This window comes from Streptomyces sp. NPDC058678 (genome assembly GCF_042714835.1).
Lineage (GTDB): Bacteria > Actinomycetota > Actinomycetes > Streptomycetales > Streptomycetaceae > Streptomyces.
This window is the reverse complement of the sequence record NZ_JBHXSG010000003.1, coordinates 1-85683: the sequence shown is the minus strand read 5'-3', so window position 1 is coordinate 85683 and position 85683 is coordinate 1. Positions and strand designations below refer to the sequence as shown.

General features: G+C 71.5%; 83 protein-coding genes and 3 pseudogenes. 38 read left to right on the top strand and 48 right to left on the bottom strand.

Annotation, left to right across the window (positions count from 1 at the left end):
• Nucleotides 1-120 precede the first annotated feature (120 nt).
• Nucleotides 121-1359, bottom strand: a complete 1239-nt coding sequence (gene urtA, locus ACFWWR_RS04785) for an urea ABC transporter substrate-binding protein (protein WP_384302118.1) — start codon at nt 1357-1359, stop codon at nt 121-123.
• A 512-nt stretch (nt 1360-1871) separates the two neighbouring features.
• Between urtA and ACFWWR_RS04780 the strand changes: the two are divergent.
• The 4 genes and pseudogenes from ACFWWR_RS04780 to ACFWWR_RS04765 all read left to right on the top strand — a co-directional run bounded on the left by ACFWWR_RS04780 (nt 1872) and on the right by ACFWWR_RS04765 (nt 5776).
• Nucleotides 1872-2280: pseudogene (locus ACFWWR_RS04780) on the top strand (MarR family winged helix-turn-helix transcriptional regulator).
• A gap of 121 nt (nt 2281-2401) precedes the next feature.
• A complete protein-coding gene (locus ACFWWR_RS04775) occupies nt 2402-3724 on the top strand; it encodes an aldehyde dehydrogenase family protein (protein WP_384301980.1) in 1323 nt (440 codons plus the stop codon).
• A gap of 191 nt (nt 3725-3915) precedes the next feature.
• A complete protein-coding gene (locus tag ACFWWR_RS04770; protein ID WP_383867404.1) occupies nt 3916-4806 on the top strand; it encodes a glycoside hydrolase family 19 protein in 891 nt (296 codons plus the stop codon).
• A gap of 64 nt (nt 4807-4870) precedes the next feature.
• The gene (locus ACFWWR_RS04765; protein ID WP_384301978.1) at nt 4871-5776 is read left to right on the top strand and encodes an aldo/keto reductase; all 906 of its coding nucleotides are present in this window, start codon (nt 4871-4873) and stop codon (nt 5774-5776) included.
• Nucleotides 5777-5810: 34 nt separating this feature from the next.
• On the opposite strand, the gene ACFWWR_RS04760 is transcribed toward ACFWWR_RS04765, so the two are convergent.
• Nucleotides 5811-6269 carry a pyridoxamine 5'-phosphate oxidase family protein gene (locus ACFWWR_RS04760; RefSeq protein ID WP_384301976.1) on the bottom strand — a complete coding sequence of 153 codons (459 nt, stop codon included), beginning with the start codon at nt 6267-6269 and terminating at the stop codon, nt 5811-5813.
• A gap of 75 nt (nt 6270-6344) precedes the next feature.
• Between ACFWWR_RS04760 and ACFWWR_RS04755 the strand changes: the two genes are divergently transcribed.
• The gene (locus tag ACFWWR_RS04755; RefSeq protein WP_383867410.1) at nt 6345-7007 is read left to right on the top strand and encodes a 1,4-alpha-glucan branching protein; all 663 of its coding nucleotides are present in this window, start codon (nt 6345-6347) and stop codon (nt 7005-7007) included.
• Between the two features lie 7 nt (nt 7008-7014).
• Here ACFWWR_RS04755 and ACFWWR_RS04750 read toward each other — a convergent pair whose 3' ends face one another.
• Complete coding sequence (locus ACFWWR_RS04750; protein ID WP_383867412.1) at nt 7015-7722, bottom strand: dienelactone hydrolase family protein; 708 nt, start codon at nt 7720-7722, stop codon at nt 7015-7017.
• 169 nt (nt 7723-7891) lie between these two features.
• Between ACFWWR_RS04750 and ACFWWR_RS04745 the strand changes: the two genes are divergently transcribed.
• Complete coding sequence (locus ACFWWR_RS04745; RefSeq protein ID WP_383867414.1) at nt 7892-8305, top strand: VOC family protein; 414 nt, start codon at nt 7892-7894, stop codon at nt 8303-8305.
• 24 nt (nt 8306-8329) lie between these two features.
• Entirely contained in the window at nt 8330-9400 is a 1071-nt protein-coding gene (locus ACFWWR_RS04740) for an adenosine deaminase (RefSeq protein WP_383867416.1), read from the top strand.
• Here the strand turns inward: ACFWWR_RS04740 and ACFWWR_RS04735 are convergent.
• Both ACFWWR_RS04735 and ACFWWR_RS04730 read right to left on the bottom strand, forming a co-directional pair.
• Nucleotides 9382-9897: a DinB family protein gene (locus ACFWWR_RS04735; protein WP_383867418.1), complete on the bottom strand. Its 516-nt coding sequence runs from the start codon at nt 9895-9897 to the stop codon at nt 9382-9384. The genes ACFWWR_RS04740 and ACFWWR_RS04735 overlap by 19 nt on opposite strands.
• Before the next feature lie 28 nt (nt 9898-9925).
• Complete coding sequence (locus tag ACFWWR_RS04730; protein WP_383867420.1) at nt 9926-10810, bottom strand: LysR family transcriptional regulator; 885 nt, start codon at nt 10808-10810, stop codon at nt 9926-9928.
• A gap of 127 nt (nt 10811-10937) precedes the next feature.
• Here ACFWWR_RS04730 and mgrA point away from each other — a divergent pair, with 127 nt between their 5' ends.
• Nucleotides 10938-11930: an L-glyceraldehyde 3-phosphate reductase gene (gene mgrA, locus ACFWWR_RS04725; RefSeq protein WP_384301974.1), complete on the top strand. Its 993-nt coding sequence runs from the start codon at nt 10938-10940 to the stop codon at nt 11928-11930.
• Here the strand turns inward: mgrA and ACFWWR_RS04720 are convergent.
• Both ACFWWR_RS04720 and ACFWWR_RS04715 read right to left on the bottom strand, forming a co-directional pair.
• A complete protein-coding gene (locus ACFWWR_RS04720) occupies nt 11920-12207 on the bottom strand; it encodes a DUF1905 domain-containing protein (RefSeq protein ID WP_384301972.1) in 288 nt (95 codons plus the stop codon). The two genes, mgrA and ACFWWR_RS04720, sit on opposite strands and share 11 nt — an antisense overlap.
• A gap of 76 nt (nt 12208-12283) precedes the next feature.
• Complete coding sequence (locus tag ACFWWR_RS04715) at nt 12284-12667, bottom strand: nuclear transport factor 2 family protein (RefSeq protein ID WP_384301970.1); 384 nt, start codon at nt 12665-12667, stop codon at nt 12284-12286.
• Nucleotides 12668-13001: 334 nt separating this feature from the next.
• Here ACFWWR_RS04715 and ACFWWR_RS04710 point away from each other — a divergent pair, with 334 nt between their 5' ends.
• Genes ACFWWR_RS04710 through ACFWWR_RS04695 form a run of 4 tightly spaced genes read left to right on the top strand, consistent with a single transcriptional unit; the run spans nt 13002 to nt 17332 of the window.
• On the top strand, nt 13002-13412 hold the full coding sequence (locus tag ACFWWR_RS04710) for a hypothetical protein (RefSeq protein WP_383867428.1): 411 nt from the start codon (nt 13002-13004) through the stop codon (nt 13410-13412).
• Nucleotides 13413-13458: 46 nt separating this feature from the next.
• On the top strand, nt 13459-15798 hold the full coding sequence (locus tag ACFWWR_RS04705) for an FHA domain-containing protein (protein ID WP_384301968.1): 2340 nt from the start codon (nt 13459-13461) through the stop codon (nt 15796-15798).
• A 9-nt stretch (nt 15799-15807) separates the two neighbouring features.
• A complete protein-coding gene (locus tag ACFWWR_RS04700) occupies nt 15808-16353 on the top strand; it encodes a hypothetical protein (RefSeq protein ID WP_384301966.1) in 546 nt (181 codons plus the stop codon).
• Entirely contained in the window at nt 16343-17332 is a 990-nt protein-coding gene (locus ACFWWR_RS04695; RefSeq protein ID WP_384301964.1) for a serine/threonine-protein kinase, read from the top strand. The genes ACFWWR_RS04700 and ACFWWR_RS04695 overlap by 11 nt, the downstream gene beginning before the upstream one ends.
• Here ACFWWR_RS04695 and ACFWWR_RS04690 read toward each other — a convergent pair.
• Entirely contained in the window at nt 17323-17736 is a 414-nt protein-coding gene (locus ACFWWR_RS04690; protein ID WP_384301962.1) for a nuclear transport factor 2 family protein, read from the bottom strand. The genes ACFWWR_RS04695 and ACFWWR_RS04690 overlap by 10 nt on opposite strands.
• A 44-nt stretch (nt 17737-17780) precedes the next feature.
• A complete protein-coding gene (locus ACFWWR_RS04685; RefSeq protein WP_383867438.1) occupies nt 17781-19061 on the bottom strand; it encodes a streptophobe family protein in 1281 nt (426 codons plus the stop codon).
• A 170-nt stretch (nt 19062-19231) separates the two neighbouring features.
• Here ACFWWR_RS04685 and ACFWWR_RS04680 point away from each other — a divergent pair, with 170 nt between their 5' ends.
• Together ACFWWR_RS04680 and ACFWWR_RS04675 are read left to right on the top strand one after the other, a co-directional pair.
• A complete protein-coding gene (locus ACFWWR_RS04680) occupies nt 19232-20404 on the top strand; it encodes a DUF6777 domain-containing protein (RefSeq protein ID WP_383867439.1) in 1173 nt (390 codons plus the stop codon).
• 126 nt (nt 20405-20530) lie between these two features.
• Entirely contained in the window at nt 20531-20986 is a 456-nt protein-coding gene (locus ACFWWR_RS04675) for an ATP-binding protein (RefSeq protein ID WP_383867441.1), read from the top strand.
• Nucleotides 20987-21068: 82 nt separating this feature from the next.
• Here the strand turns inward: ACFWWR_RS04675 and ACFWWR_RS04670 are convergent, their stop codons facing one another.
• Both ACFWWR_RS04670 and ACFWWR_RS04665 read right to left on the bottom strand, forming a co-directional pair.
• Entirely contained in the window at nt 21069-21959 is an 891-nt protein-coding gene (locus ACFWWR_RS04670) for an RNA polymerase sigma factor SigF (protein WP_383867443.1), read from the bottom strand.
• 337 nt (nt 21960-22296) lie between these two features.
• A pseudogene (locus ACFWWR_RS04665) lies at nt 22297-23071 on the bottom strand (class I SAM-dependent methyltransferase).
• Nucleotides 23072-23159: 88 nt separating this feature from the next.
• Between ACFWWR_RS04665 and ACFWWR_RS04660 the strand changes: the two are divergent.
• Nucleotides 23160-23579 (top strand): helix-turn-helix domain-containing protein, encoded by a 420-nt coding sequence (locus ACFWWR_RS04660; protein WP_383867445.1) that lies wholly within the window; start codon nt 23160-23162, stop codon nt 23577-23579.
• A 21-nt stretch (nt 23580-23600) separates the two neighbouring features.
• On the opposite strand, the gene ACFWWR_RS04655 is transcribed toward ACFWWR_RS04660, so the two are convergent.
• From ACFWWR_RS04655 to ACFWWR_RS04645, 3 genes are all read right to left on the bottom strand, one after another.
• Nucleotides 23601-24203: a ClpP family protease gene (locus ACFWWR_RS04655; protein ID WP_383867446.1), complete on the bottom strand. Its 603-nt coding sequence runs from the start codon at nt 24201-24203 to the stop codon at nt 23601-23603.
• Nucleotide 24204: 1 nt separating this feature from the next.
• Complete coding sequence (locus tag ACFWWR_RS04650) at nt 24205-24843, bottom strand: ATP-dependent Clp protease proteolytic subunit (RefSeq protein WP_384301960.1); 639 nt, start codon at nt 24841-24843, stop codon at nt 24205-24207.
• A 124-nt stretch (nt 24844-24967) separates the two neighbouring features.
• Nucleotides 24968-26176: an epoxide hydrolase family protein gene (locus tag ACFWWR_RS04645; protein ID WP_383867449.1), complete on the bottom strand. Its 1209-nt coding sequence runs from the start codon at nt 26174-26176 to the stop codon at nt 24968-24970.
• A 145-nt stretch (nt 26177-26321) separates the two neighbouring features.
• Here ACFWWR_RS04645 and ACFWWR_RS04640 point away from each other — a divergent pair, with 145 nt between their 5' ends.
• A complete protein-coding gene (locus tag ACFWWR_RS04640; protein ID WP_383867451.1) occupies nt 26322-26804 on the top strand; it encodes a VOC family protein in 483 nt (160 codons plus the stop codon).
• A 3-nt stretch (nt 26805-26807) separates the two neighbouring features.
• Here ACFWWR_RS04640 and ACFWWR_RS04635 read toward each other — a convergent pair whose 3' ends face one another.
• Nucleotides 26808-27716, bottom strand: a complete 909-nt coding sequence (locus tag ACFWWR_RS04635) for an SGNH/GDSL hydrolase family protein (RefSeq protein ID WP_383867453.1) — start codon at nt 27714-27716, stop codon at nt 26808-26810.
• A gap of 279 nt (nt 27717-27995) precedes the next feature.
• Here ACFWWR_RS04635 and ACFWWR_RS04630 point away from each other — a divergent pair, with 279 nt between their 5' ends.
• Together ACFWWR_RS04630 and ACFWWR_RS04625 are read left to right on the top strand one after the other, a co-directional pair.
• Nucleotides 27996-28796: a VOC family protein gene (locus ACFWWR_RS04630; RefSeq protein ID WP_383867455.1), complete on the top strand. Its 801-nt coding sequence runs from the start codon at nt 27996-27998 to the stop codon at nt 28794-28796.
• 30 nt (nt 28797-28826) lie between these two features.
• Nucleotides 28827-29531, top strand: coding sequence for a ribonuclease H (locus ACFWWR_RS04625; RefSeq protein WP_383867457.1), 705 nt, complete (start codon nt 28827-28829; stop codon nt 29529-29531).
• A gap of 13 nt (nt 29532-29544) precedes the next feature.
• Here the strand turns inward: ACFWWR_RS04625 and ACFWWR_RS04620 are convergent, their stop codons facing one another.
• The 4 genes from ACFWWR_RS04620 to ACFWWR_RS04605 all read right to left on the bottom strand — a co-directional run bounded on the left by ACFWWR_RS04620 (nt 29545) and on the right by ACFWWR_RS04605 (nt 33421).
• Nucleotides 29545-29997 (bottom strand): SRPBCC family protein, encoded by a 453-nt coding sequence (locus ACFWWR_RS04620; RefSeq protein ID WP_383867459.1) that lies wholly within the window; start codon nt 29995-29997, stop codon nt 29545-29547.
• Nucleotides 29998-30077: 80 nt separating this feature from the next.
• Entirely contained in the window at nt 30078-30902 is an 825-nt protein-coding gene (locus tag ACFWWR_RS04615; RefSeq protein WP_383867461.1) for a tyrosinase family protein, read from the bottom strand.
• Between the two features lie 29 nt (nt 30903-30931).
• A complete protein-coding gene (locus ACFWWR_RS04610) occupies nt 30932-31312 on the bottom strand; it encodes a tyrosinase cofactor (protein ID WP_383867463.1) in 381 nt (126 codons plus the stop codon).
• Between the two features lie 384 nt (nt 31313-31696).
• Entirely contained in the window at nt 31697-33421 is a 1725-nt protein-coding gene (locus ACFWWR_RS04605; RefSeq protein ID WP_384301958.1) for a cholesterol oxidase substrate-binding domain-containing protein, read from the bottom strand.
• Nucleotides 33422-33557: 136 nt separating this feature from the next.
• Between ACFWWR_RS04605 and ACFWWR_RS04600 the strand changes: the two genes are divergently transcribed.
• Nucleotides 33558-34541: an aldo/keto reductase gene (locus ACFWWR_RS04600; RefSeq protein WP_384301956.1), complete on the top strand. Its 984-nt coding sequence runs from the start codon at nt 33558-33560 to the stop codon at nt 34539-34541.
• A 33-nt stretch (nt 34542-34574) separates the two neighbouring features.
• Here the strand turns inward: ACFWWR_RS04600 and ACFWWR_RS04595 are convergent, their stop codons facing one another.
• Nucleotides 34575-34916 (bottom strand): hypothetical protein, encoded by a 342-nt coding sequence (locus ACFWWR_RS04595; protein WP_383867467.1) that lies wholly within the window; start codon nt 34914-34916, stop codon nt 34575-34577.
• Nucleotides 34917-35550: 634 nt separating this feature from the next.
• Complete coding sequence (locus tag ACFWWR_RS04590) at nt 35551-35979, bottom strand: hypothetical protein (protein ID WP_383867469.1); 429 nt, start codon at nt 35977-35979, stop codon at nt 35551-35553.
• 156 nt (nt 35980-36135) lie between these two features.
• Here ACFWWR_RS04590 and ACFWWR_RS04585 point away from each other — a divergent pair, with 156 nt between their 5' ends.
• Entirely contained in the window at nt 36136-36636 is a 501-nt protein-coding gene (locus tag ACFWWR_RS04585) for a DUF6328 family protein (protein ID WP_384301954.1), read from the top strand.
• 78 nt (nt 36637-36714) lie between these two features.
• Here the strand turns inward: ACFWWR_RS04585 and ACFWWR_RS04580 are convergent, their stop codons facing one another.
• The 3 genes from ACFWWR_RS04580 to ACFWWR_RS04570 form a co-directional block, all read right to left on the bottom strand.
• The gene (locus ACFWWR_RS04580) at nt 36715-37140 is read right to left on the bottom strand and encodes an SsgA family sporulation/cell division regulator (RefSeq protein WP_383867473.1); all 426 of its coding nucleotides are present in this window, start codon (nt 37138-37140) and stop codon (nt 36715-36717) included.
• A 62-nt stretch (nt 37141-37202) separates the two neighbouring features.
• Nucleotides 37203-38234, bottom strand: coding sequence for a hypothetical protein (locus ACFWWR_RS04575; RefSeq protein ID WP_383867475.1), 1032 nt, complete (start codon nt 38232-38234; stop codon nt 37203-37205).
• A 94-nt stretch (nt 38235-38328) separates the two neighbouring features.
• The gene (locus ACFWWR_RS04570; RefSeq protein WP_384301952.1) at nt 38329-39300 is read right to left on the bottom strand and encodes an LLM class F420-dependent oxidoreductase; all 972 of its coding nucleotides are present in this window, start codon (nt 39298-39300) and stop codon (nt 38329-38331) included.
• Nucleotides 39301-39386: 86 nt separating this feature from the next.
• On the opposite strand from ACFWWR_RS04570, the gene ACFWWR_RS04565 reads away from it, so the two are divergent.
• Nucleotides 39387-40847 (top strand): serine hydrolase domain-containing protein, encoded by a 1461-nt coding sequence (locus ACFWWR_RS04565; RefSeq protein ID WP_384301949.1) that lies wholly within the window; start codon nt 39387-39389, stop codon nt 40845-40847.
• On the opposite strand, the gene ACFWWR_RS04560 is transcribed toward ACFWWR_RS04565, so the two are convergent.
• The 8 genes from ACFWWR_RS04560 to ACFWWR_RS04525 form a co-directional block, all read right to left on the bottom strand.
• Nucleotides 40839-42458, bottom strand: a complete 1620-nt coding sequence (locus ACFWWR_RS04560; protein WP_384301947.1) for a serine/threonine protein kinase — start codon at nt 42456-42458, stop codon at nt 40839-40841. The genes ACFWWR_RS04565 and ACFWWR_RS04560 overlap by 9 nt on opposite strands.
• A gap of 165 nt (nt 42459-42623) precedes the next feature.
• Nucleotides 42624-43583 (bottom strand): threonine/serine dehydratase, encoded by a 960-nt coding sequence (locus ACFWWR_RS04555; protein ID WP_384301945.1) that lies wholly within the window; start codon nt 43581-43583, stop codon nt 42624-42626.
• 81 nt (nt 43584-43664) lie between these two features.
• Nucleotides 43665-44693: a polyprenyl synthetase family protein gene (locus tag ACFWWR_RS04550; RefSeq protein WP_384301943.1), complete on the bottom strand. Its 1029-nt coding sequence runs from the start codon at nt 44691-44693 to the stop codon at nt 43665-43667.
• Nucleotides 44690-45730 carry a tetratricopeptide repeat protein gene (locus tag ACFWWR_RS04545; RefSeq protein ID WP_384301941.1) on the bottom strand — a complete coding sequence of 347 codons (1041 nt, stop codon included), beginning with the start codon at nt 45728-45730 and terminating at the stop codon, nt 44690-44692. The genes ACFWWR_RS04550 and ACFWWR_RS04545 overlap by 4 nt, the downstream gene beginning before the upstream one ends.
• A 185-nt stretch (nt 45731-45915) precedes the next feature.
• Nucleotides 45916-46593, bottom strand: coding sequence for an AIM24 family protein (locus tag ACFWWR_RS04540; protein WP_383867489.1), 678 nt, complete (start codon nt 46591-46593; stop codon nt 45916-45918).
• Between the two features lie 102 nt (nt 46594-46695).
• On the bottom strand, nt 46696-48129 hold the full coding sequence (locus ACFWWR_RS04535; protein ID WP_384301939.1) for a CAP domain-containing protein: 1434 nt from the start codon (nt 48127-48129) through the stop codon (nt 46696-46698).
• 94 nt (nt 48130-48223) lie between these two features.
• Nucleotides 48224-49462, bottom strand: a complete 1239-nt coding sequence (locus tag ACFWWR_RS04530) for a serine hydrolase domain-containing protein (RefSeq protein ID WP_384301937.1) — start codon at nt 49460-49462, stop codon at nt 48224-48226.
• Nucleotides 49463-49610: 148 nt separating this feature from the next.
• A complete protein-coding gene (locus tag ACFWWR_RS04525) occupies nt 49611-50348 on the bottom strand; it encodes a hypothetical protein (protein WP_384301935.1) in 738 nt (245 codons plus the stop codon).
• 95 nt (nt 50349-50443) lie between these two features.
• Here ACFWWR_RS04525 and ACFWWR_RS04520 point away from each other — a divergent pair, with 95 nt between their 5' ends.
• The 3 genes from ACFWWR_RS04520 to ACFWWR_RS04510 all read left to right on the top strand — a co-directional run bounded on the left by ACFWWR_RS04520 (nt 50444) and on the right by ACFWWR_RS04510 (nt 54983).
• Nucleotides 50444-51616, top strand: coding sequence for an ROK family protein (locus ACFWWR_RS04520; protein WP_384301933.1), 1173 nt, complete (start codon nt 50444-50446; stop codon nt 51614-51616).
• Between the two features lie 39 nt (nt 51617-51655).
• Nucleotides 51656-53488: an alpha-galactosidase D gene (locus ACFWWR_RS04515; RefSeq protein WP_384301931.1), complete on the top strand. Its 1833-nt coding sequence runs from the start codon at nt 51656-51658 to the stop codon at nt 53486-53488.
• Between the two features lie 331 nt (nt 53489-53819).
• Complete coding sequence (locus ACFWWR_RS04510; protein WP_384302116.1) at nt 53820-54983, top strand: SGNH/GDSL hydrolase family protein; 1164 nt, start codon at nt 53820-53822, stop codon at nt 54981-54983.
• A 1-nt stretch (nt 54984) separates the two neighbouring features.
• Here ACFWWR_RS04510 and ACFWWR_RS04505 read toward each other — a convergent pair whose 3' ends face one another.
• The 5 genes from ACFWWR_RS04505 to ACFWWR_RS04485 all read right to left on the bottom strand — a co-directional run bounded on the left by ACFWWR_RS04505 (nt 54985) and on the right by ACFWWR_RS04485 (nt 61986).
• Nucleotides 54985-57960 carry an AAA family ATPase gene (locus ACFWWR_RS04505; RefSeq protein WP_384301929.1) on the bottom strand — a complete coding sequence of 992 codons (2976 nt, stop codon included), beginning with the start codon at nt 57958-57960 and terminating at the stop codon, nt 54985-54987.
• A 54-nt stretch (nt 57961-58014) separates the two neighbouring features.
• Nucleotides 58015-58374, bottom strand: coding sequence for a UBP-type zinc finger domain-containing protein (locus ACFWWR_RS04500; RefSeq protein ID WP_383867499.1), 360 nt, complete (start codon nt 58372-58374; stop codon nt 58015-58017).
• Nucleotides 58371-59831: an ATP-binding protein gene (locus ACFWWR_RS04495; RefSeq protein WP_384301927.1), complete on the bottom strand. Its 1461-nt coding sequence runs from the start codon at nt 59829-59831 to the stop codon at nt 58371-58373. Before ACFWWR_RS04495 ends, ACFWWR_RS04500 begins: the two co-directional genes overlap by 4 nt.
• Nucleotides 59828-61504 (bottom strand): FAD-dependent oxidoreductase, encoded by a 1677-nt coding sequence (locus tag ACFWWR_RS04490; protein WP_383867503.1) that lies wholly within the window; start codon nt 61502-61504, stop codon nt 59828-59830. Before ACFWWR_RS04490 ends, ACFWWR_RS04495 begins: the two co-directional genes overlap by 4 nt.
• 128 nt (nt 61505-61632) lie before the next feature.
• The gene (locus ACFWWR_RS04485; protein WP_383867505.1) at nt 61633-61986 is read right to left on the bottom strand and encodes a VOC family protein; all 354 of its coding nucleotides are present in this window, start codon (nt 61984-61986) and stop codon (nt 61633-61635) included.
• Between the two features lie 63 nt (nt 61987-62049).
• Here ACFWWR_RS04485 and ACFWWR_RS04480 point away from each other — a divergent pair, with 63 nt between their 5' ends.
• Entirely contained in the window at nt 62050-62922 is an 873-nt protein-coding gene (locus tag ACFWWR_RS04480; protein ID WP_384301925.1) for a universal stress protein, read from the top strand.
• 1 nt (nt 62923) lies between these two features.
• Here ACFWWR_RS04480 and ACFWWR_RS04475 read toward each other — a convergent pair whose 3' ends face one another.
• The 4 genes from ACFWWR_RS04475 to ACFWWR_RS04460 all read right to left on the bottom strand — a co-directional run bounded on the left by ACFWWR_RS04475 (nt 62924) and on the right by ACFWWR_RS04460 (nt 67026).
• Complete coding sequence (locus tag ACFWWR_RS04475; protein ID WP_383867509.1) at nt 62924-64162, bottom strand: DUF4032 domain-containing protein; 1239 nt, start codon at nt 64160-64162, stop codon at nt 62924-62926.
• 58 nt (nt 64163-64220) lie between these two features.
• Nucleotides 64221-64967, bottom strand: a complete 747-nt coding sequence (locus ACFWWR_RS04470) for an MBL fold metallo-hydrolase (RefSeq protein ID WP_384301923.1) — start codon at nt 64965-64967, stop codon at nt 64221-64223.
• Between the two features lie 49 nt (nt 64968-65016).
• The gene (locus ACFWWR_RS04465; protein WP_384301920.1) at nt 65017-66243 is read right to left on the bottom strand and encodes an acyltransferase family protein; all 1227 of its coding nucleotides are present in this window, start codon (nt 66241-66243) and stop codon (nt 65017-65019) included.
• Between the two features lie 156 nt (nt 66244-66399).
• Entirely contained in the window at nt 66400-67026 is a 627-nt protein-coding gene (locus tag ACFWWR_RS04460; protein ID WP_384301918.1) for an alpha-ketoglutarate-dependent dioxygenase AlkB, read from the bottom strand.
• Between the two features lie 116 nt (nt 67027-67142).
• Here ACFWWR_RS04460 and ACFWWR_RS04455 point away from each other — a divergent pair, with 116 nt between their 5' ends.
• Together ACFWWR_RS04455 and ACFWWR_RS04450 are read left to right on the top strand one after the other, a co-directional pair.
• The gene (locus tag ACFWWR_RS04455) at nt 67143-67790 is read left to right on the top strand and encodes a TetR/AcrR family transcriptional regulator (protein ID WP_383867517.1); all 648 of its coding nucleotides are present in this window, start codon (nt 67143-67145) and stop codon (nt 67788-67790) included.
• A gap of 17 nt (nt 67791-67807) precedes the next feature.
• Nucleotides 67808-69481 carry an FAD-binding dehydrogenase gene (locus tag ACFWWR_RS04450; RefSeq protein WP_384302114.1) on the top strand — a complete coding sequence of 558 codons (1674 nt, stop codon included), beginning with the start codon at nt 67808-67810 and terminating at the stop codon, nt 69479-69481.
• A gap of 18 nt (nt 69482-69499) precedes the next feature.
• Here ACFWWR_RS04450 and ACFWWR_RS04445 read toward each other — a convergent pair whose 3' ends face one another.
• Nucleotides 69500-69850 carry a DUF488 domain-containing protein gene (locus ACFWWR_RS04445; RefSeq protein WP_383867519.1) on the bottom strand — a complete coding sequence of 117 codons (351 nt, stop codon included), beginning with the start codon at nt 69848-69850 and terminating at the stop codon, nt 69500-69502.
• A gap of 259 nt (nt 69851-70109) precedes the next feature.
• On the opposite strand from ACFWWR_RS04445, the gene ACFWWR_RS04440 reads away from it, so the two are divergent.
• The 5 genes from ACFWWR_RS04440 to ACFWWR_RS04420 all read left to right on the top strand — a co-directional run bounded on the left by ACFWWR_RS04440 (nt 70110) and on the right by ACFWWR_RS04420 (nt 75471).
• The gene (locus tag ACFWWR_RS04440) at nt 70110-71522 is read left to right on the top strand and encodes a M1 family metallopeptidase (RefSeq protein WP_384301916.1); all 1413 of its coding nucleotides are present in this window, start codon (nt 70110-70112) and stop codon (nt 71520-71522) included.
• Nucleotides 71523-71598: 76 nt separating this feature from the next.
• Nucleotides 71599-72345, top strand: a complete 747-nt coding sequence (locus tag ACFWWR_RS04435) for a hypothetical protein (protein WP_383867523.1) — start codon at nt 71599-71601, stop codon at nt 72343-72345.
• Between the two features lie 38 nt (nt 72346-72383).
• The gene (locus ACFWWR_RS04430) at nt 72384-73082 is read left to right on the top strand and encodes a response regulator (RefSeq protein ID WP_383867525.1); all 699 of its coding nucleotides are present in this window, start codon (nt 72384-72386) and stop codon (nt 73080-73082) included.
• A complete protein-coding gene (locus ACFWWR_RS04425) occupies nt 73079-74950 on the top strand; it encodes a sensor histidine kinase (protein ID WP_384301914.1) in 1872 nt (623 codons plus the stop codon). Before ACFWWR_RS04430 ends, ACFWWR_RS04425 begins: the two co-directional genes overlap by 4 nt.
• 71 nt (nt 74951-75021) lie before the next feature.
• The gene (locus ACFWWR_RS04420; protein WP_384301911.1) at nt 75022-75471 is read left to right on the top strand and encodes a DUF6098 family protein; all 450 of its coding nucleotides are present in this window, start codon (nt 75022-75024) and stop codon (nt 75469-75471) included.
• A 12-nt stretch (nt 75472-75483) separates the two neighbouring features.
• Here the strand turns inward: ACFWWR_RS04420 and ACFWWR_RS04415 are convergent, their stop codons facing one another.
• Together ACFWWR_RS04415 and ACFWWR_RS04410 are read right to left on the bottom strand one after the other, a co-directional pair.
• Nucleotides 75484-75735: a WhiB family transcriptional regulator gene (locus ACFWWR_RS04415; protein ID WP_384301909.1), complete on the bottom strand. Its 252-nt coding sequence runs from the start codon at nt 75733-75735 to the stop codon at nt 75484-75486.
• Between the two features lie 189 nt (nt 75736-75924).
• Complete coding sequence (locus ACFWWR_RS04410) at nt 75925-77145, bottom strand: saccharopine dehydrogenase family protein (protein ID WP_384301907.1); 1221 nt, start codon at nt 77143-77145, stop codon at nt 75925-75927.
• Between the two features lie 121 nt (nt 77146-77266).
• Between ACFWWR_RS04410 and ACFWWR_RS04405 the strand changes: the two genes are divergently transcribed.
• Nucleotides 77267-77980, top strand: a complete 714-nt coding sequence (locus tag ACFWWR_RS04405; RefSeq protein WP_384301904.1) for a TetR/AcrR family transcriptional regulator — start codon at nt 77267-77269, stop codon at nt 77978-77980.
• Here the strand turns inward: ACFWWR_RS04405 and ACFWWR_RS04400 are convergent.
• On the bottom strand, nt 77977-78876 hold the full coding sequence (locus ACFWWR_RS04400) for a LysR family transcriptional regulator ArgP (protein WP_384302112.1): 900 nt from the start codon (nt 78874-78876) through the stop codon (nt 77977-77979). The genes ACFWWR_RS04405 and ACFWWR_RS04400 overlap by 4 nt on opposite strands.
• A 69-nt stretch (nt 78877-78945) precedes the next feature.
• Here ACFWWR_RS04400 and ACFWWR_RS04395 point away from each other — a divergent pair, with 69 nt between their 5' ends.
• On the top strand, nt 78946-79560 hold the full coding sequence (locus tag ACFWWR_RS04395) for a LysE/ArgO family amino acid transporter (protein WP_384301902.1): 615 nt from the start codon (nt 78946-78948) through the stop codon (nt 79558-79560).
• A 170-nt stretch (nt 79561-79730) separates the two neighbouring features.
• Nucleotides 79731-81038, top strand: coding sequence for an MFS transporter (locus ACFWWR_RS04390; protein WP_383867539.1), 1308 nt, complete (start codon nt 79731-79733; stop codon nt 81036-81038).
• Nucleotides 81039-81042: 4 nt separating this feature from the next.
• Here the strand turns inward: ACFWWR_RS04390 and ACFWWR_RS04385 are convergent, their stop codons facing one another.
• The 3 genes and pseudogenes from ACFWWR_RS04385 to ACFWWR_RS04375 all read right to left on the bottom strand — a co-directional run bounded on the left by ACFWWR_RS04385 (nt 81043) and on the right by ACFWWR_RS04375 (nt 83562).
• Complete coding sequence (locus tag ACFWWR_RS04385) at nt 81043-81498, bottom strand: Crp/Fnr family transcriptional regulator (RefSeq protein ID WP_383867541.1); 456 nt, start codon at nt 81496-81498, stop codon at nt 81043-81045.
• 307 nt (nt 81499-81805) lie between these two features.
• Nucleotides 81806-83283, bottom strand: a pseudogene (locus tag ACFWWR_RS04380) (aminotransferase class I/II-fold pyridoxal phosphate-dependent enzyme).
• 51 nt (nt 83284-83334) lie between these two features.
• Nucleotides 83335-83562, bottom strand: a complete 228-nt coding sequence (locus tag ACFWWR_RS04375) for a hypothetical protein (protein ID WP_383867543.1) — start codon at nt 83560-83562, stop codon at nt 83335-83337.
• Nucleotides 83563-83819: 257 nt separating this feature from the next.
• Between ACFWWR_RS04375 and ACFWWR_RS04370 the strand changes: the two genes are divergently transcribed.
• The 3 genes from ACFWWR_RS04370 to ACFWWR_RS04360 all read left to right on the top strand — a co-directional run bounded on the left by ACFWWR_RS04370 (nt 83820) and on the right by ACFWWR_RS04360 (nt 85551).
• Nucleotides 83820-84266 (top strand): ATP-binding protein, encoded by a 447-nt coding sequence (locus ACFWWR_RS04370; RefSeq protein WP_383867545.1) that lies wholly within the window; start codon nt 83820-83822, stop codon nt 84264-84266.
• Nucleotides 84267-84446: 180 nt separating this feature from the next.
• The gene (locus ACFWWR_RS04365; protein ID WP_383867547.1) at nt 84447-85304 is read left to right on the top strand and encodes a SigB/SigF/SigG family RNA polymerase sigma factor; all 858 of its coding nucleotides are present in this window, start codon (nt 84447-84449) and stop codon (nt 85302-85304) included.
• A gap of 19 nt (nt 85305-85323) precedes the next feature.
• Nucleotides 85324-85551: a DUF5133 domain-containing protein gene (locus ACFWWR_RS04360; protein WP_383867549.1), complete on the top strand. Its 228-nt coding sequence runs from the start codon at nt 85324-85326 to the stop codon at nt 85549-85551.
• Nucleotides 85552-85683 lie beyond the last annotated feature (132 nt).

Genomic DNA, 85683 nt, shown 5'->3' with positions numbered 1-85683 from the left:
TTTTTTGGGTTGGGTGGGGTTTTTTTTTTTTTTTATTTTGGGGGGGGGGGGGGGGGGCGGGGGGGGGGGGGGGGGGGGGGGGGGGGGCCGGGGGGGGGGCGCCCCCCCCGCGACGAGCGGTCAGGACAGGCCGGCGGCCCAGGAGTAGCCCTTGAGGTACGGGTCCGGCTTGATGGGCTTGCCGGAGTCCCACACCTGCTCGATCAGACCGTCGCTGCCGATCTTGCCGATCCGGGCGGTCTTGTAGATGTGCTGCGAGGCACCGTCCACGGTGACCAGGCCCTCGGGCGCGTCGAAGGTGATGCCGTCGGAGGCGGCCTTCACCTTCTCCGGGTCGAAGGACTTCGCCTTCTCGACCATCGCCTTCCACAGGTAGACCGATGTGTAGGCGGCCTCCATCGGGTCACTGGTCGGCTTGTCCGCGCCGTACTTCGCCTTGTACGCCTTCACGAAGGTGGTGTTCGCCGCGCCCGGGGTGGTCTGGTAGTAGTTCCAGGCCGTCAACTGCCCTTCCAGGTACTGCGTTCCGATCGACTTGACCTCCTCCTCGGCGATCGACACCGAGACGACCGGCATGGTCGCCGCGCTCAGGCCGGCGGACTTGTACTCCTTGAAGAAGGCCACGTTCGAGTCGCCGTTGAGGGTGTTGAAGACGGCGTCCGCCTTCGACGCCTTCACCTTGTTGGCGATCGTGCTGAACTCCGTGGAGCCCAGCGGCGCGTAGTCCTCGCCGAGGATCGTCATGCCGTTGGCCTTCGCGTACGCCTTGATCTCCTTGTTGGCGGTCCGCGGGAAGACGTAGTCGCTGCCGACCAGGTAGAGCTTCTTCTTGCCCTGGCTCTTGAGGTAGTCGAGGGCCGGGATGATCTGCTGGTTCGTCGTGGCACCCGTGTAGAAGATGTACGGCGACTCCTCCAGACCCTCGTACTGCACGGGGTAGAAGAGCAGCGACTTGTTCTTCTCGAACACCGGCTTGACAGCCTTGCGGCTGGCGGAGGTCCAGCAGCCGAAGGTGGCCGCGACACTGTCCTCCTTGATCAGTTTGGTCGCCTTCTCGGCGAAGGTGGGCCAGTCCGAGGCGCCGTCCTCGCTGATCGGCTTGATCTTCTTGCCGAGGACGCCGCCCTTGGCGTTGATCTCCGAGATGGCGAGCAGCAGCGAGTTGCGTACGGTCACCTCGCTGATCGCCATCGTGCCGGAGAGCGAGTTGAGCAGGCCGACCTTGACCGTGTCACCGCTGGTGTCGATCTTCGCGGCCTTGTCGGACGAGCCTGCCGCGTCGGTCTTCGCGCCGCATGCGGAGAGGGCGACGACGGCTGCGAGCGCCGCGGTACCGGCCAGAAGCCGGCGCCGGTGAATGCTGGGCACGCTGGACAAAAGAACCTCCTTGTCCCCTGGAGGACACCTGAAAGGGAAGAAAGGAACAGCCCTTCAGGCGCGGTGGTGGCGCGAGCGCCCAGCTTTCCCCTGTGGTGTACCGGCTGGTTCCTGAAGTGCGGTCCACAGCCTCAAGTCAGCCTGTTTCCGACGCGTTTCGCGGTACTTACCCGGCTGTATCTTCCGACTCTCCGCAGGAAACGAAACGGGAAACAAAAAACCTCGGGCCGAACTCCTCACCGGAATTCACATGACGCCCGCGGCAGTGAACCAGTCGAGCGGATGGGGATCGAACTCGAACATGTGGTCATGATTCCGGCTCGGCCCGGTGAACTTCAGTGCGTCTCGTGGACCGGTCGGTGCGGCGCGGTGGGGGAGTGGCGGGCAAGTGCGAGAAAGGCACGATCCGTTGCGGAGGTGGCATTTGTGCGATATTCGCACCCGGGGCCGAGGAGAAGGATGCCCACCCACCTCCGCGCCAGCCCCAGGATCTGATGCGGTTGTTGACGCGGGCCGAACGACTGCCGCGCGGAGGCTTCAGGCCGTCCTCGACGAGGACGGCTGCTCGCTCGACTCCTGGCGGGTGCTGGCCCTGCTCGCCGACGGCGAGGGCCACTACATGCGGCGGTGGCCGAAGCGGTGTTCCTGCCGCCGCCGACGCTCACCAAACCGATCGACCAGGTCGTCGACCAGAACCTCGTCCACCGGCGGGTGGACCCCCTGGACCGCCGCCGCATACTCGCCCACCTCACCCCGCGCGGCCTGACCTACTGGCGGGGCGTCAGCCGAGAGGTCCGCGAGCGCTGGCCGGTCCTGGACGAAGGCGACGACGAACTGCTGCGCGCCCTGCTGGAGCGGCTCGTCGACACGCTCGAAGGGGCGTCGGCGGAGCCCTGCGGCTGATCACGAGCTGTGGCACCAAGATCGCGTACGGTGTTTTTTCTGCGTCCGGAATTATTTCCGCCCATGAATGGTTGGCCTATACACCTGATATTGCACACCCATGACAGACCAGTGAGGCCCCGTGAACCAGCCCACCCCCGAGCAGCCTGCCGACATCGTGGCCCGCCTGCGCGCCACCTTCCGCACCGGCCGCACCAAGCCCGTCGAGTGGCGTACCGCCCAACTGCGCCGGCTGCGCGAGATGCTCACGGAGAACGGCGCCGACCTGGCCACCGCCCTCCACGCCGACCTGGGCAAGAGTGCCACCGAGGCCCACCGCACCGAGATCGACTTCACCGTCCGCGAGATCGACCACACCCTGGAGCACCTCGCCGACTGGCTGCGCCCCGAACCGGCCCCGGTCCCCGCGCACCTCGGCGCCGACGCCACGGCCTGGACGCAGTACGACCCCCTCGGTGTCGTCCTCGTCATCGCCCCCTGGAACTATCCGGCCCAGCTCCTGCTCGCCCCCGTGGTCGGCGCCCTGGCCTCCGGCAACGCGGTGGTCGCCAAGCCGAGCGAGCTGGCCCCCGCCACCTCCGCCGTGCTGGCCCGGCTGCTGCCCGCCTACCTCGACACCGACGCGGTCGCCGTCGTCGAGGGCGGCATCCCCGAGACCACGGCCCTGCTCGCCGAGCGTTTCGACCACGTCTTCTACACCGGCAACGGCACTGTCGGCCGCATCGTGATGCGCGCCGCCGCCGAACACCTCACCCCGGTCACCCTCGAACTCGGCGGGAAGTCCCCGGCGTTCGTCGACCGCGAGACCGACCTCGAGGTCGTCGCCGACCGGCTGGTCCGCGGCAAGTTCCTCAACGCCGGCCAGACCTGCGTCGCCCCCGACTACGTCCTGACCGACCCGGCCACCGCCGCCGCTCTGGAACCGGCGCTCACCCGAGCCGTCGAGGCCCTCCACGGCGCCGACCCGGCGGCCTCCGGCGAGTACGGCCGGATCATCAACGAACGGCACTTCGACCGCCTGTCGGGCCTGCTCGACTCGGGCCGCGTGGTCGTCGGCGGCGTCGGCGACCGCGCCACCAAGTACCTCGCACCGACCGTCCTCGCGGACGTCGACCCCGAGTCGCCCGTGATGCAGGAGGAGATCTTCGGTCCGATCCTGCCGATCGTCACGGTCCCCGGCCTCGACGAGGCGATCGACTTCATCAACGACCGCGACAAGCCCCTCGCTCTGTACGTCTTCTCGGAGGCCGACGAGACGCGGCGCCGGATCGCCGACGAAACCTCGTCCGGCGGACTCGGGTACGGCCTGCCGCTCGCCCATCTCACGGTCTCGGACCTGCCGTTCGGCGGCGTGGGTGAGAGCGGCACGGGCAGCTACCACGGCCGCTACTCGATCGAGACGTTCAGCCACCGCAAGGCGGTGCTGCGCAAGCCGTTGCGCTGACGCGATCGCGCTGACACGAGTGAGCTGGTCTATACCCTTGACTGGTACATACCAAAGCGGTTGAGTGTGGCTCCCCACCCCCCACCACGGCCGCCCCCACGCCGTGGCCGGCCTAGCCGGCACGCGCACAAGGGTTCGCCTCGCGCTGCCCTTGTCAGGGAGCGGCCGTGCTCCGCAGAGGAGTTGACCTCGTGTCGAGACGCCGCACAGCCGCAGTCGTGACCGCACTCGTCCTCGGCAGCACCGCGCCGATCACCGTGTCCGCCACCAGCGCCTCCGCCGCCGCCTGCTCCAGCTACCCGAGCTGGGCGGCCGGACGGTCGTACGCAGCCGGGGACATCGTCCGCTACACCGACGGCAAGGCCTACATCGCCGAACACGCCAACCCGGGCTACGACCCGACGATCAGCACCTGGTACTGGGAGCCCTACGCCTGCGACAGCGGTCCCGGCACGCCAGTCGGCACCTTCGTGGTGAGCCAGGCGCAGTTCGACCAGATGTTCCCGGGCCGGAATTCCTTCTACACCTACCGCGGCCTGACCGCGGCCCTCAGCACCTACCCCGGCTTCGCCAACACCGGCGGCGACACGGTGAAGAAGCAGGAGGCCGCCGCGTTCCTCGCCAACGCCGGCCACGAGACCGGCGGGCTCGTGCACGTCGTCGAGCAGAACACCGCCAACTACCCGCACTACTGCGACTGGAGCAGGCCCTACGGCTGTCCGGCGGGGCAGGCGGCGTACTACGGTCGCGGCCCGATCCAGCTCAGCTGGAACTTCAACTACAAGGCCGCGGGCGACGCGCTCGGCATCGACCTCCTCAACAACCCGTGGCTGGTGCAGAACGACGCGGCCGTCGCCTGGAAGACAGCCCTGTGGTACTGGAACACCCAGAGCGGCCCCGGCACGATGACCCCGCACAACGCCATGGTCAACGGTGCCGGCTTCGGCCAGACGATCCGCAGCATCAACGGCTCCCTGGAGTGCGACGGCAAGAACCCGGCGCAGGTGCAGAGCCGGGTGACCAAGTACCAGCAGTTCTCCCAGATCCTCGGGGTCTCGCCGGGCGGCAACCTCTACTGCTGAGGTGCCGTAAAGGAGTTCGCAAAGTGCATACGGCGGTGAATCGCCCGTATGCCAGACTCCGCCGATGACCTCCGAAACGATCACCGCGGACGCCGCGGGCACCTGGAAACTCGGCGACCTCACCGTCAACCGCATCGGTCTCGGCGCGATGCGGTTGACGGGCAGCGCGGCCTTCCACCATGGGACCCCCAGTGACCGGGAGCGCTCGATCGCCGTTCTGCGCAGGGCGGTCGAGCTCGGTGTGAACCACATCGACACGGCCGCCTTCTACTTCTCCGCCCTGCGTTCCGCCAACGAACTCATCAACAGCGCACTGTCGCCGTACGCCGACGACCTGGTCGTCGTCACCAAGGTCGGCCCGTACCGCGACTACTCAGGGGAGTGGGGGACCTCGGCCCGCCCCGACGAGCTGCGCGGACACGTCGAGGAGAACCTGCGCCAGCTCGGCCGCGACCACCTCGACGTCGTCAACCTCCGTCGGATGCGGCAGGACTCGATCGCCGAGCACTTCGGGGCTCTCGCCGAACTGCGCGAGGCGGGCCTGATCCGGCACCTCGGCATCTCCGGCGTCGAGGCCCGCCACCTCGCGGAGGCGCAGGCCATCGCGCCCGTGGTGTGCGTGCAGAACCGGTTCGGGCTCGACCACCGCGACCCCGACACCGACGACCTCCTGCGCCTCTGCGGCGAACAGGACGTCGCCTTCGTGCCGTTCTACGCCGTCGCCGGCGAAGCCGGGCCGCAGGGCGCCACCACCGCCCACGACGACGAGTTGCTCGCCGTCGCCCGGGCCCACGGCGTCAGCCCCGCCCAGGTCAGGATCGCCTGGACCCTCCACCAAGGCCCGCACGTCCTGTCCATCCCGGGTACCGGTAACCCGGACCACCTCGCCGAGAACGTGGCCGCGGGCGCCGTCCGCCTCACCGAAGAGGAGCTGGCCACGCTCAACGGGCTGCAGCTGAAGGCAGGTTGAGGTCACGCGCCCTCAGGCCCGGCTCGGGTACGCCTCAGACCACCCACGCGCCGTCGCGCATCAGATGCCGCCCGCGCATCTCGTGCTCACCGTGCCAGGCCTGCACGGCGCGCGGCCGGACCCGGAAGAACGCGTACGACGCGCTGTCCTGCCTCGGGTCCCAGCCCGTCTTCGTCACGAACGCGCCGACCGCCGACTCCGGCGCGTCCCGCCCCTCGAACGTCCGCACCTCCCCGTCGAGGAGCACGACGTCCTGGGTGTCCCCGAACGCCAGCCGGGCCCGGCCGCCGTCACGCAGATTGAGGCCCGTGGGACTGGTCAGCCGCGTGCACATCCACACCTCGTCCTCGTCCCACACGAACCACAGGGGCACCAGGCAGGGCAGCCCGTCGGCGTCGGCCGTGGCCACCCAGACATCCAACTCCCCTTCCAGGCGGGCCAGTACGTCACGCTTGCGCTGCTCGGCGGTGCGGGCCGGCTCGGTGATCTTCATGAAGGGGAAGTTACCCGCCAGGCGCCGGTGCGAAAGTGTGAAGCCCGCATCCATCACGGAAAGAGAGTCTCCGGCATGGCCGTCATCCACCACACCACCCTGAAGCCGACCAAGCTCGAACTGCTCACCGCCTGGTTGCCGACCCGCCCCTGGTACTCCGGAGGCCCGGGCGAACCGGAACTGGCGAAGGCCGGCGGGTTCCGGCTGGACGACCCGGCGGGCGAGGTCGGCATGGAGTTCATGGTCGTCACCGACACGTCCGGCGGCCGGCCGGCCACCTACCTGGTACCGCTGACCTATCGCGGTGCGCCGCTGGACGGGGCGGAGCACGCCCTCGTCGGCACCATGGAGCACGGCGTGCTGGGACACCGCTGGGCCTACGACGGCTGCCACGACCCGGTGCTGGTGGCCGAGTTGCTCGCCCTGATCGAGGGCCGCGCCGACGCCCAGGCCCAGAGCGTCAACGACACCCCCGACCGGGACGTCACCCGCTCCTGCGTGGCCGAGGTGCCCCCCGCCGCCGCCGCTCTCACGGTCACCGACGACGAAGAGGGCACCCACCTGTCCCTCCCGCAGGGTGCGACGCTCCTCCTGCACCGAGTTCTGCGCCCCGCACCGGACGGCGCGCCCCTCCTGCCGCAGGGCGCGATCGGCCATGTCGCCGCCCCGTGGAGCGCACCGGACGGCACGCGCGTGCAGGGGCTGTTGGCCGTCCTGCGACCCGGTGCAGGAGCCTAGGAGCGGGTCAGCCCAACTGCTCGTGCAGGAAGGGCACGGTGCTCTGCCAGGCGCGGGCGGCCGACTCGGCGTGGTAGACCGGGCGGCCGTCGTTGAAGAAGGCGTGGCCGGCCGGGTAGTGGCGGAAGTCGGGCGTGACCTCCGACTCCCGCTGAATGGCGTCGGCCAGCCGGTCGACCGTCTCGGCGGGGATGCTCTGGTCGAGTTCGCCGAAGTGACCCAGGATCTGCGCCCTGAGCCCCTTGAAGTCGGGCATCTCTCCCTGGATGACGCCGTAGAACGGCACGGCGGCGCTCACCCGAGGGTCGGCCGCGGCCAGGTACAGCACGAAGCCGCCGCCCATGCAGAAGCCGACCGCGCCGACGGTGTCCGAGGTGACCTCGGGCAGCGACAGCAGGTGGTCGACGGCGCCGGAGAGCAGCTCGACACCGCGCGGGACGGGGAGGGCCTGCATCATCCGCAGGGCCTCCTCGGTCTCGTGGGCCACGTTGCCGCCGTAGAGGTCGGGGGCGAGCGCGACGAAACCCTCCCGTGCGAGCCGGTCGGCCACGTCGGCGATGTGGTCGGTCAGGCCCCACCACTCCTGGATGACGATGACGCCCGGTCCGCGCCCGGAGGGCGGCAGCGCCAGATAGCCGTGCGCGGTGGTCCCGCCACTGGGGAAGGTGACGTTCTGACGGGCCGGGGCACCGGTCGACTTCGGCAGTTCGGTCATGGCACTCGACTCCTGTACGGCAGTACGTGGTGGGGGCACAGCCCCCGGACGTGATCTCCAGCCTGTCACGCAAGCGACGGCCTCCCCCGCACACCCCTCCGTGCTGACTGGCGCGCGTGGGGTTTTACGTATAACCTCTCCCGTCAATCACCCGTCCCGAAAGGCCCCGATGAGACGCATCGCCCTGGTCACCCTCGTCGTCGACGACTACGACGAGGCGATCCGCTTCTACACCGAGGCCCTCGGATTCCGGCTCGTCGAGGACACCCCGCGCCCCGACGGCTCCCGCTGGGTCGTCGTACGGCCGGGCGCGCAGGAGCCGGGCGCCGATCTCCTGCTGGCCCGCGCGAAGGGCGAGTCGCAGCAGGGCCGGGTGGGCGACCAGACCGGCGGGCGCGTCGGGTTCTTCCTGCACACCGACGACTTCGCCCGCGACCACGCCCGCATGGTCGCCGCGGGTGTGACCTTCCTGGAGGCGCCGCGTCACGAGCCGTACGGCTCGGTCGCCGTCTTCCAGGACCTGTACGGAAACCGCTGGGACCTGCTCCAGCCGGCCACCGACCTCCAGCCCGCCACCGACTGAGAACCACTGCCGAGGAACACGCACATGACCGCGCCCCGCATCGACACCGAAACCCTCCGCCGGCTGCCCAAGGCCGTGCTGCACGACCACCTCGACGGCGGTCTGCGACCCGCCACCGTGGTGGAACTCGCGGACGCGGTAGGCCACACCCTGCCGACCACCGACCCGGAGGCGCTCGCCGCCTGGTACTTCGAGGCCGCCAACTCCGGTGACCTGGTCCGCTACATAGCCACCTTCGAGCACACCCTCGCCGTGATGCAGTCCCGCGAAGGCCTCCTGCGCACCGCCGAGGAGTACGTCCTCGACCTCGCCGCGGACGGGGTCGTCTACGCCGAGGTGCGCTACGCGCCCGAGCTGATGGTCAACGGCGGGCTGGTCCTGCCCGAGGTCGTCGAATCCGTCCAGGAGGGTCTGGCCGCGGGCATGGCCAAGGCGGCGGCCGCGGGCACCCCGGTGCGGGTCGGCACCCTGCTGTGCGGCATGCGGATGTTCGACCGCACGAGGGAGACCGCCGACCTGGCCGTCGCCTTCCGCGACGCGGGCGTCGTCGGCTTCGACATCGCGGGCGCCGAGGACGGCTTCCCGCCCGCCGACCACCTGGCCGCCTTCGAGCACCTGCGCCGCGAGAACGTGCCCTTCACCATCCACGCCGGCGAGGCGCACGGCCTGCCCAGCATCCACCAGGCCATCCAGGTGTGCGGCGCCCAGCGCATCGGCCACGGTGTGCGCATCACCGACGACATCGTGGACGGCAAGCTCGGCCGGCTGGCCGGCTGGGTGCGCGACCGCCGTATCGCCCTGGAGATGTGCCCGACGTCCAACCTCCAGACCGGCGCGGCCACCTCGATCGCCGAGCACCCGATCACCGAGCTGAAGGAGCTGGGCTTCCGCGTCACCCTCAACACCGACAACCGTCTGGTGTCGGGCACGACGATGACCCGCGAGATGTCCCTGCTGGTCGAGGAGGCGGGCTGGACGGTCGAGGACCTGCGTACGGTCACGGTGAACGCCCTGAAGAGCGCGTTCGTCCCGTTCGACGAGCGCCGGGCCCTCATCGAGGATGTCGTCCTGCCGGGCTACGAGTCCGCGCTCTGAAGCAGCCCGCGTACGTAGGCGGCCTGTCCGACGTGCTGAAGATCGTCGGACAGGACGCTGACCAGCCGTACCGCCAGGGTGACCGGCGGATCCCAGCGCTCGTCCACGATGCGCTCGAAGTCCTTGGCGGTCAGCCCGCGCACGTACGTGAGGGTCTGCTCGTGCACGGCGTCGTAGTAGCCGGTCAGCAGGTCGCCGGAGCCGACCCGTACCTTGGCGACCTTCGCCGAACTGTGCCCGTAGCCGGTGTCCCGGCGCGGGAGGTCGAGCCCGAAGCGCTTCTCCCAGCCCTGTGACAACCAGACCTGGTCGCGTCCGGAGGCGTCGGCCACGTGGTCGTCCTGGACCCGGGTGAGGTGCCAGACCAGCCACGCGAGGGAGTTCGCGTCGGCGGCGGGACGGGCGTTGAGGTCCTCCGGGCCCAGCTCCTCGACCGCGGCATGGACTTCTTCCCGGATGCGGCTGTACGCGTCGATGAGGATGTCCTTGGCATGCATACGGTCCACCATCGCGCATGCGCGCCCGTCACGCGCCCTGTGTCTCCAGAAGCGTCATCAGCGCCCGCGCCGCCGGGCTGGCCGCCTCCGGGGGCGGCAGCAGCGCGACCGTCTCGTACGCCGCCTCGTCGGTGCCCTTCAGCGGGACGGCGGTGAGTGCCTCCCGCTTGTGCCGGAAGTGCCGCGGTACGACGGCGATGCCGAGGTTCTCGTCCACCAGGTCGAGCAGGCTGTGCACGTCGTTCACCTCCAGCGCGACCGTCCGCCGTACGCCTGCCGCCGCGAACGCGGCGTCGGTGATGCGGCGCGGCCCCCAGTCCGGGTGGAAGTCGACGAAGACCTCGCCGCCGATCTCGTCCGGCGTCACCGCCGCGCCGCCGGTCGCGAGCCGGTGGCTGGGATGGCACAGCACGGTCATCGGCTCACTGGTCAGCGGAACGGAACGCAGCTGGTCGGAGTCGGCCTGGGTCCGCACCGCGAACGCCAGGTCGAGCCGTCCGGCGGCGACCTCCTCGGCGAGGGCGCCCGCGCCCGCCTGCCGCAGCCGGATCTCCACGTCCGGATGGAGCCGCCGGAACGCGGCCAGCAGCTTCGCCACGTGCACGCCCGCGATGCACTGCTCGGTGCCCAGTGCCAGCGTGCCGCGCAGCACGCCCTGCACGGCGGCGACGGCCTCGTGCGCCGAGCGCACCTGCGCCAGGATCCGCTCGGCCTCACCGAGCAGCGCCCGCCCGGCCTCGGTGAGCGTCACTCGCCGGGTCGTACGGACGAACAGCGGGGTCCCCAGCTCCCGCTCCAGCGCGCGAATGGAAGCGGACAGGCCGGACTGGGACACCAGCAGCCGTTCGGCGGCCCGGGTGAAATGCTGGTCCTCGGCGACCGCCACGAAGTGCTGAAGATGGCGCAGTTCCATGATTGAGAAGCCTATCCGCTGAATTCCATCGGATTCTCCTGTTGGACCACTGCCCCCAGGTCGCGAAAGAGTGGGCAGCGGTTCTCAGGGAACCTGGTTCCACCGTGCCAACCCTTCTGGAGTCGCGTTGTACACCGCACACCCCGACCGCTACGCGGACATGCCCTACCGGCGCACCGGACGCAGCGGGCTGAAGCTGCCCGCGCTGTCGCTCGGCCTGTGGCACAACTTCGGCCCGGACCGCTCGGTGGAGACCCAGCGCGCCATCCTGCGCCGCGCTTTCGATCTCGGCATCACCCACTTCGACCTCGCCAACAACTACGGCCCGCCCCCCGGCGCCGCCGAGTCCGCCTTCGGCGAGGCCCTGAAGGACGACTTCGCGCCGTACCGCGACGAGCTGGTCATCTCCACCAAGGCCGGCTACCTGATGTGGCCCGGCCCGTACGGCGAGTGGGGTTCGCGCAAGTACGTCCTGTCCTCGCTCGACCAGAGCCTGAAGCGGATGGGCCTCGACTACGTCGACATCTTCTACTCGCACCGCCCCGACCCGGAGACTCCCCTGGAGGAGACGATGGGCGCCCTGCACTCGGCGGTCCAGCAAGGCAAGGCGCTCTACGTCGGCATCTCCAACTACTCCGCGGAACAGAGCCGGGAGGCCGCCCGCATCCTGGGCGAGCTGGGCACCCCCCTGCTCATCCACCAGCCCCGTTACTCGATGCTGGACCGCCGCCCCGAGGACGAGGGCCTGCTGGACGCGCTGGACGAGCTCCAGGTCGGTTCCATCGTCTTCTCCCCGCTGGAGCAGGGCCTGCTGACCGGCCGCTACCTCGACGGCATTCCCGAGGGCTCGCGGGCGGCCAGTGACAGCCCCTTCCTGAACTCGGACGCGGTGACCGAGGACCTGGTGGGCCGGCTGCGCGACCTCGACGACATCGCCAAGTCCCGCGGGCAGAGCCTGGCCCAGCTGGCGCTGGCCTGGGTGCTGCGCGGCGGCCGGGTGACCTCCGCCCTCGTCGGCGCGAGCAGCGCGCAGCAGCTGGAGGACAGCGTCGGCGCCCTCGGCAACCTGGACTTCGACGTGGAGGAGCTGGCGCGGATCGACGCGGTGATCAAGCCGTAATCCGCTCCTCGAGCCGCACGGTCACGGTGTCGCCCTCCTCCTTCCCGATCGCCTTGCGCACCTCGGCCTTCACGGGCAGCTTGTGGGTGCCGTCTCCCAGGGCCATGAAGGAGCTGCGGAAGGGGTGCCCGTCGATCGTGCCGCGCACCTTGACCAGTCCTCGGGTCCCGAAGAACGCGACGGAGTCGGGCCAGACGAGATAGGTCCAGCCGCCCTCCTGCGGGCTTTTGCGCAGGACGGCGGTGAATTCGGCGTCCAGTTCTGGTGTCGTACCCATGGTGTTCTCTCCGCTCCCGGTGGTTCCCTTCCTCAAGAGACCGCCGGGAGCGTGAAAACTCATCGTGGGCCGGTCGTCAGGCCCCGGCGGGTATCCGGTCCAGGAAGCCGAGCACGGTCTTGATCCGGCCGTCCGTGTCCAGCGTGATCACGTCGGAGCCGGCCACGGGCGCCGAGCCGTCGCTCTCGTTCACCAGCTCCCAGGAGAAGCGCGCCGTGTCGTGGTGGCCGTCCACCGCGCCGGTGAGCCGGAAGGCGAAGCCGGGGAACTGCACGTGGGTCGCCGCGATGACGGCCGCGATCTGTTCGTGGCCGTCGACATCGCTGAACGGGTCGGTGTAGGTGCCGTCCGCGGCCCAGGCGGCGGCGACCGCTTTGGTCCGCGGCTCGGCCTCCCGGGCGTTCCAGGCCTCGAAATAGCGGGCGACGGCACTCTCGTACCGGTCGGAGTTCGCGGGCATGGGCGATCAGCCTCCATCGAGGACGTATCTGCTGGTCGGAATGCGGGTCCGTGCGTCGGCGACCCGGTACCGCAACCCTGCCCCCATCGCCGCGGACGGTCGATTACCCCACAGGTAATGACGACATCGGCATGTACTCGTCATTTTTCGGCCATGGTGGGCGGTGAATATGCCAGGAGACTGGCCAAAAAGTCGTGGTGACAGTGTTTCAGTAGTGAACATACTCGACTGATAGGACTTCACATCCAGCGAGGCACCGGTCACGCACAGCACATGAGCCGCAGGGAAAGCGAGGCCCGGCCGACAGGCTAGCGGAGCAGCGGGGGAGTGGATCGTGCACGACGAATTCCTGTGCCATGTCACGGGGTACGGCACCTGCGGCGGCCGACGCATCGGTGTGCCCCTCGGAACCTACCGGGCCCCCACCCTCGCGCTCGCCCTGTGGTGGCTGCGCGACCGGGCGGTCTGGATCGCCGATCGCCTCGACCCCCAGCCGGAGGCCGAGCACTTACCGGCCGGCGCGCTCGTCCCGGTCGCCGCCACGGTTCCCGACGTACCCGCCGTGCTCCGGACCTGGTGCGGGGATCCGGCCCAACAGGAGTTGGTCGCCGACGAGTTGGCCGCAGGACGGCTGGTGCGGATCGCCGCCGTCGACGACACCACCGAGTACGAACTGCTGGCGGAGTCCGTGGACGCCCTGCGCATGCAGCGGACCACCTCGATGCTGTTCACACCTGTGGCCTGAACGGCGACGCCGGGCGCAGACCGGTACCAATCGGTAGAATTCCGGTATGGCGGAGCGGCCGATGGCACCCACGGCGCCCGAACTCGTGGTGGAGACCGAGACCGGCTCCACGGTGATGAGTCCGGGCCACGACTACCACGTCGGCCGCGATCCGTTGTGCGACATCGTCATCGACGATGCCCGGGTCTCGTGGCACCACGCGGTGCTGCGCCCCGAGGCCGACCACTGGACACTCCAGGACGAGAACAGCACCAACGGCACCTACGCCGACGGCCGCCGTGTCCACGAGTGGGGCGTCGGCCCCGGCAGCGTCATCCGCTTCGGCAGCCCGGCCGACGGCCCGTGCGCCGTCCTCGCCGGCCTCCCGCCCCCGGCACCGGAACGCCCCTCCGCGGTCTCGATGCCCGCCCTGACCGGCACCTTCCGGCAGCCCACCACCGTACGGCCGCTGCCCACCCGCACCGTCCGCATCGGCCGCGCCGAGGACAACGACCTGGTCATCGACGACCTGGTCGTCTCCCGTCGGCACGCCGAGCTGCGCGCCCTGCCGGACGGGACGTACGAGATCGCCGACCTCGGCAGCCACAACGGCACCTTCCTCAACGGCCTGGCCGTCACCAGCGCCCCTATCGGGCCCGGCGACATCGTCGGCATCGGCCACTCGGCGTTCAGCCTGGTCGGCGACCAGCTGCAGGAGTACGTCGACACCGGCGAGGTCTCCCTCGACGTGCAGGACCTCACGGTCGCCGTCGACCACGGCCGCAAGACCCTGCTCGACCACGTGTCGTTCCCGGTGGGCGAGAAGTGCCTGCTCGCGGTCGTCGGCCCGAGCGGCGCCGGGAAGTCCACGCTCCTCAACGCCCTGACCGGACAGCGCCCCGCCGACCACGGCACCGTCCTGTACGACGGCCGCGACCTCTACCGGGACTACGCAGAACTGCGTCAGCGCATCGGCCTGGTCCCGCAGGACGACATCCTGCACGCCCAGCTCACCGTCCGCAGCGCCCTGTCCTACGCCGCCGAACTGCGTTTCCCGCAGGACACCGCCAAGGCCGAGCGCCGCGCCAGGGTCGACGAGGTCATCCGGGAACTCGGCCTGGAGGAGCGGGCACGGCAGCCCGTGCACAGTCTGTCGGGCGGCCAGCGCAAGCGGGTCAGCGTGGCCCTGGAGCTGCTGACCAAGCCGTCCCTGCTGTTCCTCGACGAACCGACCTCGGGCCTGGACCCCGGCATGGACCGCTCGGTGATGCACATGCTGCGCGGCCTCGCCGACGACGGACGCACGGTCATCGTCGTCACCCACAGCGTCCTCAGCCTCGACGTCTGCGACCGGCTCCTCGTCCTCGCGCCCGGCGGGAAGATCGCCTACTACGGCCCGCCCGAGGACGCCCTCGCCTTCTTCGGCTTCACCCAGTGGCCGGAGGCCTTCGAAGCCTTCGAACGGGACCGCGACCGCGACTGGTCGGGTGAGTTCCGCACCTCGCCGTCCCAGCGCCGGTACGTCCAGGACGCGACCGCGCAGCCCCCGCGGCCCCGCGAGGGCCCCGTCCTCATCACGCCCCCGGCCAGACCCCGCAGCCGCGGCGCCCAGCTCGGCACCCTCGTGCGCCGGTACGCGGCCGCGCTCAGCGCCGACCGCACCTTCCTCGTCATCATGATCGCGCTGCCGTTCGTGATGGGCGCCATGGGCCGAGCCCTGGCCGGCAGCAAGCTGACCCAGGAAACAGCCATGAACGCCCTGCTGATCCTGTGTGTCGGCGGAGTCCTCACCGGCGCGGCCAACGCCGTGCGTGAACTCGTCAAGGAGCGCGTGATCTACCAGCGCGAGCGGGCCGTGGGCCTGTCCAGATCCGCGTACCTGATGTCCAAGGTCGTCGTCCTCGGCACGATCACCGTCCTGCAGGCCGTGGTGCTGACCCTGGTCGCCCTCCTCGGTGTCGATCTCAACGCGCCCGGCGGCGAAGGCGTGTTGATGCCGCCCCTTGCCGAGATCACCGTCGCCGTCGCCCTGCTGGCGTTCACCGCGATGATGCTCGGCCTGCTGGTCTCCGCGATGGTGCGCAAGGAGGAGGTGACGATGCCGCTGCTCGTGCTCCTCGCCATCGTCCAAGTGGTCTTCTGCGGCGCCCTGCTGAAACTGGACGGTGTGCCCGGCCTGGAACAGCTGGCGTGGCTGGTGCCCTCGCGGTGGGCGCTCGGCGCGATGGCCGGCACCGTCGGCCTGGCACGGATCGTGCCCGGCGAGCTGACCGGCGATCCGCTGTTCAAGCACTCGGCCGGGGTGTGGCTGCTCAACGTGGCCATGCTGGTCGTGCTGTCGGCCGCCTTCGGGTACCTCGTCGCCCGGCTGCTGCGCCGGCACGAACCCGCCGTGATGCGGAAGTAGGGGCGCGCGATGACGACCCCCGGATTCCGGCCCACCCACGTCGTGCCCCAGAACGGCATGCCCGCCTGGGAGGCCCCCGACCCCGCCCGGCCCACCGTGCCCCTCGACGCGCTGCTGCCGGTCCAGCTCGTCGAGCGACGCGGCGACTGGGGACACGTCCTGTGCGCCAACGGGTGGTCGGCCTGGGTCGACGGCCGCCACCTGGTCGCCGTACCCCAGGACCCACCGCTCGCCGACGGCCCGCTCACTCACGCCGCCGACCCCCGCCCCCTGCTCACCCGCGCCGAACACGCCCTGGCCCGCTACCGGGCCGCGGTCGAGGAACTGGCGGCGGGCGGGCTGGAGGGGGAGGCATTTCGGGTGCGTACGCGCGGACTGCGGCTCGGCGTCGTCGTGGACGGGGAGTCGATATGGCTCTACGACGACGAACGCGGGCGGTGGGCGTACGCGGACGGGGCCCGGCTCAGCACCTACGCCACGGACGACGGGCCCCGCGCCGCCGCCGCGGATCCCGGGCACGCCCCCACCCAGGTCGTGACACCCGATGGCACATGAAGCGAGCCTCTTCTCAGGGCGGCCCTCCGAGCTGATCGGCAAGCAGGTCGCCGGCTACCGCATCGAGCACGAGATCGGCCGCGGCGGCATGGCCGTCGTCTACCGCGCCCGCGACCTGCGCCTGGGCCGGACCGTCGCCCTCAAGCTGCTCGCCCCCGAACTCGCCCGCAACGACACCTTCCGCCGCCGCTTCACCCACGAGTCCCACGTGGCCGCCGCGATCGACCACCCGAACATCGTGCCGGTCTTCGAGGCGGGCGAGACGGACGGCGTCCTGTACATCGCGATGCGCTACGTCCCCGGCAGCGACCTGCGCCACCTCCTGGACCGCGATGGGCCCCTGCCGCTCGCGACCGCTGTCCGGATCGCCGCCCAGGTCGGTTCCGCGCTGGACGCGGCCCACGAGAACGGTCTGGTCCACCGCGACGTGAAGCCCGGCAACATCCTCGTGGCCCGCGGCACCGACAGCGACCACCCCGAGCACGTCTACCTCACCGACTTCGGCCTGACGAAGAAGTCCCTGTCCCTGACCGGCTTCACCACCGTCGGCCAGTTCGTCGGCACGCTCGACTACGTGGCCCCCGAGCAGATCTCCGGACGCCCCGTCGACGGCCGCTGCGACGTCTACGGCCTCGCCTGCGTCGTCTACGAGACGCTCGCGGGCCGCCCGCCCTTCCGCCGCGACGACGACATGGCCCTGCTCTGGGCCCACCAGTACGACGAACCGCCACCCCTGACCGAGTCCCGCCCCGACCTCGCCCACCACCTCGACACCGTCTTCGCCAAGGCCCTGGCCAAGAGCCCCGACGACCGCTACGACACCTGCCTCACCTTCGTCGCGGCCCTGCGCGGCGCCCCTGCGGTCGGCCACCCGCCGACCGAGGTCGACCGGGGTGTCGTGGCACCGGCGCGCGACCGGCCGAAACCGCCGCCACGGTGGGCCGAGCCGGTCTTCGGGCAGCTGCGCCGTCAGCCCTGACCGAGCCCTCCCAGCGGCACCCGCCGCGCCACGACCCTGCGCCGGCAGATGCGCCATCCCTCGGCGACGCGCACCACGGTGTCCTCGTACGTCACCGACCCGCACGAGCCGTCCGCCATGACGGCCAGCCCCTTGGAGCGCACCCGCACCCGGTCCTCGGCCGCCTCCTCGATCACCACGTTGGTGACGTGGTGCGCGACGGGATTCGCCGCGCCCAGGGCCAGGGCCGCCTGTGTGAAAGCGGCGATCCCGGTGAGCTGGCCCTGCCCGAAGTCGGACAGGTCGTAGACGACGTCCGGCGTGAAGAGCTCCGCCGAGCGGTCCAGCTCACCGGCGTCCATCAGATGCCCGTGCAGTGCGATCAACTCGGTGACGGCCAGACGGTCCTCGAGCGCGAGCGTCATGTCCTGACCTTTCCTCGACTGGGCGCACGCTCGCACACCCGACGTCAGGCTTTCCACCCGTTTCCCGCCGCGCCCCGCCGCCGCACCCCTCTGGCCAGCAGGCCGCCCAGGAACCCGGTGGCCAGCCCCCACAGCAGGGCCAGGCCCAGCGCCGTCCACAGCTCGGGCTTCAAGAACAGGTCGCCGCCCAGATCCCCGCCCAGGTCTCCGATGCCGAGGACCGACAGGCCGTAGTGCGCGGAGATCCGGCCGACCAGGCAGATCATCAGCACCGTCAGCGCGAGCGCGACCGCCATGTGCACGGCGTGCTGCCAGGCGCGCGTCCGGGCCGGGGAGCGGGCCGCCATGACGAAGGCGGCGGCCAGCAGCAGCACCGCGTCCACGACCACGAGCCACCACACCCTGCCGTCGTGCTCGGCGAGCGTGCCCAGGTTCAGGGTGGCGGTGTCCGAGGAGCGCAGCACCTCGTCGAGGACGTGCGGCATCGGCAGCCCGAAAGGCCCCTCCACCCGGCCGTTCCAGGTGGCGCCGAGGCCGATGGTGAGCGTGAGCCAGACCAGGTTCGGGATCCCGAGCAGGATCACTGCGAGAGTCTCCGTCGCGTGGCCCCGCGTGGCCGCGACGACCAGGGCGATGACGATGCCCAGGGCGACGTACGCGAGCAGCAGCACGACCATGGCGTACGCGGCCGGCCGCACCGATGCCTGGAACCGCAGCAGCCGGGGCGGCAACGGTGCCCCGCGCGAGACGAGAACGGCCAGCACCAGCACCCCGACCAGCCACAGCAGGCCGAAGAACAGGGTTGGTGGCACGTCCGTGGTGAAGCCGACCTTCGGCGACACGCCGAACAGGTCGCCGAGATCGCTCAGCGTTTCGTCGCCGAGGGAGAGCTGGAAGGTCTGACGGGCCACCAGGGCCAGGCCGACCAGCGCGAGCAGCCACAGCAGGGCGATCCGCGCCGCCCACCCCGCCAGCTCCCGCGCGCCCGCGACCGCCCGGTGCCGCAGCGGCCGGAGGAAGCCCGCACCGAGGACCAGCGCCCCCACGAGCGTGACGGAGAGCGGGATGACGGTGAGCCCCGCATCGGTGTCGGCGAGCCCGCCGGCGTTCCCCGACAGCTCGATCGTGCCGCCGACGGCCGTCACCACGGTCGCCGCCACCACGCGGGGGAACGCGTTGTCCGGAAGGTCCGCCGCACCCGCCGCCCACAGCCCCAGCCCGGCGACCACCGCCATGGCGATCAGCGCGGCCAGGACCGCGGCCACCGCCTGCACCCAGCCGTGGCGGGCGACGACTGCCTGGTCGAAGCGGGTTCGGACACTCACGCTGCCACGCTAAGCAGCGCCCGGGCGGCGCGCCCGCCGGGAGGGCCGTCCGCGTCGGCTTGCGAGCCGCACGGGAACGGAGCACACAATGGGGATATTCCGAAAGTAAGCGTCAAAATCTTGCATGGGCAGACAAATACGCTGGAATCCCTCGTCGGGAAGAGGAGCTAGTGAGCGTCGAACCGCCGTCCTCCGGCCGCCCCACAGGACCTCCCTCCGGGCCGCTGTCCGGCCCCTCCCAGCCACCTTCGGGGCCGCCCTCGCAGCCCCCGGGCAGCGGCGGAGCGCACGAGCCGGAACCGGGCCGCCCCTGGTGGCGGTCCGTCCCACGGGTCGCGGTCCTGGCCACTCTGGTCGTAGCCGCCGTGGTCCTCGCGGTCGTCTTCACCCGGTCCGACGGCGGCGGCTCGGCCAAGGGCGGCGAGGTCTTCCTCCAGGCCGCCGGCAAGACCGGCCCCGACCCCTACACCGAGTCCACGGCGACGGACAGCTCCGCCCCGCCGCTCTCGGCCTCCCCGACCACCGAGTCGGCCCCCGCCAACGCGGTACGCGGCGTCGACGGCGGCGCCCCCGGCCTCTACGGCGGCACCCGCAACGTCTCCAGCTGCGACGTGGAGAAGCAGATCACCGCCCTACGGGCGGCCCCGCCGAAGAACCGTGCGTTCGCCTCCGTGGCACGCGTAGCCCCCTCGGAGGTTCCCGCCTATCTGCGCTCCCTCACGCCCCTGCAACTGCGCATGGACACCCGCGTCACCAACCACGGCTACCGCGACGGATCCGCCACCAGCTACCAGGCCGTCCTGCAGTCCGGCACCGCGGTCCTCGTCGACGACCACGGAGTGCCCAGGGTCCGCTGCGCCTGCGGCAACCCGCTCACCCCGCCTGTCGCGCTGCAGGCCACGCCCCGGCGCACCGGCGACTCCTGGCCGTCGTACAACCCCGCGAACGTGGTCGTGGTCGCGCCCTCCGCGCAGGTCGTCAACATCTTCGTGATCTACGACCCCGACCGCGGAGACTGGTTCGCCCGGCACCGCGGCGACACCGGCGGCAAGGACAAGAAGACCCAACCGCCCGCCCACCAGCCCAAACCGTCGGTGAGCCGGTCCACCTCGACGGCCCCGTCCTCGCCGAGTTCCGAGCCGTCCTCCTCCAAGCCGTCCCCCTCCGAGCCGTCCTCCTCCAAGCCGTCCCCTTCCAAGCCGTCCCCCTCCGAGCCGGCGACCCTCGACCCGGACCCGAGCGAGCCGGAGCCGCCCGCCTCCTCGCCGCAGGCACCGCTGGCGCCCGACACGACGACACAGTCCGGGCCCGCGGGCTCGCACTCGACGGCTCCCGTGACGTGACCCACTCGGACTGTTCCGCCAGGGCGTAAGCGCCGTCACGGGGACGCGGGGACTGGGGCGCGCGGCTCGGGGTACGAGCACTGGTGCAGCAGCGTCCGGCCAGTCCGGCTTCCGAGAGAGAAACGCATGATCGAGCATCTGGACGGGGCAGTGATACCGACTGGTTTCGACGTGCCCGTGGAACCGCTACGGCGGGCGGCCCACTACACGGGCGAACCGGGATCCATAGCGGAGGCGAGGTCCTTCGCCGCGGCCTTCCTCGAGCAGCTCAGGACCGAGTGGTGCGCCGAGGTGGCGGACCGGGCCGAGGAGGCGGTGCTGCTGGTGGTGAGCGAACTGGTCACCAACGCCGACCGGCACAGCAACGGGCCGTACATCCTGGAGCTGGAGGGCACGGACGCCGAGGTGGCGGTGATCGTCTATGACAGCAGCGCCGCCCTGCCCCGGCGGTTCCCCAAGGACCCCGAGCGCATCGGCTGTCACGGCCTGGAGATCGTCCATGTGCTGGCGACCGGCCTCGCCGTCGAACGGGTTCCGGTCGGCAAGCGCGTCCGCGCCGTCGTGGACATCGGCAGAGAGTGATTCCTCGATCTGCCCGGTCGACCCCGTCGCGGGTGCCGCCCCGTACCTGCACCTGGGGCGGCACCCGCTCTGTCTGTCCGGATCAGGCGCAGCCCAGCTCGCCCAGCATGCCCTCGCGCAGCCGCAGGATGATCCGCTTGATCAGCCGCGACACGTGCATCTGGGAGCAGCCGAGACGTTCGCCGATCTCCGCCTGGGTGGCCTCCTCCACGAACCGCATATGGATGATCTGACGGTCGCGCTCGCTCAGTTCGGCCATGAGGGGGATCAGCGACTGGAAGTCCTCCACCAGTCGCAGGCCGTTCTCCTCCACGCCGATGAAGTCGGCGAGAACGGCCTCGCCGCCCTCGGGACCGTCGCCCGTGAGCGCGGCGTCCAGCGAAGAGGAGTTGTAGCCGTTGGAGGCGATCTGCGCCTCGACGACCTCGTTCTCGGCGATGTTCATCAGCGTGGCGAGCTCGCCGACGGTCGGCTCGCGGTCGAGACGGCTGGCGAGCTCCTCACGCGCCTTGGCCAGCTCCACACGCAATTCCTGGAGCCGGCGCGGCACGTGTACCGCCCAGGTGGTGTCACGGAAGAACCGCTTGATCTCGCCCACGATGTAGGGGAGGGCGAACGACGTGAACTCGACCTCGCGCGTGAGGTCGAAGCGGTCGATGGCCTTGATCAGGCCGATCATGCCGGTCTGGACGATGTCCTCCATGTCGTCGCCGCGACCGCGGAACCGGCCGGCCGCGAAGCGCACGAGGGACATGTTCATCTCGATCAGCGTGTTGCGCGCGTACTGATACTCGTGGGTGCCTTCCTCGAGTTCCGTCAGGCGCTGGAAGAACTGACGGGACAGCTCTCGCGCATCACGCGGGGCCACGGTCCGCGGATTCTCGACTCCCGGCAGCGGTCCGTCACCCGTCGTCCGGGTCCTGGCGGTCTTCTCGACGACCTGTGCCTCCGACCGGATCACGGCGGTGTCCATTACCTCTCCCACGAAAGTCACGGCTCGACGTCTGCCTCTTCGGCCTCGGTTGTATCGGGTCCTGCTACGAGTATGCGGGCTGCGAGTACCCGCCCAGCGGCGACGTATGCACACCGTCCACCGAGTGGTTCCTCTCCGTAGCGCGTACCCGGCCTGTCACCACACATGCTTGTTCGGTGGCGGCGCGGCGGAAAATCGGTAGTGCTGTGCGTCACGGGCGCCGATTCGGGTCTGTATGCCCGATTTTGCGGCATCAGGGCCCGCCCTGCTCGTCGCGTTGGCCACGTCGACCCCCCTCGGGAGCGGGACGAAGGCCGGATGGGACACAGGCCGCCACTCAGGTGCGGGTGGCGACGACCAGCTCGTGCAGATGGCGCTTGGTGACAACTGCCGCCGTGCCGGCTGTCGATCAGCTCCCGCACGCAGGCGAGCAGGCCTTCCGGAGAGGTCGCGTCGAGGGCCCGGTGGCCCGAATAGGTGAGCAGTACGTCGATGTACTGGTCGGCGGTGTACGTGATGTCCTGGAGGTGGCGGGTCGTTACGACGTTCTCGAAGCGCCCGCCCCGCTCCAGCTCGCCGGTGTCGCCGGCGATGTCCGACTGGTCCTGCAGGTGCAGCCCAAGGGGTGTGGCCGGGTCCCAGCGCTCGTAGCAGCGTTGGGCCTGGGCGAAGAAGTCCGTGCTGCCGCCCGCCACGTGCTCGGTGGTGACGACCGCGAGCCGGCCTCCGGGACGCAACGCGTCCGCCGGCTTCCGTACGCGCAGGGCCGGGTCGAGCCAGTGGAACGCGGTGGCGCACACCACCAGGTCGTACGGCTCGCGCGGCAGCCGCCACTGATCGAAGTCCGCCACCTCCACGTCCACCAGGGGGAATTCCGCAAGCCGTCGTCGGGCCACGGCCGCCATGGCGGGCCCCAGTTCCACGCCGGTGATCCGGCAGCCGAACCCGGCGAGCGGAACGGTGAGTTGGCCGGTCCCCGGGGCCACCTCGAGGACCCGGCTGCCCGGTCCGAGGCCCGCGACCCGCGCCAACTCGTCCACCAGGGCTCGGGGGTAGCGGGGCCGCGCCCGGTCGTTCAGCTCCGCGACCTCGTTGAACGTCTCCCGCAGCATGCTGGCCACGCCCAGTCGCCGGCACGATTCCACCCAGGGCAGAATGCCGCTCTCTTCCCCTGAGGCCCAGGAAACCTAACCTGAGAAGGTGAGCAGCCAAGCGCCGAACCAAGCCCGCGTGATCCCCCTGCGCCCGCCCTCCGCGCGCCCCGGGACCGCCCGCCCCGTGTCCGAACGTCCCGCCACCGCCCCTCCGGAGCCGGCCGCCAGGGAACCCCTGTGGCGGGACCTGGTCGGCGACGTCCTGCGTCGAGAGCGCCTGGCGCAGGAGCGCACGCTCAAGGATGTCGCCGACGCGGCCCGGATCTCCATGCCGTACCTCTCGGAGGTGGAGCGCGGCCGCAAGGAGGCCTCCTCGGAGGTCCTCGCGGCCGCCGCGCACGCCCTCGGCTTCGGCCTCGGCGACCTGCTGTCGCTGGCGCAGGGCGAGCTCACCCGCCGGGCCCGGCCCACCAGGAGCCACGGCCGCTCGACGGCGCCGTACAACGGGCTCTGCCTGGCCGCCTGACGAACCGGGCGGGCCGGCGCCTCAGACCGCCACGAGGCGCCGGCTCACCACTTCGTCGGCCAGCCCGTACGCCACCGCCTCCTCGGCGGTGAACACCTTGTCGCGGTCCATGTCCGCGCGCAGCGTCGTGACGTCGTGGTGCGTGTGGCGGGCCAGCACCTCCTCCACCTGGGAGCGGATCCGCACCATCTCCTTGGCCTGGAGGGCGAGATCGGACACGGTGCCCTGCCGTCCGCCGCTGGCCGGCTGCCCGAGCAGCACCCGCGCGTGCTCGAGGACGAACCGCCGCCCGGGGTCCCCTCCCGCCAGCAGTACGGCCGCCGTGGAGGCCGCCTGTCCGACGCAGAACGTCGAGATCGGCGCCTGTACGTACGTCATCGTGTCGTAGATCGCCATCAGCGAAGTGAACGATCCGCCGGGGGAGTTGATGTAGATCGCGATCTCGTTCTCGGGGGCCGCCGACTCCAGGTGGAGGAGTTGGGCGATGACGACGTTGGCGACGCCGTCGTCGATCTCGGTGCCCAGGAAGATGATCCGCTCCGACAGCAGCCGGCTGAACACGTCGTACGACCGCTCGCCCTGCGGGGTCCGCTCGACGACGTTCGGAATCGTGTAGCTCCCCATGTCACAGCCCCATCCGTCGCTTCGAGGCGGCCGGGCGGACGTCCGTGAGGGACTCCACGACCCGGTCCACCATGCCGTACTCCCGGGCCTGTTCGGCCGTGAACCAGCGATCGCGGTCGCCGTCCCGGGAGATGGTCTCCGGGCTCTGGCCGGTGTGCTCCGCGGTGATCCGCTCGATGGTCCGCTTGGTGTGCTCCAGATTCTCCGCCTGGATCTCGATGTCCGCGGTGGTGCCGCCGATACCGGCCGACGGCTGGTGCATCATGATCCGCGCGTGCGGAAGCGCGTAGCGCTTGCCGGGTGCGCCGACACTCAGCAGGAACTGGCCCATGCTCGCGGCGAAGCCCATGGCGAGCGTGGAGACGTCGTTCGGGATCAGCCGCATGGTGTCGTAGATGGCCAGCCCCGCGTGCACCGAACCGCCCGGGCTGTTGACGTACAGGCTGATGTCGGTGCGCGGGTCCTCCGCGGACAGGATCAGCAGCTGGGCGCAGATCCGGTTCGCGGAGACCTCGTCCACCTGGGTGCCCAGCAGGACGATGCGCTGCCCGAGCAGCTGGGCGGCCAGGTGGTCGTCGAAGCGGGAGGGCGGGGTGTCGCCCTCCTCGGCCCGCGGAGCGAGCGTGGTGAGTGGAGTCATCGGTTCTCCTCGTGGTGGCGGGGATGCCGTCGACTCCACTCTTGACCTCGGACGGTGCCGGGATGCGGATTCTCTGCCCGTGGCAGATTCGCTGCGGGCAGAGCGGGCGGTCGGTCCTCCCGCGTCAGCCCGCGCCCTTCTCGCGCAGCTGTCGGAAGAAGGCGCGCACGTCGTCCACCAGCAGGTCGGGTTCCTCCATCGCCGCGAAGTGTCCGCCCCGGTCGAGTTCCGTCCACCGCACGATGTTCTCCGTGCGCTCCGCCTTGTGGCGCAGCGGGATCTGCGGGTCGCCGGGGAAGGACGCCACCGCGGTCGGGGTGGTCGAGGGCTCGTGCGGAGCGGCGATCCGCTCCCCCCTGGCGTGGGCACGCTCGTAATAGACCCGGGCGGACGAACCAGCCGTCCCCGTCAGCCAGTACAGCATCACGTTCGTCAGCATCAGGTCCCGGTCGACGGCCTCCTCGGGCAGCTCCTCGGAGTCCGTCCACTCCCGGAACTTCTCGACGATCCAGGCGAGTTGACCGACCGGCGAGTCCGTGAGCGCGTACGAGAGGGTCTGCGGCCGGGTGGACTGCACGTGGAAGTAGCCCGTCCCGTCCCGGAACCACTTGTCCCACCGGCGCCACGAGGTGAGCGTCCGCTCCCGTTCCCCGGGGCTCAGCGCCGCCAGCTCCTCGCGGGTCGGCTCGGTGGCCGCCTGTGCGCCGGGCAGCAGGTTGAGGTGGATGCCGAGGACCCGGTCCGGGTGGACCCGGCCCAGCTCGCGGGAGATACCGGCGCCCCAGTCGCCGCCCTGCGCGCCGAAACGCTCGTAGCCGAGGCGGGTCATCAGCTCGACCCAGGCGTCGGCGATCCGGCGCGCCTCCCAGCCGGTCTCCCGGGTGGGCCCGGAGAACCCGAAGCCGGGAATGCTCGGCAGCACGACGTGGAAGGCGTCGGCGGGGTCACCTCCGTGAGCGGCCGGATCCGTCAGCGGGCCGACGATGCCGAGGAATTCGACGATCGACCCCGGCCAGCCGTGCGTGATGACCAGCGGGGTGGCGTCGGGCTCGGGGGAGCGGATGTGCGCGAAGTGCACGTGCGCGCCGTCGATCTCGGTCGTGAACTGCGGCCACTCGTTCAGCCGTGCCTCGGCCGCCCGCCAGTCGTACTCGTGCCGCCAGTGGCGCACCAGCTCCCGCAGGTAGTCCGACGGGACGCCGTACGCCCAGCCCACCCCCGGCAGCTCGTCCGGCCAGCGGGTGCGGTCGAGCCGGTCGTGCAGATCGTCGAGATCGCTCTGCGGGATGTCGATGCGGAAGGGCCGGACCGTGTCGGTGGGCGAAGAGGTCATGATCCGGATGCTAGTTCGGAACGGTGTATCTGCCACCTGGATTTGACCGGCGCCCGACCGATGAGTTCCGGGGCCGGGACCGGTCGACATCCATGACGGGTTCCACACCGCGTTCCACACCGCGCTTCACGCCCAGGAGGTATTCATGACCACCGACGGATTCACCACGTGTCTCTGGTTCGACGGCCAGGCCGAGGAGGCCGCCCACTACTACGTCTCGGTCTTCAAGAACTCCAGCGTCGGCAACGTCACGCACTACTCCGAGGGAGCTCCCCAGCCTGCCGGCAGCGTGCTGACCGTCGAGTTCACGGCCAACGGCCACAAGTTCCTCGCGCTCAACGGCGGCCCCCAGTTCACGTTCACCGAGGCGATCTCCTTCATGATCTCCTGCCAGAACCAGGAGGAGGTCGACCACTACTGGACCAAGCTCACCGAGGGCGGCGGCGAGCCCGGCCCCTGCGGTTGGCTGAAGGACAGGTACGGCGTGTCCTGGCAGGTCGTCCCCGACCGCCTCATCGAGCTGACCACCGACCCCGACCAGGAGAAGGCGGGCCGCGCGATGAAGGCCATGATGGCGATGAGCAAGATCGACATCGCCGCCCTGGAGAAGGCGGCCGCGGGCGAGTGACCGTTACCCGCCGAGGTTCTCGCCGACCACCCGCGTGATCTCCCGGGCGATGCGCAGGATGCCGGGGGAGCGGACCGGGCAGGGCTTCGGCGTGGCCGTCGTGGGGACCAGACAGAAGTGCAGGGGGTCCTTGTCGAGGTGGAGGGCGGTGCGGTCCCGGCCGGGCTGGGTGCAGTAGTCCGGGTGGTCGTGCTCGTAGGCGGTGCACGGCAGGTACTGGACCCAGGTCTGACGGGCACCGGCGGGGCTGACCGTCCTGCCCGCGTCGGCGACCAGATCGCCCGACGCGGCGGCCCGCTCCTCGTAGATGCCGTTCACCCGCCGGATCCGGTCGGGGGTCATCGGGTCCGGGCCCTGCAGCACCCACACGATCCTCGGCCGCTTCGAACCGCCGGCCGTCGCGATCTGCTCGGTGAGCCGTTTCGCGTCGGCGGCGTACCGCCTGAAGTACTCGGCGGGCGAGGCGGCGTGGGTGATCCCGTCCATGCACCAGGTGTAGCCCCAGGCGTTGCCCCAGAACTGCAGGACCACGACGTCCGGGCGCAGCGACCGCACCAGGACGGCGGCCTTGTCCCGGTCCGGTACGAGCGACCGCGCCTTGGTGCCCTCCAGGTAGTCGCACACCGTGGTCCCCGAGTAGGGGGCACTCGTGTACTTCGCGGCCAGATCGCGTTCCAGCTCCTGCCCGAGTACCCGCTGGTTCTCCATCGCGAGGGAGTCGCCGAGGTACAGCACGGTGGGCGCCTTGGCCGGGGCCCGCGGTGAGGCGGCCGGCCGGCGGTACTCGGTGGAGGGGGACGAGGCCGGCACGTCGGGGGAGGGCGGCGCGTCCTCCGGACCGGACGACGGATCCGTGCACGCGCCGAGCAGCAGCCCGACGAGCAGCACCCCCACGACCCACACCCTGCGCATGCGACCACTCCCGCCCCGGCCGGCGAAACGGCTCCCCAGGCAAGCACAGCGGGGCTCCGGGCGGAAGACCTACGACCGGCCAAGGCCACGACCGTGGCTCGGACGCGATCGGCAGGCACCGTGTACGCGGCGTGATCGCACCGATCGCGGCCGAAAGCCGCCCGCTTCTGTCCGGTCCGGGACGGCCCGGACCGTTCGACGCGCGGTCCGGCGGACCGATGGCTAGCGTGAGGAATCGGACCACCCGGATGACCCACCGAGTCGGAGAGGGCCGCGGACATGGCTGTACAACCAGAGGGAACCCCTTGCTGGGCCGATGCGATGTTCAGTGACGTCGAGGGAGCCAAGAGCTTCTACGGCGACGTCCTGGGCTGGACCTTCGGCGAGGCGTTGTCGGAGTACGGCAACTACACCCAGGCCTACGCGAACGGCAAGGCCGTCGCCGCCGTCGTACCGCCGATGCCCGGGCAGGAGGGGCAGTCGCAGTGGTGCCTGTACTTCGCGTCGCCGGACGCCGCGGCCACAGCCGGCAAGATCCGTGAGAACGGCGGCGAGGTGGTGATGGAGCCGATGCAGATCGGCGACTTCGGCAGCATGTGCCTGGGCCGCGACCCCAGCGGCGTCGTCTTCGGCGTGTGGCAGGCCGGCGTCCACGAGGGGTTCGAGGCGCCGCCCGAGCAGGTCGGCGCGTTCTGCTGGGCCGAGGTCTTCACCCGTGAGCCCGAGAAGTCGGACGTGTTCTTCCCGGCCGTCTTCCCGTACACCGCGAAGCAGATGCAGGACGACGCGGTCGACTTCCGCCTGTTCGAGGTCGACGGCAACACGGTCCTCGGCCGCATGAAGATGACGGAGGAGTTCCCGCCCGAGGTGCCGCCGTACATCAACGTCTACTTCACCGTCGACGACTGCGACGACGCCGTCGCCCGGGCCACCAAGCTCGGCGGCGTCCTCAGGTTCGGGCCGATGGACACCCCGTTCGGCCGTTTCGCGGCCCTCAGCGACCCGCAGGGCGCGAGCTTCTCGGTGATCGACGTCACGACCACTTCGGGCGAGATGCCGCAGGTCTCGGACGTGTCCTGAACGGCGTCCGGACGCCCCGCGCGGCATGGCATGATCGAGCACATGCGTGAACGTGTTGTGGCCGCGTGCGACGGGGCTTCGAAGGGAAACCCGGGACCGGCGGCCTGGGCGTGGGTGGTCGCGGACGATGCGGAGGCTCCGGCTCGCTGGGAGGCCGGGCCGCTCGGCAAGGCCACCAACAACGTCGCCGAACTGACGGCGCTGGAACGCCTGCTGGCGTCGACGGACCCGGACGTACCGATCGAGATCCGGATGGACTCGCAGTACGCGATGAAGGCCGTCACGACCTGGCTGCCCGGCTGGAAGCGCAACGGTTGGAAGACCTCCGCCGGCAAGCCGGTCGCCAACCAGGACCTGGTCGTACGTATCGACGAACTGCTGGACGGCCGCTCGGTCGAGTTCCGCTACGTGCCGGCCCACCAGGTCGACGGCGACCCGCTCAACGACTTCGCCGACCGCGCCGCGAGCCAGGCGGCGATCGTGCAGGAACCCGCGGGCAGCGGTCTCGGTTCGCCGGAGCCGCCGCCCGCACCGGACGCGCCTGCGACCCGCGCACCGCGTAAGCGGTCCGGCAGTGCCAAGGCGTCCGGCGGGAGCGGCGGCTCCGCACGGACCATCAAGGCGAAGTTCCCCGGCCGCTGCGTCTGTGGACGCTCGTACGCGGCCGGGGAACCCATCGCCAAGAACGATCAGGGCTGGGGCCATCCGGAGTGCCGCAAGGCGGCTGCCGGATAGCGCGCGGCGGCGGTCACAGCACCGCGCCGCGCCATTCCCCGGTCTCCTGTCCGCGCTCCTCGATGTACTTCTTGAAGCGCTCCAGGTCACCCTTGGTCTGCCGCTTCACGAACCCGAGCTTGTCGCCGACCTTCTCGGTGACGCTGTCCGGATGGAAGTCCATCTGAAGCATCACCTTGGTGTGCTGGTCGTCGAGCCGGTGGAACGTCACTGCACCGGCCTGCTTGGCCTCGCCGGCGATCGTGGTCCAGGCGACCCGTTCGTCCGGGATCTGCTCGGTGATCTCCGCGTCGAACTCCCGGTGCACGCCGTTCACATTGGTCACCCAGTGGGTGAGCGTGTCCGTGCGCTGCTCGATGCGCTCCACGCCGTTCATGAACTCGGGGAACGTCTCGAACTGCGTCCACTGGTTGTAGGCCGTGTGCACGGGGACGCCGACCTCGATGGATTCCTCGACCTGCGACACAGGTCATCGCCTCCTTCGTCTCGTCGGGTTGAAGGGCGCGAGTACCCGTGACCTGCGGAGCAAACCCCGTACCGGGGCCGTCAGTCGGTGTCGAAGGTGTAGTGGGGGGTGTGGTCCAGCAGGTCGGCGGGACGCGTGTCGTTCCACGGCTTCATCGTCTCGCCGAGGTCGATCACGTCCGGCGTCCCGGCGGCCGGCAGGTAACCGGCCTCGGGGTGCCGGCGTTGCCACTCGGCCCACAGCTTGTCGACGTACGCGTGGTGCAGCCAGAACACCGGGTCGTTCGGCGAGACACCGGTGGCCATCTGTCCGCCGACCCAGACATGGACCCGGTTGTGCAGGTTCACGCCCCGCCAGCCCTCCAGATGGTTGCGGAAGCCGTCCGACGCGCTGTTCCAGGGCGCCATGTCGTACGTCGGTATGGACAGGACGGACTCCACCTCGGCCCGGGTCGGCAACTCCCGCACACCGCTGCCGAGCGCGCGCCGAAGATACGTACGCCCGTCGATACGCACGCTGATCGGCCAGTTGCCGGAGTCGGCGGCGAACGGACCGTCCGTCACCCGCCCGTCCCGGCTGCGCCCGGTGCCGCCCAGGAAGTCGGACGCCCACAGCGCGGACCGTGCCGAGCGGTCGCTGCTCCAGTCCCAGTACGGCAGCGCGACCGAGGCGTCCACCGACTGCAGGGCACGTTCGAACTCGAGGAGGAATCTGCGGTGCCAGGGCAGGAAGGACGGCGAACGGTGTCCGGTGCGTTCGCCGTTGTCCGTGTCGCCGACGATGAAGGCGTTGTGCGTGGTGACGAAGGTGTCGTAGCGGCCACTGCGCTTGAGTTCCAGGACGGCGGCGACGAAGCGGCGCTTCTCGTCGGCGGTCAGGGTCGCCTGGTTCTTGCGGACGGTCATGTGCGGGTCTCCCAAGGATCGGGCGGAGGTCAGTTGGCGGGGAAGGGGAGGAGCGCGGCGCCCTGCAGTTCGTCCACCGCGGCACGGGCGGCGGCACGTGGGGTGGCCACCGGGTCGTAGTGGCTGACGACGCTGATCCAGCTGCCGTCGGCGTTGCGCATCACGTGCAACTCCACGCCGTCGACGAGGACGGCGTATCCGGTGCCGTGCCCGGTGCCGTGCTGGTGACCGCCTCCGGCGGCCGGACGGCCCTGTATCCGGCGGCCCTTGTAGACCTCGTCGAAGGAGGCGGGGGAGTCGTGGCCGTGGTCGGCGGCGGACGCGGCGGATGCGGTGACCGCCGGGGCTCCTGCCGTAGCGGCGAGGGCGGCCGCGGCGGTGAGCGCGCGGCGACGGCTGAGTTCAGGCATGCGGGACCTCTCGGGGTGTGTGGGGTTGGCGACCCCGCATGCCTATCCGCCCGGTCGGGAGCGGGAGAAATTCCCCGCGGCCGGTTGGCTACGATCCGGACAATTGCCAAAATGTCGTGCAGAGTTGAACGAAGTTGATCTTGCTGTGAGCAGGGTCCACCGCCCCCCGGAAGGGGGAATTCCTTCTCGCGGGGACGGTGTTCACGGTGATCCTTTTCGGCTCACGGTGTCCTCTGTGGCCTGCCTCACCTGCGGAAGGTGACGTGATCCGGAAGGCGGCCGGAGCGCGGGCAGCGTCGGCTCAGGCGCAGGCTCGGCCCTCGTTTCGCGCGGACCGTGCACGCGAGGGTGCCGACGTCCCGCAAGTGACTCCGTCGCAGAGCCTCATCGGAAGAGCCGGTCGAGGAAGCTGTTTCCGAAGACGCGGTGCGGGTCGAGCCGGTCGAGTGTGCCGGCCGCCTGCCCCCACACGCTCTCGCCGAACGAGGCGGGCACGACCGACCCCAGCACCTCCTCGTCGCTCCACACGGCCTCGTCCGTGTACGCCCACCCCTTGGACCACTCGACCCGGGTGAGGGCGTGCCCGCCGTCGTAGGTGTCCAGCAGGAACCGCTCGATCTCGCGCAGGAACATTTCCGCGTACGGCGTGCCGGGCAGCGTCAGCACGTCCAGCCAGACGGCTGTGTCCCACTCGGGGTGCTCCTCGCTCGGCCGCAGCGCCGACAGCAGCGGGGCGCGGGCGCCGTCCAGTTCGGCCTCGGCCGGCTCGTCGAGTCCGGTCACCCGGATCTCGACGGTCCCGTTGACGGGGAAGCGGCCGCGGGCCGCGTACGCCGCCAGCCGCTCCCGGTAGTAGGAGGTGAAGTCGGCGACGACACGCTGCACCTGGTCCCGTGAGGTGAGCACCGCGTATCCGTTGGCGGTCACCCGCAGCGTGGTGGGCTTGAGGTAAAGCAGCGTGTTCTTGGAGGGTCCCCAGATGTCGGCGGACAGCGTCGTCACGAGCCCGAGCGCCGCCGCGTCGTACTGCGCGTTGCCGAGCACCGGCGCCAGATACCAGGCCGCGTCCGACACCATCCGCCCGGCCAGGTCCGCCACGGGCCTCGGGACGTTGTCGGAGAACGGGTAGTTGTACGGCGACGTCACGCGCCGCGAGGTGAGCGGTTTGGTGGGGGCGACGCTCCACACCTTCAGCCACGGGAACTCCGTGAAGGCGAACCAGATGGCCTCGACCCGCCCGGACTCCTCCAGGAAGCTCGCGAACGTCCGGCCGTCCTGCCCGGGTGCCGCGAACAGCTCGCCCGCCGGGATGTCCACCCGGCTCACACACCGGAGGTTGGTGTTCGCCCCCACCCGCAGCACCACCTCGGTGACCAGGGCCCGCCCGAGATGAGTGAGGAGCGCGGCGCAGTCCGCCTCGTCGCGACGGAACGTCCGCAGCACGTAGGCGCCGCTGTTCTCGTCCCACACCACCGCCGTCAGCGACAGCACCCGATTGCTCAGCGAGCCGTAGGTGTGCCCGGGCAGCCGCCGCTCGCCCTCGGCCGGTACGGCGGTGCCGTGCGCGTCGACGGCCAGCGCTCCGCCGAGGGTGAGGTCGCCGGGAGCGGGCGCGGCCGTGACGCCGAGGCCGTGCTCCTCCAGGTACGTGAGCAGCGCCTCCAGCGTGACGCCCGTGCCGGCCCGGACGGACGAGGCGGACTCCTGGGCCAGCCCGGTGAGATGGGAGGCGGTGTCGACGAGAAGCACCCGCGCGTCCGTCGCCGTCCCCTCCGTGACGGTCAGCGGCGACCAGCCGTGCGAGGAGCCCCGGGCGCGTACCGTCCAGCCGTGCCGGTGGGCCCAGTTCACGACGGCGACCGCCTGCCCGCCGTCCTCCGGCGCACAGGCCCACAGTCCGTCGGCGGTGATCTCGCCGACCCAGTTCCGGTACGCCGAGCGGTAGAGGGCGACGCCGGCCGGGAAGTCCGGCAACTCCTCGGCCGCGACCGCGGGATCGGCGGCCACCAGGACGGGTACGGCGGCCAGGGCGGCGGCGGAGCGGAGGAAGCCGCGGCGGGTCCAGGTCGAATCTTCCGATGAGCAGTTGCTTACTGAACGATCAGTCACGTGGTCACGCTAGGGGCAGGTTGACACGTGCATGCCTTCCATCCTGTCCATTCACTCGTCTGGGTGAAAGACTCACAGGTGACGGGCCGGAGCGGCCGGTTCCGCGTGGGGTGGCGGCGGGTGACAGACTGACGCCATGGACGAGCGCACATTCGGCAGGTCGCAACAGCACGCATCCGTCGTAGGTCTCGGCACCTGGCAGCTGGGTGCCGACTGGGGAGACGTCGACGACAAGGAAGCCCTCACGGTTCTGGAGGCGGCGGCGGAGTCGGGGGTCACCTTCTTCGACACGGCCGACGTGTACGGGGACGGGCGCAGCGAGCAGACCATCGCCGCCTTTCTGAGCGGCCGGCCCGACCTGCACGTGCTGGTCGCGACGAAGATGGGCCGCCGCGTCGACCAGATCCCGGAGAACTATGTCCTGGACAACTTCCGGGCGTGGAACGACCGTTCCCGGCGCAACCTCGGAGTCGACCGGCTCGACCTGGTCCAGCTGCACTGCCCGCCCACCCCCGTCTACTCCACGGACGAGGTGTTCGACGCCCTGGACACCCTGGTCGAGGAGGAGCGCGTCGCCGCCTACGGCGTCAGCGTCGAGACCTGCCAGGAGGCGCTGACCGCGATCGCCCGGCCGGGCGTGGCCAGCGTCCAGATCATCCTGAACCCGTTCCGCATGAAGCCCCTCGTCGAGGTGCTGCCCGCGGCCCGGGAGGCCGGCGTCGGCATCATCGCCCGCGTCCCGCTCGCCTCGGGCCTGCTGTCCGGCAAGTACACCAAGGACACCGTCTTCCCCGAGAACGACCACCGCACCTACAACCGGCACGGTGAGTCCTTCGACCAGGGCGAGACCTTCTCCGGCGTGGACTACGCGACCGGCGTCGAAGCGGCCGCCGAGTTCGTCGCCCTCGCCCCCGAGGGGTACACCCCGGCCCAGTTGGCGCTGCGCTGGATCGTGCAGCAGCCCGGCGTGACCAGTGTGATCCCCGGTGCCCGCTCGGCCGAGCAGGCCCGCGCCAACGCGGCCGCCGCGAAGCTGCCGGAGCTGCCGGAGGCGACGCTCACCGCGATCCGAGAGCTGTACGAGCGCCGGATCAAGGACCAGGTGGAGGGCCGCTGGTAGGTCACGACGGCAGGGCACCGGCCGCCGGTCCGGTCAGGGCGTGAGGAGGAGTTGGCGCTCCTGCTCCTGGTCGCCCGACGCGATCCCCTGGTCCTGCGCGGAGAAGGCGCGGGCCAGGGTGTCGCTCGCCTTCTCGACGGCCTCCGGCGTGCCCTGCACGGTGACCGTGACCGGCGCGGACAGGTGACCGACGCTCCCCTGAGGGGGCCCTGCCTCACCGGCGGCGAACGTGGCCGTGTGGACCGTGGCGTTCTTGTCGGTCGGCAGCTCGTCAGGGGCGCCGAAAGCGGGCTCCAGGGCGCGTACGACCTTCTGCGCGTCGTCGGCGCTGCCGCCGGAGAGTGTGACAGTGAGTTCGGTGCCGGGGGTGGTCAACGGGACTCCTCGCGTGGTGGGCGTCGGGGGCCCGGGACGGCTGATGCGGGTGCACCACACGTCCACGGGCCGCTCGTGCTCCGTGTAACCGCCCGGTGATCGCTGAAACAGCCCCCGCCGCAGCGGCCGCGACGCCGAGAGAAGGGCGCCCCTCGAAGGCCGCCCCTCGGAGGGAGCCGGCCCTTGGAGGGAGCCGCGCCTCAGCGGAGGCGGCCTTCGGATGCTTGCCGCAGGCGCCAGGTGTGGCCGCCGGTCAGGCGGGTGACCGGCCCGTCGCCGTGCCACCCGCCCGGGCGCCACCGATGCCGAGAGGGGCCGCACCTCAGGGGAGAGCCGGTCTCCAGCGGAAGCCGGTCATCAGAGGAGCGGCCTTGAGAGGGAGGCTCTAAGAGGAGCGGCCCCTCAGGGAGAGCCGCCCGTCAGCAGCGGCGGCCCTTCAGGAGAGTCGCCCGTCCCGCAGGGGCGGCCACCCTCCGGGAGAGTCCTCCGTCAGCAGGAGGGCCCCTCAGGGAGAGTCGCCCGTCAGCAGGAGGTCCCTTCAAGGGGTCGCCCCCAATAGGAGCGGCTCCTCAGAGAGTCACCCCTCAGAGAGCCACCCCCCAACTGGAGCCACCCCCCTCATAGGTGCCGCAGTTCAGATGCGGCCGCCGGTCAGGCGGGTGACCGGGCCGTAGGTGTGGCGCTCCGCTCGGCGGCCCGCCGCGAAGGACGCGGCGCCCAGTGCGGTCAGGCCGGCGCCGACGCCCGCGGCGACCAACTTGCGGTGGCTGAGTACCGTCCACGCCGTCTTCGCGCCGGCCGCGACCTGGCCCGACGCCGAGACGATCGCCTGGCGGCTCGCTTCGACGCTCTTGACCGCCGTTTGCGCGGCCGCGCTCGTCGCGTCGGCCGCCCGCTGCGCGCCGCCCTTCGCGGCCGACGCCGCCTCGTCGGTCTTCGTGGCCGCGGCCCGGGCGGTCCTCGTGGCCGGAGCCGTCGCCTTGTCCGTGCTCTGCCGTGCCTTGGAGGCGGCGGCCGAAGCGGTTGCTGTCTTCTTGCTCGTGTCCTTGTCCGATTCCGTCATGGAATCCGCATTGCCGTTCGACTCCATCGCAAACACGTTCCGTCACGCCCCGTTTCTCTCGATGCCGCGACCGGCGGACGGCCGGTCAGAAACGCGCGAAACAGGGAACACGGTGCTCAAGACGAAGCGCGGTTCGATCGGCGGGGAGGAAGCAGCTTGTCGGCCACCGACGGCGAAGCAGCCAAGCACAAAACAGGACGGAACGAGACCGAGGAGGAGAGAGCCGACAGGAAGTGGGCGGAGCTCATCCAGGAGGTCAGAGTCGCTCAGACGGGGGTGCAGATCCTGTTCGGATTCCTGCTCACCGTCGTGTTCACCCCAAAGTACGCGGATCTGACGGACACGGACAAGTTGATCTACATCGTGACCGTCGTCCTGGGCGCCGCCGCCACCGGCGCGCTGATCGGCCCGGTGTCCCTGCACCGCCTGGTGTCCGGGCGCAGGGTCAAACCGCAGGCGGTCGAGGCGGCTTCCCGGCTGACGTTCGTCGGCCTGGTGCTGCTGCTCGCCACCATGACGGCCGCGCTCCTGCTGATCCTCCGGGTGGCGACCCACGACGGGTACGTCCCCTGGCTGGTCGCGGGAGTGGTCGCCTGGTACCTGCTGTGCTGGTTCGTCCTACCGCTGCTGACCAGGCGCCGCCATACGTCGAAGTGACCCGGCCGACGCGTGCGGGGGAGTGACACCGGCCGAGGCGTAAGGGGGGAGTGACGCCGGCCGACGCGTGCGCACGGGTCAGCCGCCCGCGATGACCTCCTGCAGGAAGTCGTCGATCCGGACCTCTTCCCGTCCCGGCGCCACGACCTCTCGGGTCTCCCGCAGGAAGGTCGCGAGCGCCGGGGCCCACGCGAAGACCACCGCACGCTGGCGGCCTCCGTCGGGTCGGGCGTCGCCGAGGAACTCCATGCGCAGTTCCTCCCAGACCCCGGTCGAGACAGGGCCCATGCGGACGTCGCCCACCCCGACGGGGCGCCGCAGTCCGGCCATGAGCATCTCCCGGTCCAGCCGCCAGCGCGCCAGGATCCGGCCGTCATGGCTGAACACCACGGTGACGGCGAACGGGTCCGCCGCGTCGTAGTTCAGATGGGCGAGCACGGGGCAACGCTCCGTGCCGCCCGTCTGGAGCTGCACGAGGAGGGTCTTGTGCACGAAGGAGTTCACGGGAGGGCCTCCGGAAGGAACAGTCGTAGAGCCCTCTAGTACCCCCGTCCCGCACAAGATGCTCAGCCTTCCGGGTGATTCCCCCGCGCACCGCGAAGGGCCGTGATGGCCGTGGCGATGGCGTTCTGGAGATCCTCCAGCCGCTGGACCATGTCGTCCTCGTAGAAGTCCTGGGCGTCGTCGAAGGTGAGTTCCTCGAACACCCGGGTGGCCTTCTGCAGGCTGCTGTAGAACTTCGTCCGCCGTTCCTGGACGCGCAGTTCGGGGTCGGCCTCCACGGCCTCGGCGACGAGCGACTTCATGGTGTCGTACGCCTCGGTCGCCCACTCGCCGGTGTCCTCGTCCTCCTCCAGCTCGTCGAGGAGGGACAGATGCCGCTCGGCCTCCTGGCGCAGGTCGACGGGCGCGTCGATGGTCTGCCCGGCAGGGGTCTTGACCTGCCCGGACTCGGCGATCTGGCGCACGTATCCGATCCGGTCGGCCGCCCGGCTCTCGGTGGCGACGGCCTTCTTCAGGTCGTCGGTGCGCACGACGTCACGCGCCAACTCGGCCTGGAGTTCGGGATCTTCCCGCAGCCGGTCGAGGAGCGCGCTGCGGGCCGCGCGGGCGGTGGAGGGGTCGGCGAGGATCGCGGCACGCAGCGCGGTCGGGTTCTCGGCGACCTCCAGCGCCTTGGTCGGGCGGATGCCCTCGGCCTCGGCGGCCTCCGCGATGGCCGTACCGCGCTCGGAGGTGGCGCTGTTGCGGGAGACGTAGTAGCCGAGCCACACGTCGGCGTCCGGCAGTTCCACCTCCTGGCCCGGGGCCAGCGCCTCGAAGTGTGGGACGAGGCCCTCGTCGGCGGCCCGGTCCCACGCCCTGTAGTAGCGCATGACGCGCTCGGGCGAGCAGCCGGCGAGTTCGGCGAACTCCTTCGCGGAGACCTTCGGCGTCTCGTCCGCGCTCTGGCCGCCGGGCCGCACGCTGCGCGCCACCATCAGGCCGAAGGCCCATCCTCCGGTCCGCGCGTAGACCCCGAACTCGCGGGCGTCCCGCGCCACGAGGTCGGACAGGGGCATGGGGGACGTCTCGGACGGGACGATCGCAAGGGTCACGGGTCATTCTCCTGGGCAGGCTGGTCGGACCGCACAGTGTGCGAGCCGGAAGCCTATTGCACCTCCGGGTGCACCCCGGGCGGCCCGGGCCCGCTCAGTCGAACGCGTCGTGCAGCGCGGGCAGCAGGGTCTTCTCCGCCCAGTCGAGATAGGCGGGCTGCGAGTCCCCGCCGATCTGGACCAGCGCGATCTCGGTGAAACCGGCCTCCGCGTACGGCCGTACCGCCTCGACGAAGTCCTCCGGGTCGTCGCCGCACGGGATGGAGTCGGCGACGTCGTCGGGCTTGACGAACTGCGTGGCCGACTCGAAGGCATCGGGGTGCGGCAGCTCGGAGTTGACCTTCCAGCCGTTGCCGAACCAGCGGAACTGGGCGTGGGCGCGCTTGACGGCCGCGTCCCGGTCGGGGTCGTAGCAGACCGGCAGTTGGCCCACGCGCGGCTTGCCCGTGCCGCCGTGCTGGTCGAAGGCGTCGAGGAGCCCCGCCTTGGGCTCGGTGGCGATGACCAGGTCGGCCAGCCTGCCCGCGAGGGAGCAGGACTGCTCGCCGGAGACGGCGATGCCGATCGGCGGCGGCTGGTCGGGCAGGTCCCACAGCCGGGCCGACTCGACGTCGAAGTGCGTCCCGCGATGGTTCACGTGGCCGCCCTTGAAGAGCGCGCGGATGATCTCCACCGCTTCTTCGAGCATCTCGTGCCGTACGTCGACGGCCGGCCAACCGCCGCCCACCACGTGCTCGTTGAGGTTCTCACCCGAGCCGAGACCCAGCCGGAACCGGCCCTCCGACAGCAGTTGCATCGTCGCCGCCTTCTGCGCCACGACCGCCGGGTGGTAGCGAACGGTGGGGCAGGTGACGTACGTCATCAAGGGGATGCGCGAGGTCGCCTGGGCGGCCGCGCCCAGCACACTCCACGCGTACGGAGAGTGACCCTGCGAGCGCAGCCACGGGAAGTAGTGGTCCGAGGTCACCGAGAAGTCGTAGCCGACCTCCTCGGCCCGCACCAGGTGGTCGACGAGCTCACGGGGGCCGGCCTGCTCGGTCATCATCGTGTATCCGATTTGCACCATACGGGCCGGGTCCCCGGTGAGAGGCAGGGAAAACGGGTCGATGGCGGCCTCTCGATCACGGCGGGGGATCGGGAGAGGATGCCCGTATGAGTACTCGCCGTCTGCCCGATCGTTCCTCGTCCACGAGTGCCCCCGCCGCCCAGGGCGTCGACGCGGCGGGCGTTCACGCCTTCCTCGACGCCATCGAAGCCGCCCCCGGCATCGAGCCGCACAGCCTGATGATCCTGCGCCACGATCACGTGGTGGCGTCCGGCTGGTGGGCGCCGTACACCCCCGATCGTCTCCATCTCCTGTACTCCCTCAGCAAGAGCTTCACGGCGACGGCCGCGGGTTTCGCGGTGGCCGAGGGACTGATCGGGCTGGACGATCCGGTGATCTCGTACTTCCCGGAGCTCGACGCCGAGATCACCGATCCGCGCAGCCGCGCCATGCTCGTCCGGCACGTGGCGTCCATGTCCAGCGGTCACCTCGACGAGACCTGGGAACGGGCGCACGCGCTCGACCCGGACGAGGTGGTCCGCGGCTTCCTGCTGCTGCCGCCGGACCGGGATCCGGGGACCGTGTTCGCGTACAACCAGCCCACCACGTACACGCTGGCCGCGATCATCGAACGGGTCACCGGCCAGTCGGTGAGCGCCTACCTGCGGCCGCGGCTGCTTGATCCGCTGGGCATCGGCGAGGTGGCGTGGACGCGGGACCGGGCGGGCCGCGAGCTGGGCTTCAGCGGGCTGCACGCCACCACCGACGCGATCGCCCGGCTCGGTCAGCTGTACCTGCGGGACGGGATGTGGGAGGGCGAGCGGCTGCTGCCCGAGGGGTGGGCGGCCGAGGCGATCCGTGTGCACGTGGCGAACGCCGACGGGACGCCGGAGAGCGCGCTGTCGGACTGGCAGCAGGGCTACGGCTTCCAGTTCTGGACGTCCCGGCACGGCTACCGCGGCGACGGGGCGTACGGGCAGTACTGCCTGGTGCTGCCCGAGTACGACGTGGTGGTCGCGATGACCTCGGCGAGCGAGGACATGCAGGAGGTGTTGAACCTGGCCTGGGAGCATCTGCTGCCCGCCTTCGGTCCTGGACCGTTGTCCGGCCGGGAGGAGGAGGACGCGGCCCTGGCCGAGCGGCTGACGCGGCTGGAACTGCCGTCCGCCCCGGGCAAGCCGGCACCGCCGGAGAGGGCGGATGCCTGGTCCGGCGCCGCGTTCGCCCCGGACGACGTCGTGCGCGAGACCCTGCGCGCGCTGACCGGGGCTCAGGTCTCGGTGGACGGGGACGGCTGGTGTCTGACGCTCGTCGAGGACGGTGACCGGCTGCGACTGCCGCTCGGGCAGGGCGGTTGGACCGTGACCGAGGGGCCGGTCCCCGTCGCGGTCAGCGGGGGATGGACCGACGCGGACACCCTCGTCGTCGACGTGGCCTTCCTGGAGACGCCGCACCATCTGGTGGTGACCTGCTCGCTCACGGACCGGACCTGCACGGCGCGGTGGCGCACGGAGCCGCTGCACGGAGGGCGGCTGTGGGCGATGAGGGCTCCGCGCGGATCAGCCTGAGGGCTGCCGGAACGTTTTCAGGAGGGTGTCCAGCGCCTCCCGGTTCGCGCTCTCGTTCCAGTCCGAGGCCGGTGTCGTCCAGCGCAGCGAGTAGCCGCGGCCTTCTCCGATGAGGAAGCCGCGGCCGAACGTGCGCACGCGGGTGCCGCCGACGTCGGCCAGCCACTCCATGTCGGCGGCCTCGCGCCCCTGGTACGTCGTCGCGCGGATCTCGCCGATCCGCCGGTAGTCGCCCGACGGCTTGAGGTCCGGCTCGACGTCGTCCCGCCAGACGGCCACGGCGTCCTCGCCCACGCGTTCGCTGTAGGTGACGGCGAGCGTGCGCGGGTCGCCCTTCGCACCGAAGGTCACGCGGTACGCCAGGTCGGCCATGCGCGTGGTGTTCAGCGGCTTCCAGCCCTTGGGGAGGGCCACGGAAAAGCCCTCGGGGGAGTGGTACCGGCTGTATCCGGGGGGCAGCGCGTCGCCCGAGGGAGTGGGCGTCGGCGTGGGTGTGGGTGTCGGCGTCGGTGTGGGGGTCGGCGGTGAGGGTGACGGAGTCGCCGGCGGCTCGGAGGTCCGCGTGCCTCCCCCGTTGCCGGGCGCGACGGCGGAGGCGGAAGGGGACGGAGTGGGCGGCGAGTCGCTCGCGGAGGTACTGGTGCCCGGCAGTTGGCGGGTCACGGCCAGGACGGCGACGGCGACCGTGACGACGGCCAGGGCGGTGCCGGCGACCACGGTCCGTCTGGTCCACCCGGGCCCCGCCGCGTACATCCCGCGCAGCCGCGGCCTGGGCATGGAGTTCACGGCCATGTCCGGGTCCTCGTTGAGAACCCGGGTGAGCGCCTCGCGGACCACCGGGCGGGTCAGCCGTTCCTGGGAGGTCTTGCGCAGCAGCCCCTGCACGGTCTGGGTGAGCGGCCCGGCTCGCAACGGCGAACGCAGCGGCAGCCGGTCCACGCCCTTCAGAGTGCTCTCGGGCCGGTCCCGGTCCCGGAAGGGCGGACGGCCCTCGACCATCGTGTAGAGGATCGCGCCCAGCGCCCACAGGTCGGCGGCCGGCCCGATGCGCTCGTCGCGGGCCTGCTCCGGGGAGGCGTACGACGGCACGGTGACCCGGGGCGCCAGGGTCGCCCCGGCCAGGCCGAAGCCGGTGACGACGACGGCGCCTCCCTCCCGTACGAACACCTGGCCGGGGCTGAGTTCGCCGTGCGTGATGCCCTCGCCGTGCGCCGCCTCCAGCACGTCGAGCAGCTCCAGGCCGATGCGCGCCGCCCGCATGTAGCTGAAGGTGCCCTGTCGGCCGACGAGTTCGCCCAGCGGGATGCCGTCGATGCACTCGGTGACGGTCCACAGGATGTCGGACTCCACGACGGCGTCGACGACCGGAGCGACCCGGCCGGGGCACAGCAGTCCCATGGTCTCCGACATCCGGATGACCCGCGCGGTGGCCCGGCGCGCACTGTCCCCGTCCGGGTCGGCCGGCAACCCGATCTGGGTGAGCAGACAAGGCCGTTCGACCTGGATGTCCTCGCCGTACCAGCAGACGCGGTTGGTCTCGCGGTGGAGGACCTCCAGCAGCCGGTACCTTCCGGCGACCAACTCTTGTGTGGAGACGTGCGCCTTGACCATGTCATCCCTCGCTGAACCGCTGGCTCTCACCTTTCACACAGGTACGGCGCCCGCGGCGGGATGTGTTCAATGATTCCTCAACGGAAGGGCGTCTCTTTTCTTTTGTTCACCTCCTGTACGACAGGTCAGTAGGAACTGCCCGCCGAACGACCGGAGTTGCCCGTCTCAGCGCAACCCGAACCGTTCCGACCAGGCCAGCACGTCACCGGTCGTCGTGTTGCCCCCGCACACGACGAGTCCCAGCCGGGCTCCCTCACCGACCCGCTCCAGGACCTGCCGGGCCGCGGGGAGCAGGCAGCCGGCGGCTGGTTCGGCCCACACCTTGGCGTGGTCGGCGAGTTCGAGCGAACCCCGCACGGCCTCCCGGTCGGGGACCACGAGCACCTCGGTGACCAGGGCGGACACGTGGTCGTAGGTCAGTTGTGACACGGAGGGCGCGCTCAGCGTGGACACGATCGACGACAGCGGGACCGCTACCGGGCCGCCCACCGCCAGCGCCCGGGACATGGCCTCGGCACCCTCGGTCTCCACACCCCAGATCCGCAGGCCCGGACGGCGGGCGCGCAGCGCGGCCGCGACACCGGCGATCAGTCCGCCGCCCCCGACACTCACGAGGACGTCGGTGAGCTCGTCGGCGTCCTCGGCGAACTCCAGGCCGACGGTGCCCTGCCCGGCGATCACCACAGGGTCGTCGAACGGGTGCACCAGCGTCAGCCCTTCGTCCCGCAGTCGGGTCACGAGCGAGAACGCGCCGTCCATGTCGTCGGTCAGCCGCACCGAGGCGCCCGCCTCCCGCACGATCTCCACGGAACGGGCGGGCGCCGAACGCGGCATCACCACCGTCGCCTTCACGTCGAGGGCCGCCGCCATGACCGCGAGGGCGATCCCGTGGTTGCCGCCGCTGACCGCCACGACCCCGGCGGCCCGCTCGGCCCCGCTCAGCGACAGCAGCTTGGCCGTCGCCCCGCGCGCCTTGAAGGAGCCGGTGCGCTGCAGCAGCTCGAGCTTCGCCGTGACGGGGACACCGAGCAGCGTGGACAGGCCGGGGCTCGGCACTGTCGGGGTGCGTACGACGTGTCCGGCGATCCGCTCGGCCGCGTTCTCGATCTCCGTGATCCCGATCAAGGGTGTCATCCTCCCGGCGCGGGGCGATGATCCACGCCGCCTCGCACCCTGGCGTGCGGCGCGGCGCGGGTCAACCCGGTGTCAGAGGTCGCGCCGCACGAGGAAGTCCAGCAGCGACCGCAGGTCGGCGGCCGCGCCCGACACGATCGGCACGTCGGCGAGGGCCGAGTCCACGGCGGTGACCCGACGGCGTGCCTCGTCCAGGGCCGCGGCCCGGCCGCCCGCCTCGTCGATCAGCGCGGCAGCTTCCTCGGGCTCCTCGGCGGATTCCAGGAGAGCGACGAGCCGTCCGGTCGCGGGGCCCGGAGAGTCGAGCGCCGCCAGCACCGGGAACGTCTTCTTCCGCTCCCGCAGATCGCCGTGGACGGGCTTGCCGGTGACGGCCGGATCTCCCCAGACCCCCAACACGTCGTCGACGATCTGGAACGCGACCCCGAGGTGCCGCCCCGCCCGGTCGAGCGCGGTGACCGTGGCGGGCGGCGCACCGCCGAGCAGGGCGCCCAGGGCGGCCGCGCAGCCCAGTAGCGCGCCGGTCTTGTGTTCGGCCATCGTGCGGTACGCGTCCGGCCGTACCCGGCGCGGCCCCGTCCACGGACGCGAGGCGAACAGCAGGTCGTCGGCCTGCCCGCGCACCAGGTCGCCCAGCGCCCCGGACAGCAGACGCAGGGCCGCGGGGCCGCCCGTCGGCGTCGCCGCGAGCGTCTCGACGGCCTGGGCGAACAGCGCGTCTCCCGCGAGGACCGCCGGCCCGGTGCCGTACGCCTTCCACACGGTCGGGCGGCGGCGCCGGGCCGCGTCGCCGTCCATGATGTCGTCGTGCAGCAGGGAGAAGGCGTGCACCAGCTCCGCCGCGACCGCCGCGGGCACCCCGGCCCGCCCCGACGCACCGGCTGCCTCGGCCCCGAGCACGGCGAGTGCCTGCCGCACCCCCTTTCCGCCGGGAGCGACGGCGGGCCCGCCGCCCACCTCGCACCAGCCGAAGGAGTACGCGGCCATCTCAGCGACCCACGGATGCATCCGCCCGACGGCTTTCCGTAACGCGGGCCGCACCAACGCGCGGCAGCGGTCGAGGACTTCGGGCGCGGCTACGGCCGACGTCAGCGCGGTCACCGTACGGCCTCGGTCCGCAGGCCGAACTCGTCCTGCGCCCGCGCCACCATCTCCCGCGCGTGCCGCAACCCGATCCGCTCCAACACGCGCGTCAGGTCCGTCAGTTCGGCCGCCGTCTCGGCGCGGTCGCGGCCGAGCCGGGCCAGCGACTTGGCCAGCCCGAGCCGGGCCAGCGCCTCCCCGCGCGGCTCGCTCATCGCACGGAACTCCGCCAGAGCCCGCTCGTACAGATCTCGGGCCTCGGTGTAACGCCCGGCGCGGTAGAGGACGTTGCCGCGCATCTTGTGGTTGTACGCCAGCGCGCTGGACAGCTTCATCGTCCGGCACGTCGTCTCCGCCTCGGACAGCAGGGCGAGCGCCCGCTCGGTGTCGCCGTCGCGCACGGAGACGACGTCGGCGAGCCCGCGCAGTGCCCAGGCGTGCCCCCGCCGGTCCTCGGCGCCCGCGGCGATACCGGCCGCCTCCTCGAACATCGCGTACGCCGTGTCGTACGCACCGGTGTTGCGGTGCATCTGCGCGATGCCCTCCAGCGCCCACACCGTGTGCCGCGCCTCGCCGCGCCGGCGGGCCTCGGCGAGCAACTGCTCGTGCAGCCTGCCGACGGCCTCGTAATCGCCCTGGATACGGCCGGTCTCGGCCAGGCCCGCCAGCGAGTAGCCGCGGACGACGACGTCCTGGCCGCGCTCACCGAGTTCGGCCGCGAGCTCCAGGAGTCGCCGGGCCAGGGCCAGGGCGCCGCGCTGCCGGGCCAGTGTGCCGCCGCTCCACAGCGCCCAGGCCATCGCCGCGAGGTCCCCGGCCGCCCGGGCCGCCCGGTAACTCGCCTTCCACGCCCGGTCCGCCTCCGCGATCCGGCCCAGCCGGCGGTGCGCCTCGGCGACCGCGAGCCCGGAGCGGGCGGCCTCCCCGTGCTGTCCGGTGCGCTCGGCGGCCCGCAACTGCTCGGTGCCGGCGGCCAGTACGTCGGTCAGCGAGGAGTTCACGGACAGGGTGGTGAGGGCGCCCTGGTACTCCGGGGCGAATGCCTTGCCGTACATGCATGCCTTTCGGTCCGTATGGCCCGTCGTCTATACAACGCGTGTATAAATCGCGTGTATACACGGCGGGTATAGTCCGTCGGAAATCAGCCCCGGCCCGAAAGCCGGGGCCTGGTCTGTCGCCGATCAAGACGCGGACGGAGCCGAACGGGTTGCCCGTGAGGCGCAGATCACCTCACGACGCCTCAGTGCTGCTGGGGTTTCTGGGGCGTGGCCTCGCTCGGCCGGACGACGACATGTCCCTGGCCCTGGAGCATCAGCTGCACGGCCTCGCCGGAACCGCCGCGCAGCATCGATCCGATGGACTGCGAACGGTGCAGGGAGGTTTGCAGCCCCGCCGTCCAGCCGACGACCGCGTCCGTGTCGACGTACACCGGATACTGCGGCGAGACCGGAATGACCAGCGGATCGCCGTCACACACCAGGCCCAGCTTGCCGTGCCCGGTGAACACACTGTTGAACAGGCCGCCCCCGGTCATGCCGGCACCCTTCACGGTGGCGATCCGGTACGACAACGAGGCGTCGAAGCACAGGACGTTGCGGCCGTTGACGGTGAACTCGTCGCCGGGGTCGATCTCGACGACGAAGCAGTTCTGCGCCTCGTGCGCGAACCAGGCCTCGCCCTGCCCGCGCACCGCCATCAGGGGAAGCCCCTCACCGGTGACCGCGCGCTTGAGCATGCCGCCCACGCCCTGGCCCTTGCGCTCGAACTGGAGATTGCCGCGGTAGGCGACCATAGCCCCCTGACGGGCGAGCATCTCGCCGTTCACCGCGTACTTGACGCACTTGGAGTTCTGGACCGTCATACCCGGCGCGGCGGCAGGCTGCACCATGTGCTCGCTGGAAAACAGGTCACCCTTCATGCAGGCATCCTGTCCCGGAGGGATGCGTTCCGCCAAGATCGCGAGCCGGGGCGCTTTCCGGATACGGCTGTCTCGGGAGCGGCTGCCTCGAAAACGGCCCCCTCAGGCGCCGAACAGCTGTGTCCAGTACGTGCCCGCCGGGCCGCCGCCCGCGAAGCCGACCCCTATGTGGGTGAACGCGGGCTTGAGGATGTTGGCACGGTGCCCCGGGCTGTTCATCCAGCCCTCGACGACCTCGGCCGCGGAGCGCTGGCCACAGGCGATGTTCTCGCCGATCGAACGCCGGGTGGAGCCCGCGGCGGCGGCCCGGTCCCATGGCTGAGTGCCTTCGGGCGAGGTGTGGGAGTAGAAGGCGCGGGCCGCCATGTCCGTGCTGTACGCCTGCGCGGCGGCGGCCAGCAGCGGATCCACCGCGAGCGGCGGCAACCCGGCCCGGGCACGCTCCCGGTTGGTGAGCGCGACGACATCGGCCTGCGCCCGCGCCAGCTCGGCGGGCGTGAGGGGCCTCGCCCACAGAGCGGTCCAGTACGTGTCGCCCGATCGGGCATCCGTGACGTACGCCAGGCCGACGTCCGTGAACGCCGGGTCGTGCAGGGTGCGTCGGGGCTGTTCGGTCCGCAGGCAGTACGCCACGAACTCGGCAGGGGTGCGCGGGCCGGAGACCAGGTGCTCGCCGACCGTGACATAGGCGTATCCGGCGGCTGTGACGCGCTGGTGGACGGAGACGCCGTCCGCGCCCTGAACGCCGAGCTGCCCGGCCGAGGCCATGGCGGCCGCGTGGGCGCGCGCCGCGGCGGCGAGCCGTGCGTCGAGGGAGACCGGGGGCGAACCGACGGAGGTACGGGCGGAGTTGACCAGCCCGAGGAAGCCGTCGGGTTCGGGGGCGGCCGGCGTCGGTGCCGGGCGGGCCGGGGGAGGGACGCGGGGTGCCGGTCGGGTCAGGGTTGGTGCGCCGGGTGTCGGGCGTCCCGGGCGTGTCGCGGAGGGAGCGTTCGGTGTCGGCCGGGGCGTCGTCGACGTGGCGGACGGCGTCGAGCGGGTCGGCGGCGGCGATGGGTCGTCCGCGACGTCCACTCCGAAGTCGCGGGCCAGACCGGCCAGGCCGTCGGCGTAGCCCTGCCCCAGTGCTCGCAGCTTCCACCCGTCGCCGCGTCGGTAGAGCTCCGCGAGGAGCAGGACGGTCTCCTGGCGAGGGCGGGGCGGGGCGAACCGGGCGAGGGAGCGGCCGCCCGCGCCGGTGACGTGCAGGGTGGGGACGGGCAGCCGGCCCAGGGGAGTGGCGGGATCGGCGGCGCTGACCACCACCGTGACCCGGGTGGCGCCGGCACGCAGGCCCGGCGGATCGACGGTCAGCGTGTCGCCGTGCAGACGGGCGCCCGGAGCGGCCGGCTGGTTGTAGAAGACGAAGTCGTCGTCGCCCCGGACCTTGCCGCCGTCGTCCGTGATCAGCGCGGACACGTCGAACGGGCCGGGCACCCGGACGGTCACGGCACCGTCCGGGAGAGGCAGATTGCCCCCGGGGACCAATTCGCTCATCGTGCCGCCCTGATGTCGTCGTTCGGGGCCCCTGGGGGGTCGTCCGGACAACGTGCGTCGGCAGGTGAGCGTTCCCCGTCCGTACGGCCGGCGGTCAGTCCAGGGTGATCTGCGGAGCGAGGTCCTCGTGCCGTTCGAGTGGCGTGACGGATCCACGCGTCGCCTTGGTCCGCTTGCCGCAGAACGCGGACTCCAGCGTGCCCAGCATCGTGTTGAGGACCGTACCGTTGTTGGACGTGGTGGCGAGTGCGCTGAGGCTGCGCCCGCCGTGCTTCGTGGTGAAGGCGAATGTGTAGTAGCCCTGGACGGCACCCGTGTGGCCGTACACGGACACACCGCACGACAGGCTGCGGCGGCGCAGCCCGAGCCCGTAGGACTGATTGCTGCCCGCCGGCACCCACCGCTGCATCTGTGCCAGTTGCGCGACCGAGGTCAGGCGGCCGCCGAGCAGTGCGGTGAGGAAGGTGTTGAGATCCCGGGTGCTGGAGATGAGCGCGCCCGCGCTCTGCGCCCAGGACGCCGTCTGTCTGGTGGCGTCGACCAGCGCGCCGCCCGTCTGGTCGGGGGTGAGGTACCCGCGCGCGTGGCGGCCGGGGATCTCCGTGGCGGGGTGCACGTAGAAGGTGTCCCGCAGCTGCAGGGGCGTGATGATCCGGTTCTGGTACTCGGTTCCGACGGAGCGGCCGGTCAGCTTCTCGACGAGCATCCCCGCGATGACGAAGTTGGTGTTGGAGTAGGAGTAGACGGCGCCCGGCGTGTGGGTCGGCGGTCGGCGCAGCGACTGGTCCACCAGCTGCCGCGGGGTGAAGACCTTCGTACGGACCGCCTCGAAGCCCGGGACCGTCCTCGCGAACATCTCGCCCGTGTAGTCGTACAGTCCGCTGCGATGGCTCAGCACGTGCCGCACGGTGATCCGGCTGTCGGGCAGCAGCCCCGGCAGATGGCGGTTGACCGAGGAGTCGAGCGTGAGCTTCTTCTCGTCGACCAGTTGCAGGAGCACCGTCGAGGTGAAGATCTTGGTGACGCTGCCGATGCGGAAACGGTCCGTGTTGCCGATGGCCCGTTCGGTCTCGCGGTCGGCGACGCCCGCGGCGGCCAGACGTACCGTGCCACCGCTGTCGATCCGTGCCATCGCGCCGGGCGCCCCCTGCTCCAGCGCCGTGCGCAGGACGCTCCGCAGACCGGTGAGGTCGGGTTTCGGCAGGGTGCCGGCCGAGGTGGTGTCGGCCTCGGAGGCCGTCGATGCCCGGGGTACGGCATGCGCGGGAACCGCCAGCAGGGACAGCAGAACCGCCCCCACCACCGCGCTCCTGCGCACTGTTGCTGATGCCATGCGACTGACTCCTGTCCTGTCGGGGAGTCACATCGGCACAGTGGCCACACGGTTGGTCACCCTGGTCACCTGGTCACTCGGTGATCACTGCGCGATGCGGATGCGCGCAGTATCGCTGCCGAAGCGCCCAAAACCGACCATTTCGGGTCTAGGTCCACCGTCGTTCCACCTGTTCGGACACGGAGAACACGACATCGCAGGACGGGCATCGGGCCTCGCCGAACACATACGTCAGCGCCTGGGCGACCTCCGGCCGGCCCGCCCTCGCCGCCGCCTGGTGCAGCCGGGCCCCGATGCCCTCCAGTTGGTCCGGGGTCGCGGGTACGAGCTCGGCCCGCCCCTCCTCGCCCACGGCGCCGGGGCCGACGTAGTCACCGGCCACGGCGAAGGTCCCGTACGAGCCGAAGGCGACGAAGAGGCCGTCCTCGCACCCCGGGCAGTCGAGTTCGTACTCCCCGTCACACACCCCCTCCAGCTCCCGTGACCACACGGGAACGCCCTCGAAGGCGAGGACGGACTGCAGCAGGTAGGCGAAGGAGCTCTCGTCCACAGTGGGGTCGTCGAGCAAGCCACGTGCGACTCCCAGCAGTTCGCCGATCTCTCGCGCGAACCGGGCCCAGCGTGCCGCGTCCTGGTCGGACGCGATCAGCCCGGCCATGAGCACCGCCTGTATCGGCTCGCCGGGCGCGCGGCCCAGCGCGATGTCCCTGAGGGCGGGCATCGCCATCCAGCTCGCCTCGTACACGTCCCCCTGGTGGCACAGTGCGGACCAGAGGTCGTTCCACACGGCCTCGTCCTCAGGTCCGCCGAGGCGGGCGAAGAGGGCCGGAACGTCCTCGGCGGAGCCGTAGGCGTGGGTCAGCTCGTGCCAATGGGGCGTCGTCATGCGGCGATTGTGCCGTGGGGGACCGACAGTCCGGCGGCCCGCGAATTCTGCTTCTTTTATTGACGACGGAAAAGAACCCCTCTAGGTTCCCGGCCATGCGCCAGACTCACCGGGCCGAGACCTTCCCCGCCAACACCCCGGCCGCCGCACAGATCTTCACCACCGCGCTGTCCCAAGGCCCCCTCACCCGCCTGGAGCTGGCCCGGCGCGCCGGGCTGTCACCGGCCGCCGTCACCAAGGCGGTCCGGCCGCTGATCGAGGCCGGGTACCTCGTGGAGGACGCCGCCGAGGAGGCGCGCCCCGTGCTCGGGCGGCCCGCGAACCTCGTGAGGGTCGACGGCGGGCGGGCGCTGTTCCTCGGGATCAAGGTGACCGGCGACGAGATCATCGGCGTGCTCACCGATCTGTGCTGCCGGATCCGCGCCGCCCGCCACGTACCGCTGACGGACCGTGACCTCAAGGTGGTGCTGGCCGCGACCGGGGAGGTGGTCCAGGAGTTGCTGGCCGAGGCGGACGGCGTCGGAGCGGGGGTCCTGGGTCTCGGCATCGCCGTCTCCGGCGACGTCGACCGCGGCGCGGGAGTGGTCCGCTACTCGCCGTTCCTTGAGTGGCGCGACGTCCCGCTGGCCGAACTCGCCGCCATGACCACGGGCTTGCCGGTCACTGTGGACAACGATGTGCGTGCCCTGACCGTGGCGGAGCAGTGGTTCGGCGCGGGCGCTGGCCTGTCCGACTTCGCCGTGGTGACGGTCGGCGCCGGCATCGGCTGCGGCCTCGTCGTGCACGGCCGGGTGGTCGCCGGCGCGCACGGGGTGGCCGGCGAGATCGGCCATGTGACCGTCGACCCGACCGGCCCCCTGTGCCACTGCGGCAACCACGGCTGCGTGGAGGCCATCGCGGGGGACGCCGCGATCCTCCGGCGGATCCGCGAGACCACGGGCTTCGACGTCAACGACACCGCGGAGGCCGTACGCCTCGCCCGCGGCGGGGTCGCCGGAGCCCGCGAGGCCTACGCGCGCGCGGGAGAGGCGATCGGCCGCGGCATCGCCACCGTGGCCAACCTGCTCGGCCCCGAGCGCGTGATCATCTCCGGCGAGGGGCTGGCCGCCCACGACCTGTTCGCGGAGCAGATCCGCGACGCCTTCGCCGCGGCCGCCTTCGGCTCCGCCGCGCGGTGCGACGTACAGACCCGCCCGCTGCCCTTCGAGGAGTGGGCCCGCGGGGCCGCGGCCACCGCGATCCAGTCCTTCATCCGAGCCGACAGCTAGTCACCCACCCACAGAGCCGACACCCAGGAGGTACGACCCATGTGGTCATCCTCGTACTCCGTCCTGCCCGCACGCGCCCTGACAGCCGTGGTGGTGCTCGCCCTCACGGCGGCCGCCGCGCCCGCGGCTCACGCGGACACCGCCCCGGCCCCCGCCGCGCCTGCGGCGGCTCACGCGGACACCGCCCCGGCGCCCGCCCTCGCGGCCAAGCCCTACATGGGCTGGTCCAGCTGGAGCATGCAGTCGTCCAAGTACCCCGGCCTCAACCCGGACGGCGACTACAGCTACCTGACCGAGGTGAACGTCCTCAAGCAGACCGACGCCATGGCCGCAAAGCTCAAGAAGTACGGCTACGAGTACGTCAACATCGACGCCGGTTGGTGGCGCGACAGCACCTGGAAGCCCGGGTTCGACGAGTACGGGCGCCAGAAGGCCGACCCGGTCCGTTTCCCCAGCGGTATGAAGGCCGTGGCCGACCGCATCCACGCCAAGGGCCTCAAGGCCGGCATCTACCTGCCCGCCGGCCTGGAGAAGGAGGCGTACGGCGCCGGCAAGGTCCCCGTCCGGAACGCCGACGGCTGCACGACCGCCGACATCGTCTACGACGACCTGCGCACCACCAACGGCTGGGACAGCTCGTACAAGCTCGACTTCGCCCGTCCCTGCACCCAGAAGTACATCGACTCCCAGGCGCAGCTCATCGCCGACTGGGGATACGACTTCCTCAAGCTCGACGGCGTCGGCCCCGGTTCCGGCAAGAGCGGCGACCAGTACGACAACGTTGCCGACGTGGCCGCCTGGCACAAGGCGATCGCCGCCACCGGCCGGCCGATCCACCTCGAACTGTCCTGGTCCCTCGACATCGGCCACGCCGCCGACTGGAAGAGCTACTCCAACGGCTGGCGCATCGACACCGACGTCGAGTGCTACTGCAACACCCTGGTCAGCTGGGAGAACTCCGTCGACGACCGCTGGGACGACGCCCCCGCCTGGACCCGGCACGCCGGCCCCGGCGGCTGGAACGACCTCGACGCCCTGGACGTCGGAAACGGCGAGATGGACGGCCTCACCAAGGCCGAGCGGCAGAGCTACGCCACCCTGTGGGCCATCGCCAAGTCCCCCCTCTACACCGGCGACGACCTCACCCGCCTCGACTCCTACGGGCTGTCCCTGCTGACCAACCGCGAGGTCATCGCCGTCAACCAGGGCGCCACCCCGCCCGCACGCCCCGTCACCCCCTCCGATCCCCAGCAGGTGTGGGCCGCGAAGAACCCCGACGGCACCTACACCGTCGCCCTGTTCAACCTCGCCGACGCACCAGCCGCCGTCACCGCCGACTGGTCCACCCTCGGCTTCACCGGTAAGGCGGCCGTCCGGGACCTGTGGAACCACGAGAACCTCGGCACGTACAAGAACAAGGTCACCCAGACCCTCCCCGCCCACGGCTCCCGCCTGTTCACCGTCATCCCTCGGGGCAGTGCGCTCACCGCGACCGCCTACGAGGCCGAGTCCCCGGCGAACACTCTCACCGGCAACGCCTCCCGCACCGGCTGCTCCACCTGCTCCGGTGGCACGAAGGTCGGCAACCTGTACCTCGGCGGCAAGCTCCGCTTCAACGACGTCGTCGTGGCCAGGGCCGGCACCTACTGGGTCAAGGTGGCCTACGTCAGCGGTGACGCCCGCTCGGTCGACGTCTACGCCAACACCGGGGGTGTCACCCGCCACAAGTTCCCGTCCACCGGCGACTGGGGAACCGTCGAGACGGTCGGCGTGCCGGTCACGCTGAAGGCGGGCAGCAACACGATCACCTTCGACAGCGGTCCGGGCTACGCCCCTGACATCGACCGCATCGACGTCCCGAAGTCGTCCTGACCGCCTCCCCGGAGCGGAGCCCCCAGGGACACCGACCGCCCTTCCGGCAACTGCCCGGACGCGACCTCCTCCCGGCCCTGTCCGAAGCGCGGGCGCAGTTCGGCTCCCTCACCGGGGCCGGTGCCGGCGGCTGCCGCGTCGAGCTGGACCGGCGGGGCGGCCGGCGGACCCGGGCACGGATCCGTGGCGTGGGTGGCCGGACCACCGCAGTGGCATACGGCGATAGGGTCCGTACCGTGAGCCTGAAGCCCGGAGAGTCCGTCACGTTGCAGGATCTCGCACCGTGAAGGTCCGCCTCGCGCGTGCGGGCCGCGCGGTCGTCGTCCTGCTGCTGGCCTCCGCCTGCCAGTCCACGTCCACACCGGCCGGAACCTTCGACGTCCCCGCCGGCGTGATCACCTGGGGAGCGAGCGCCGACCGCTTCGGCGAGGCCGCCGCCGACCGCGGCTACCGGTTGGTCGTGCACACCAGCGTCGGGGGCCGCGATCCGCGGATCCGGCTCTCCAACGCCTTCGGGGACCGCCCGGTCACCTTCGACAGCGTGTACGCCGGCCTCCAGAAAAAAGGCGCCGAACTGGTCCGCGGCAGCAACCGGAGGCTGACCTTCGGCGGGGCTCGCTCCGTCACCGTCCCCGCCGGGGAGACCGTACTGAGCGACCCGCTGCCGGGCAGGCTGCCCGCCGCGAGCAACCTGGTGGTCAGCCTCCACACGTCCGACGCGGCGGGCCCGGCGACCGGTCACTGGATGGCCATGCAGACGTCCTACGTCACCCGGGGCGACCACACCGCCGAGGAGAGCGCCGCGAGCTGGACGGAGACCACCGGCTCCTGGTTCTACCTCGACGCGGTCTCCGTCCGGGCCGGCGCGGACACCGGAGCCGTCATCGCCCTCGGCGACTCCGTCACCGACGGCTGGCAGTCCACCAGCGACCGGAACCGGCGCTGGCCCGACTATCTCGCACGCCGCCTCCAACGGGCGGACACCTCGGTCAAGGGCGTCGCCAACGAGGGCATCGCCGGCAACAAGGTTCTCGCCGACGGTGCCGGACGAAGTGCCCTGAACCGGCTGGACCGGGACGTGCTCTCCCAGCCCGGCCTGCGCACCGTGTTCCTCTTCGAGGGCGTCAACGACATCAAGGCCCACACGGGCGTCACGGCGGACGACCTGATCGAGGGCTACCGCGAGATCACCGACCGGGCGCACGCGGCCGGCAAGTGCGTCGCCGCGGCCACCGTCGGCCCCTTCGAGGGCTGGTCCGAATGGGACCCGGACGCCGAGGCCGTACGCCGGGAGGTCAACGAATTCATCCGCACCAGCGGCGAGTTCGACACCGTCACCGATTTCGACCGCATCCTCCGAAGCCCCTACGACCCCGAGCGCATCCACCCCACCTTCGACGGAGGCGATCACCTGCACCCCAACGACAAGGGAATGCAGGCGATGGCCGACGCCGTCGATCTCGAGAGCTTGGACTGCGCCGACCCGCTGCCGTAGCTCAGGACGACGACCCGCGGCCCGATCCGCTCGGCTCCGGGGTGATCAGGCCCTCCCGGTAGGCGACGGCCACCGCCTCCGTACGGCTCGCCGCGCCCAACTTGGCGAGGATGTTGGAAACATGGACGCTCGCCGTCTTGCCGCTGATGAACAGCTCCTCGCCGATCTGCCGGTTGCTGCGGCCGAGGGCGAGGAGCCGCAGCACGTCCTGTTCGCGGGCGGTGAGGATCGCGGCACGGTCGGCGGCGGACGGGGTGTCCGACAGGCGGCCGCGGCGGATCAGGGAGTTCAGCTGATCGAGGAGCGGTGTCGCTTTGAAGCGCAAGGCCGTCTCCCGGGCCGCGCGGGCCTGTACGGCCGCCTCCTCACGCCGGTCGGCAGCCAACAGGGCCTCCGCCAGTCGCAGTTGGCAGCGCGCCCGCTCGTACACGTCGCCGAAGTCGAACGCCTCGACCGCCTTCGCCCAGGCCGCCGCGTCCGGCCCGGTCACGGTGCGCGCCCACTCCGCCTCCGTGCGGGCCAGCCAAGCCTGCCCCTCCGGCCCCTGCGGTGTGCCGTCGTCGCCGCGCACGGCCGTGACGCGGGCCAGGTCGCGGAGTTCGGTCGCCGTGGCCGCCCAGGCGCGCGCCCCGGCCTCGTCCCCGGTGCGGCGGAGTGCGACGGCCCGGTCGGCCACCGCGGACAGCGCGAGGGCGGCCAGCCGGACCGTGACGTCCGGAAGGGTGCCCGCGTCGTCGGTGAGGGCCGCGACGGTGGACCGCATCCGCTCCACGGCCGCCTCCGGCTTCCCCCGCTGCGCCGCCGCGTCGGTCAGCACGATGCCCGCGACCAGCGTGCCCATCCAGTCGAACGGCCCCTCCAACAGGGCGCAGGCCCGGTCGGCGGCCTTGAGGTCACCGCGCGCCAGCGCCACGTACAACGCGGGCCCGACCGTGTAGCTCCCGGCCGCCGGCAGTACCTCGGCGTCCGAGGTCGCCGCGCCGACGCACTCGTCCCAGCGGCCCAGCGTGTACAGCACCAGCAGCCGGAGATAACGCATCTCCAGCGGATACGGCGAGGACAGCAGCCCCGCGCGCCGGGCCCGGTCAAGCCCCTCGGTCAGCCACGGCAGACACTCGTCGAGGTCACCCGACTCGAAGCAGCCGACGGCGAGGTTGAACAGGGCGCGCATCTCCACCGGCGCGTTGCCCGAACCCCGCGCGAGGTCCCGGGCCTCCCGCAGCCGCTCCCGGCCCTCCGGGGTGCGGCGGCCGCCCCCTTCGAGAGCGGCCAGGGAGACGAGCAGGTCGGCCCGGGCGTCCGCCACGTCCAGTTGCTCGGCGATGGCCAGGGCCTGCCGGGCGACCCGCAACGCGGTCTCGTTCGCACCGACCTGACGCGCCGCCATGACGTGGGTGGCCGCCGCCCACACCCAGGTGCGGGACGGCGGATCGGCGGGGATCAGGGCGAGCGCCTCGCTGCTGTAGGCGAAGGCGGCGGTCAGACTGTCGACGGTGATCAGGTTCCCGGCGAGTGTGTACCGCACCCGGGCGGCCAGCTCGGAGTCCGCGTCCTGACCGATACCCGCGAGCGCGGCCCGGGTGAGGGACACCGCCCGGTGTGCCTCACCGGCGTGCGCGGCCGCCGCGGAGGCGCGCAGGGTGAGCGTCACCCGGTCGACGCCCTCCCCGGTGGGCCGCGCCGTCGGTTCCACCGCCGACCACAGGTTCAGGGCGGCTTCGAGGTGTCGTAGCTCCTCGGCGGGCGCGCCGACCCGCTGGGCGTGGTCCGCGGCCTCCAGCGAGGCGGCGAGTGCCTCGGGCAGGTCGTGGCTCTCCCGGTAGTGGTGGGCGCGCTCGGCGGCGCTCTCGGTCCGGTGTCCCCGACCGGCGAGCAGCCGCGCGAACGCGCCGTGCAGCCGGGACCGCTCACCCGGGAGCAGATCCGCGTACACCGCCTCGCGGGCCAGGGCGTGCCGGAAGGCGTACGTGTCGCCGTCCCCGGGTGTCAGCAGTTGCCGCCCCACGGCCTCGCGCAGCGCCGACTCCAGCTCGTCCTCGGGGAGTCCCACGGCCTCCCGCAACAGGTCGTGCTCGACGCGGCGCCCGGCGACCGCGGCCGTGCGCAGCACCTGCTGGGCGGTGTCGGAGAGCTGCTCGAAACGGATGAGGAGGACGTCCGCGAGACCACTGGGAACCCCGCCGACGTCCGTCTCCGTGGCGGCGACCAGTTCCTCCGCGTAGAAGGCGTTGCCCTCGGCGCGCTCGACGATCCGGCGGACCGTGGCGTCCGGGAGCGGACGGTCCTCCACCGCGCGCACCAGGCGCGCCACCTCGGCATCCGCCATGGGCCGTAGCTCCAGCCGTTCCACGGCGGGCAGCCGCACCAGTTCGGCCAGCAGCGGACGCAGCGGATGGCGGCGGTGCAGGTCATCGGCTCGGTAGGAGGCGAACACCGCCAGCCGGTGCGTGGGCGCGCCGCCCGCCGCCCGCTGGAGGATGCCCCGGCTGAGGAGGAACCGCAGGAGGTCCCGGGAGGACTGGTCGGCCCAGTGCAGGTCCTCCAGGACGAGCAGCAGGGGAGCGATGTCCGCCAGATCGGCCAGCAGCCCCGCGATGTCCTCGAACAGCCGCAGCCGTCCGCCCACGTCCCGCACGGCGTCCGTGCCGCCGCCCAGCAGCCGGTCGACCACCGGATGCCCGGCGAGGGCGCCCGCGAACCGCTCGTCGCCCGCGAGCACACCGAGGACCTCGGTGAACGGCAGATACGGCAGACCGACGTCACCGAGGTCCACGCAGTGCCCGGTGAGCACCGTCATCCCGGCCCCGGCGGCCCGCCCGGCCACCTCGTCCAGCATCCGCGTCTTGCCGACCCCGGCGTCCCCGGCGATCAGGACCGCGCGCGCCTCACCGCCCCGGGCGCGCTCGAGCAGCCCGGAGAGGCGGGAGAGTTCTTCATCCCGGCCGATGAGCGGTGTGGTGAACGAGGTCTGCGGCACGCATCCATCCTGGCACGCGGAACTGACAACACCCCTGCCCAGCAAGGGTGGGACTCAGCGCAACGTCTCCGCCCAGTTCGCCGGAACCCGCCCCGCGGGCCCCGGTGCCGGCTGGTCCGCGGGATGGTCGGCCGGCGGCGCGAGTTCCGGCCCGGCCTCGTACAGCTCGTTCGTCGCGAAGTTCCAGTACCAGCCCTCACCCGGCTCGAAGCTCTGCACCAGCGGATGACCGGTCTCCCGGAAGTGACCGGTGGCGTGCTTGCCCGGCGACGAGTCGCAGCAGCCGACGTGGCCGCACTGCGCACAGCGCCGCAGATGGAACCACCACCCACCGGCCGCGTCGCACTCCACGCACCCGGCGCCGCTCGGCGGAACGTCGGGCTCGATTCCGTCGATCGCGTTGTCGCTGGTCATGCCGGCTCCTCGGGTGCTGTGTCGGACTCCGCGGCCGTGAGCGGGAGAAGGACCTGGAATCGGGTGTCGCCCGGCTCGGACTCGACCTGGAGCGTGCCGTGGTGCTTGTTGACGACGATCCGCCAGGAGATGTCCAGGCCGAGCCCGGTGCCCTCGCCCACCGGCTTGGTGGTGAAGAACGGGTCGAAGATACGGCCGCGGATCTCCTTCGGCACGCCGGGCCCGGTGTCGCGGAACTCCACCAGCAGCCGGTCGTGGTCGAGCGCCGTCCGCACGGTCAACGTGCCTTCCTCACCCGCGCTGTTGATGGCGGACACCGCGTTGTCGATCAGGTTGGTCCACACCTGGTTGAGCTCCGCCGGGTACGCCGGGATCCTCGGGACCGTACGGTCGTACGCCTTGACGACCTTGATCCGCGGGCCGATCTTGCCCGACAGCATCAACAGGGTGCTGTCGAGGAGTTCGTGGACGTCGGCGACCTGGTACGGGGCCCGGTCGAGCTGCGAGTACTGCTTGGCGGCGTCGACCAGATGGGAGATCCGGGTGGTGGAGTCCGCGATCTCGTCCATCAACAGCTCTGTCTCGACCGTGTAGTTGAGCCACCCGATCGCACTCGGCAGGAGTTCCTCGTCCACGGCGGCGGCGACCTGGTCCAGCCAGTCGGTGTCGAGCCCGGCCTGCACGAAGGTGGGGGCGATCTGCCAGCCCTCGGGAATGTCGTGGTCGTCGAGCCAGTCGGAGAGGACGTCCTCGCGGTCCGAGGCCTCCAGGGGACTCAACGACGGTGCCTTGGCGACGCGTTCGGCGGTGCGTTCCTGGATGTCGATGAGGTTCGCCAGGGTCTCCGGCGAGAACGAGCCGGCGGAGATCACCCGCAGCTTGTGCCGCATCTTGCCGACACGTTCCCGCAGCGTGGCTGTGGCCCGCGCGGCCGCCGCCGCGGGGTTGTTGAGCTCGTGCGTGAGACCGGCGGACAACGAGCCCAGCGCCAGCAGCCGTTCGCGCTGCCCGATGGCCCGCTGGGTGCTCTTCGCACCGAAGAACAGCCCCTCCAGCAGATGCACCGCCATCGGGAACCACTCCCGCATGATGCTCGCGAACGTGTCCGCGGGCAGTACGAAGAACCGCGTCGGCTCGGTGACGCGCATGGAGTTGTTGTACATCTGCGGCACCCGGTCACCCAGATACGCCTGCATGGATCCCGCGTACACCCCGCGCTGCGAGGTCCGGTTGACCTCCACGTCGTCGCCGCCGACCCGGCGGGAGAGTACGACCGTGCCCTCGAGCAGGACGTAGAAGCAGGTGGCGTGCTCGCCCTCGGTGTAGACGGGACCGGGCTCGAACTTCTCGATCCGCCCCTCGCTGCACAGGCGCCCCAGCTGCTCGGGGGACAGCTTCTCGAACAGGAACAGCGACCCGATCTCCTGCGGGCTGCACGGCATGAGCTGCCCGCTCACGACTGCTCCAGATACCGGTGGACGAGCATCACGGCCATGGCTCCCTCTCCGACGGCGGACGCGACCCGCTTCGCCGACTCGGCGCGGGCGTCACCCGCGACGAACACGCCGGGAATGCTGGTCTCCAGATGGTACGGCGGACGGTCCAGCTCCCAGCCCGCGGGCGGTCGCCCGTCGGGGGTGAGGTCGGGCCCGGCCAGGATGAACCCGTGATCGTCCCGCAGTACCGTGCCGTCCAGCCAGTCGGTCAGCGGGGCCGCGCCGATGAACACGAACATCCACTGGGCGTCGACCAGTTCGGTCCGCCCGCTGTCGACGTCGCGCAGCGTCAGCTGCTCCAGGTGCCCGGAGCCGTGCGCGGCCTCCACGACCGTGCGGCAGCGCACCGTGATGTTCGGCGACTCCTCGATCTGCTGGATCAGGTAATGCGACATCGACGCCGTCAGCGACTCCCCGCGCACCAGCAGGGTCACCGACTTGGCGCCCCGTGCCAGGTACATCGCCGCCTGTCCCGCGGAGTTGGCGCCGCCGACGATGTACACGTCGTGGCCCTGGCAGGAGGCCGCCTCGGTCAGCGCCGAGCCGTAGAAGACCCCGCAGCCCGTCAGGTCGGTCGTGCCGGGGGCCTGGAGCTGCCGGTAGGACACGCCGGTCGCGAGGATCACGCTGTGCGCGGCGACCGCCGAACCGTCCGAGAACCGGACGACGCGCGCTGCGCCGTTGATCTCCAGTCCCGTCACTTCGCGCGCGCTGAGGATCTCGGCGCCGAACTTCGTCGCCTGCCGCCGGGCCCGGTCGGTGAGCTGGGCTCCCGAAACACCGTCGGGGAAGCCGAGGTAGTTCTCGATGCGGGAGCTCTGTCCGGCCTGCCCGCCGGTCGCCGACCGCTCGACGAGCACGGTTCGCAGACCTTCGGAGGCCCCGTACACGGCCGCGCCGAGCCCGGCCGGGCCGCCGCCGATGACGACGAGGTCGTAGAAGTCCGCCTCGGGTGTCGTGGCCAGTCCCACCCGGGCGGCCAGCTCGGGGGCCTCCGGTTCGACCAGGGGCGTGCCGTCCGGGGTGATCACGAGCGGCAGCCGCGTCGCGTCCTGCCCGGCCGCCGCCAGCAGGCGCTGCCCCTCGGGCTCGTCCGCCGAGTACCAGCGGTACGGCACCTGGTTGCGCGCCAGGAACTCCCGTACGTCCGACGAACGCGCCGACCAGCGGTGTCCGACCACCTTGGTGGCGGGCACCGGCCGGTAGTCGCTGCACCGCCATGCCTCCAGGAGGTCGTCCAGGACCGGGTACAGCTTCTCCTCGGGCGGGTCCCACGGTTTGAGGAGGTAGTGGTCGAGGTCGACGACGTTGATCGCGTCGATCGCCGCGTTCGTGTCCGCGTACGCGGTCAGCAGCACCCGCCGGGCACCCGGATACACGTCAAGGGCGTGTTCCAGGAACTCGATGCCGTTCATCTGCGGCATCCGGTAGTCCGCCAGGATCACGGCCACCAGGTCACCGCGCAGCTTCAGCTCGCGCAGGGCCTCCAGCGCGGACTCGCCGGACTCGGCGCGCACGATCCGGTACGACTCGCCGTAGCGCCGTCGCAGGTCCCGGGCTACGGCCCGGGACACTCCCGGGTCGTCGTCCACGGTCAAGATGACGGTCCGCGCTGCGTCCGCGGCCTGTGTCATACGTCTCCCACCCGAAATCGCACGTACGGCACGGTGAACCCGTGGTCGTGCGGCCACCGGGCCGGTTCCCGCCCATCGTATGTTCGATCGTGCCGCTTCGCTCAGGTATGCGGGAGCCTGTCGGGAGGTCAGCCCCGGCGCGGCCCGAGCACGCAGAACTCGTTGCCCTCGGGATCCATGAGCGTCACCCACGGCTGCTCGCCCTGGCCGACGTCCGCGTGCCGCGCGCCGAGGGCGAGAAGGCGAGCCACCTCGGCCTCCTGGTCGTCCGGCCGGAAGTCGAGATGGAGGCGGTTCTTGACGGTCTTGCTCTCCGGTACCGGCACGAAGAGCAGTCCGGGAAGGCGGTCCTTCTCCGGCCGGATCTCGAACTCGTCGGGGAGGTCGCCCACGACCACCCATCCCAGCGCCTCGGCCCACCAGCGGCCCAGAGCCGCCGCATCGGCCGCGTCCACGATCACCTGTTCCCATTCCAAGGTCATGGCGGCAAGCCTAGTGAAAACTGGGTACCGGCACGGGGATCACGACACAAGGAGGCCGGCAGCATGACGCGCCCGATCACGGCAGGGGTCGACGGAACCGAGGAGAGCCTGGCAGCGCTGGCATGGGCGGCCAGGGAGGCGGTGCGCCGGCGGCTGGCGTTGCGGGTGGTGCACGCCTGGCAGTACGAGCCGCACGAGGTGGTGGAGGCAGCGGATCCCGAGGTGCAGGCCGGATGGGCCAAGGAGGCGGTGGGCGAGGCCGCCCGCACGGTCACCGAGCGGCATCCCGACCTCGAGGTGTCCACGGACGTGGTGACGGGCGCCGACGTGGACGCGCTGGTCGCCGCGGCGGCGGAGGCCGAGATGCTGGTGCTCGGCTCACGCGGGCACGGCCGGGTGATCGGCTTCCTGGTCGGCTCGGTCGGCCAGCAGGTGATCGTGGAGGCGACACGGCCGGTCGTCCTGGTGCGTGCGGGCGACGACCCCTCCGGTGAGGCCGTCGGGCGCGAGATCGTCGTGGGCCAGCAGGGCGACCCGGAGGACAGCGCCGAGGTGCTGCGCTTCGCGTTCGAGGCGGCCGCGGCGCGTGGCGCGACCGTGCGCGCCGTGCGGGCCTGGACCCTGCCGCCCGTCTTCGCCTACAGCCCGGGCTCGCTCAAGCTCCTCGACGAGGCCGGCGGCCTCGAGCCGTACGAGAAGAAGGCCCTGTCCGCGGCGTTGAAGCCGATGCGGGACCGCTTTCCCGACGTGCCGGTCGCCGAGCACGTGGAGATGGGCAGCGCCGGGCAGGTGCTGCTGTCGGTGGCCTCGGAGGCCCAGCTGATGGTCGTCGGGCGCCGCGCCCACCGTACGGCCGTGGGCGCCCGCATCGGCTCGGTCGCCCACGGCGTCCTGCATCACGCGGGCTGCCCGGTGGCCGTGGTGCCGCACGCCTGAGTCAGTCGGCGGAGGGAGTGGGCTGGAGCGTCTCGCGCGCCTTGGGAAGGATGTTGTCGATGTAGTCCCGGACGACCGTGTCCAGCCCGATGTCGTGCTGGGCCCGCTCGGACAGGTACCAGCGGTGTTCCAGCAGCTCGTGGTAGATCTCGGCGGAGTCCATGGAGCCGCGCAGTTCGAGGGGCACGGCCCGCACGGTGGGGCGGAAGACGTCGCGCACCCAGCGGTGGGCGAGCACCTCCGGGCGGGCCGCGAGGGGGTCGCCCGGGGCGTAGTCGTCCTGGGTGGCCATCCAGGACTCCAGATCGCTCAGGAGTCGGCGGGCCTGGTTCTCCTCGGTGTCCAGGCCGGTCAGGCGCAGGAGCTGGCGCTGGTGGTGGCCGGCGTCCACGACCTTCGGCACGAAGGTGACGGTGTCGCCGTTGGTGGAGTGCTCGATCTGCATCTCGGCCACGTCGAAACCGAGCTCGTTCAGACGGCGGATCCGGCGCTCGATGTAGTGGTACTTGCCCGCCGGGTAGACGGACGTGCGGGTCACCTCCTGCCACAGCCCCCCGTAGCGCGCGCAGATCTCCATGCCGAACTCGATCGGGTCCACGGAGGGGTGCAGCGCCCCGGACGCCTCCAGGTCGAGCAGTTCGCCGCTGATGTTCACCCGGGCCAGGTCCAGGTCGTAGTCGCGCTGCCCGGTGCTGAGCTGCGAGTGCAGGTCGCCGGTCTCCGCGTCCACCAGATACGCGGCGTACGCGCCCGCGTCGCGCCGGAAGAGCGTGTTGGACAGCGAACAGTCTCCCCAGGCGAACCCGGACAGGTGCAGCCGCACCAGCAGCACCGCCAGCGCGTCCATCAGCCGGTGCATGGTCGCGGGCCGCATCGTCGTCTCGAACATCGACCGGTACGGCATCGAGCCGCCCAGGTGCCGGGTGATCAGCACCGGCTCCAGCGGCTTGTCGCCCGCGTCGGTGCGCCCGGTGACCACGGCGAGCGGGTCGACCGCGGGGATGCCGAGCCGGTCCAGGTCGCGCAGCAGCTCGTACTCGCGCAAGGCAGGGCGTTCGGCGAGCTCCTTGACGGCGATCACCTCGTCGCCGGCGCGGGCGTAGCGCACGACGTGGCGGGAGATGCCGCGCGGCAGCGGCACCAGGTACTCCTCGGGCCACTCCTCCAGCGGGAGGTGCCACGGCAGTTCGAGCAGGAGCGCGGGGTGCTCCGGGTTGGTCGCGCTGATCTGCAGAGCCATGGGTCGCGTGTCCTCATCTTGCGTCGCGTACTGCCTCGCCGGTGATCGTCACCTCACCTTAGAGCGCGCGCTCCCTGGCCTGAAGTGCCGCTTCACGGACCGGACCGCGGTGCGCGGGTCCGTGCCCGGGCAGCAGCAGGTCGCCGGCCAGCCCTTCGAGGACGTTCAGGGAGGCCACGGCACGGGCCCGCTCGTGGTGGAACATGTCGGGCAGCAGCTGCGGACCCCTGAGCCGCGAGGTGGGATGACCGCTCACCAGGGCGTCGCCCGAGATCACCACCCCGGCGTCCGGGAGGTGGAAGGCGGCGTGCCCGTCGGTGTGGCCGGGCGTGTGCACCGGGACGGGGCGGCCGGGCAGGTCGAGCGGACCGGCCGCCGGGAACGACTCGGGCGAGGCGACCGGGACCGGGACGGTGCCGCCCGAGCGGATCGCGTGCACGGCCCAGGGCAGGACGCCGGGCCGCCAGCCGTTCCTCAGAACCGTCCCGACGCTCACCTGGTGCAGGAACTCCCGCCGGGCGTGCGGCACTTCGGCCTCGTGCAGGTAGACGGGCATGCCGTACCCGGCGCGCAGGTACTCGGCCGAGCCCAGGTGGTCGTTGTGGGCGTGTGTGATCAGTACGGCCGTGACCGCCTCCGGCGAACTGCCCACCTCCGCAAGGGAGGTGAGGAGCCGCTCCCGGTCGCCGGGGTAGCCGGTGTCGACCAGCGTGACGGAGTCGCCCTCCGTGAGGATCACCCAGTTCGTGTTGCTGCCGTGCACCAGATAGGTGCCGTCGGCGACTTGCTGCACATCTGCCCGCATGATCGTCCCGAGTGCTGAGGTCCGTGACCGACGGACACAGCAAAGCAGATCAGGAAGGGGGCGGAGGGGGCAGGTCCGGTCGCATGCCGAACAGGAAGCGGGTGACCCGGGTTCGGCGTACGACGTACTCGTACACGACGAGGATCACCGCCAGGGAACAGGCGACGATCACCGTGTACTTCACCACGATCGGCGCCGACCAGCCCACGACTCCGTACGCGAACGCGACCACCACGGGCTGGTGCAGGACGTACAACGGCAGGGCGGCGGCAGTGAGATACAGCAGCACAGGGGAGGGCGGTCGGGCTTTCGGTGGCTCTTCCCCGTGCGGCCGGGCCTTGTTCGGCTCGCCCCCGCGCGGGCGGTCCAGCAGTCCCAGGATGGCCACCACCCAGCACCAGCCGGCCGCCCCGAACAGCCCCCGGGTGGACAGGGCGAGGCCGCTCCTCGCGGTGAACGGATCGTCTACGGAGAGGAATCCGGGTGAGGTCGCCACGAACAGGACGACCCCGAGGACACCGGCCGGGACGGCGAACCGGCGCATGGTCGCGCGGATGCCCTCGTGGTCCGCCAGGGCGTGCCCGAAGAGGAAGAACAGCAGATAGGCCCACCGGTTCCAGCCCGCGAAGCCCTCCTCCATGCCGAGCAGCGAGTTGATCAGCGCCAGGGGCAACGCGGGCAGCAGGAGCAGGGCGGGCCGGCGCTCCACCGCGTCCCCGGCCCGCCGGGCGGCTGCCGCGAGAGGGGCCGCGACGGGCGCGAGGAGCAGGCTGAAGACCAGCAGAAGGAGAACGAACCACAGATGGCCGGTCTCGAAGTGGTCCCCTTCGAGAACGAAGGGGAAGTCACCGGGGTCCGGACGGACGGTGAGGAAACGGGCCGAGAAGTCCCCGTACGACTCGTCGTAGCCGGGCTCGGCGGCGCGCTGCCGCAGCCACTGCGGCAGGGGACACAGGACGAGCGTCGCGAAGACCAGCGGGACGCCCAGGCGCAGCAGGCGTTCCCGGGCGAAGCCGCCCGCTCCGCGCCGGCGCAGTGAGTGGCGGGCGCCGAGGCCGGCGACGAGGAAGAGCAGGGGCATCGCCCACACCACGCCGAGCCCTGCGACGACGGTGACGACGTCGGTCGTCTCCCGGTTCTTGACGTAGAAGTCGTCGTCCGGCGAGAAGACCAGGGCGGAGTGGAAGAAGACCAGGCCCAGGACGACGAGCGCACGCAGCATGTCGAGTTCGACGCGTCGGCGAACGGCCGGCGGCCGTCCGGTTTCCGCACCCATCCCGGCCTCCCCCCGATGTGCGCCAGTGTGGGGGAGGGGGCGCGGGGACGACAGGGTTCCGGCGGAACGGGACTGCCTCCGGCACCGTCCGCCGGAGGCAGCCCCCGCGCGCCTCCGGAGCGGCCGCCTCTCCGCCCCGGCGCACGCCGTCCTGCGTCAGTGCACGCCCTGCGGGCGGAACTGGATGCTGATGCGCGGTCCCGTGGCGCGCGTGGTCTTGGGGATGGAGTGCTCCCAGGTGCGCTGGCAGGAGCCGCCCATCACGATCAGATCGCCGTGCCCCAGCGGCCGCCGGACCGTGTCCCCGCCGCGCATCGGCCGCAACAGCAGGTCGCGGGGGGTGCCGACCGAGAGGATCGCGACCATGGTGTCCTCGTGGGCGCCCCGGCCGATTCGGTCGCCGTGCCAGGCCACGCTGTCCCGGCCGTCGCGGTAGTAGCACAGTCCGGCGGTGGCGAACGGTTCGCCCAGCTCCTCGGCGTAGTGCGCGGACAGTGCCTCGCGGGCCTCCGTCAGCAGCGGGTGCGGGAGTGCGTCGTCGGCCCCGTAGAACGCGAGCAGGCGAGGCACGTCGACGACGTGGTCGTACATCTTCCGGCGCTCCGCCCGCCACGGCACCTCGGCGGCCAGCTGCTCGAAGAGTTCGTCCGAGCCGCTCAGCCAAGCGGGCAGCACGTCGATCCAGGCGCCGAGGCCGAGCACGGTACGGCGGATCCCGTCGAGGGGGCCGAGGCGGAGCTCGTCGGTCTGGTCGAAGAGGGAGCCCTGGAGGTGCCTGGTCATGAATCCAGCGTACCCCTTAATCGAAAGTTTGTTCCTATGTGGCGGCGGGATGTGGGCCGGACCTTTCGATACATCGCTGTATCGGATACATTCCCGTATCGAACGGGGGTCCTGACATGGCGGTCGAGGAGAAGGCCGGGCGCGTGACCAGGCGTCGTGTCCGCACGCGGGCCAACCTGCTGGACGCCGCCTTCGCGGTCTTCGCCGCCAAGGGCTTCGGTCGGGTACCGATCGAGGAGGTCTGCGAGGCCGCCGGCTACAGCCGGGGCGCCTTCTACTCGAACTTCGACAGCCTGGACGAGCTGTTCTTCGCCCTGTACCGGCAGCGGGCCGACCTGATCGCCGAACAGGTGGCCGAGGCCCTGGCCCTGGACGGACCCGAACTCGACGTACCGGCGTCCGTGGACCGGGTCACCGAGGTGCTCCTGCTCGACGTGGACTGGCTGCTGGTGAAGACGGACTTCCTGGTGCACGCCGCCCGGGACCCGGCCGTCGCGCAGTCCCTGCTGCAACACCGGGAGCGGCTGCGGCAGGCCATCGAGGACCGGCTCGCCCGGGCCACGGGGCACACCGCACTGCCCGCCGTGCTCGGCGGCATCGACGGCGCCGCCCGCGCGGTCGTCGCCGCGTACGACGGAGTCACCACCCAACTGCTGCTGGACAAGGACGTCGAGCGCGCCCGTGTCTGGCTGGGGCAGTTGCTCACCGCGCTGCTGACCGACGGCAGCGGCACACCCGAACAAGACCCGAAGAGACCCCAATGAGAAGGGCAACGGTCGCCATGGATGCGGACGTCATCGTCGTCGGAGCCGGACTCGCGGGCCTGGTGGCCGCGCACGAACTCACCAGCCGGGGCCGCAGGGTCGCGCTGGTCGACCAGGAGAACGCCGCCAACCTCGGCGGACAGGCGTTCTGGTCCTTCGGCGGGCTGTTCCTCGTCGACTCCCCGGAGCAGCGGCGCCTCGGCATCAAGGACTCCTTCGATCTCGCCTGGAACGACTGGCAGGGCAGCGCGCAGTTCGACCGGATCGACGACGAGGACTCCTGGGCGGTGCGCTGGGCGCGCGCCTACGTCGAGTTCGCGGCGGGCGAGAAGCGGTCCTGGCTGGAGGGGCACGGCATCAAGTTCCTGCCGACCGTCGGGTGGGCCGAGCGCGGCGACCTGACGGCCCACGGACACGGCAACTCCGTGCCCCGCTTCCACATCGCGTGGGGCACCGGCACCGGGGTCGTGGAGCCGTTCGTCGAGTACGCCAAGCAGGCCGCGTGCGACGGGCTGCTCACCTTCCACTACCGCCACCAGGTCGACGAACTGGTCGTCGAGGAGGGCGTGGCGAGCGGGGTGCGCGGCACCGTGCTGGCCGAGGACGACTCCCCTCGCGGTGTCGCCTCCAGCCGCGACCGTGTGGGTGACTTCGAGCTCACCGCCCGGGCCGTCGTCGTCACCACCGGCGGCATCGGCGCCAACCACGACATCGTGCGCCGCTACTGGCCGGAGCGGCTCGGCACCCCGCCCGCCGAGATGGTCACCGGAGTGCCCGCCTACGTCGACGGCCGAATGCTCGACATCAGCGCGAACGCCGGTGTGCGCCTGGTCAATCGCGACCGCATGTGGCACTACACCGAGGGCCTGCAGAACTGGGACCCGATCTGGCCGGGCCACGGCATCCGCATCCTGCCCGGTCCGTCCTCGATGTGGTTCGACGCCCTCGGCCGCCGCCTGCCCGAGCCCTGCCTGCCCGGCTACGACACCCTCAGCACGCTCAAGTACCTGCGCACCACCGAGGACATCGCGGACCACGACCACTCCTGGTTCATCCTCACCCAGAAGATCATCGAGAAGGAGTTCGCGCTGTCGGGCTCCGAGCAGAACCCCGACATCACCGCCAAGGACCGGGCCGGTTTCCTGCGCACGCGGGTGCTCGGCAAGGGGGCACCCGGCCCCGTGGACGCGTTCCTGCGCAAGGGCGCCGACTTCGTGTCCGCCCCGAACCTGGAGCAGCTCGTCGAGAAGATGAACGCACTGACCGACAAGGCGCTGCTGGACGCCGCCTCGATCCGGCGCCAGATCGAGGCCCGCGACCTCCAGATCGCCAACTCCTACAGCAAGGACGCCCAGGTGCAGGGCATCCGCAACGCCCGCCGCTACATCGGCGACCGCCTCGGCCGCGTCGCCACCCCGCACCGCATCCTCGACCCGGCCGCCGGGCCCCTCATCGGCGTCAAGCTGCACACCCTCACCCGCAAGACCCTCGGCGGCATCCAGACCGACCTCGACTCGCGCGCCCTCGGCACCGACGGCAAGCCCCTCGACGGTCTGTACGCGGCGGGCGAGGTCGCCGGCTTCGGCGGTGGCGGCGTCCACGGCTACAACGCGCTGGAGGGCACCTTCCTCGGCGGCTGCCTCTTCTCCGGGCGGGCGGCGGGGCGGGCCGCCGCCCGGCAGACGGCCTGACCGCGACGGCCCGTCTCCTCACCCCTGGAGGAGGCGGGCCAGCACCGCGGCGTGGCTCTGCTCGGGGGACTTGGCGGCGGTCAGCAGGGTGATGGAGCCCTTGGCGGCCAACTCCCTCACGCCGTCGAGCAGTTCGGCCGCCTCGGGGGCGGCCAGCTCGGCCTCGTAACGCCCGCTGAACTCCTCGTACGACCCCTCGCCCGCGTGGTACCAGCGGCGCAGCTCGGTCGACGGGGTGAGGGCCTTCGGCCACTCGTCGACCCGGGCCGCGTCCTTCGACAGGCCGCGCGGCCACAGCCGGTCGACCAGGACGCGCACGCCGTCCTCGGGCTCGGGCGGTTCGTAGACGCGGCGCACGCGCACACTCACGGACGGGCCTTTCTCGAGTGGGCCAAGGTGCGGGGAGCGTATCGCCGCGCTCCGCTGTGTCCGGGCCGCGCAACGCGACTTGACCCGACCGAGGGCGATCCACGAGGCCGTCGGCCCTAGGGGGCTTCTGATGGATCTCCGCGGCGTCGCGGCGCCCGGCACGCCCTCTCGCCGCACCGAACGCCGCTCCTTCTCCCGCGGAGATCCATCAGAAGCCCCCTAGCCTGAGGCCGTCCGCCCCCCACATGTAGGAGCGCTCGTGTCGCAGCCCCCCAGACGTACCGCCGTTCTCCGCCGCGAAGCCGTGCTCGCCACCGTCCCCGTCGCCCTCGCGGCCCTGCTGGTGGCCGCCGGACCCGCGTCGGCGGCAACCGCCGGCACCACCGGCGTCGGTGACCCGTACTTTCCGCTCGCCGGCAACGGCGGATACGACGTCGGCCACTACGACCTGACTCTCCGTTACGACCCCGGCAGCGGTCATCTCGCCGGCAAGGCGGTCCTCACCGCCCGCGCCACCCAGCGGCTCACCCGCTTCGATCTCGACCTCAACGGACTCAGGGTCACCGGCCTCACCGTCGACCACGCCAAGGCCGAGCACACACGCGACGGCCAGGAACTCGTCGTCACCCCGCGCCACACCCTGCGCAAGGGCCAGAAGTTCCGGATCGCCGTCACCTACGAGGGCAAGCCCCGCCCGGTCACCGACCCGGACGGCTCGCTCGACGGCTGGATCCCCACCGACGACGGCGCCTTCGTCGCCGGGGAACCCCAGGGCGCCATGACCTGGTTCCCGGCGAACAGCCACCCCACGGACAAGGCGTCGTACGACTTCACGATCACCGTCCCCAAGGGGCGGACCGCCGTCGCCAACGGCGTCTTCCTCGGCGAACGCACCGCACACGGGCAGAGCACGTTCCGCTGGCGCCAGCAGGAGCCGATGGCTGCCTATCTCGCCACCGCCACGGTCGGGAAGTTCCAGGTGCGGCAGTACACCACCCGCGACGGCATCCAGGTCTACGACGCCGTCGACCCCCGCGAGGCCGAGGCCGCGACCCCCGTCCTGAAGCAACTGCCCTCCGTACTGGAGTGGGAGAGCAAGCTCTTCGGTCCCTACCCCTTCCGCGCCGCCGGCTCGATCGTGGACCGCGCGCCGAACGTGGGTTACGCGCTGGAGACCCAGACGCGTCCCGTCTACGACGCGGCGCCCGGCCTGAGCACCCTCGTCCACGAGAGCGCCCACCAGTGGTTCGGCGACTCGGTCACCCTCACCTCCTGGAAGGAGATCTGGCTCAACGAGGGCTTCGCGACCTACACCGAGTGGCTGTACAGCGAACAGCACGACGGCACGACCGCCCAGCAGACCTTCGACGCGCTCTACGACCGCCCGGCCGACGACGGTCTGTGGGCGTTCCCGCCCGGCGACCCCGGCAGCGGCGCGAACATCTTCGGCACCCCCGTCTACGCCCGCGGCGCCATGACCCTGCACGTCCTACGCAAGGCCGTGGGGGACCGGGTGTTCTTCCGGATCCTGCGGGCCTGGGCGGCGGAGCACCGCGACGGCCACGGCACGACACCGCAGTTCGTGCGCCTCGCGGAACGGGAGTCCGGGAAGGACCTGGGAGATCTGTTCCGGACCTGGCTGTACACGGAGGGCAAGCCGGGCAAGCCGTAGCACCGAGAGGACTGTACGGACCGAACAGGCCCCGGAACCTGACGAGTTCCTCACAAGTGTCGGCCAAGGTCGATCCATGATCGGATCCCGACCCTCCGCCGCGCTGCTCGCCGCGTCACTGCTGCTCACCGGATGCGGCGGCGGCGCGGCGGCGATCTCGGACCACCGGCCCGAGGCCGCCCCGACGACGAGCAGGCCTGCGCCCTCCCCGGCGATCTCCGTCGAGGCGGCACCGCGGCAACTGCCCGGCCTGGGGCCGAAGACCCTCGCGCAGGTCCCGTCCCGCGCCCGGCAGGCCGTCGTGGTGAGTGGCCGCGGGAAGGACTCCCCGAAGTCCACGGTCGTGCTGTACGAGCGCACCGCGGACGGCTGGGAGGCCGCAGGGCGGAGTTGGCCCGCGCACAACGCGCTCAAGGGCTGGACCGATCACCACCGGGCCGGTGACCTGCGCTCGCCCGTCGGGGTCTACACCCTCACCGACGCCGGCGGCCGGCTCCGCGACCCCGGCACCCGGCTGTCGTACGACCGTGGCAGCGGGTTCACCGCGACCGGAACGGGGTTCGAGGGGGAGCCGCTGGCCGGGTCCTTCGACTACGTGATCGCCATCAACTACAACCGCAGGCCCGGCACTTCGCCCCTGGACTGGACCCGGCCGCTCGGCGCGGGCCGCGGCGGCGGCATCTGGCTGCACGTCGACCACGACGGCCCAACGCAGGGATGTGTCAGCATCACCAGGAAGCACATGAAGGAACTTCTGCTCGCGCTCGACCCGGCCCTCCACCCCGTCGTCGTCATGGGCGACGCCAAGTCCCTGACCCGCTGAGCCCGCCGAGGTCTCCCGAACCGCTTAGGATCCGCCGCGTGTGCGCACATGTGCTGGTCGCCGAGGACGACGAGATGCAGGCCGAACTCATACGCCGTTCCCTGCTGGCGGAGGGTCACACCGCCACGGTGGTCCACGACGGGCGGGCCGCCCTGGACGCGGCCCGCACGCTCCGGCCCGACCTCGTCGTGCTGGACCTGATGCTGCCGGTGATCGACGGCTTCGGCGTGTGCCGGGTGCTCCGCCGGGACGACGACGTGCCCGTCCTGATGCTCACCGCCCGCGCCACCGAGGACGACCTGCTGCTGGGTCTGGAACTGGGCGCGGACGACTACATGACCAAGCCGTACAGCCCGCGCGAGCTGATGGCCCGCATCCGCACGGTCCTGCGGCGCAGCGGGCGCCCGGCCGTCGACCGGCGGGACGTTCCCGTCGTCAGCGCCGGGGGGATCACGGTGGACCCGGTACGGCACGAGGTGCGCTGCGAGGGCATGCCCGTGGAGTGCACGCCGGCCGAGTTCGAGATCCTCCTCGCGATGGCCGCCGAGCCGGAACGGGTCTTCTCACGGCGGCAGTTGCTGGAGATCACCCGGGGTACCGACCGGTCCTCCACCGAACGGGCCGTCGACGTCCACATCATGAACCTGCGCCGCAAGACGGAGGCGGACCCGCGCCGGCCGGTCCGGCTGCTGACCGTCTTCGGGGTCGGCTACAAGCTCAGCGGCGGCCGCGGATGAGCGGCCGGATCCCGCTGCGCAAGCGCCTGCTGGTCCGGCTGCTGATCGCCTCCGGCCTCATCGCCGTGTGCTCGGTGGCGGCGACCGCCTGGCTGGCCGTGGAGACCACCACCCGCGCGCTCCGGGAGGAACAGGGCCAGGTCCTCGCCGACGACATGGACGTCCTCGCCCGGCTCAGCGGCCATGCCGCGACCCATCCCGACTGGAGGGGGGTGGAGAAGACCGTGCGGGAACTGGCGGCGAAGACCGGGCGGCGGATCGCCCTCACCACCACCGACCGCACGCCGATCGCCGACTCCGCGCCGCGCGGCACATCCCTGCCGGTGAGCGCCGCCGCCACCGTCGACCCGCTGCGCACCGACACCTTCAGCGAACGCGGGGCCCAACTCGGCGGCATCGACCCGCGGGTGGTGGGCCCCTACCGGCTGACGGCGGCGGAACGCGTCAAGCTCGACGCCCTGGCCCGGAAACGGCAGGACTGCTTCGCCCGCTACGGCATCGACACCACCCTCACCCGCACACCGAGCGGCCGCCCGGTCCTCACCCCGTCGGAGGGTGCCGCGGACCGTGGGTACGTGCCCGAATCGTGCGCAGACGGCCTGCTCAACACCCCGATGCCCACGGAGGAGAAGGCGCTCAAGGCACTGGAGAAGCAGGCCCGTGGCTGCCTGACCCGGGCGGGCCTGGAACCCGATATGCCGCTGGCGCTCGGGGCGGACCTCACCCCCGGCGGGTCGCTCCAGGACCCCACCCTCGCACCCGCCTTCGCGAAAGCGGGGGACGGCAAGGCCTGGCGGGTGGCCCGGGCCTGCCTCGACGACGCCCGCCGCGCCCAGCTCGACCCGTACGTCGCCCCCACCGCCGAACTGTTCCTGGGCGGCGGCGGGGACACTCCCGCCGTGCGCTTCGACATGTCCCCGGACAACAAGGCCAAGATCATCGGCGCTGCCGGGCTCGTGCTGGCCGTCACCGTCGCCGTGACCGCCGTGGTCGCCACCCGGCTCGTCAGACCGCTGCGGGCACTGACGGAGGCGGCGCAACAGCCGCCGGACCGGCATGTCCGCGTCCCCGTCACCACCCGGGACGAGACCGGCATCCTCGCCGCGGCCTTCAACGAGCTGACCGAGCGCCGGGAACGCCTGGAGGTGCAGCGCAGGGCGATGGTCAGCGACATCGCCCACGAACTGCGCAGCCCGCTCACCAACATCCGCGGCTGGCTCGAGGTGACCCGCGACGGCCTCGTCGACCCCGACCCGGCTCTCCTGGCCTCACTGCACGACGAGGCCCTCGTGCTGCAGCGCGTCATCGACGACCTGCGCGACCTCGCGGACGCCGACGCCGGCACCCTGCGCCTGCACCCGGAGCCCGTGCGCTGCGACGAACTCCTGGACCAGGTCGCCGCGGCCCACCGCGTCGCGGCCGACGCCGCCGGTGTCCGGCTGCGCACCGCGGTCGACGGCACGCCGTGGCTGGACGCCGACCCGGTGCGGATGCGGCAGGCACTGGGCAACCTGGTGTCCAACGCGCTGCGCCACACGCCCATGGGCGGCACCGTCACGCTGGGCGCGCGCCGCGACGGCGACTTCGTCCTGCTGGAGGTCACCGACACCGGGAGCGGCATAGCACCGGACGATCTGCCACACCTCTTCGACCGGTTCTGGCGCGCGGAGAAGTCCCGCAGCCGTCGCACCGGCGGCAGCGGCCTCGGTCTGCCGATCGTCCGTCATCTCGTCGCCGCGCACGGTGGAACGGCCGACGCGACGAGCGAGCCCGGCGCCGGCAGCGTGTTCACGCTGCGACTACCGGCGCCGGGCGGGCAGGGCGGGCCCCCGGGGGAACCGGCCGCCTCCGTGACTCCGGCACCGTAGCGGCCGGTCCGATTCCGTTCGGGTCGAACGGGTACCCCGTGTCGGCGAACGGCAAAGAGGGAGGTCAGGACATGAGCGCAGCGGACGACCTGCCGGTCGTCAGGACACTCGCGGAAGTCGCCGAGCTGGTCGAGCGGCACCACGGCCTCTACGTCCGCTGGTCCCGCGGCCCCGAGACCGACCTCGGCGATGCGTCCAGCACGGACGACCTGACGGGCGTACGCATGTCGGGGCTGTCGGCGAACCCTCTCGACGTCGAGGAGTGGTGGGACGGTCGGCCCGTGGAGGTGTGGGTCGCCCGCCGCCTGTACGACTACTCCCATCTGCCCCACGAGAAGGGGCCCAGGGTGTACCCATGGGTCCTCAGAGGCCGGGAGACAGGCCGAGGGCCCGACAACGAACCGCTGGTCGCGGACGTCCGACCGATGTGCCGGCTCGACTCCCGGATGATCGACGAGGCGCGCGACGCGGTGGACCGCCAGGACGCCTCCTGGGGTCCACTGCGCCGCCAGGGCCGCTGACGCGGCCCCGTGTCACCCGGAGTTCCTCCGGGAGCCCGCGCGCCGCCTCAGCGCACGGCGTTCGTTCTCGCTCGTGCCGCCCCAGACGCCAAGAGTCTGCCCGGTGTCCAGCGCCCACTGCAGGCACGGCTCCTGCACCGGGCAGCGTCGGCAGACGGCCTTCGCCTGCTCCTGCTGCACCAGCGCCGGGCCGGTGCTGCCGATCGGGAAGAAGAGATCCGGGTCCTCCTGGCGGCACGCGGCATGGTCTCGCCAGTTGTCCATGAAATGTCACCTGCGATCGAAAGTCGTGTGCCCTCGGGGATGCCTTACTCGTTTGCGGGTCACCTGTCGATGGGTGGGTGAAACAACCGAGTCCTGTGCGACGCGGGGACGGTACGGAAGAGCGCGGTGGAAGACGCGGCCGGGAGACGTGGTGGAAGACGCGGCGGGAGACGCGGCCGGGAGACCCGCTCACTGCTCGCGGACGCCCCACGGAGAGCCGTAGTCGGTCAGCAGATCCAGGAAGGGCCGGGCCGGGAAGGCCTCCGGGCCTAGGACGCCCGCGCCGGCCCAGGCGCCGGTGGCGAGGAGTTCCAGGGCGACGACCGGATTGACGGCGGTCTGCCACACCACCGCCTGGCAGCCGTACTCCGCCATGGACCACTGGTTGTCGACCACGTGGTACAGGTACACCTCGCGCGGCGCCCCGTCCTTGACGCCCCGCACCCAGGTGCCCGCGCAGGTCTTGCCGTGCATCCGCTCGCCCAGCGTCGCCGGGTCCGGCAGACACGCGGCCACGACGTCCCGCGGCGAGACGGCGACCGGACCGGCGGCGCTCGGCACGGTCACCGGGTCGGTGCGGTCCAGGCCCAGCAGGTGCAGTGTCCTGAGCGTCTCGATGAACTCCCGCCCCAGCCCGTACTTGAAGGTGACGCGGCGCGCGCCGACCCAGCGCGGCACGAGCAGCACCTCCTCGTGTTCCACGTTCACGCACTCGACCGGACCGATGCCCTCGGGGAAGTCGAAGACCTCGGGTTCGCTGAACGGTTCGGTGGTGAACCACCCCTTGTCGGCTTCATAGACGACCGGCGGGTTGAGGCATTCCTCGATGGTGGTCCAGATGCTGAAGGAGGGCGCGAAGTCGTAGCCGTCGACCGTCAGGTTCGCGCCGTCGCGGATGCCGATCTCCTCGATCTCGTCGAAGAGCTCGTCGGCCGCGTACCGGGCGAAGACGTCCGACAGACCCGGTTCCACCCCCATGCCCACGAGCGCCAGCACGCCCGCCTTCTCCCACTCCTGCGCCTGCGCGAACTGCTCGTCGCCGAGCTTCACCCCGCACTCCTGGTACGGCCGCTCGGCGTGCGGGCGGGACAGCGACATCGCCATGTCCAGGTAGGTGGCGCCGGCCGTGCGTGCCGCCCGGAACAGCGGCATCACGAAGCGCGGGTCGGTGGCGTTCAGGAGGACGTCGCAGCCGTGCCGCCCCAGCAGCGCCGCCACGGCCGCCTCGTCGCCGGCGTCCACTCGCTCGGCCAGGAACCGGCTCCCGTCGTCACCGAGGGCCGCTACGGCCGCCTCGGCGCGGGCCGGGTCGTAGTCGGCGACCACCATCGTGTCGAAGAACGGACGCCGGGCCGCGATCCGGGTGATGGCCGTGCCCACACCACCGGCTCCCACGAGCAGTACACGCATGACAAGAACTCCATCGGTCGAGGGTCGACGAGTGGTCGAAGAGCGGGCCCGGGAGCGATCCAACGCCGCCGGTTCGCATAAGGTCAATGGCGTTGGCATAAGGCCCCGGGAGGAGACGACCGTGCCGAAACCAGTGGTTTCCGAGGAGAAGCGGCGCCGGCGCCGGCCCACCAGGGGCGGCACCGTGCTGTCCGAGCGGCTCATCGTCGAGACCGCGCTGCGCATGCTGCGCGAGCACGGCAGCGCGGGCCTGACCGCCCGCCGCCTCGGCCTCGCCCTGGACGCCGACCCGTCCACGCTCTACCGGTACTTCCGCGGCATGGACGACCTGACCCTCGCCATCGGCGACGCACTCCTCGGCCAGGCCCTGCGGGGCTGGCTGCCGACGGGCGAGTGGCGGGCGGACCTGCGTGCCGTCGGACTGCGCGTCCACGCCGAGTACGTGGCCCATCCGCAGGCCGCGCTGCTGACCACGAGCCGGGTCACCGGCCGCGCCAACGAACTGGCCGCCGACGAGGCCGTCCTGGACATCCTGCGCCGGGCCGGGTTCCCGCTGCCGGACACCGTGCGCATCTACCACGCCTTCATCGACCAGACCCTGGCCTTCGCCGCCCTCGACGCCGCCTCGCTCGCCCTGCCGAGCGACTCGCTCCACGCCGACGAGGACGTGTGGCGCTCGACCTACGCCCGCCTGCCCCGCACCACACACCCGCGCATCGCCGAGGCGGCACCTCTGCTGGCCACCCGCATGGTGACGAGCGCCTATCCGACGGCCCTGGAGATGCTCCTGGACAGTGCCGAGGCCCAGCTCCGGGCCCCAGCGCCGGGAGGCTAGCTGCGCAGCGCCTCGGAGGCGGTCGCCGCCACCGCCTCGGCCACGGCGGCCAGCGCCGATGAGTCCAGCTTCCACTGCTGCCAGTACAGCGGTACGTCGAGCGGCCGGTCCGGCGCCAGGGGCACGAGGCGGCCCTCCCGCAGCAGCCGTTCCGCCTGCACCTCGGGCACCAGGCCCCAGCCCAGGCCGGCCGCGACGGCCTCGACGAAGCCCTCCGAGGTGGGCACGGAGTGCCGCGCCGCACTCGCCCCGCCCCTGCCGCGCCGCAGTCGCCGGACGAACGCGTCCTGGAGGTCGTCGGTCCGGTCGAAGGTCATCACGGGCGCATGGGCCAGGGCCTCCCGCAGCGGTCCCCCGAGATGCCTCTCGGCGAACTCCGGGCTCGCCGCCGCGATGTACCGCATCCGCCCCAGGGGCCTTACGGAGCAGCCCGCCACGGCGTCGGACGACGAGGTCACCGCGGCCATCACCCGGCCCTCCCGCAGCAGCTCCGCCGTGCGCGTCTCGTCCTCGCGGCGCAGCTCGAAACAGAGCCGCTGCTCCTGCGGGACGCGGGTCAGCGCGCCCAGGAACCACGTCGACAGGGAGTCCGCGTTCACCGCGACGGACACCCGGGTCGGCTCCCCGTCCCCGCGCATGCCGAGCTCGGCCCGCGCGTCCCGCTCCAGCCGGGCCAGCTGCCGGGCGAAGCGCACCACGACCTCGCCGGACTCCGTCGGCCGCACCGGTTTGGTGCGTACCAGCAGCACCCGCCCCGTGCGCTGCTCCAGCGCCTTCACCCGCTGGCTCACCGCCGACGGCGTGACGTGCAGGGCGGCGGCAGCCGCGTCGAACGTGCCCTCGTCGACCACCGCGAGCAGCGTCCGGACCTGATCCAGCGGGAGTTCGGTCATCATCACGACAACTAATGATACGTAAGAATCTTTAGCTGTACTCGCGCTGATCGTGTCTCTAGCGTCGACGTCATGACCGCCTCTCTGACCGCCGCGGCCGCGGGCTTCGGCACCGGCCTCTCCCTCATCGTCGCCATCGGCGCCCAGAACGCCTTCGTCCTGCGCCAGGGGATCCGCCGCCACGCGGTCCTCGCCGTCGTCGGCATCTGCGCCCTGTCCGACGCCCTGCTCATCGCCCTGGGCGTCGGCGGCGTCGGTGCCGTGGTGGTGGCGTGGCCGGGGGCACTGACCGCGGTCGGCTGGATCGGCGGCGCGTTCCTGCTCGGCTACGGCGCCCTCGCCGCCCGCCGGGCGTGCAGGCCGGGCGGCGGCCTGCACACCGAGGGGGAGGCGGAGGGGTCGGTCCGGCGGGCCGTGCTGACCTGCCTGGCGATGACCTGGCTCAACCCGCACGTCTACCTCGACACCGTCTTCCTGCTCGGCTCCGTCGCCGCCGACCGCGGCCCGCTGCGCTGGACGTTCGGGCTCGGCGCGGTGCTCGCCAGCCTCTGCTGGTTCACCGCGCTCGGCTTCGGCGCCCGTCTGCTGGGCCGTTTCCTGGCCAGGCCGGCCGCCTGGCGGGTCCTGGACGGCCTGGTCGCCGCGACCATGATCGTCATGGGCCTCCTGCTCGTCATCGGAGCCTGACGGGCCTGACGGGCCTGGCGGGCCTGACGGGCCTGGCGGGCCCGGCTGGTCTGGCCTGACATGCCTGACAGGCCTGACCGCGGGAACTGAGCATGCGCATCCCGAACGCTCGGCCGGTGCTGCGATAGTGATCCCCGGTCCGAAAGATGTAACGAGCAACCAGGAAGCCCGTGGACACCAGCGAGAGCAGCAGCGAACCTCAGACGGCGGCCGCGGACGAGGGCAAGCCGAACGACCGGCGCGGCTGGCGCCGCTGGGCCATGGACACCCGCCCCCTGCGCCGGCCGGCCTACCGCCGCCTGTGGTCCTCGACGATCGTCACGGCCGTGGGCAGCCAGCTCACCGCCGTCGCCGTGCCCAAGCAGATCTACGACATCACCGGATCCTCGGCCTGGGTCGGCGCGGCCAGCCTCGCGGGGCTCCTCCCGCTGATCGTCTTCGCGCTGTGGGGCGGGGCGATCGCCGACAGCATGGACCGGCGCAAGCTGCTCCTGATCACCAACAGCGGCATAGCCGTGACGTCCGTCCTGTTCTGGCTCCAGGCGGCCATCGGGCTGGACTCGGTGGCCGCCTTGATGGTCCTGCTCGCCGTGCAGCAGGCGTTCTGGGGCCTGAACGCCCCGGCGCGCAACGCCTCCATCGCCCGTCTGGTCCCCGAGCAGGAGCTGGCCGCCGCGAACGCCCTGGGCTCGACCGTCATGCAGACCGGCCAGGTGGTCGGCCCGCTGCTCGCCGGCGTCCTCATCCCCGTCATCGGCCTGCCCGAGCTGTACCTCATCGACGCCCTCGCGCTGTGCGTCACTGTCTGGGCGGTCCACCGGCTGCCCTCGCTGCCGCCCCTCGCCGCCACGGGGACGAGCCCGCGCCGGGCGGGGGTGCGGGAGATCGCGGCCGGTTTCCGCTACATCTCCCTGCACAAGGTGCTGCTGCTGTCCTTCCTCGCCGACATCGTGGCGATGGTCTTCGGCATGCCCCGCGCCCTGTTCCCGCAGCTCGCCGCCCAGTCGTACGCCCCCTACAGCGAGGGCCTCGCCCTCGGTCTGCTCTTCGCGGCGATCCCCATCGGCGCGGTGATCGGCGGCCTGTTCTCCGGCACGTTCTCCCGCGCCCGCCGGCACGGCTGGATGGTCATCGGAGCGGTCGTCGCCTGGGGCGCCGCCATCACCGGGTTCGGCCTCAGCCACAGCCTGTGGCTCGCGGTGGTGTTCCTCGCCCTGGCCGGGGTCGCCGACATGGTCTCCATGGTCTTTCGCGGGGCGATCCTGCTGTCCGCCGCGACCGACGAGATGCGCGGCCGCATGCAGGGCGTCTTCACGGTCGTGGTCGCGGGCGGCCCCCGCCTCGCCGACGTCCTGCACGGCTCGGCGGGCTCGGCCTTCGGCGCCCCCAAGGCGGTCGCGGGCGGCGGGATCCTGGTGATGGTCGTGATGCTGAGCCTGGCCCTCGCGGTGCCGGCACTGCGCCGCTACCGGGTCTGACGTCCTACAGGGCGCTCCGCCGGCCCGTCGTGTACTGCTCCATGAGCTTGCTCCGGGTCGTCTCCAGCCGGTGCGCGAGGATCTCGGCCACGGACCGCACCAGGATCATGCCGAGCTGCGCGTCCTCCTCGCACAGCCCGAGCACCGCGGCCGCGTCGAACTCGTAGGCGCGGACCGGGCTGAAAGCCTCCGCGCCGAAGTCCCACCGGTACGGCGGGAACAGCCAGGACCAGCCGAGCAGGTCGCCCGCGCCGAGGCCGGCGACCGTCACCCGCCGCTGCGCCGTCACCTGCTGGGTGAGGGAGACCGCGCCCGAGCGGATGACCCAGAAGCGGTCGGCCGTACCGCCCGCCTCGAAGATCCGGGCGTCCTCGGGGAAGGCGACCTCCCGGGCGAGCGACATCAGGCGCTGGCGCTGGGGCGACGGAAGGGCGGTGAGCAGTTTGATCGCTTTGGTCATGACGCGGGGCTCCTCGCCGGCGATGGATTCCGGTTTTTCCCTACGCCCATTTCAGCGGCTGCCGCCGCCCCGGGCACCTCGGCGGACCGAAGAATCGAACGGGGGACGTCGCAGGGCCATGCGTGCCATGGGGTGGCGAGGACAGAAAAAAGCCCTGGCTGGACGGGGGAGACCAGCCAGGGCCGTTCAGGGTGGCGCGGGAGGACGGTTACGTTCGACTCCGCGACCACGTATGCATGAACCGTAAACCATCCCTGGGCCCTGTGCGCAACCCGATTCGGGTCACGTGACCTGTTTCACTCCGACTTCACTCGGAGCCCTCTGCCGCGACCCTGATCGTCTCCAACCGGGGGTCGGCGGCGTCCGGAAGGTTCATGCCCGCCTTCAGGCCGGTGACCAGATAGCGCAGCACGGGCTCCGTCAGCCGCTCACCCGGCAGGACGGCCGGAATCCCCGGCGGATACGGCGTGATCATCTCCGCCGCCACCCGGCCGGCGGCCTCGGACACCGGCACGTTCTCGGCCGGGCCGAAGAAGGCGTCCCTCGGCAGACGGGTCTGTGCCATCCGAAGCTCGGGCGGCGAGGGCACCTCCACTCGCGGGGCCGGGCGCAGTTCCGTCGCCGCGTCGGCCGGGTCCTTGAGCGCGGCGAGCAATTGGCCGGCCGTCTCCCTGTCGTCGGCGTGGGTGAGCTGCGCACCGATGCGGCGATGGTCCGTGAGGTGCATGGCGACGTCGCGGTGTTCGCGCAGCCAGTCGGCCGCCTGGTATCCGGTGATCCCGAGCCCGTCGATGTCGATGACGCAGGGCAACGGGTCCATGTCCACGGCCGCCCCCGCCCCGCAGAAGTCGTCACGGTCGTTGACGTGCATCCCGTCGATCCCCTCGACGGCGGCCCGCACCTCGGCGGCGAGGTCCAGCGCGCCGCCCATCAGCTCCCTGCCGCGCAGGGCCATCTGCCGCCGCCAGCCGTCGAGCCCGGCATACAGCAGTACCGACGGGCTGGTGGTGCCCAGCAGGTCGGAGCGCATGTGCAACAGGTCCGCCGGAACGAGGTCGCCCTGCAGATGGAAGACCGACCCCTGTTCCAGGCCGCTGCCCATCTTGTGGATGCTGGTCACGCAGATGTCGGCGCCCGCGTCCATGGCCCAGGACGGCAGGTCGGGGTGGAAGGGCAGATGAGCGCCCCACGCCTCGTCCACGATCAGGGGGACCGAACGGCGGTGACAGAGCTCGGCGACCGCCCCCAGGTCCGCGCAGGTGCCGTACGGCGTCGGGCCGGTGATCAGAGCGCCCTTCGCGTCGGGATGGGCCTCGAACGCCTTCTCGAAGTCCGCGGCGGACGGGGGATGAGCCGGATGCCGCTCCGCGTCCCGCCGGGGGGCGACCCAGACCGGCTCGATCCCGGACAGGATCAGCCCCGACGCGACCGACTTGTGTACGTCCGTCCGATCAGGCGCTTCTCGTGCGGCCCCGCCACGGCCAGCATCGCCGCCTTGACGGACAGCGAGCTGCCGCAGGTCGTGAAGAACGTGCGGTCCGCGTGCACGGCATCGGCCATGAGCTCCTCGGCCCGTTCCAGCACCCGCCCCCGGGTGAGCCGGTCGTCCAGGCCGCCCGTCGCCGGCAGGTCACCGAGGAACACCGCGTCACCGAGCACCTCACGCACCGCGGGATCGGCGCCCCGGGCCTGCTTGTGACCCGGTGGCGCGAATGACATCCGTCCCTTGCGGTGATAGTCGGCCAGAGCTTCCAGAACAGGTGCGCGGGTGTGATCGGCTGCCATGGGCCACGGGTGCCCGGACGAGCCGTCAATCCGCCGACCAGGCCGGGCCGGTCACCCCTCCGCCGCGCGCCGGCCCGGCGTCAGAATCTCGTCCAGCACCCTGACCACGGTCTCGTACGCCAGAGTCCGCACGGCCGCGTCATGGGCACCCTTGTCGTCCTGGTCCGCCCGGCGCAGGTCGTCGCTGCGGGTGCGCCAGGTCCGCTCCTCCTCCGCCGCACAGGCCCGGGCGCGTTGGATGCGTCGCAGCAGTTCGTCTGAGTCCACCACATCGGTCATGTCTTCCGCGTACCCGCTCCGAGCGCGGGGATGGGCCCGAGTTCCCGCCGGGCACGAAAGGTTTGGCGCGCCGGGGAGAGGTGAGCCGAAAGAGAGAGACCTGCGGAATTCGCGCAGCGTGACGGTGGAATCCGCGCGGCCGGATCGGCCGGCCGTCGGGCCCGCGAGGTGCCCGCACAGTGTCCGCACCCGTCCGCGAGCGCCGCACGCGCACCGGGCGCGGCTTCGTTTCTTCAGCGATTCAGGGAGCTACAGGGATGTGCGAGGAGCACAGGACCGAATTCGTCCTCCAGTCGTCGTCCGTGGCCGACCGGCGCGGGCAGCCGCGGCCGTGCAAACCGGCCGAGGCGCGCAGGGCGGTCGAGCGGGCCGTGACGGAACGCTGCCGCTCCACCCACACACCGTGCGACGCGGACACGCTGTCCGACGCCCTGCTCGTCGCCTCGGAACTCACCACCAACGCGATTCTGCACGGCGGCGGCATCACGGACTTCCACGTCGACGTCGTGGGGCCCGGCGTGCGCCTGTCGGTGAGCGACCGCAGCGACGAACTTCCGGTGGTCAACGCCCCGGTGGATCCGCACGGGCGCCGACGCGTCGGCGGTCACGGCTGGCCGATCGTCTGCCGGCTGTCCCGCGACGTCCGGGTCACCGACCTGCCTTCGGGCGGGAAGTGCATCACCGCCGTGGTGCCCCTGTTCTGAAGACTTTTTCAGAACTGGAGTTTGCACCAAGGGGGGCAGGGCAGACGCAATTTCGTGCTTCGGACCGGAGGCGCGCCAGCGGGAGCGGTATGGCTGCTCCGGGGCCCTTCCAGGTCATCCGGGCAGCGCCTTTCCCTCCCGCGGTAATGACCTGAGACGACCGTTCAGGAGCGATTCCGCATGCTCATCGACATGTCGACAAACCGTCCCGGCACCCCCGCTCGAGAGACCGCTCCGACCCGGCGCCGGCACGACGACGCCCCCGACACCATCGCCCTCTTCACCCGGCTGGCCGCCCTGGAGGACGGCCCCGAGCGCGACGCCATCCGCGACGAACTCGTCACCGCCTGGCTGCCCATGGCCCACCGGATCGCCGGACGGTTCCGCGACCGCGGGGAATCGATCGAGGACCTGCGCCAGGTGGCCGCCCTCGGTCTGGTGAAGGCGATCGACCGGTTCGAGCCGGAACGGGGCGCCTTCGAGAGCTACGCCGTGCCCACCATCACCGGTGAGGTCAAGCGGCACTTCCGGGACCGGATGTGGGCGCTGCGGGTGCCCCGCCGGGTGCAGGAACTGCGCAACAAGGTGCGGGTGGCCCGGCGCGAGCTGACCCAGAGCCCCGGTTCCGCCGAGCCGTCGGCCGCCGACATCGCCGCCCACACCGGACTGACCGAGGACGAGGTCGCCGCCGGAATGGAAGCGCTCGAAAGCTTCAGCACCCTGTCGCTGGACGCCGAGCTGTCCGCCGGCGACGACGGCTACAACCTCGCCGACACCCTGGGTTCGTCCGACGCCTCGTACGACACCGTCGTCGACCGCGAGTCCGCCAAGGAGGGCCTGCGCCGGCTGCCCGAACGGGAGCGGGCCATCCTCTACATGCGCTTCTTCGAGGACATGACCCAGAGCCGTATCGCCGACCAGCTCGGCATCTCCCAGATGCACGTCTCCCGGCTGATCAGCCGCAGCTGCGCCCGGGTGCGGGACGAGGCGCTGGGCCAGCGGACGAATCTGCGCGGCCCCGGCGGCCGCGCGGTCTGAGGAACGAGGAGTGAGAGGGATGCTCAAGCCCCATCCGGCCTTTCTGCGCCGACTCGTCGAGGAGTACGAGTCGATCCGGGCCGAGGAGGCCGCACGCGGCCTGGCGGCACCGGGCCCGAGGTCCCTCGACCTCGCCTACACGCTGTGCGTGTCGACCGGCACGCGTGACGTGAGGCTGGCGCTGGACGCGGCACGCCGCGTCCTGGGGGCGGTACCGGAGTCCCGGTCTGTGCCACTGGCCGAATGACCGGGCCCGCGTGACGATCACGCCGCCGAACGGTGGTGCGGAGCGCGACGAACTGATGAGAGCGGCTGCGGGACGCCATGCGCGCGACCCGCAGCCGCGCGGGCCCGGCACCCACCGCCGCGCCGCGTCCCC

Coding starts and splice junctions, on each gene's coding strand:
- ACFWWR_RS04765 (WP_384301978.1), top strand. CDS start 4,871: ATGACCTCCGAAACGATCACCGCGGACGCCGCGGGCACCTGGAAACTC.
- ACFWWR_RS04760 (WP_384301976.1), bottom strand. CDS start 6,269: ATGAAGATCACCGAGCCGGCCCGCACCGCCGAGCAGCGCAAGCGTGAC.
- ACFWWR_RS04755 (WP_383867410.1), top strand. CDS start 6,345: ATGGCCGTCATCCACCACACCACCCTGAAGCCGACCAAGCTCGAACTG.
- ACFWWR_RS04750 (WP_383867412.1), bottom strand. CDS start 7,722: ATGACCGAACTGCCGAAGTCGACCGGTGCCCCGGCCCGTCAGAACGTC.
- ACFWWR_RS04745 (WP_383867414.1), top strand. CDS start 7,892: ATGAGACGCATCGCCCTGGTCACCCTCGTCGTCGACGACTACGACGAG.
- ACFWWR_RS04740 (WP_383867416.1), top strand. CDS start 8,330: ATGACCGCGCCCCGCATCGACACCGAAACCCTCCGCCGGCTGCCCAAG.
- ACFWWR_RS04735 (WP_383867418.1), bottom strand. CDS start 9,897: ATGCATGCCAAGGACATCCTCATCGACGCGTACAGCCGCATCCGGGAA.
- ACFWWR_RS04730 (WP_383867420.1), bottom strand. CDS start 10,810: ATGGAACTGCGCCATCTTCAGCACTTCGTGGCGGTCGCCGAGGACCAG.
- ACFWWR_RS04720 (WP_384301972.1), bottom strand. CDS start 12,207: ATGGGTACGACACCAGAACTGGACGCCGAATTCACCGCCGTCCTGCGC.
- ACFWWR_RS04715 (WP_384301970.1), bottom strand. CDS start 12,667: ATGCCCGCGAACTCCGACCGGTACGAGAGTGCCGTCGCCCGCTATTTC.
- ACFWWR_RS04705 (WP_384301968.1), top strand. CDS start 13,459: ATGGCGGAGCGGCCGATGGCACCCACGGCGCCCGAACTCGTGGTGGAG.
- ACFWWR_RS04700 (WP_384301966.1), top strand. CDS start 15,808: ATGACGACCCCCGGATTCCGGCCCACCCACGTCGTGCCCCAGAACGGC.
- ACFWWR_RS04695 (WP_384301964.1), top strand. CDS start 16,343: ATGGCACATGAAGCGAGCCTCTTCTCAGGGCGGCCCTCCGAGCTGATC.
- ACFWWR_RS04690 (WP_384301962.1), bottom strand. CDS start 17,736: ATGACGCTCGCGCTCGAGGACCGTCTGGCCGTCACCGAGTTGATCGCA.
- ACFWWR_RS04675 (WP_383867441.1), top strand. CDS start 20,531: ATGATCGAGCATCTGGACGGGGCAGTGATACCGACTGGTTTCGACGTG.
- ACFWWR_RS04670 (WP_383867443.1), bottom strand. CDS start 21,959: ATGGACACCGCCGTGATCCGGTCGGAGGCACAGGTCGTCGAGAAGACC.
- ACFWWR_RS04655 (WP_383867446.1), bottom strand. CDS start 24,203: ATGGGGAGCTACACGATTCCGAACGTCGTCGAGCGGACCCCGCAGGGC.
- ACFWWR_RS04650 (WP_384301960.1), bottom strand. CDS start 24,843: ATGACTCCACTCACCACGCTCGCTCCGCGGGCCGAGGAGGGCGACACC.
- ACFWWR_RS04645 (WP_383867449.1), bottom strand. CDS start 26,176: ATGACCTCTTCGCCCACCGACACGGTCCGGCCCTTCCGCATCGACATC.
- ACFWWR_RS04640 (WP_383867451.1), top strand. CDS start 26,322: ATGACCACCGACGGATTCACCACGTGTCTCTGGTTCGACGGCCAGGCC.
- ACFWWR_RS04635 (WP_383867453.1), bottom strand. CDS start 27,716: ATGCGCAGGGTGTGGGTCGTGGGGGTGCTGCTCGTCGGGCTGCTGCTC.
- ACFWWR_RS04630 (WP_383867455.1), top strand. CDS start 27,996: ATGGCTGTACAACCAGAGGGAACCCCTTGCTGGGCCGATGCGATGTTC.
- ACFWWR_RS04625 (WP_383867457.1), top strand. CDS start 28,827: ATGATCGAGCACATGCGTGAACGTGTTGTGGCCGCGTGCGACGGGGCT.
- ACFWWR_RS04615 (WP_383867461.1), bottom strand. CDS start 30,902: ATGACCGTCCGCAAGAACCAGGCGACCCTGACCGCCGACGAGAAGCGC.
- ACFWWR_RS04610 (WP_383867463.1), bottom strand. CDS start 31,312: ATGCCTGAACTCAGCCGTCGCCGCGCGCTCACCGCCGCGGCCGCCCTC.
- ACFWWR_RS04600 (WP_384301956.1), top strand. CDS start 33,558: ATGGACGAGCGCACATTCGGCAGGTCGCAACAGCACGCATCCGTCGTA.
- ACFWWR_RS04590 (WP_383867469.1), bottom strand. CDS start 35,979: ATGACGGAATCGGACAAGGACACGAGCAAGAAGACAGCAACCGCTTCG.
- ACFWWR_RS04570 (WP_384301952.1), bottom strand. CDS start 39,300: ATGGTGCAAATCGGATACACGATGATGACCGAGCAGGCCGGCCCCCGT.
- ACFWWR_RS04565 (WP_384301949.1), top strand. CDS start 39,387: ATGAGTACTCGCCGTCTGCCCGATCGTTCCTCGTCCACGAGTGCCCCC.
- ACFWWR_RS04560 (WP_384301947.1), bottom strand. CDS start 42,458: ATGGTCAAGGCGCACGTCTCCACACAAGAGTTGGTCGCCGGAAGGTAC.
- ACFWWR_RS04545 (WP_384301941.1), bottom strand. CDS start 45,730: ATGTACGGCAAGGCATTCGCCCCGGAGTACCAGGGCGCCCTCACCACC.
- ACFWWR_RS04540 (WP_383867489.1), bottom strand. CDS start 46,593: ATGAAGGGTGACCTGTTTTCCAGCGAGCACATGGTGCAGCCTGCCGCC.
- ACFWWR_RS04535 (WP_384301939.1), bottom strand. CDS start 48,129: ATGAGCGAATTGGTCCCCGGGGGCAATCTGCCTCTCCCGGACGGTGCC.
- ACFWWR_RS04530 (WP_384301937.1), bottom strand. CDS start 49,462: ATGGCATCAGCAACAGTGCGCAGGAGCGCGGTGGTGGGGGCGGTTCTG.
- ACFWWR_RS04525 (WP_384301935.1), bottom strand. CDS start 50,348: ATGACGACGCCCCATTGGCACGAGCTGACCCACGCCTACGGCTCCGCC.
- ACFWWR_RS04520 (WP_384301933.1), top strand. CDS start 50,444: ATGCGCCAGACTCACCGGGCCGAGACCTTCCCCGCCAACACCCCGGCC.
- ACFWWR_RS04515 (WP_384301931.1), top strand. CDS start 51,656: ATGTGGTCATCCTCGTACTCCGTCCTGCCCGCACGCGCCCTGACAGCC.
- ACFWWR_RS04500 (WP_383867499.1), bottom strand. CDS start 58,374: ATGACCAGCGACAACGCGATCGACGGAATCGAGCCCGACGTTCCGCCG.
- ACFWWR_RS04490 (WP_383867503.1), bottom strand. CDS start 61,504: ATGACACAGGCCGCGGACGCAGCGCGGACCGTCATCTTGACCGTGGAC.
- ACFWWR_RS04485 (WP_383867505.1), bottom strand. CDS start 61,986: ATGACCTTGGAATGGGAACAGGTGATCGTGGACGCGGCCGATGCGGCG.
- ACFWWR_RS04480 (WP_384301925.1), top strand. CDS start 62,050: ATGACGCGCCCGATCACGGCAGGGGTCGACGGAACCGAGGAGAGCCTG.
- ACFWWR_RS04475 (WP_383867509.1), bottom strand. CDS start 64,162: ATGGCTCTGCAGATCAGCGCGACCAACCCGGAGCACCCCGCGCTCCTG.
- ACFWWR_RS04470 (WP_384301923.1), bottom strand. CDS start 64,967: ATGCGGGCAGATGTGCAGCAAGTCGCCGACGGCACCTATCTGGTGCAC.
- ACFWWR_RS04465 (WP_384301920.1), bottom strand. CDS start 66,243: ATGGGTGCGGAAACCGGACGGCCGCCGGCCGTTCGCCGACGCGTCGAA.
- ACFWWR_RS04460 (WP_384301918.1), bottom strand. CDS start 67,026: ATGACCAGGCACCTCCAGGGCTCCCTCTTCGACCAGACCGACGAGCTC.
- ACFWWR_RS04455 (WP_383867517.1), top strand. CDS start 67,143: ATGGCGGTCGAGGAGAAGGCCGGGCGCGTGACCAGGCGTCGTGTCCGC.
- ACFWWR_RS04450 (WP_384302114.1), top strand. CDS start 67,808: ATGGATGCGGACGTCATCGTCGTCGGAGCCGGACTCGCGGGCCTGGTG.
- ACFWWR_RS04435 (WP_383867523.1), top strand. CDS start 71,599: ATGATCGGATCCCGACCCTCCGCCGCGCTGCTCGCCGCGTCACTGCTG.
- ACFWWR_RS04425 (WP_384301914.1), top strand. CDS start 73,079: ATGAGCGGCCGGATCCCGCTGCGCAAGCGCCTGCTGGTCCGGCTGCTG.
- ACFWWR_RS04420 (WP_384301911.1), top strand. CDS start 75,022: ATGAGCGCAGCGGACGACCTGCCGGTCGTCAGGACACTCGCGGAAGTC.
- ACFWWR_RS04415 (WP_384301909.1), bottom strand. CDS start 75,735: ATGGACAACTGGCGAGACCATGCCGCGTGCCGCCAGGAGGACCCGGAT.
- ACFWWR_RS04410 (WP_384301907.1), bottom strand. CDS start 77,145: ATGCGTGTACTGCTCGTGGGAGCCGGTGGTGTGGGCACGGCCATCACC.
- ACFWWR_RS04400 (WP_384302112.1), bottom strand. CDS start 78,876: ATGATGACCGAACTCCCGCTGGATCAGGTCCGGACGCTGCTCGCGGTG.
- ACFWWR_RS04395 (WP_384301902.1), top strand. CDS start 78,946: ATGACCGCCTCTCTGACCGCCGCGGCCGCGGGCTTCGGCACCGGCCTC.
- ACFWWR_RS04385 (WP_383867541.1), bottom strand. CDS start 81,498: ATGACCAAAGCGATCAAACTGCTCACCGCCCTTCCGTCGCCCCAGCGC.
- ACFWWR_RS04375 (WP_383867543.1), bottom strand. CDS start 83,562: ATGACCGATGTGGTGGACTCAGACGAACTGCTGCGACGCATCCAACGC.
- ACFWWR_RS04370 (WP_383867545.1), top strand. CDS start 83,820: ATGTGCGAGGAGCACAGGACCGAATTCGTCCTCCAGTCGTCGTCCGTG.
- ACFWWR_RS04365 (WP_383867547.1), top strand. CDS start 84,447: ATGCTCATCGACATGTCGACAAACCGTCCCGGCACCCCCGCTCGAGAG.
- ACFWWR_RS04360 (WP_383867549.1), top strand. CDS start 85,324: ATGCTCAAGCCCCATCCGGCCTTTCTGCGCCGACTCGTCGAGGAGTAC.